The following is a 110,004-nucleotide window of genomic DNA, read 5'->3' as shown; positions in this document are numbered from 1 at the left end:
AGGTCGCTGGCGGCAAGCTCCCGCGCTTTCGACACAAGACCATGGAGAGCGCCCGCGCGGAAGTCGCCCGCCTTCATGGCAAGCATCCCGAAAGCACCTTCGTCATCATGCAGGAGGTTGCCCGCTTCAAGGGCGCGCCTGCCGAGCAGAAGCTGGAGCAAGCGGCATGACCGATCATCCCAAACTTACAGAGAGGGACGCTGACAAGTTCGTCCTGTTCGATGCTGGCTGGTCAGACCGCTTTTCGCGATATGAGGTTCGCGAGATCGAAAAGGTCACGCCCAAGCTGATTAAGCTGGCGCGTGGCGGATACCCCGGCCAGATCAAGCACGAAAAAGCCGTTGCTGTGCATGAAAGCCGCGATGTTCTTCTCCTTATCGCGCAAAGCATGGCGGGCATTCATGGGGAGTATCAGCGCCGCTGCGAGGCTGCGGAGCGAGACTGCAGCGCACGAATAGATGCCGCCCGAGAGGCGAAGCAAAAGGCGATCGCGCGCCTGGTCGAAGGGGTATCCAAATGACCCCCAAGCTCACCGATAAGGAAGTCCAAGGGGGCTGGATTGAGTGGAATGGCGGTAGGTGCCCGCTGAGCCAACCGGCTATTGATGTCCGGTATCGTGACGGCTCGTCAGATCGCTTGCCATATAGCTGCTTGGACGATGACGCCTCTTGGGAGCATGATCCCGAAGACGCTGGCGCTGACATCATCTCATACCGCCTGGTGCAGCAATGACCCGCGCCGCTCTCCCCAAGCTCGCTGATCTAGAGCCACAGGACGACCGCGCCGAACGCGCCCACGCCGTTCTCGCCGACCAAAAGGCGCGGCTTGAGCTTGTCATAGCCGAGAATGCCTTCCCGTTCACCACGGCAGAAGCGCGTCAGCTGCTTCGCCAGGTCAACCGTGAGTTGTCCCGCGATCCGGAAGCGATGGTTGCCATGATGGGCTTCCACGGCCCGAACGGATGGGGGCCGCGTGTCGATCACGTCTGCGACATGGCGGCGCGTCATTCACGCATGAATGTGTCTGCGGTCGCTGCTGGCCGGGAGAGCTCTTGGCTCAAGCATTGGAGGCCGATCCCATGAAGCGCGCCCTCAACGCACTGCTCAACATGAATGAGCGTGAAGCCGCTGCCTTGGTCATCATGGCTGTCATGCTCTCGTACAACGTGGCGAATTGGAGGCTTTGGTAATGTATCAGCCTGGCAAAACACATGCGGAGCAGCTTCCCGCTCTTCGCGCGCGCAATGAGGCATGGAAGGCAGAACACCTTCCCCGCCTGCGCGCCGAAACAGAGCGCCGTCGTGAAGAGCGCGCCCGTGTGACCGCGCTGGTCCGGGATGGCGTGTCTCGCCTCGATCTTTCTGCCGACGACATCGCCGCAATCGAGCGCGTCACCGGCTTAGTCCTTCATCTGGAAAGGGGGCTGTGATGGCCGCTCAATTTACACCGGGGCCGTGGCCCGTGAAGCGCTCAGGGGACGGCAAGCGGTACATCGTGGGTGATGGGCTAGTCGAAGGCCCGCACGGCTACGAGGTTGCAGAGGTCTATTCAGACGATTGCGACCCGGACGAAGCCAAGGCCAACGCCCACCTGATCGCTTCCGCTCCTGAGCTTGTCGATGCTTGCGAAGATTCGCTCAAGACGCTGACTGCCGAAACCATCGGCACGATCCATATGGACGATCCGGACTGGTACCTGGCCGTAGACCGCGCCGTTAGCAAGCTACGCGCCGCCTTGTCCAAAGCCCGTGGCGAAACCCCTTCTACTCTTAACCTGGAAGGGGAGAGGGGATGAGCGCGGCAGGACGCATTGCAGAGGATTATCTTCTCGGTGAAGCCGATACCTTGCAGGCGATTGCGGAGGGTTACGCCGCCGCCGTCCAGACCGGCAAGTTTGCCAACAGGTCGATTAAACCTGAGCAGGCTCGTCTATTCGCAGCAGAGTTCCGAACGCGAGCTGACGCGCTCTACATCATCGCGCCGTCGCTTCGACAGCATTTGGAAAGCGGCCTGTCTCGTGCCTCTCTCAATAGAGGAGAGGGGGGATGAGGAACCTAAAGGATGGGCGCGCCCCTTCGGGTCAGGCTCTCGTCTCCGATCAAGCCGCTTCGCGTCTTGCCCCTTCGGGCTTCGATCCTTCGCGCAAGGAAATCTGACCATGAAGAACAAGCTATCCGATCTGAACAATCACCTTTTCGCTCAGCTTGAGCGTCTTGGCGAGGAAGGTCTTTCCTCCGAGCAGATCGAGCAGGAGTCCAAGCGCGGCGAAGCCATTGTAGCCGTTGCCGAACAGATCGTGCGCAACGCCGATTTGCAGCTGAAGGCCGCCACGCTCCTCGCCAATCATGGCGGGGTTGTCGCTCGGCACCTGCCGATGCTGGAATGGGCGCAACAGCCGCCGCAACTGGCGCTTGCCGTCGCGCCGACCGCCAGCTGGTGCGACCAGTGCGAGGCCCGTGTGTCGCCGGAAGAAGCCGCGCGCTGCAAGGACGCTCATTGCAAGGCAAAGGCCGCAGCATGAAGGGCCGTGCGATCCCCTACAGCGCCGAGGAAATGGCATGGCTTGAGGAAAACCGCCTCATGGTCATTAGCGACTATACCGTAGCCTTCAACGCGCGCTTTGGGCGGAACATCGACGCCAAGAACCTTCATGCCCTCCGCAAACGCAAGGGCTGGAAAACAGGCCGCACCGGCTGTTTCGCGAAGGGGCAGGAGCCGCACAACAAGGGCAAGCCTTGCGCTCCCGGCAAAGGCGGACGCCACCCGAACGCGCGCAAGACACAGTTCCGAAAGGGAAACCGCACCGGACGCGCCAACCTGAACTATCAGCCGATTGGTACGGAGCGGATCACCGAAGACGGCTATCGCGAACGCAAGATCCATGACGGCTTGCCGATGCAGTCACGCTGGCAGCTGGTGCAACGCATCGAGTGGGAGAAGGCGAACGGCCCCATACCTGAAGGCTATGCGCTCAAATGCCTAAACGGTGACAAGTTTAACACCGATCCGTCGAATTGGGAGCCGATCCATCGCGGGGTTCTTGCTCGCCTAAACGGGGGCCGCTTCAGAAAAACGATCCCTTATGACGCCGCCGCGCCGGAACTTAAGCCAACGATCATGGCGCTGGCCAAACTGAAGCATGCCGCCCGCCGCGCACGTGATAGCGATGGAAGCCCGAAGGGCCGAGACGCGAAGCAAGGCTCGGCGCGCAGCGCGACAGCGCGGGCCGCAAGGCATCGCCCAGAAACCCCCATTTCCACCCCCCTAAACCAAGAAGGGAAAGCGTGATGGATCTATCACCTGAACTTTCTGCTGAGCGTGACGCGCTTCTGGAACGCGGGCGCTGCTTTGACCGCGCGCTAGCTGCAGCAATCGCGCGGGACGACGAACGCTACGAGCGCGAGATGGACCGCTTCTGGTCACTCGATCCTAGCAATTCTCGTAGAGCGGTGGAGGCTTAGATGGCGAAGCTGTCTTCGACAGAGGCTCAAACCCTTCTGGCGTGGCATGGCTGCTCTGCGGGCTACGGCTTTGGCTTCGAGATGGCTGCCGGCAATTGCTCCACGCCTCGTCACGGCATCCGCAGAGCCGTTCGCGCCCTCGCCCGCAAAGGCATGCTCCAATACGAGCGCATGCTTTTCTTCGAAGACGAAAACAAGATGGGCGCCGGCTACACGCTGACCGAAGCTGGCCGCGCCCTCCTCGACGAAATGGAGGATCGCCATGAAAATTGAGCGTACCGGAATGTCAGAGACGATTTTGACGGTGATGAGCGTGATTACCGCTCTCCTGCTCTTCGTATGCCCCGGCTGGTTCTTCCTCTTTCTGCTTCCGGCGTGGCTCGGGTGGCCGCTCGCGCTTGGCAGCGCCGCAGTTGGGCCATGGATGCTCTATCGGATCGACCGCGATCTATACGGAGAGCGGAAGTGACCCCCACCCTCTCCTACACCGCCAGCAATCCTGAAGAAGTCAGGTTTGAAGTCTGGCTAGCCCTCAACGCTCCCCACGATCCTGAAGAGGATGGGACAGAGCCCCTCCCCTGTTTTTCTGACGTGATCGAGCGCCCTCAGTTCAAAGGAGCAATGCAATGAACGCGCAAACCAAGGTTGAAGCCGCAAGGCTGTCGAGCGCGATGGCCGAAGCCTTCAAGGAAATCGAGGGCGCCACTAAGTCCGCGAACAACCCGCATTTCAAGTCCAAATATGCGGACCTGAGCGCGGTCGTGGACGCGATCAAACCCGCCCTGATCAATCACGGCCTGTTCTTCACGCAACGCTGCCAGCCCAGCGCAGAGGGCGTCACCATCGACACGGTGCTACATCACAGCAGCGGCGAGGAAATGCCCCTGGGGAGCCTCTTTGTCCCGGCAAACAGGCGGGATGCGCAGGGCTTTGGATCGGCCCTCACCTATGCCCGTCGCTACGCCCTCATGACCGCGTTCGGCGTCCCGGCAGAGGATGATGACGGGAACGCGGCTGTGGCCTCGACTGCCCAGCGGCCTGCCCGGAATCCAGTCAACGGCAACGGAAAGGATGCCCCGTTCCCACCGGGTCCGGCGAAGAACAAAACCGACCTTAAGGAAAAGGGGCGAGCATTTTGGCGCGATGTAGAGGCGTGTGACGACGCCGACCAACTCGCCGCACTTCTAACGTCTCACAAGGAACTGACGAACCAGATCGCCAAAGCACTGCCCGCCTGGTGGGAGGGCGGCAAGGCTGAGAATGGCGAGCCGTTCGATGGCCTGTCTGTCGTCATTTCCCGCAAGCAAACAGGACTCGACGCCAACGCTGATTGGCGCGGCAACCCACTCAACGGAGGATAATTTCATGGCCGGATCAGTCAATAAAGTCATTCTCGTCGGCAATCTGGGCCAAGACCCGGAAAGCCGTAGCCTGTCCAACGGCAATGAGGTCGTGAACCTCTCCATTGCCACGTCCGAAAGCTGGAAGGACCGTGACGGGAACAGGCAAGAGCGCACGGAATGGCACCGCGTTGTCATTTTTAATGAACACGCCGCGAAGGTTGCAAAGCAATATCTCCGCAAGGGCTCCAAGGTCTATCTCGAAGGCCAGCTCCAGACCCGCAAATGGCAGGATAACAACGGGCAGGACCGCTATTCCACCGAGATCGTCCTGCAAAAGTTCAAGGGTGAATTGACCCTCTTGGATAGCGGCAATCGCGACACCGGCAATGGCGGTGGACAGGGCTATGCAGCACAGCCGGCCGATCTGTCTGACGAGGTGCCGTTCTAATGGCCCTCCCCGCCCGCATCCGTCACAAGTCAGGTCGAGAGAACGCTGGAAAGCGTTGTCCTGGTCACTGCACTTTCGTCCGCAACCATGAATGTTGTGTCCCCGGCTGCGGCGGGCGCCCGATCGAGGTTGCGCACGTCAGGACGGGAACGGGCGGGGGCATTGGCGTGAAGCCAAGCGACCGTTGGGTCATCAGCCTTTGCCGGGATCATCATTCCGAACAGCATCGGATTGGTGAGGCGTCTTTCGAGAAGCGCCACGGGATCGACATGCGCGCGCTGGCTGAGGAGTTTGCGCGAAAGTCCCCGCACGCGCCAAAGCTGAGGGAAATGCCATGAGCAAGATCGCTCCTCACCATTTCGTCAAGACGGCGGCAGGCTTCATTCCGAAGTCCAATGCGGCACGCGAGTTCCACGCCAAAACCCGGCTAGGAGCCACCGTAGAGCTTAAGGCCCGCCGTCCGCGCAACCACCAGCATCACCGCAAGCTGTTCGCGCTTTTGGGCCTTGTGGCTGACAACAACGAGCAGTTCAGCGGACCAGAGGACGTGTTGGTCGCGATCAAGGCGGCAACCGGACACGGGCGCTGGCTGAAACTCGAGGGCGCCACTCGAGAGGTGTTCATGCCGGAAAGCATCGCCTTCGACGCCATGAGCCAGGACGAATTCGAACCCTTTTACGAACAGGCTGTCGCGGCCGTGCGCCGTTGGTGGCTTCCCGTTGGAAACGATGAACTTGAGGAGGCGATAAATGCCTTTGCAGCCTGATAACACCACCCCTGAAACAAAAGCACCCGATACCGTGCGGCTGGAGCCGTGCGAGGTAACGCAGGAAGATCGGGAGGCTTTCAAGCAGCTTTGGCTGAAAGACCTGCCTGAAGCTAACGAGCGTTTAGACGACGGCTTGTGGGATGACGACCCCCGGATGCTGATTCTCGCCCGTCACCGCCTCAACACCCGCCCCTTATCTCTCCCTAAAGGGGAAGAGGTGGAGCGGCGCGAATGCGATATTTGCCACGCCATTGTTGCCACAATGCACGATGAAGTCTTGTGCTGTCATTGCCAGACGGTGCCTTGGCGCAAGGTCGCCGCCCTCTCCACCAAGGCACCCGCGCAAGGGGATGTGGAGCGGATCAGGGCGGAAGCCTTAGAAGAGGCGGCGAAGGTGGCCGAGGCCCGCGCCGCAATATGCGAGGACGCGATTCAGAAGATCAAGGCCGGGGAGCTTTACCCGAACACCTCTGCTTTAGCGGGCGCGACGGAGCGTTGCGCGATGCATGAAGCGAGCCACATTGCGAAGGAAATCCGCGCCCTCGCATCCATGTCGCCCACCCTATCCCCAAAGGATTACCCCTTTGAGCTGAACGACGAGCAAACGCACGGTATCGCGTGCATCATTGCCGACGCGCTCGAAATAAAGCTGGACCGGCACCGCACAGAGAATGGCGGATGGGTCACGTCAGGGCCTGAAAGCTGCGGGATCGTCGATGCTGCCCGCATGATCCAATATCGGTTCCTGCGCCCCTCTCCCATAACGAGTGAGGTGGTGGAGAAGGCGCGGATCAGGGCAGAGGCTTTCGAGGAGGCGGCTCGCATCGCATCCGGTCAGCAGACCGACGATTCGCAGGTATGCGACGGCAACGAAATGTGCAGGCACATCGCCGCTGAAATCCGTGCCTACGCCGCCCTGTCCACCCCTCTCTCGGATAAGACAGCATGAGCGAACCCTATATCGCGCAATACTGCGCCCTACCCGGCGTGGCAGGCGGACGTCTGGACGGCCCAATGTCAAGCAGCCCGAGCGGCGTCATGAAAACCCTCGCAGCCTACCGCGCGACGTCTGCGGCCGGAGATCATGGTGCCATCATGGCATGGCGAGATGATAGCGGAGCCTATCGCGCCAGCTTCATGCGTTTCTGTTCCACGGTGGCCGAGACGACCGCCCCGAGCAAGACGAAGCTGTTAGCGTGGATCAAGGTTTGGTGGCCCGCCATGCGTGACCCGAACTTCACCCCGGATAAGACAGCATGAGCGGGGCGGTGGAAGAGTTCACCCGTCGCGCTGAAGAAGTGCGGACGCAGGCGCAGCAGCTTGTGGCCGAAGTGGTGGCCGCGATGTTCGATCAGCGCCCGAGTGAAGAAGAATTGCAGACGGCCATGTTTGCGGCGGCTTCCGGCCTTGCGACCGCAGCGGGGCATCTTCTCGCCGGCCTGTCCAAGAAGAGCCAACACTTCGGCCCGGTTCAGCTTCGTGGCCTTCAAGATCAGGTCGCCCACGCCTTCGCGCAATCCATGCTGAAAAGGACCGCGGTCAATGACTGACACGCGAGCCATCCTTCAGGAGAACCAAAATGCCTAACACAGCAGATGATGCGATTGAGCGGGTAGCGAAGGTCATCGACCCCGATGCTTGGCACCATACCCTTCCCGGCAATATGCCCGATGATGGTTCCTACGCCCATTGGCGGAAGCGCCGCTACGTCGCGTTAGAAAAGGCCAAGGCCATCGCAGCCATGCCCTCAAGTGTGGGGGATGCCGTCCGTGATGGGCTGAACGATGCTTTCATGGAAATGGGCTGGTCTTACGACGGCAACGACCTGGCGTTTATCTCAGATAGGGTGTGCAGCTTTGTCGGTCACCAGCAGAAACCACGCATTTATGCCGAGAGCGGAGCAGATGACGGGGCTGAGGTCACCGGCCACCTCTCCACAGTATCAGAGACGAAGGATGAAGGGGCGCACGATAACGCCAAGTGGCTCAACGAGGTTTTCTCCGCATCATCCCCGCAATCTGTGCCACAGGTAGAAATAGGCGCTGTCGAACTTGTCTCGACAGACGAGGATATTGAGCGAGACATCCGGATCGCCATTTGGAATGCGGCGATGAATGGCGGCATGGGACAGGATCTAAGCCAGGCATTTATCCGCCGCGCGATGGCTGAGCCAACGATGGTCCGTGCGCTCGCAGCCCTCACCAATACAGCGCCACTTGTGGAGGCGTTGGAGAAGATATCTAGCTCGCAGCCGCACTTGCCCGCGACGATGAGCGCACAAATCGCTCGCCAAGCCCTCTCACAATATAATGGGAAGGGGGATCGGATATGAAAAACAATGGCTTGGCGCGTCCTTCGGACCAGGCTCTCGCGGTTCCCGTCGAGCCCGCGAGCGGTCTCGCCCCTACGGGCTTCGATCCTTCGCGCGATTGGCCGCTGCAAGCGCGCCATCAGCGCCTCCCCAAGTGGGCTCGTCTTGAGCTTCAGGCGGGTATGTGCGCGCAGATCAGTGAGGAGATGGCTCCCGACGTGCGTGGGGCAGCGAAGCGCGTCTTCGGCGGCAACTGCACGTTCTCGGATGATGACCTTGCCATGCTCGAACACTTCGCGGCGTGGGCGGTGGATCAAGGCTACCGGGCTGAAATCTCAGACAGGCGCACCATCAAGAATATCGCGAGGGCACAGGCTTTGCGCGCGATGGAACGCGATAGCGATGGAAGCGCGACAGCGGAGAGACCCGGAACGGGGCTCGATCCGAAGGACGACAGCGCGGGCCTGGAAGGCATCGCCCAAAATCAAGGAGATCAGCAATGAAGGCTGAAGGCTACACCTTCACCGAGGAACAGGTGAATTCCGGGCTGGCTGCTATGACTGGCCAGTTCCGCGCCTCTGACATCGAAAACGCTCTTGAACAGGCAGGAGTGCCTAGGAGCCACCACCTCGACGGACGCTGGGGAGGCCTCGGGGTGCCGTGTATGCGCGGCGCTGATCGCCTGCTCCAGCGGGAACGGAAGGCGGGGCGCATCACACATCTTGGTAACGGCATTTGGGAAAGGATCTCTCAATGACCCTACGTGGCTATCACGTCATGTATAGAGAGCATGTAACCAACTTCTGCCCCGGATGCAGCCGGTCCAATTGGTACATCGGTCGCCTCATGGCTGAATGCGCCTTCTGTCAAACTGCCCTGCCTCTGGAGCTTGGAGGCTCTGGAAACGGCACCTTCTTTCAGCGCGGCAAGCGTGGGATCGAAAGGATTGCGGCGTGATGGAACTAGGCAACATCATTTTCGGCAACAGCCGGGGCAACCACCCCGTGGATCGCGGCCTACAGGATGAGTTCTACTCATACATGGAAGAGATGGGGTTCGATAGCTACGGCAATAACCCCTCTGCGGAATGGGCCTTCGAGAACGAAATCTTCCGTATTCAACCCTATTATTGGGGTGATTGCACCTGCGGATACGCTGAGCGCGAGAGCGAGTGGTGCGGCGCGAACAGCCACGGGCCGAATTGCTACCAGATTAAGATGCGCGGCCTCGACATGGATAAATATCGGCCACAGATAGACGCGGCGCTCGAAGAGAGAAACCGCCACCCGTGGTGCAGTCCGAAGGAGGATGCGGCACAGGACGAGGTTGATCGTCTGTGCAAGCTGGAGCGGGTCCATAAGGACAAGCTGCTCAAGCGTCTCTGCGCGGAATGCGGCATTGATTGGAATGGCGGGCGCGGATGCATGGTGCATTGCACCTGTGACTACCGAAGTCGTTGGACGGGCTTCCTCGAAGCAAACGACCATGCTTCCGACTGCCCTATTATCACGCCCAATTTCCTGCACAAGCCCAGCGGCTTCCGGCTCGACTGGTACAAGTACCCGCTCCGCGACAGCTACAGCAGCGAGCCACTTACGCGGAAGCTGATGCGGTCAATGTTCGCTGACTGCATCGCAAGCATGCCGCCCCTCCCCCATACGGATAAGAGATAGACCGTGACTGTAGGAAGCATCTCGTCAAAATATCGCCGCGCCCTGCGGAACAAGACGGGCGCAACCTTCACCTATGAACAACTGCTAGAGATGGCCGGGCACGGCTTTCTTGAGGCCCTGTCTGTCCTGGAAGCAAACGAACTATGTCCCGCGAAAACTCACCTCATGTCGTCGGAGAATATTGGCTCGACAAAAGGCGGGACGGCAAATCCCCCTATTGGCAAATCGCCACCGCCAAAGCTCGGACGATCATCTATAGAAGCACTGGTGAGCGGGATGTCGAATTAGCGAAGGCGAAGCTGGATGCTTTCTACGTCAATGAGCGGTCCAAACAGAAGCAGGCGCCTGAGCAAGCCCAGGTCGTTCCGATCCTATGGCGCTACTGGCTTGAGAAGGGCCGGAAGAACGCCAACAGTGACCAGACGAGCCGAAGCCTTCGCACCTTCACGGCTTTCTTGATCCAAGACGACGCGGGGCCGAACGCCGTAATCACCGACATGCTGCCCGCCCTATTCGAGCGGTTCCGGGAATGGCGAATGGGGCCGCACAGTTTCAAGATGACATGGGATGGCGAGGAATATGATTATTCCTCTGAGGGCGTGGCTGGCGATACCGTCGATCGCAACCTGAACGATATCCGTGCGGCGTTCGGCCATGCCGAAGAAAATCAGCGCATCCCCTACGCGCCGAAGATCAAAGCTGTCCCGATGAAGTATCTGAACCCCCTAAGGGAGCGAGTGCTGACTGAGGATGAGCTAGCCCGCATCTTCTGGTATTCCTCCCACTTCCCTGCCCTGTTTCGCTTCGTGGCGCTTCAGATGTGCACCAGCGTCAGGCCGGAGGCGGCTAAGGCGTTCAACCCGATTACCCAGTACAACGATCGCACCGGCCTGATCGACCTTCAGCCAGAAGCGGCGGCGCGGACGAAAAAGCGTAACGCCATCATCCCGGCGATTCGTCCGATGCGAGTAGTGCTGCGGGCTTGGCAGCGGGACGGATACAGCCCGGTCAAGTCGAACAAGACGGCGTGGCGGACCATGCGGAAGGTGCTGGAGCTATCCGATGACGTTCACGCCAAAACGATCCGCCACACCATCGCAACCTGGCTCTACGCGGACGGCACCGTGCCGGAACGACAGATCAGCGAAATGCTCGGCCACGAAGGCAAGCTAAGCCGCACAACCCAGCTTTACGCCAAGTACGATCCGAATCGCCTCAAGGAGATTGTGCGGGCGCTGACCATGATTTGGCTGAGGATCAGCAAGCTAGCGCGGGCTTATGCTGCTGACCAAAGTCTGACCATTGGCAAATCTTACCAGCCGTCTGCTATTGCACGGAGGGATGAAAAATGCTAGGTTTCTCTAGTGTTTCGGCGTGGTGGGCGCGGCAAGGATTGAACTTGCGACCCCACCCGTGTGAAGGGTGTGCTCTACCACTGAGCTACGCGCCCACGCCGGGGGCCGTCCTTCGACGGCGGCAAGGCTCCGGGAAGGAGCCTTTCGGGGACGCCAATAGAGCGGCGTCCCGTCACTGTCCAGCCATGTGGGGACAGGAAAAGCAGCCGGCGCGCCCCTTGCGCCGGCCTTCTCCAATCTTATTGTACCGTGTCCTTCAGGCTCTTGCCGGCCTTGAACTTGGGTTGTTTCGACGCCTTGATCTGCATCGGTTCGCCGGTGCGCGGGTTGCGGCCCGTCGACGCCTTCCGCTGGCTGCACGCAAAGGTGCCGAAACCGACGAGGCGCACTTCGTCGCCCTTCTTCAGCGCCCCGGTGATCGTGTCGAAAACGCTCTCGACGGCCTTGGATGCGTCGCTTCGGCTGAGACCGCTGGTCTCCGCGACGGCGCTGATAAGCTCCTGCTTGTTCATCTGTTCCGAACCCCTGTTGAGTGGAATCGCGGCAATGCCGGTGCGCATCTAAGATCAGTTCTTCAGGCCCTGTCAAAAGGAAAGCGCGATTTTCCGGGGAAAGTCGCGCTTTCCAATCTGACTTCCGCCAGGGCCTTCAACACTTTAGTGCCGTATCGAGACACCCGTTTCGTCGGGGGCCGCGGCCAGCTCCGCCGGGGCGATCGCTGCCAATTCGTCCGCCTCCGTCCATTCGATCGGCACGACCGGAGTCGCGAGCGATAGCGTCAGCACGTCATCGACATGGCTGACGGGAATGATCGTCAGGCCGTTCCGGATCGTTTCCGGTATCTCGGCAAGATCCTTCTCATTCTCATGCGGGATGAGCACCGTCTTGATCCCGCCGCGCAAGGCGGCGAGCAGCTTTTCCTTGAGGCCGCCGATCGGGAGCACCCGCCCGCGCAGGGTCACCTCCCCGGTCATCGCGACATCGCGCCGTACGGGAATACCCGTCAGCGTGGAAATGATCGCAGTCACCATGCCGATGCCGGCGGATGGGCCATCCTTAGGCACGGCCCCTTCGGGCAAGTGGATGTGAATGTCCTTGCGTGCGAACAGGCTGGGTTTCACGCCATAGGAGGGCGAGCGCGCCTTCACGAAGGAGAAAGCGGCCTGCACCGACTCCTGCATGACTTCGCCCAGTTTGCCGGTCGTCTTGATGATGCCTTTTCCGGGCACGGTCACGGCTTCGATCGTCAGCAATTCGCCGCCGACCTCGGTCCAGGCGAGACCCGTGACGGCGCCGATCTGGTCTTCTTCCTCGCCGACGCCGTGACGGAATTTCCGGACACCGGCATAATCCGCCAGATTGTCGGGCGTGACTTCAACCGTCTCGGCCTTGCCTTCCAGGATTCGGCGCAACGCCTTGCGCGCCACCTTGGCGATTTCCCGCTCCAGCGTGCGGACGCCCGCCTCTCGCGTGTAATGGCGGATCAGCGCGCGCAGACCCTCCTCGGTCAGCGTCAGCTCGCCATCTTTCAGGCCGTGGCTTTCGATCTGCTTGGGAAGCAGGTGGCGCTTGGCGATCTCCACCTTCTCATCTTCGGTATAGCCCTCCAGCCGGATGATCTCCATGCGGTCGAGCAGCGGCTGCGGCAGGTTCAGCGAGTTGGCGGTGGTGACGAACATCACGTCCGACAGATCGTAGTCGATCTCCAGATAATGATCCTGGAACTTGTTGTTCTGCTCCGGATCCAGCACCTCGAGCAGGGCCGAAGCCGGGTCGCCGCGGAAATCCTGGCCCAGCTTGTCGATCTCATCCAAGAGGAAGAGCGGGTTGGACGTGCCGGCCTTCTTGAGGTTGGACACGATCTTGCCCGGCAGCGAACCGATATAGGTGCGCCGGTGCCCGCGTATCTCGGCCTCGTCGCGGACGCCCCCCAACGACTGGCGCACGAATTCGCGCCCCGTTGCCTTGGCGATCGAGCGGCCGAGCGAGGTTTTGCCGACGCCGGGAGGACCGACGAGGCACAGGATCGGCCCCTTCAATTTGTTGATGCGCGCCTGAACCGCGAGATATTCGACGATCCTGTCCTTCACCTTCTCCAGGCCGTAATGATCGGCGTCGAGCACCGCTTCCGCCTCGGCGATGTCCTTCTTGACCTTCGATTTCTTGCCCCAGGGCAGACCGAGCAGCACGTCAAGATAGTTGCGCGACACCGTCGCTTCCGCGGACATCGGCGCCATCGCCTTGAGTTTCTTCAACTCTTGCGTCGCCTTGGTTCGCGCTTCCTTCGACAATTTGAGCTTGGCGATCTTGTTGCCGAGTTCGGTCAGCTCGTCCGCCTCGCCCTCTTCGCCTTCATTGCCGAGCTCGCGCTGAATCGCCTTCAATTGCTCATTGAGATAATATTCGCGCTGGGTTTTCTCCATTTGCCGCTTCACGCGGCTGCGGATCTTCTTCTCGACCTGCAGGACGCCCAGCTCCCCTTCCATGAAGGCATAAGCCATTTCCAGGCGCTTCAGGGGGTCCAATTCGACCAAGAGAGACTGCTTGTCAGCGACCTTGATGGCGATATTGGCTGCGACCGCGTCGGCGAGCTTCGACGCGTCCTCGATCTCACCGAGCTGTACCGCGGTTTCAGCGGGCAGCTTCTTGTTCAATTTCGAATAATTTTCGAACTGCTCGACGACGGAACGCATCAGCGCCTCCGCCTCCGGTCCTTCGCTCTCCACGATTTCAACCGGTTCGACCTGGGCGACGAGATGCTTGCCCGTCTCTTCGAGCGCGGTCAGCGTCGCGCGTTTTTGCCCCTCGACCAGCACGCGCACCGTGCCGTCCGGCAACTTCAAAAGCTGCAGCACCGTCGCAATGACGCCGAGGTCGTAAAGGGCATCGCGGTCGGGATCGTCCTCGGACGGGTCCAATTGGGAAACGAGGAAAATGGATTTGTCCGCCGCCATCGCGCTTTCCAGCGCCGCCACCGATTTGTCGCGCCCCACGAAGAGCGGCACGATCATCTGCGGAAACACGACGATGTCGCGTAAGGGGAGAACGGGATAGGATTCGGTCATTTCTACTCCATGCCGGAAGTCGGCCTTGCGATCCATATATGGGTATTGGTTGCGGTACGACAAACCCGCTTTCGCGGGATCAGGGGTTGCGCTAGCCTGATCACCGCGGGGGTGACTGTATGGGGGGAGGATCGGCATGAAGTGGACCAACCTGATCGCGATCGCGATAGCGCTTTCCAGTGGGGCGGAAATAGCGGTTATCGCTCGCGAAACGCCGCCCGCTCGCGCTGGCCAGGAACATCCCTTCTTCGACCAGGATATCCGCATCATGATGGATGCGTCCAAAGGTTATTCCTATCCCCTTCCGATGACGGTTCATGAAACGCGGCGCGGCGAAATGGCCCGGATGGTGCGGGCCGAGGTCCAGGAATCCGGCAAGGCTGCCATATTAGAAAATTATCGCGCGCGCGCCGCCAACATGCGCTTCCTCCATGCGACTCTCGACCCTGGCAAAGGGGCCAAGCCATCGGTTTTCCAGATGGAGGGCGTCGTCCAGATGTCTTGGACCGCCACGGCCGAAAATGGAGCGGAGCGCTACAATCTCATCGGCGATGTCGTGCGCAACGTGGATTTGCAGGCGTTGCTGCAGGAAGACGGCACCGTCGGCGATCTTCGCGACATGCGCATGTCGCAGACGATCATCCTGCCCAATGGCGGCGAAGGATTCACCATCACCGGCCAGGATTACGACGTGACGATCGCCGGACTGCGCTTCACGCGCAATGTCACATTGAATGAAGGGCGGGTTACCGCCGTGACGACCAGGCGCCAGATTCGGCGCCTGACACGCGCGGATTTGCTGATCGCACAGCCCGACCTCGAGCGGCTGAAGGAAAACGATGCCTTCGTCGTGGCGCCTGTGAACTATGTCTGGTCGGAGGAGGAAAAGGCTTTACTGCTGAGCGAGGAGCCTCTCACACCCTATGGCTATGTGATGCGGGGCATCGTTCGCGACTGGAACAACGACACGGACGGCGCGGCTGCCGATTTCCGCCTGGCTCATGAGCGCGATCCCGAGATGACGGACGCACCGCTTCGGCTGTCCCTAATTCTGCTCGAGAAGGACAATGTAGAGGAAGCCGAAAAATTGCTTTCCGGTTTCGAGGGTGGCGAAGGCGCGGGCTATCTCACCAACCTGGCCCTTGGGCAGCTCGCCCTTAAAAAAGGGAAATTCCAGGAGGCGGTAACGCTCCTGACCGAATCGATCGAAGAGCAAGAGGGCAACAGCTCATCCTACGTGAGCCGCGCCCGCGCGCACATGCAGCTCGGCAACTTCCAGGCGATGCTGGCCGATACCGAGCGCGCGGTCGCCATTCAACCGGCCTTCTGGATGGGTTGGTACGATTTGGCTCGCTTCAAGGCTGCCAAAGGCGATCGCGCCGGGGCACTCGAAGCCGCCGGCAAATTGGTCGAAATTGCGCCTGAGACCTTCGACAGCTGGATGATGCAAGCGGCCGTTCTCAGGGATTTTGGCGAAAAAACCGAAGCGCAAAAGAGTATCGAAAAGCTCTTCGCATTGATCGATGCGCAGGACTCCAGCCCGGATTGGGATGATTACGATTCCACCCGAACCGCATACATGCTCTATTTCGACCGTATTCCGGAGGCCATTGCGCTACTCGGCAAAGGCATTGCCGCAAAATCCGGCGATTTCGATCTCTACAATCAGCGCTGTCTCGCCCGGGCGGTCGCCAATATCGAATTGGATCTCGCATTGCGGGATTGCGATCGGGGCATCGCACTGAGCCCTGGAAGCGGCGAGGTTTACGACAGCCGCGCCTTCGTGAAGTTCAAGCAGGGGCGCTATGCCGAAGCGATTGCCGATCTGGACATGGCGCTGTCCCTCAATCCCAATCTCGCGGAAAGCCTCTACATGCGGGGCGAGGCGCAGAGGAGGCTTGGAAACGAAAAGGGCGCGCGTGCCGACCGCGATGCAGCGCTGAGGAAAGATTATGCCGTCCCCTTCACGCTTCGGATCTTCGGCTATACGCCGGAGAAATAAGCTAGCCGGGCCCCCGCCACTGGCGCGGCCCCGGCATGATCAGGCCGCGTCCTCGTCTTTCTTCTTGTCGGCATAGACGCGGACGGGTTCCTTGCGGCCCTCGACGACATCCTTGTCGATCATCACTTCGTCGACGCTTTCCATCGAAGGCAGGTCGAACATGGTGTCGAGAAGGATGTTTTCCAAAATCGAGCGGAGGCCGCGCGCGCCGGTCTTGCGCTCGATGGCCTTTTTGGAAACCGCGACCAGGGCTTCATCGGTGAAGGACAGCTTCACGTCCTCCATCTCGAACAGCTTGGCATATTGCTTCACCAGCGCGTTTTTCGGCTCCTTCAGGATCTTCACCAGCGCTTCGGTATCGAGATCCTCAAGCGTCGCGATGACGGGCAGACGGCCGACAAATTCGGGGATCAGGCCGAATTTCAGCAAATCCTCGGGCTCGCCCTGGCGCAGCACCTCGCCGGTGCGGCGTTCCTCCGGCGCGGCGACATAGGCGCCGAACCCGATGGACTTGCCCTGCAAGCGGTCGCCGATGATCTTTTCAAGGCCTGCAAAGGCGCCGCCGCAGATGAACAGGATGTTCGTCGTGTCCACTTGCAGGAATTCCTGCTGCGGATGCTTGCGCCCGCCCTGCGGCGGAACCGAGGCGGTCGTCCCCTCCATCAGCTTCAGCAAAGCCTGCTGGACGCCCTCACCCGATACGTCGCGGGTGATGGAAGGGTTGTCCGACTTGCGGCTGATCTTGTCGATCTCGTCGATGTAGACGATGCCGCGCTGCGCCCGCTCGACATTGTAGTCGGAAGCCTGGAGCAGCTTCAGGATGATGTTTTCGACATCCTCGCCGACATAGCCTGCTTCGGTGAGCGTCGTCGCATCCGCCATGGTGAACGGCACGTCGAGGATGCGCGCCAGCGTCTGGGCGAGCAAGGTCTTGCCCGAACCCGTCGGGCCGACGAGCAGGATATTCGACTTGGCAAGCTCGACATCCGCGCCCTTCGCGCCGTGGTTGAGACGCTTGTAATGGTTGTGGACCGCGACCGAGAGCACGCGCTTAGCATGCATCTGGCCGATCACATAATCGTCCAGCACCTTGCAGATTTCCTGCGGAGTCGGAACGCCGTCGCGGGTCTTCACCAGCGCCGACTTCGTTTCCTCGCGGATGATGTCATTGCAGAGTTCGACGCATTCATCGCAGATGAACACGGTCGGGCCGGCGATCAGCTTCCTCACCTCATGCTGCGATTTTCCGCAGAATGAGCAGTAAAGCGTGCTCTTCGAATCGCCGCCGCTGAGCTTCGTCATAAAAGTCCTTACTGGGGCCGCGGCCCCGTTGAGGTCGCGGCCATGTTACCCGATTATCTTATCTTCTCAATGGCTGACGGCTAAATGCCGTTCCGCTTCATCATGAAGGCGTGACTTCCGAAGCGCCGGTGGTGTCGCCGTCACCCACGTCCGGCCGCTTTTCGAACACCTCGTCGATCAGGCCGAATTCCTTCGCTTCGGTCGCGGACAGGAATTTATCGCGGTCCATGGCACGCTCGATGGTATCCAGGGATTGCCCGGTATATTTGGCATAAAGCTCGTTCATGCGATGCCGGATGCGCAGGATTTCCTTGGCCTGAATCTCGATGTCCGAAGCCATGCCCTGCGCGCCGCCCGAAGGCTGGTGGATCATGATCCGCGCATTGGTCAACGCGACGCGCATCCCAGGCTCGCCGGCGGCGAGCAGGAAGCTGCCCATCGACGCCGCCTGGCCAATGCACACGGTGCCGACGCGCGGCCGAATATATTGCATCGTATCGTGGATCGCCATGCCCGCCGTGACGACGCCGCCCGGCGAGTTGATGTACATGAAGATGTCCTTCTTCGGATTTTCCGATTCGAGGAACAGGAGCTGCGCCGTGATCAGCGTCGCCATATGATCCTCGACAGGGCCGGTGACGAACACGATCCGTTCGCGCAGCAGCCTGGAATAGATGTCGAAGCTGCGCTCGCCCCGGTTCGATTGCTCGATGACGATGGGGACGAGGGCATCGCGAATGGCGTCGTTCATGAATGATCCTGATGCTGAATGTTCAAAAGTTCGGATAGTCCGAACATCGGAGCAAAGACGGAAAGGTTCAAGCCCTCTCCACGTTCCCCTGGCGTGTTAGTTTTTCGGGCCCGGCGCCGGAAGGGCGAGATAGGCAAGCCGCCGCACCTCCCTTCGCCCCCGCACCACCGTATCGAGGATGAGGCCGGTGAAGAGGCAGAGCGAGGCAAGGATCATCAGTCCCGTGACAAGGATCGCCGTCGGAACACGCGGGACGAGCCCTGTCTGGACGTAGGTCACGACCAGGGGAATCGCGAGCACCATGGCAAGTGCCGCCAAGAAAACCCCGATGCTACCGTAGAAGAGCACCGGCCGCTCGATCCGGAACAGATGGACGATGGTCTTCAGGATGCGCCAGCCGTCGCGGTAAGTGGAGAGCTTCGATGCCGATCCTTCCGGCCGCGCGCCATAAGCCGTCATCACCTCGCCCACCGGCATGGCGAGTTCCAGAGCATGAACGCTGATCTCGGTCTCCGTCTCGAAACCCCGCGAAAGAGCCGGGAAGCTCTTCACGAAACGGCGTGAAAAGACGCGATAGCCGGAAAAGATGTCGGTGAAGGTGCGCCCGAACAGGCTGGCGAGAAGCCCTGTGAACAGCCTGTTCCCCAGCCGGTGACCACGCCGATAAGCCTCCTCGATCTCCGATTGCCGGGCGCCGACGACCATGTCCAGCTGCTCTTCGACGAGGCGACGGACAAGCTCCGGGGCTGCAGCAGCATCGTAAGTCGCGTCACCGTCGGCCATCACATAGACGTCGGCGTCGACGTCGGCGAACATGCGGCGGACGACATGCCCCTTGCCCTGCATCTTCTCGCAGCGGACGATCGCGCCGGCCTCCGCGGCAACCGTACAGGTCTGGTCGGTGCTGTTATTGTCGTAGACGTAGATGGAAGCGCCCGGAAGCGCTGCGCGGAAGCCCGCAATCGTCTGCCGGATCGCCGCCTCTTCATTGTAGCAGGGCAGCAGAACCGCGATGCGTAAATCCGCCATCATTCCCCCACTCCGTTCGGCCTGAGCCTGTCGAAGGCCTGCCCTTCTTTTAGGAAAAAAGACAAGATTTCGACAAGCTCCGTGCCAACGGAAGATTATTTCTTCGAAGCGGCCTTCTTGGTCGGCGCCTTCTTAGCGGTCGCCTTGTCAGCCGCTTCCACCTTGTCGGCGGCCTTCTTTACAGCCGTCTTCTTGGCAGGCTTTTCCTCGGCTCCGGTTTCATCAACCTTCGCTTTCTTCGGAGCGGCCTTCGCCTTCGGCTTTTCGTCATGGCTGTGGCCATGGCCGCAATCGGGGCCATGGACGTGACCGATCTCGGCCTCGATCTCATGCTCCAGCTCGGCGCGGGTCACGGTGCGGTCGGTGATTTCGGCCTTGGAAAAGAGGAAGTCGACGACCTTGTCCTCGAACAAAGGCGCACGGAGCTGCGCGGCAGCCATCGGATTTTGGCGGATATATTGGACGAACTTCTCACGATCGGCGGGGCGGTATTGCTGGGCCGCCTGCATGATCAGCTGGTTCATTTCCTGATTGTTGACGTCGACCCCATTGGTCTGGCCGATTTCGGACAGGAGCAGGCCGAGGCGCACGCGGCGCTCGGCAATCGCGCGGTAATCGTCCCTTTCCGCTTCCATTTCCTTCCGGGCGGCTTCCGGGTCAGCCTCGTGGCTGGCTTCCTGCTCAAGCTGCTGCCAAATCTGGTTGAATTCGGCCTCGACCATCGACGGTGGCACGTCGAAGCTGTGCGCCTCCGCGAGCTGGTCGAGCAGCTTGCGCTTCATGTGCGTGCGGGTGAGGCCGTTCAGCTCCTGCTCGAGCTGGCCCTTCACCAGGCCGCGCAGCTGATCGATGCCCTCCAAGCCCATCGACTGGGCGAAAGCGTCGTCCGCCTTCATTTCCTTCGGCGTCTGCACTTCCGTGACGAGAACATCGAAGGTCGCGGCCTTGCCGGCGAGATTTTCAGCGCCGTAATCGGCCGGGAAGGTGACGTTCAGCGTCTTCTGCTCATTGGCCTTCGCGCCGACGAGCTGGTCCTCGAAACCGGGAATAAGGCGGCCCGAGCCCAATTCGACCGACATGCCCTCGCCCTTGCCGCCTTCGAACGCGACGCCGTCGACCTTGCCCTCGAAATCCATGATCACGAGGTCGCCGGTCTTGGCTGCATAGTCGGCCGGAGCCTTGTCGAAGCTCTTTTGGCCCGAAACGATGCGCTGCAGCGATTCCTCGACCGCTTCGTCGCCCGGCTCAACGGTCAGCCGCTCGAGCTTCAGCGCGTCGATCTTCGGAGCCGGAATTTCGGGAAGCGTTTCAAGCTCGACCGTGACGCTGGCGTCCTTGCCGGCCTCGTAACCCTCTTCCAGCTCGACGCTCGGCTGCATGGCCGGACGGAGCTTCTTTTCCGTCAGCAACTTCTGGACGCCGTCCTGCACCGCGCTGTTCAGCGCTTCCTGCTGGAGCTGCTCGCCATGCATCTTCTTGACGAGGTTCGCGGGCACCTTGCCGGGGCGGAAGCCGGGCATGCGGATCTGCGGTGCGATCCGCTTCAGCTCGCCGTCGACGCGCGCGTCGATGTCCTTGGCGGCGATGGTGATCTTGTAAGCCCGCTTCAGGCCCTCGTTCAACGTCTCGACAGTCTGCATTTCAAACCTTCGTTATCAGGAATTTCGGTGCCGGTCCTCGCCCGGTGGCGAAGCTGGTGCGGGCGAAGGGACTCGAACCCCCACATCTTTCGATACTGGAACCTAAATCCAGCGCGTCTACCAGTTCCGCCACGCCCGCAAGAGGACCGCCGGTCGCGCGGGTCTATAGCAGGGTGGCGCGCAAGGGCAAGGCGGAGTTGGCGCTTACCAGCCGGTATCGCCTACCGCGGCCTCTTCGCCTTCACCGGCTGGCGATCGGATACGCAAATCGTCATCCTTCCCGACAGGAAGATCGCCGGCGCGCTCCAGCTTGCCTGATGCCGCGAGCCTGCGCACGTTTTCGGCGAATGCTTCGCGGACGAGGGATTGAACGCCGCCTTCCCGGCCCTTCTTGCGCTCATATCCGGCGCGGGTGGTGATCTTGTCGATCACGCGCTGGCGGTCGCGCGAGTAAATCTGCCATTCGATCTCGAACACAACGGCGCCCTTGGCGGTCGAAATGTCGTTCGATGGCAAATAGGGCAAGCAGGCCTCGATCTCCATGTTGCGGATCGTCGCGCCGACCAGATAGGCCGCCTCGCTATCCTGTTCCCGGTCGAACAACCCACCCGATGCGCCGACGATGTCGTAGCCCAAGTCCTGAAGCTCGTTGCGGAAGGCTTCTTCCAGATCGCGCGGGTCGACGACATGCGACCGGCCGTTCCAGGTCAGCGGTTCGCCGCCCAAGCACAAAATCCCTTCGCGCAACCAGCCCACCTGGCTTCCGCGCGCGATACGATTGCTCACCTTGGAAAAATTGATCGGTCCGATCGTATCCTGCACGTCGACGCGTTCCACCCGCACAGGCGGCGGCACCCGCAGCTTGGCACCAGCAGGCGATGTCAGGGCCATCAGGCAGGCCAGCGCCAAAGTTTTTTTCATTCTATCCCCCGAGGCCGGACCGGCGCCCCCGCGGCACCCTTAGCCCAAAGCCTTCTTCAGCAATTCGTTCACCACTTGCGGGTTGGCCTTGCCGCCCATCGCCTTCATGGTCTGGCCGACGAAGAAGCCGAACAATTTGTCCTTGCCTCCGCGATAATCCGCGACCTTGTCTTCGTTCGCCGCCATGACCTCGGCGATCACCTTCTCGATCTCGCCTGTATCGCTGGTTTGCCTAAGCCCCCGCTCATCGACGATCTTAGCAGGGTTTTCGCCGGTTTCCAGCATGATTTCAAAGACCTGCTTGGCGAGCGTGCCGGACAGGGTGCCGTCCGCGACAAGGCCGAGCAACTCCGCGCCCTGGACGGGGCTGACGGGGCTGTCCGTGATATCGCGGCCAAGCCGGTTCAGCGCTCCAAACAGATCGGAAATGACCCAGTTGGACGCGGCCTTGCCGACCTCCGGCCCGGTCTTGCCGGTCGCGGCGAGCAATTCCTCGAACCAGCGCGCGGTTTCCACCTCGGCGGTAAGGACGGCAGCGTTATAGGCGCTGATCCCCAGTTCCTTCTCGTAACGGCGGCGCTTGGCGTCCGGCAGTTCGGGTAGGCTCTGGCGGCACTCGCGGAGGAAATCGTCGGAAAGCTCCAGTGGCAGCAGGTCCGGATCCGGGAAATAGCGGTAATCGTGCGCGTCTTCCTTGGAACGGAGCGTGCGCGTCTCGCCCTTGTCCGGATCGAACAAACGGGTTTCCTGGACGACGCTGCCGCCGCTTTCGAGGACATCGACTTGGCGGCTCGCCTCATATTCGATCACGGCCATGATGAAGCGGACGGAATTGACGTTCTTCGTCTCCGTGCGTGTGCCGAACGGCTCGCCCGGGCGGCGCACCGAAACGTTGACGTCGGCCCGCATCGAGCCCTGCTCCATATTGCCGTCGCAGGAGCCGACATAGCGGAGAATGGATCTCAGCTTCCGGACATAAGCTCCTGCTTCTTCGGGAGAACGCATGTCCGGCTTCGACACGATCTCCATGAGCGCGACGCCGGAGCGGTTGAGGTCGACATAAGAAAAAGACGGATGCTGATCGTGCATCAGCTTGCCCGCATCCTGCTCGACATGGATGCGCTCGACGCCGATCGTCTTGGTGGCGCCGCCGTCCAGTTCGACCTCGATCTCGCCCTCGCCCACCAGCGGATGGTAGAGCTGGGAAATCTGATACCCTTGCGGCAGATCGGCGTAGAAGTAATTCTTCCGGTCGAAACGCGACCAGGTGTTGATCTTCGCATCGATCGCCATGCCGGTGCGCACCGCCTGCCGGATGCATTCTTCGTTCAGCACAGGAAGCATGCCCGGCATGGCCGCATCGACGAGGCTCACCTGCGTATTCGGCTCCGCGCCGAACTCGGTGGCGGCGCCGGAAAACAGCTTCGCCCGCGACGTCACCTGCGCGTGCACCTCAAGGCCGATCACGACCTCCCATTCGCCGGTTGCGCCCTGGATGCGGTATGTTGCCTTAGTCATGCTAATCTCTCTGCAAGCTCTTCCAGGGTCGGGGTCGGCTGTGCTGAAATATCTACAAAACGCCACGGGATTTCGAAGCTGATCCGACTTACAGTCTGGTCTTCGGAAGCTCTCTTACCCGAGGCCGAGAAGACTTGGACCTTCAACCCCCCTCCCAATTCATCGACCTTCTTGGCGGCAACGGCGACGTCGAACAAAACTTTGTGAGGCATCTGAAAGGTTGCGTGGCCATCGCGCTGGGGCTCAGCCACATCCCGATGAGCCTGTTTGACCCCTACCGAAATGGCTCGCAGGGTTGAAGCGATGAACGCAGCAAGCTCATCACTATCAACAGAGCTGCTCGGATTTGCCATTACCACCATGCCTCCGGCCGCGCGGTGAAGCCCGCGCGTTCTTCCAATGCCAATCCGGCGTTCATCACGCCCTGCTCATCCAGCGGCTTGCCGATGATCTGAAGGCCGAGCGGCAGGCCCTGGCTGTCAAGACCTGCGGGCACCGACATTGCCGGAAGGCCCGCGAGGCTCGCCGGGACCGCGAACACGTCATTGAGATACATCGCGAGCGGATCGGTGGTTTCGCCGAGCCCGAACGCCGCTGACGGCGCAGTCGGTGTCAGGATCAGGTCGACCTGTTTGAACGCGTCCTGGAAGTCGCGGGCGATCAGTGTCCTCACCTTCTGCGCCTGGTTGAAATAGGCGTCGTAGAAACCCGCCGAGAGCACATAGGTGCCGATCATGATGCGGCGGCGCACTTCGGCGCCGAAACCGGCGGCGCGGGTCGCCTTGTACATATCATCCAGGCTGCCATTTTCGGGCGCCACCCGATTGCCGTAACGGACGCCGTCATAGCGGGCGAGGTTCGATGATGCTTCCGCCGGGGCGATGATGTAATAAGTCGGCAGCGCATATTTGGTGTGCGGCAGCGAGATTTCGACGATCTCCGCGCCCGCATCCTTCATCCACTTTATGCCCTGCTCCCATACCGCGTCGATCTCGGCCGGAACGCCGTCGATGCGATATTCCTTCGGGATGCCGATCCGCTTGCCGCGAATGTCGGAGGAAAGGTCTGCCTCCCACTGCGGCACATCGAGCTTGAGCGAGGTCGAATCCTTCGGGTCATAGCCGCTCATCACTTCGAGCATGATCGCGCAATCGCGGACATCGCGCGCCATCGGCCCCGCCTGGTCGAGAGAGGAGGCAAAGGCGACGATGCCCCAACGCGAGCAGCGGCCATAAGTCGGCTTCACGCCGGTAATGCCGGTGAAAGCGGCGGGCTGGCGGATCGAGCCGCCCGTGTCCGTCCCTGTCGCGCCCGGGCAGAGCCGCGCCGATACGGCCGAGGCCGAGCCGCCCGACGATCCGCCGGGCGTCAGCGCCGCATTGCCGCCGTCGTTGCGGCGCCAGGGCGACAGGACGTTGCCGAACGCGCTCGTCTCGTTGGACGAGCCCATGGCGAATTCGTCCATGTTCAATTTGCCGAGCATGCCCGCGCCCGCCGCGAAGAGTTTCGCGCTGACGGTGCTGTCATATTCCGGCTTGAAACCTTCCAGTATCTTGCTCGCGGACGCGGTCTGCACGCCCTTCGTCGCGAACAAATCCTTGATGCCGAGCGGAACGCCGGAGAGCGGCTTGAAATCGCCCTGGCTGCGGTCGCGGTCGGCCTGTTCGGCGGCCGCAATGGCATGATCGGGCGTTTCCACTGTAAAGGCGTTGAGCGTCCGCGCCTTTTCGACAGCCGAGATGAAGCTGTCGGCCACTTCGCGGGCGGAAAAATCGCCCCTGCGAAAGCCGTCGCGGATAGCCGCGATGCCGAGATCGTTCAGATGCGCCATTATTCTATCACCTTCGGAACCGCGAAGAAGCCATGTTCGGCGACCGGCGCATTCTTCAGCACCGCGTCGCGGACATTGCCGTCGGTGATTTCGTCTGGCCGCATGCGCAGCTGATTGGGGATGACGGCGGTCATCGGCTCGACGCCGGTGCAGTCGACCTCAGAGAGCTGTTCGATCCAGCCCAGAATGTTGTTGAGCTCCGGCACCAGCGCCTCGACCTCCTGGTCGGTGACGGCGATGCGCGCGAGCTTGGCGATATGGCGCACAGTTGCGGTATCTACGGACATGGGAGCGGCGCTAGCATCCGCCCCCGCCCGCTTCAAGCAGCCTTATTCGAAGGCCCGCCCGACCGGCGCGCCGCCGACGAAGACCTGACGCCGCTGGACGGCGCGGACTTCGACATTGCCGCCCCTCACCGCTTTTTCCACGACATCCTTCGGCATTTTATAACGGGTTTCTTCATAAAGGCTGTCGAGCCGAGTCCAATCACCCCCGCTGCGCAAGAAGGTCATGACATCGGGTTGACACCCCGGCGCGTCCGGCGGCGTGTCAGCCTTCGCTGGCGGGCAATCATATTGCGAGATGGCCAAGGCAATGTCGCCGCCTTCATAGTAGACGTAGCAGCGGTTCCCGGCAGGACAGTAAAAGGCTCCGGCGATCGCGGCGTTCAAATTTTCAGGCAACGGTGTTTGCCGAGGATGGACGGCATAGGATTCCACCGCCTTCTGCTCCACCCTCACGGCAGGCGCATCCCCAGAATAGCGGTCGGTGGCGGCAAGCGCCTCGGCTGCTTCCTTCCGGATCGACGCCGTCGTGCCTTCCTTTTGCAGCCGTTTCAAAGCCCTTATCCCGCTCGGGCCGAAATCGAAGCGCAAGGCTGTCCAGTCAAATTTTTCTGGCGCGATTTGCCCCGATTCCAGCCGCGCCACCTGGTCGCGGGTCGAAATCGCCCCGAAGCTGACGATCGGCGTGGCGAGCAGGAAGGCAATGCCGCAGATGATCACTGCCAGCCGAACATTGGTGGGCCGCACACCGTCGGCCCATCTCCCCCTGCCCCGGATCAGCGACACGGCGTAAGCGACGCCGCAGATCGTCGCAGCGGTAACGAAGGTCAGCGCCCACAGGCGCGACGGCGTGAAGCCATATTGGGCGATGCGCTTGCCGGTCGAAACGGCGGCGATCACGGCCAGAGGCAGGATCACTCCGGCAAGTGCTGCGGCACTCCACCGCATGATCTTCGCCTTGGATTCCTCTTCCGGAACATTGCCGATCACCGCGTTGGCGAGAATGATCGCGCCCGCGACGCAGGTGAGAAGGATCGAGGTCGCCGACTGCGTCTCCCAGAGGGGCGACAAGCCCTTGAAGAGCAAAGAAAACAGAAAGATCAGGAGGCTGGCCGCCAGGATCGGCGCCAGTACGGCAAGGATCGTCATCGCCACCCGCTGGACGACGAACAAGACTTGGTCCCGGTCGCGTAACAGGCCCATGACGCCGCCGAACGCCGATCCGGCCAGCATCCACATAAACCAGTCTTGACGCATCAGATATTTGACGAAATCGATGCCGATGAGATCGAACAAAGCGGCGACCAGCCACATCATCAGGAAGACGAGCAGAGAGAAGCCGCAGGCGAGTACCCACAGGACGATGTTGGTCCAGGCGTGGACATGGACGGACGGATAGGGAAGGCGCGCCTCCCCTTCGTCCCGGATCGTCTGGAAAAGCGGCGCGGCGATGACGAGGGTGAGGGCCGCCGAGACGAACCGCCAGCCTTCGCTGCCCTCCCAGCCGTTCGGGCCGCCATTCCAGTAGAAGACGAAAGCCAGCACCAACCCGGCCGCCGCGGCGAAGGCAAGGCTCCACGTCCAGCGCAGCCTCTCCAGCGTGAAGGCCGCGACGATCCCGCCGGTCAGCAGAAAGACCGCCGCCGTGCCACGCCATATATTCGCCGTGGCTTCGGGCCGAAATTCGTCGAAAAGCTGAGAGATGGCGAGGCCGAACAGGGCTCCCGCGCCCGCCAGCATCGCCGCGCGGGCGGGCCAGGGATCGTGCTCACGGACTTGCTGGATGCTCATCGTACCTCCCCATGCTCCGCGAGATCGAAGCGGAATGGCCCGAAACCAGCAGACCACAAGCCGATCTCCCTTGCAACCTGGCCTGTCTTGCTATTGGAACGGCGGCGCCTGAGAAGGAGGTTCCAAGACGCATGCTGGCGCGCCGTTTCCTGTGGATCATCGCGATCCTCATCATCCTGCTGCTTGTGGGCGCGCTCGGCTATCGCCTGTTCGAACGTACTTTGATGCGTGCGGCGCTTGTGCCGAGCGCCTCCTTCGCGGCCGACAAGACGAGCATGGAATATCGCCCCGCTTCGATGTGGATTGCGCGTCCCGACATTGCGGACAATCCCGCCCTCTGGCTCCCCGAGGGGTTCGAAGAGCGGGCACCCGCGCGGAATGCGTCGGTCTTCTTCATCCATCCCACGTCTTACCTTGATCGCTCCCGATGGAATTCCCCGCTGGAGGACGCGGATTCGCAGCAGCGCGCGCGCCTGTTCGTGCGCAGCCAGGCGAGCGTATTCAACGGCGCCGGCGACATCTGGGCGCCCAAATATCGGCAGGCGACCTTCGGCGCCTTCCTGACGAGGCGCGAAGACGCCGCGATGGCGCTGGACTTCGCCTATCGCGACATCCTCGCCGCTTACGAGGAATTCATCCGGCAGGCTCCGGCCGGCCGCCCGATCATCCTGGCGGGACATAGCCAGGGCAGCCTCCACCTCACCCGTCTTCTTGCCGAGCGCGTGAAGGGCTCGCCCGAGGCCGGGCGCATCGCCGCGATCTACATCGTCGGATGGCCGGTCTCCATTCCGGTCGACCTGCCCCGCTTCGGCTTTCCGGCCTGCGCGGCGCCCGATCAGTCGGGCTGTATCGTCTCCTGGCAGAGTTTCGCCGAGCCGGCCGATACCGACATGGTGACCGACATTTACGAGGCCTCCGATAGCCGGAGCCGCGCCGGAACGCCGATGGTCTGCACCAACCCGCTCACGGGCGCGGCCGGCGGCGCGGCCGGAGCGGCGGCGAATTCCGGCACGCTGCGTCCCAATGGCGACTTGAGCGATGCGACGCTCGTCAAAGCCGCTGTCCCCGCGCGATGCGATGGACGCGGCTTCCTGCTGATCGGCAAGGATGCGCCGGACCTTGGCCCCTATGTGCTGCCCGGCAACAATTATCACGTGTTCGACTATGCTCTCTTTTGGGCCAACGCCCGCGCCGACGTGGGGCGGCGCCTCGCGGCGTTCACCGCGCGATGATCCTGGCGTCCCCGTCCAGCTTTCGCGAGGCGCTGCCGGAGGGCGGGCGCCTCATGGGTCTCGACGTCGGCACCAAAACCATCGGCATTGCCTTTTGCGACGCCGGGTGGACGATCGCGACACCCGCCGAGCTTTTGAAGCGGATCAAATTCGCCGCCGACCTCGCCCGCATCCGCGATCTGGCCGCACGGGAAAATGTGAAAGGCTTCGTCATCGGCCTTCCACTGAACCTCGACGGCAGCGACAGCCCGCGCACCCAATCGACCCGCGCTTTCGCCCGCAATCTCGAAGTGCTGGAAAGGCCCATCCTGCTCTGGGACGAGCGCTGGTCGACCCAGGCCGTGACCCGCACGCTCCTCGACGCCGACGCCAGCCGCGCCCGCCGCGCCGCGCTGGTAGACAAGATGGCGGCCGCTTACATCCTGCAGGGCGCGATCGATGCGCTTGCGGGCGGGCACCCTTCGTTCTAATCCGCTTGTTTTGATGACCAGCGCATTCCCGCACCGCCACCTCCTCGGCATCGCCCAGCTGTCCGCCGCCGATATCCGCCTGATCCTCGACGAAGCGGAGGGATGGCTGGAGTTCAATCGCGGCCCGCGCCGCCGCCTGGACCGTATGGCGGGCCTTACCCAGGTCAACGCCTTCTTCGAAAACAGCACCCGTACCCTCTTGTCTTTCGAAATGGCGGGCAAGAAATTGGGCGCGGAGGTCGTCAACATGCACGTCGCCCGGTCGAGCGTGCAGAAAGGCGAGAGCCTTGCCGATACCGCGAAGACGATCAATGCGATGCGGCCGGATGTCTTCGTCATGCGCCATGCTTTGGACGGGGCGGCGGCCGAAGTCGCGGCCTTGATGGATTGCCCGGTCGTCAATGCCGGCGACGGACGCGGCGAACATCCGAGCCAGGCTCTGCTCGACGCGCTCACCATCCGCCGTCATTTCGGGCGGACCGAGGGCCTGACCGTCGCCATTTGCGGCGACATCCTCCACAGCCGCGTCGCGCGATCGAACATGCTGTCTCTTCCCCGCCTCGGCGCGACGGTCCGTGCCGTCGGCCCTGCCGCGCTGCTTCCGGATACGCTTCCGGCAGGCATAGAAAGCTATACCGATTTCGAGGCGGGAATTGCTGGCGCAGATGTGGTGATGATACTGCGCATTCAGCGCGAACGGATGATCGCGGCGGTGTCCGAAGGCTTGGGCGACTATCATGCCCTTTATGGCCTGACGCGCGAGCGGCTCAAAGGAGTGCCCCCCCACGCCGTCGTCATGCATCCGGGCCCGATGAACCGCGGCGTCGAGATAGACGGGGATATCGCCGACGATCCGGGGCGGTCCTTGATCCTTCAGCAGGTCGAGGCCGGGGTCGCGGTACGGATGGCCTGCCTCGATCTGCTCACCCGCCGCGCCTGAAGCGCGTTGGGCGGCCGGTTTGGCCCCCGACCGCCCATCCCGAGGGAGACGAATTTTATAATGTCAACGGCGAGACGCGATCCGCGTGATCGCGCGGCCATCTTCAGCGACCCGAACGAAGCAATCGCCGCCCTTTGACTTGATCATGCGGCAGACGCCATTGGCTTCGCTTTGCGTGGTGTAACCGCGCACCGCGAGACGATAAAATAACCCTTTGCCGTCTGGTGCATTGAATATGGTGACGACGTGACTGTCGGCATTAAAACCGTAACGACGCGTTGCTTCGCGCCAGGCCGTGCCTGCCTGAGCGCGCGTTTTGAAGGATCCGATCTGAACGACATATTTGCCCGCCTGTGCCGCCTCATTTGCTTGCGTTGCACCTCTCGTGCGGGACCACTCGTTCCTTAAAATCGCACCAGGCACCTGTATTGATTTGCGAACCTTGTCGAACAACGGATTGGGAGCGTCGTTGACTGGAGCGGCGGGCAGTTCAGTCTGCGCCGTGACCGAGCTTGCCAAGGTGACGGACGGCCTAATCGGCTCGGGCGCGGGCTCGGGCTCGGCTTCTGCCACCATTGCATCTTGCTTGGGCATCATGAATTGTTCGGGCATGTCGAGCGCAAGGCGTAATGGCTGCCCGGAATCCTGTGTCGGAGTGACGCCAAAAAAAGCTGCGACTTGAACACCGCTTGCATTGGGCTGTGCCAATGCCGCCCACTGCTCCAGACGCCGGTCGACATCCGCCGGCGACATGTCCTGCGCCGCGATAATGCGCGCCTTGGCCCAGTCACCAGTCAACGCATAAGACAGGGCCAAATTTTGACGGACACGGGCATCGGCGCCGGTTTCACGCGCTGCGGGCTCGAGCAACGCGATCGCCCGTTCTCCCATTCCGATCAGGGCATAAGCAAGGCCAAGATCGGCCGTCTTGCCACGGCCTTCGATCGCAGCGAGCGCTGTTTCCGCCGCCAGCATCCTGCCTTGAGCGGCGCGGCTCAACGCCAAATAAAGGCTTGCCTGCACATTGTCAGGGTTAAGAATGACGGTGTCGGAAAATGTTCTTTCCGCCGAAGCGAAACGCCCGCTGCGCATGTAGAGTTCGGCAAGCGACATGCGATATCCCGCATCACGCGGCGACAGGGCGACGGCTTCCTCCATCAGCGTCAGCGCCGATTGCAGATTGCCGGCGCGAAGGGCGGCCTGCGCCTGCTGCTGAAGCCCGAAGGCATCGCGCTTGGCCTGGGGCGCCTTGTCGGAAAGTGCAAAGGGGCGGCTATCGTCGGACTGGCATCCAACGGTCGTCAAGCCGATGACGAGGGCGGAAGCCGCGATCTGCAAGGTGATCATACGCATGGCGTCGGTCCTTCGCGCTTAGTTGATCTGGCCCGGCACGGACACGCCCTGAAGCTCGGTCAGGCCGTCGAGATAGGTGTCGAGCGCGCCGGTCACGAGCATCTGCGCCGACTGGCGCGTGACGGCAGCGGCGAGACGAAGGCGCAGGTGGCGCTCGGGATCGAGGCGAAGGGTGAAGGCGGCCTTCCCCTTCGCGCCCGGCACGACGCGGCTATGCGGGAGCTTCACATTTTCCCGTGCCGGATCGAGGGCCTGACGCTTGCGCGGGGCCGGCGTGTCTTCCTTGGCTGCCGGAGCGGCTGAGTCGCCGAAATGTTCAACAAGATCGCGCTGCTGTTCAATGACGACGGGCGCTTCAGGAAGTTTGGCGGGCGTGAAATTTTCGACGACCGGGCCCGGCGTCAGACCGGCGACAGGGTTCGGCTGACGCTCCGTCACGGGTTCGGCCACTGGCGGCAAGGTTGGACGCCCCTGCCCCATGTCGTTCCAGCCGAGATCTTCCATGCCGCCGAAATTGCCGAAGCCCTGCGGACGCATGGCGGGTTTCGCCATGCCCTTGCGGGCAAGCAGACCGGACGAAAGCGACGCGAAGGGCTTGGTCTCACGCATGACGGATACTCCTTACTGACCGGCGACGCGGCGGCCGAAACCGGCCTGGCGCGGCATGGCGGCTGGGGGCGCGACGAGGCCCGGAGCCGAAAAGACGGTGCGGCGGAAATTTTTTTCGAGCCGGTCGGAAATATATTCCCAAAGCTGCACGACCTCTCCGGCGGACTTGCACTTGGGGTCAAGCTCCATCACCGTCCGGCCGTCGATCATCGACGCGGCAAAATCCGTGCGGTGATGGACCGTCACTGGCGCCACGGTGCCATGCTGCGACAATGCGACCGCGGCCTCCGATGTGATGCGCGCCTTGGGCGTCGCGCCGTTGACGACGAAGATGAGCGGCTTTCCGGCACGCTCGCAAAGGTCGACGGTCGCGCCGACAGCACGCAGATCGTGCGGGCTCGGGCGGGTCGGGATGACGATCAGTTCGGCGACCTGGATAACGCTCTGAATCGCCATGGTGATAGCGGGCGGCGTATCGATGACGGCCAGGCGGAAACCTTGCTGACGCAGCACTTCCAGGTCGGCGGAAAGCCGGGCGACAGTGGTCTGGGCAAACGCCGGCATTTCTGCTTCGCGCTCGTTCCACCAGTCGGCAAGCGAGCCTTGGGGATCGATATCGATCAGACAGACCGGACCCGCACCGGCAAGCTGAGCCTGCACCGCCAGGTGGCCGGACAGGGTCGTCTTACCCGATCCGCCCTTTTGCGATGAGAGTGCCAAAACGCGCATATTCAATTCCTCCGGTACCGGTCGGTTGCGAACGAAGTGCGCCATTTCTTGCTAAAATTGCGTTAACGCTGTCCGGCCGCTCTCCCATTAACCATTTCTTCGAACCTCAATCATTACGCGTCGGCATCAATCGCAATGCCGAAGGAAGTCAGTGCATGCTGATATCGTTGAAGAAAAAGGATGGCGCCATGGCTTCACGCTGGCGTCGCCGCCGTCCGTGCCTGATCCTTGCCGACCGCGAACATACGGCCGCTTTGCTGGATATTTCCGCGAAAGGCGCATTATTGGAAACGGGCGCGACGCTGACATTGGGCGCCAGCATCGCCCTTTCCCATCCCGAAGCGGGAATCATTGCCGCCACGGTCGATGCGATCACGGCGCGTGGCGTCCATATCGCTTTCGCGCCCACCGATTCGTCCGTCGCTTTCGCCCTCGCAGCGATCACGGCCGATATGAGCGATCCGGTTTATTGATCAGTCGCGCACCAGTCGCGCCGCATATAACCTTGCGCATAGAGAAGGGCGCTGAGATCCGAATGATCGATGCGCGCGTCGGCGGCCGCCTGCGTCTTGGGCTTGGCACGATAGGCGACCCCTAGTCCCGCCACCTCCAGCATCGGAATGTCGTTGGCGCCGTCCCCTACCGCGAGCACCGCATCCATGCCGAGCCCAAGCTCTGCCGCCGTTTCGGTCAAGGCGTCGAGCTTGGCCTGCGCGCCGACGATCGGGCGCTCCACCGTGCCAAGCAACCGCCCATCGGCAATATTCAGCCGGTTCGCGATAGCGCGGTCGAAGCCGATATCGGCCGCAACCCTGTCGGCGAAGCGTGTGAAACCGCCCGACACCAAGAGACAGGTCGCGCCATGCGCCCGCATCGTAGCGACCAAGGCCTTGGCGCCCGGCATGATCGACAGACGCTCGGCATGGCATAGATCGATCATCGTTTCGCTCAGACCTTCAAGCAAGGCGACGCGGGCGTCCAGCGCCTCTTCGAACGCAAGCTCGCCGCGCATCGCCCGTTCCGTTACGTCGGCGACTTCCGCTTTCAATCCCGCATAATCGGCCAATTCGTCGATGCATTCGATGGTGATCATCGTCGAATCCATGTCGGCGACCAGCAGGGATTTGCGCCGATTGGCCTCGCCTTGAACGACGATGTCGACGCCGGGCAGCAATCCCTCAAGGATCGCGCGCGCCTCGGCTGGCCTGGCCTGGAACAGCAGGTCGCAAGCCGTATCGGTTTCCAGCCAGCTCCGCCCGGCGGGCTGGACATCCGCCGCCGCCAATGCATCTTCGGCAGCTGAAATATCTCCGCTCGAAAGCCGTCCGGCTGCTATCAGGGTCGCGATGAACATGAAATCTTCCTTGCCACGGCTTGCGCTTATCGCGGGGCCGACCGCCAGCGGCAAGTCCGCGCTCGCGCTTGCCTTGGCCGAGCGCGCGAACGGCGTGGTGGTGAATGCGGACAGCGCGCAGGTCTATCGCGACCTGCATATCGTCTCTGCGCGCCCCGATGCCGCCGACGAGGCCCGCGCGCCCCATCGCCTTTACGGCTATCGCGACGGCGCGCATCCCTGCTCGGCCGCGGCTTGGGCGGAGGATGCCAAGGCTGTCATTCGCGACTGTATCGCGGCGGGCCAGCTGCCGATCCTGGCGGGGGGCACCGGCCTCTACCTCCGGACATTGCTCGATGGCATTGCCCCTGTCCCGGCCATCGATCCCGCCGTCCGGCAGTCGGTGCGGGCCCTGCCCGTGGACGAGGCTTACGCCGCGCTGGAACGGGAGGATGCGGCAGCCGCCGCGCGACTGAAGCCCGCCGACACCACGCGCATCGCCCGCGCGCTCGAAGTCGTCCGGTCCACCGGCCGTCCTCTCGCCGAATGGCAGAAGGAGAAAGTCGGCGGCATCGGCGCCCAGGTCGACCTTGCTCCCCTGATCCTCCTGCCGCCGCGCGACTGGCTCATCGCCCGCTGCGACCGCCGGTTCGAGGGCATGATGACGGATGAGGGCCTGGTCGAAGTGCAGGCGCTGCTCGCGCGCGGCCTCGACCCTGCCTTGCCGGTCATGCGGGCCATCGGCGTGCCGGAAATCGCCGCCTTTCTTGATGGCGGAATAAGCCGGGAGGAGGCGCTGTCGGCGGGCCGGATTGCCACGCGCCAATATGCGAAACGCCAATATACCTGGTTCGCGCATCAGCCTCCGGCGGATTGGCCGCGCCATGTCGTGCCGCTCGACAGCCCGAAGGCGACCCGGGACGCACTGTCGCTATTCGTCTAATAATCGTTCCACGGATGTCCGCCGATTCGATCCGCGACGGTCGAAATGCTTGGGCTTTCGCCCCCGAGGTGGATGGACAGGCCTCCTGTACGGCCGAGCAGTTTCCGGTCCGCCTTCAGCCAGCGCGGCACACAGGTCCGAGGAAGCGTCCGGTCGCTGACGACGATGTCGGCGGACGCGCAAGCCGCGCTGAGCGGTCCGAAATCGACGAAATGCGGGCTGCGCGTTGCAAGAATCCGCCAGCGGCGGCCATCGGTCACGATATCCGTGGCGCAAAGATCGGCATTGCACGCCGCACCGCCAGCATCCTCGAGCGCCGTCAGGTCGCCCTCCAGGCCCGCGCCTTCGGACAACATGTCGCGGACATATTCTCCTGCCCGATCCCTGAGCAGCGCCATGCCGCCATCCGCGGTTCTCAAGGCAAGGTGGCGCCCGTCGCCGGTGACGATCAGGTCGGGCGACGGGGTTGCCAGGGCCCAGGCGGCGCCTAGGACGATGGGCACAAACCCCCAGCGCCGCCATCGCGTCCGCCAAAGGGCGACCCACAAGCCGCCGCCGATCATCAAGGCGAAAGCGCCGCCCGGCATGGCCGGAAGCATCGCCACAGATCCGGGCGCCGCGGCCGTGGCGTGGGCGACCCACAGCAAGCCATTCAGCGCCTGTTCCACGAGCCACCAGAAAGGCGCGCCAAGCCCCATCGTGTCGAAGAGCAAGGCCAGCGCCTCGGCGGGCATGATGACAAAGGTTGTCAGGGGAATGGCAACGATGTTCGCGAATGCGCCATACAGCCCGGCCTTGTGAAAGTGAAACAGGGCGATGGGCGCCAGCACCGCCTCGACGGCGAGGCCGGTGAGGAGCAGCGACAGCAACGCCCGGCCGAAACGGGCGGGCCAGCCATCCTCCTCCCGCCGGGCGAACAGCGCCTTGATGCGAGGATGGTCGTGCAGGGCAACGATCGCCGTGACCGCGGCAAAGCTGAGCTGGAAGCTCGGCCCCGCCAGCGCTTCCGGCCAGAAGAGAAGAACGACCAGCGCGCCGGCCGCCACCAGGCGCAGCGTGATCGCCTCCCGTCCCATGGCGATCCCGGCGAGCACGATCAGCGCGGCAATGCAGGAGCGGATGGTGGGCACTTCCGACCCGGTCAGCAGGGTATAGGCAATACCCGTTACCGCCCCTGCCCCGGCGCCGATCAGGATCAGCGGCCAGCGGAGCGCGAGGCGGGGGCTGAGCGCAAGCAGCTTCAGCGTCAGCAGCATCGCCGCGCCGACCACCGCTGTCACGTGCAGCCCGCTGATCGACAGGAGGTGGGCGAGACCACTCTGCCGCATTGCTTCGGCATCAGCCTCGGGGATCGCCCCCTGATCGCCCGTCGCCAGCGCCGCCGCGATCCCGCCGCCGCCACCCTCCACGCGCGATTGAATGTGGCTGGACAGGCTGCGGCGCCATTCCGCCAGCCGCGCCGCCCACCCCGTGGCGAAGGGCGGGCGGATGATGACCACAGCCCCCAGCGCATTACCGGTCGCGCCGATCCGCTGAAACCAGGCGACGCGCGCGAAATCATAGGCTCCGGGCAGGGCCATCGGCGCGGGCGGCATCAGCCTCGCTTTCATCGCGATCCCAGCGCCGGGCTGGAGCCCCTCGGGCGCGCCCTTGTCCTTCACGGTCACGCGGATGCGCGGCGGCAGGGCGCCGCCGTCGGGCCGGACGAGCAGACGCACAATTCCCCGCGCGGGAAGCGGCTCGACCGAAAGGATGGTGCCGCTCAGCGCCGTTACCATGGGGCGCGTGAGCCTGGGCGCGGCGACCCGCTCCGCGCGCGCCCAGATGAGGGCGCAACCCAAGGCCGCGAAGATCAGGGCCAGGCCGAGAGAGCGTCCCCAGCGTTTCTGCCCGGCAATTGCGAACAGCCCGAGCGCTCCGCCGCTTGCGACGAGCATGAAGGCGATCCAGCTCCCTTCCCCGGCAAGCGCGAACCACATCGCGATCCCGAGTCCCAGCGCGGCCGGCACCCAGAGAGCCAACTGATCGCGCTCGGCATCCAGTCTGTGCTCGAGTGCCGCCGAGGCTTTCGTTCGCCAGCCCGCTGCCCCGCGCCCGATCCAGCTGGGGCCCCACCCCGCTTCCCTAGGGTCCGCCGCTTCGATGGTCATGAACGGCGGCTAGCATCGAAGGAAGGGCGGGCGAGAAACGCCGCCACCCCCCTTTGTCGCGGCGGGCCCGCTATGCTAGGGGCGCCTTGTTCCTCAGCCGTCATGGCCCGCATCTTGGAGAAATGGCGCGTGAGCGCAACCGTTCAGAATCCGCAGGTCGTCACCCGCTTCGCACCCTCGCCGACCGGCTTCCTGCACATCGGCGGCGCGCGCACGGCGCTGTTCAACTGGCTGTTCGCGCGCCACCATGGCGGCAAATTCCTGTTGCGCATCGAGGATACGGACAAGGCCCGCTCCACCCAGGCAGCGATCGACGCGATTCTGGACGGCATGCACTGGCTCGGTCTCGATTGGGACGGCCACGAATATTATCAGTCGCAATTCGCCGCTCGCCATGCCGAGGTCGCGCATGAATTGCTGGCGAAGGGCCATGCCTATCGTTGCTATGCGACTCCGCAAGAGCTGGAAGCGATGCGCGCCGAGCAGCGCGAAAAGAAGCTGCCTATGCGCTACGATGGGCGCTGGCGGGACCGCGCGCCGGGGCCGGAGCAGGAGGGCATGCCCTTCTCCATTCGCCTCAAGGCGCCGAAAGACGGCGAAACGGTGATCGAGGATAAGGTTCAGGGCCGCGTCGTCGTGCAGAATAGCGAGATCGACGATTTCATCCTGCTCCGCTCGGACGGCACGCCCACCTACATGCTTGCCGTCGTGGTGGACGATCACGACATGGGCGTCACCCACGTCATCCGCGGCGACGATCATTTGAACAACGCCTTTCGCCAGCTCGGCATCATCCGCGCCATGGGCTGGCCGGAGCCGACCTACGCCCACGTTCCCCTGATCCACGGCCAGGACGGCGCGAAGATGTCGAAGCGGCACGGCGCAACCGGGGTCGAAAATTATCGCGACGAATTGGGCGTGCTGCCCGAGGCGCTCAGCAACTATCTCCTCCGCCTCGGCTGGGGCCATGGCGACGACGAGATCATCTCCCGCGAGGATGCGGTGCGCTGGTTCGACCTGGATCATGTCGGCCGCTCCCCCTCCCGCTTCGACACCAAGAAGCTGGAGAATTTGAACGGTCACTATATTCGCGAAGCCGATGATGGGCGCCTCGCGGGCCTCGCTGCGCCGCGAATCGGCGCGCTTCTCGGCCGCGATCTGACGACGGATGAGATCGCACTTCTCACCCGCGCGATGCCGGAACTGAAGCCTCGCGCGAAGAACCTCGATGAACTGTCCGAGGGCGGAACATTTCTTTTCAAAACCCGTCCTCTGGACATGGACGAAAAGGCAGGCGCCTTGCTAGAGGGCGAGGCACCAAGCCTGCTGGCCCGGCTGCATGCCGCCCTTTCCGCCCTCCCCGACTGGACGGCGGAACGCGCGGAAGCGGCGGTCCGCCAGGTGTCTGAAGATGCCGGGGTGAAGCTCGGCCAGGTCGCGCAGCCCCTCCGGGCCGCATTGACCGGGCGGGCGACGTCGCCGGGGATATTCGATGTGCTCGTTCTGCTGGGGCGCGAGGAAAGCCTCGCCCGCATCGCGGACCGGATGACGAACCAAGGAGCCTTATGATGGCCGATAAAGCCACCCTCTCCCTCAACGGCGACAGCTTCGATTACGATGTGAAACCCGGCACCGTGGGGCCGGAGGTCATCGATATCCGCAAGCTGTACGGCCAGACCGGCGCCTTCACGTTCGATCCGGGCTTCACTTCGACCGCGAGCTGCGAATCCAAGATCACTTATATCGACGGCGACCAGGGCATCCTCCTCCACCGCGGCTATCCGATCGAGCAGCTCGCCGAACAGTCGAGCTTCATGGAAGTCGCCTATCTCCTCCTCCACGGCGAGCTGCCGAGCGGGCAGGAGCTGGACAAGTTCACCTACACGATCAGCCGCCACACCATGCTGCACGAGCAGCTGGCGACCTTCTATCGCGGTTTCCGCCGCGACGCGCATCCGATGGCGATCATGTGCGGCGTTGTCGGCGCCCTTTCGGCTTTCTATCACGACAGCACTGACATCACCGATCCGCATCAGCGCATGGTCGCTTCGCATCGCCTGATTGCGAAGATGCCGACCATCGCGGCGATGGCCTATAAATATTCGATCGGCCAGCCCTTCCTTTATCCGGACAACTCGCTGTCCTACACCGGCAATTTCCTGCGCATGACCTTCGGCGTCCCGGCCGAGGACTATGTCGTCGACCCGGTGATCGAGCGGGCGATGGACCGCATCTTCATCCTCCACGCCGATCACGAGCAGAACGCTTCGACTTCGACGGTGCGTCTCGCCGGTTCGTCTGGGGCCAACCCTTTCGCTTGCATCGCGGCCGGCATTGCCTGCCTCTGGGGCCCGGCCCATGGCGGCGCGAACGAAGCGGCCTTGAACATGCTGCGCGAAATCGGCACCGTCGATCGCATCCCCGAATATATCGCCCGCGCGAAGGACAAGAACGATCCGTTCCGCCTGATGGGCTTCGGCCACCGCGTGTACAAGAATTACGATCCCCGCGCGAAGGTCATGCAGAAAACCGCGAACGAGGTTCTGGAGAAGCTCGGCGTCGACGATCCGATCTTCGACGTCGCTCGTGAGCTGGAGCAGATTGCGCTCAAGGACGATTATTTCGTCGAGAAGAAGCTCTATCCGAATGTCGATTTCTATTCGGGCGTGATCCTCTCCGCGATCGGCTTCCCGACTTCGATGTTCACCGTCCTCTTCGCCCTCGCCCGCACCACGGGCTGGGTCGCGCAGTGGAACGAGATGATCTCCGATCCCGACCAGAAGATCGGCCGCCCGCGCCAGCTCTACACCGGCGCGACGCAGCGGGATTACGTCCCCGTCGGCAAGCGCTGAGGGATCAGCCTTTCCTCACTTGGGGCGTATATTCCGTCACGCATAAGTTGGCTAAAGACGCTAATCGCCGTCCCGCGCCGGGACCGTGCGATGGACGCGGCTCTGCGCCCAGAAAAAGGATGCTCCGGCGTAAAGCGCCAGCAACGATAATCCTGTCACCCATAATCCGGTGACTGCGAATGGCAGCAGCAACCAGGTCATCCCCTTGCGCTCGGCCAGCAGGATGCGCCCTTCGACGATTCGTCCCCGCGCTTCGCCGTGCAAAGCGGCCAGGAATGCGATGGTGGCAACGGCAAGCACGATGCATCCCCAGCCCCGCGGCTCCCAAAGCGCATAGCCAAGCGCCAGCAAGGCCGCCCCCGACAGAATGGGCATTGCGCGCCGCCAGCGCCGGAACGCCCGTCGACCCTGCATGCGAAGGAGGCCAAGCCGCTCGGCCGTGCCGTCGAGCGGCGTCGCGGCGAGAATGAGGAGGAGGCCGGGAATGAGCCAGCCTTTGAGGAAAAAGCCGGAGGCAAGCACCGTCATCCCCGCCGCCGCGCCGTACAGCCATTCCGGCGTGGCGGGTGTCGGCATCAGCAATCGTGTCGCGCCCTGCTCGACGGGCGCGAGGACGTAGCGCGATATCCACTCGCGAGCTTCGAAGGCGGCGCCTTCGACGATCCGCGCCTCGGCATGGGCCAGATGCTCTTCCTTATGGGCGATGGTGAGGCGGTCATCCGCCTGGGCGCCCGCCACCGAAAATTGCCGCACGCCAGACTGCACGGCGCGGCGCAGCAATGTCGATTGCAAATCCCAATCCTGGAGCAGCGAAACGGTGTGGCGCAGCAGAGAGCCATCCAGCACAGACAGCCCCGCCCAACGCGACTGGCCGTCGATCCGTTCGAACCGGTCATCGGCGCCGAAATCCGGCATGGTAAGAATCACTGGCCCGTCCGCGTCCAGGACGCGCACGACATGGCTTTCGTCGGCGACCAGCCCGTCGGCCATGACGAGCAAGGCAGCCTCGGCCGGAACGGCGAAGGCCGCCTCCCCCGCATTGCGCGCCACGGTGATTGCGATGCCGTCCGCGCGCAGCCGTTCGAGCGCCGCGCCTAGGGCGGGTGGCTGACGGTCGACCACAACCACGATCGGATGCGCGCCCGCGGCCGCCGCAAGCCGTGCTTGCCGCTCGAGCAGCGTGCGCCCAGCAAGGAGCAGCATGGCCCTCAGGCCCTGCCCCGCTTCGTCGCTGTCATGATAGGCGCAGATCAGCGCCGCCAAAGTCATGCCGTCAAACCCCGCATGCGATGATCCTACGCCGAGCCCCTTGCCGATGCAAAGCCGTTCGCCGCAAGAGGAGGATGCTCCGCCGCTACAAGGCCCTCAAAGCGCGTTGAACCTATATCATCCTTGATCATCTGTGATACGACAGGGTCATGATGACAGGGGTAGAGCGCGTGGAAACAAGGCCGTTCGACGGCGAGAACGATTCCGGAATCGACGCGGATGAGGCACCCGCCCCCGTGCCTGCCATCGCATCGTGGGAAGACTATGGGGCGGACGGCCCGGAAGAGGCTGGAAAGCCCGTGCTCGCCGCCTTCCTCATCCTTTTGGCCGTCGCCTGGAGCGGAACTTATGCGTGGATCCTCGCCATGGAAGGCGGCGCGCTCACCCCTTCCGCGATCCTGGACAACGCGCCGGCGATTGTCGCGCCCCTTATTCTGCTTGCGGTGACCTGGCTTATGTTCGGCCGCACCTCGCGTCGCGAAACGGAGCGTTTCACGCGCGCCCTCGCGGCGATGCGACGGGAAAGCGCCGCGCTGGAAGGCTTGCTCGCGGCCGTGTCTGCGCGCCTTGAAGACAATTACAGCCGCCTGACCGGGGAATCGGCCAAGCTGATGACCCTCGCCGACGAAGCCTCCGACCGTCTTGGCCGCATCACCCATTATATCGCGAAAGAAACCGCCAATCTCGATCAGCGCGCCGAGGCCCTGGAAGCCGCCGCCAATGCGGCACGCATCGATATCGGCGTCCTGCTCGACGATCTGCCCCGCGCGGAGCAGCAGGCCCGCCTCGTTAGCCAAGCCATGCGCGAAGCGGGCGTTGCCGCGCACGAGCAGGCCGGATCTCTCGATTCGCAGCTGGCGTCGCTCACCGCGCGCGGTCGCGAGGCGGACGAAGTCGCCGGCGGAGCCGCACAGCGCCTCGCCGCGCATCTCGCCCGCATCGAGGGCTCGGTAGGCGCTGCCGCCGTGCGCATGGAACAGGCAACAACCGGGCTTGATCAGGCCGTCGACAATGCTCTCGCCCGGACTTCCGAAGCGCTCGACGCCACACGGGAGGGGCTGCATGCCCAGAGCGTTGCCACCCTCGCGATGATCGAAAAAAGTGGCGTCGCGCTCGACAAAGCCGGCTCCGATGCGGCGCGCAGCCTTTCGCGCCGCATCGAAACATTGGCCGCGCAACTCGAAGGATTGGCGGGCCAGCTTTCGGATCATGACACGCAAAGCCATGCGCTGACGGCGCGCCTCGCTCGCGAACTGGACGAAATCGAAGAACGGTTCGCGGCCTTCGCGGGCAATAGCGCGGGCGAAGCGGATCGCTATGCCGAAGCGATCGCGGCGATCCGCGCTTCCGTCGGCGCGCTGCACGAGGAATGGGACGGCGGGCAGCAACGCGCGGATGGCCTGATCCAGCGTTCGCAGATCCTGGCCCAAGGGCTGCAAGCGGTGGTGCAGGATTTGAACCAAGCCATTCCGGAAGGCCTGTCCCAAGTCGAAGCGCAAGCGCAGCGGACTCACGCTGCGGCAGTAGCCTTGCGTCCTGAAGTGGAAACCATCGCCGCGACGAGCGGCGCGGCGACCGCGCAAATGGCGGAGATCGAAGCGGCCTTGGCGCGGCAACAGGAAGCGCTCGATGCCCTTACGCAGCGGCTCCACTCCGTCACCGCCGATCTTAGCGACCTCGACGGCAATGCCCGGCGGCTCGTCGCCGAAACCGGTCCGGAATTGGTCGAGGCCTTGTTGCGCGTGCGCGAAACCGCCAATCAGGCGGCGGCACATGCCCGTGAGGCGATATCCAGTGTCATTCCGGAAAGCGCCGCCGCGCTCGGCCAGGCGAGCGTCGAGGCCGTCCGTGCCTCCGTTGCGCCGCATCTCGCGGAGCAGATGCAAGCGCTGACGGCGGCGGCGGAACGGTCGGCTGAGGCCGCTCGGACCGCTTCGGACCGCTTGACGCGCCAGATCGTCACCATTGGCGAGACAACCGCCGCCATCGAGGCGCGGATCGCGGAAGCGCGCGAGGAACAGGAACGCAGCGATAGCGACAGCTTCGCGCGAAGGGTCAGCCTTCTCATCGAATCCATGAATTCGGCGGCCATCGATGTCGCTAAGATCCTGTCGAACGATGTCAGCGATAGCGCTTGGGCCGCTTATTTGAAGGGCGATCGCGGTGCCTTCACCCGTCGTGCGGTAAAGCTGCTGAGTTCCGGAGAGGCTAGGGAGATCGGGCGCCATTACGAAAGCGACCCGGAGTTCCGCGAACAGGTCAATCGCTACATTCACGATTTCGAAGCCATGCTCCGCCGGGTGCTGGCTGACGGCGAAGGATCGGTCCTGAGCGTCACGCTCCTCTCGTCCGACATGGGCAAGCTCTACGTCGCGCTCGCCCAGGCGATTGAGCGGCTAAGGAGCTAAAGGGTCAACGCGTCCAGTCCAGTTGTTCGACGCCGACCCAGCCGAAAATATAATTCAGGTAGAAAAGCGCGAAGAGCGTAGCGGAAAGGATCGTCGCCCGGAGCGCCGCCTTCCCGAAACTGAACCGGTGCGGAGCGCTGTCGGCATGGCCAGGCGCGCGTTCCACGCCGACCTCTTCGTCGGTACGGACGCCGAAGGGGATGACGATGAAGAAGCTCATCACCCAGAATAAAGTGTAGATGGCGATGATGGAGCCGATTTGCATGAGATTGTTCCCGTTCAAACCCGCACGATAAGAACGTTCACCACGGGTTTCTTGCCCGTCCAGTCGGTCGCGCAGCGGCGGACGGCGAGGCGGACGGCCTCGCGCAGCTTTTCTTCATTGCCGCCATTCTTGCGCGCGGCTTCCTCCGCCGCTTCGCAGGCTTCTTCCAGAAATGCCTCGCGATCCTCTTCCACCGGCACGCCGTTCAGGCTGATCTCGACATCGCCTTGGACACGATCGGCGCCATCCAGCGCCAACGCGACTGCGATGGCTCCGAAGGAAGCGATTTTGCGCCGCTCGTTCATCGTCGACCCGTCGGCGGCAAGGATGACATTCCCATCGAGGATCAGGCGCCCTACCCTTTCCTCACCCAATTTCTTCGGCCCGTTGGGCGCGAGCCGGACGAGATCGCCATTCTTTTGCATGATGCCGCGCGGCACGCCGCATTGCAGGGCGAAGCGTTCATGTTCGGCCATGTGACGGATTTCGCCATGGACCGGCACGATGATCTCCGGCCGAATCCATTGATACATGGCGGCGAGTTCCGGGCGGCCGGGATGGCCCGACACATGGACCTCCGCCTGCCGGTCGGTGATCATCGCGATCCCCTTCGACGCCAGCTCGTTCTGGATGCGGCCGATGGCGATTTCATTGCCTGGAATCTGCTTGGAGGAAAAAACGACGAGGTCGCCTTCGTCCAGCTTGATCTTGTGTTGATCGAAAGCGATCCGGGCCAGCGCGGCGCGACTCTCGCCCTGCCCGCCGGTCGCAATGATCATCACCTCATGCCTGGGCAGATCCATCGCCGCTTCGAAATCCACCGTTTCCGGAAAATCGGTCAGATAGCCCACGCTCTTCGAAACGCGCAGGATGCGATCGAGCGAGCGGCCCGCGACGACGACCTTGCGGCCGGTATCCTGAGCAACATGGCCGAGCGTCTTCAAACGCGCGGCGTTGGAGGCGAAGGTGGTGACGAGCACGCGACCCTTGGCGCCCTGGATTGTCGCGTCGAGCCCCTCCCGGACCGTCGCTTCCGATCCCGAAGACTCCGGATTGAAGACGTTGGTGGAATCGCAGACCAGCGCGAGCACGCCTTCGTCGCCAATGGCGCGCAGTTCGGCTTCCGTGCTGGGATCGCCAAGCTGCGGCGCATCGTCCAGCTTCCAATCGCCGGTATGGAAAATCTTGCCGTAGGGCGTGTCGATCAAGAGCGCGTTGCCTTCCGGGATCGAATGAGCGAGCGGAACGTAGCGCAAGCCGAAAGGCCCGAGCTGAAAGTCGCCTTCCATCTCGACAACGTTCAGTTTCACGTCGCCGAGCAACCCCTCCTCATCGAGCTTCCCTGCGATGAGGCCGGCGGTGAACGGCGTCGCATAGAGCGGCACGCCCAGATCGGCGGCAAGATAGGGAATGGCGCCGATATGATCCTCATGACCGTGCGTGAGCACGATGCCGAGCAGGTCGGCCTTCCGCTGTTCGATAAAGGCGAGATCCGGCAATACCAGCTCTACGCCCGGGTACATGGGATCGGCGAATGTGAGGCCGAGATCGACCATGATCCACTTCCCCTGGCAGCCGTAGAGATTGACGTTCATGCCGATCTCGCCCGAACCGCCGAGCGCAAGGAAGAGAAGTTCGTTACCGGGTTTCATCCGATCTTCCGTGAAGCCTACGTCGCCTTCCGGCAAGTGGCTTTTCAAATTTCAGCCTCGCCCCTTGCACCAGCCTTGCGACGCTGGAACCTAATTGAACCGTTACGGATCAAGATCAGATTGCCGACAAAGCACCATGATGCCAAAAACACTCCATTGATCTGAAGTAATAATGTTGCTTTGCAACTACATGTGCAGGAGATGGACAATTGTCTGAAAATCCTCCTTATAACGAATCTCATCCTCCATTTGCCACTTCTATAGATGCACTTATTCCCACTCCAACTCAGCTTGGAATTATCGGGATATGCGAAGTCACCAAAGATAATTTCGACTATGTCATCGATCCTGCGTATCCCTGGCAGGAAATGCCGACGGTAACGCCCAAGGAGCGGGAACGCCGCGAAGCGGTCAGGCAGGAGAAGCTGGAGCAGGTCGAGAAGTATATCCTCACACGGGGACGCTATTGGCAGCGGACCGACGAGATTCAGTTCGCCGAAGACCGTGAGATGCAGGTGACCATCACCGTAGGTATCGAGACCACCCATCAGGAAACGGCGTCACGGACGAGCACCGAGACGATAGGGCTTACACTCGGCCTCGACTTGAGCGGCGATCTCTTTTCATCCGGTGCGGCGAAGAAGGCAGCGGCCTTTCGGAAAAGCGAAGGCGTCCTCAAGGGAGGCAAGGCCAGCTCCAGCGCCGAGTTCACATACATGATCAGCGAGGAGCTGCGGTTCGAGCAAACCGATATCCGCACCTATCGCGAGGAAACCACGATCTCCACCACGGAAACCTACCGCGGCGGCGCCGTCTATTACGTGTGGGTGAAGAGCGAGGAACTGAGCATCGCCCGGATGCGCCCGGGGGCGAAAGCACCAGAGCATGTGAAGCAGATCGTGGCCGGAACCGGCAAGAGCTGGACCGACCGCTTCATCTATCGCCCGGACGATGACGAAAATGACGACGCGGCTACTGGAGGCAATCGATGAGCAAGACCAATCTCGGACCAGGCGACACGAAGAGCTTTTGGACCCGGCCTGTCGGCATGACGACCTATTTGTTCTTCGAGGCGCAAGAGCATGATTGCGAGGCGATCTGGCACATCGAATTGTGCTGTCAAAAAGACCGCACGATGACGCTCAATCCCAATGAGCAGAAGAAGGTCGACATTTCGTCGGCGGCCGGCGCGCTGGTCACCGTCCGCAACGAAGGCTGGGCGTCCTTTTCATGTTGGAGCGACTATTGATGACCGAGGAAAACTTGCAAGAGTGCGCGCATGTGTTCGCCCACGATGCCGGCCGGGCTTTCGTAGCGGCCGTCGGTTCTACTCTCATCTCTTCAATGTCCGCCGTGAATGCCGGCCGGCGCCAGGAAGCGCGTTCGGCGGTGCTGATCGCCGCCCAGCGCGCTGCCGCGAACCCTCCTTCCGCGGAAATGCTGGCGAAGGTGAGCGGTGCGTGGAGCGAGGCCCTCAAGATCTTTCGCGATTTCGCGAGCCTGCTGACACCGGCTGCCATCCGGGAGCTGGACGAACTCGTCGCGCAAGTCGACGATCCCACCGAACCAGCCGCCGACATTTTACGCGCCGCCCTCGTCAGCGGCATGGGCTTTTCGGAAGCCGAATATATGTGGGAGTTGGACGAGCTCGAAAAAGCGGGATACCGGCCGCTCGCGCTCCTGTCGGAAGGCGATCCTGCCATATTGAAAAGCCTCGTGCTCGCCACCGCCTCCGGCGCGAGCGGGATACGGCCCATCGGTTTCGCCACCATGAGCTCCAGCGCCGAAGCGAATGAGCATGTCGCCGCAGCGGTGTGCCGCGCAAGAGCGGCGGGCCTGACGGCTTCGCTATTCCACCTGCTGCCGGCGATGGTCCTGTTGGCGGCTCATCAGGCTCCCAAGGACTCGGCCCTATACCGGCTACGGCGCAAAGCCGAGGAGAAGCGGGCCCTGTTTCACTAAGAGCCGCGCCTGCCTGTTTCAGACTTCAACCACCAAGGAGGTTCTGCATGCCCTACCAAGTGATCAATCCCGACGAAAAGCGTAGCTCCCCTGCCTCGAAACGCGGCACGTTCAAGGTGCGCAACCAGTCCGATCCGGCGAAAACCGGCAAATATTCGATCAAGATTGGCGATGCCCCGACGGAGCGGAAAAGCATCACGCACGGTCATAAGGATGAATTCGACTGCCTCGACAAGGCTGTCGTCCTTACCAATGTCGGGGATTGCGACCTGGAATGGCTAAGAGACTGACGTTGCTCTGCGGGGCGGTTCGTCAACCGTTTAGCGGTTCCGATCGTAGAGCAACCCCAAGCCCTGAATGGTAAGATCGGGCTCGACCGCATCGAAAATATCCGTGTGCTTTTGAAAGAGAATGGCGAGGCCGCCCGTGGAGATCACCTTCACCGGGCGGCCGATCTCCTCCTTCATGCGCGCGACCAAGCCCTCCATCATCGCAACATAGCCCCAGAAGATGCCGATGTGCATCTGATCCTCGGTGGTACGGCCGATGACGCTCCTCTCTTCGTCTGGCGCCTCGATGGCGATGCGCGGCAGCCTGGCGGCGGCGTTCACCAAAGCGTCGAGAGAGAGATTGATGCCGGGCGCGATGATGCCCCCCTTATAGGCGCCCGAGAAATCCACGACGTCAAACGTGGTCGCGGTTCCGAAGTCGATGACGATGAGGTCGCCCTTGTGCGCATCGTGCGCGGCGATGGCGTTGAGAGCCCGGTCGGCGCCGACCGTCTGGGGCTCGACCACATCCAATGTAACGCCATATTCCGCCCCCGCCTCTCCGGCGAGCAGCGCCTCGGTGCCGAAATATTTGGCGGCAAGAACCTTTAAATTATGGAGGGCGCGCGGAACCACCGTCCCTATGATCACCGCCTCGACATCGTCGAGACCATAGCCTGCAAGATCGAGCAACTGCCGCAGCCACACCGCATATTCGTCAGCCGTGCGCCGGGGATCGGTTGCGATCCGCCACCGCGCGCGAATTTCGCGCCCCTTCAGCAGGGCGAAGACGATGTTCGTATTTCCGGCGTCGATGGCGAGCAGCATAAGTGAGCTTTAGCGGTTGTTCATACCGTCATTCCAGCGAAAGCTGGAATCTCGCTTCTACTTCTGGTGCACGGTCCAGCGGAAAGGAGATTCCAGCTTTCGCTGGAATGACGGTGGGGGGAGTGAAGTGCGTCAGGCATCCGGCACAGCCAGCGCCATCTCCGCCGTATCTTCCCAACCGAGCGCCTCATAGAGCGGGCGGCCCTGGGCAGTGGCGTGGAGGATCATGAACTGGAGGCCGCGGTGCTGGGCTTCGCGGGTGGCTTCGGCCATCAGTTTTTTCGCGATGCCCTGGCCGCGAAAATCGGCCTCGACATATACGTTGAGGATATAGCCGCGCCTGTCCATCAGCGGATGCGCGGGATGCGGCGGCCAATCGATCTCCATCATGCCTAGGCCCGCGATCGAGCGGCCGTCATGATCCGCGACCCAGCCGAAATAGCGGCCGTCGGCAAGGCGCGGCTCCAACCAGGCGCGAAACGGCGCGCCCATCAATGCGATCACATCCTCGCTGCGTCCGGAATCGCGGAACATGGATTCGCGATGGTGGCAGATGAGGTCGCGGTCTTCACGCGTGATGGGGCGGATGATCATGGCCGTGCCCTAAATCAGAAATACGTCACCGGCATTAATAATGCGCGTCGAGCCATCGGCGATCCGCAGGCGAAGCGCACCTGTTTCGTCGAGGCCGTCGAACAGCCCCTCCACCTTCTCGCCCGAGGCGGCGGCGGTGAGCGCGGTGCCGATCGGATGGGAAGCGGCGAGCCAGCGGTCCCGGACGACACGTAAGCCTTCGTTGCGCCAACGGCCGAGCCAGCGCGCGAACGCGTCGGCCAGCGCGTCGAGGAAGGCGGCAGGGTCGGGTGCAACGCCCGCGAGGGCCGCGACGCTGGTCGTGGGCCTTTCCAGCGTCTCCGGATAATGAGCGAGGTTGACGCCGAAGCCGATCACCACGGCATCGCCGGATCGTTCGAGGAGGATACCGGAAAGCTTCGCGCCGCCGGCCAATATGTCGTTCGGCCATTTGATGAGCAAAGCCGCGTCCGGCGCATAGAGGCCGATAATCTCGTGAAGCGCGACGGCGGCGGTCAGTGCGAGCGTGTGAGCAGGCGGATCGCCAGGCTGCACGCGGACCAACGTGCTCGCATAAAGGTTGCCGGGCGGTGACCGCCATTCCCGGCCCTGCCGCCCCCTGCCTCCGGTCTGCCGGTCGGCACGCAGCCACGTCCCTTCACGCGCGCCATCCCGGGCGAGCGCGGCGACATCGTCGTTGGTGCTGCGCGTCTCCGGGACGGAGCGGATCAGAACAGGGCTCCGGCGGCGTTCAAGGACGCATTGCTGAGCGGCTCAAGCGCGAACCAGCCGAGCGGCGACACGAACAAGGCCGCGAGGAGGATCACCGCGCTGCTCACGAGGTCGCGTCGCGCCTCGAAGGCCGGGGCCGGATCGTCGAAATACATGACCTTGATGATGCGCAGGTAATAGAAAGCGCCGATCACCGAAGTCGCGATGCCGACCGCCGCGAGCCAGGTGAGGTCCGCCGCGACCGCCGCTTCGAACACGTAGAATTTCGGCCAGAACCCCATGAGCGGCGGGATGCCCGCGATCGAGAACATGAACATCGCCATGGCGGCCGCGAGTGCCGGGCGGGTGCGCGACAGACCAGACAGCGAAGCGATCGTTTCCACCGGCTCGCCCTTCTCATCCCGCATCCGCAGCACGACGAAGAAGGTGCCGAGCGTCATCACGACATAGATTGCCATGTAGAAGAGCACTGACGCCACGCCTTCGCGCGTTCCGGCGGCAAGGCCGATCAGCGCGAAGCCGACATTGTTGATCGAGCTATAGGCGAGCAGACGCTTGATATTCTGCTGCCCGATCGCCGCGACGCCGCCGAGGATGGTCGAGGCGAGCGCCATGAAAATGACGATCTGGCGCCACTCGAACGTCGCCGGGCCAAGCGCCTCGATCGCGACGCGGGTGAGGAGCGCCATGGCGGCGACCTTGGGCGCGGAAGCGAAGAAGGCGGTGACCGGCGTCGGCGCGCCTTCATAGACGTCCGGCGTCCACATGTGGAAGGGCACGGCGCTCACCTTGAAGGCGATACCGGCGAGGACGAAGACCATGCCGAAAAGCTCGCCCGTCGATACGCCGCCGTCGCCCATCGCCGCCGCGACGCCCGCGAAGCTCGTCGATCCGCTGAACCCGTAGAGCAGCGACACGCCGTAGAGGAGGATGCCGCTCGCGAGAGCGCCCAGCACGAAATATTTGAGGCCCGCCTCGGCCGAGCGGCTGTCCTTGCGCTGAAAGGAAGCAAGGACATAGGCGGCAAGGCTCTGGAGCTCGAGGCCGACATAGAGGGTGATCAGATCGCCTGCCGAGGCCATCATGCCCATGCCGACCGATGACAGCAGGATGAGCACCGGATATTCGGTGCGGTAGACGCCGTCGCGCGCGAACCAGCTCATCGCCGAAAGCATGGCGATGGCGGCGGCGAGATAGATGAGGATCTTGGCGAAGGCCGCGAAACTGTCCGCGATGAACAGGCCGTCAAACGCGATGCCGCCGATATCGAAAACGCCCGGCACGACCAGAGCCGAGGCTATGAAGGCAAGGACCGCGAGCCAGGTCGACAAGCGCGCGGCCTTGTCCCCGGCAAAGGCCGCGACCATCATCAGGATGATGGCACTGGCCGAAAGGAGGATTTCCGGCAGAGTCAGGGCAAGCGAATAACCCATCAGTGCGCTCCCCCATTGCCGTGGGCGGGCGCGGCATGCGTTTCAGCGCTCACGCCTTTTCCTTCCGTAACCTGTGCATCGCTTACCGGCGCCGCGCGCTCGATCCGCGCCAGGAGCCGGGTGACATCGGCGCGCATGGGCGCCAGAAAGCTTTCCGGGTAGACGCCCATCCACAGCACCACGGCGGCGATCGGGGCGAGCATCATCACCTCTCGCTTGGTCAGATCGGGCAGGCGCGCCACTTCTTCATTGGGTGCGCTCCCATAAGCGACGCGGCGATAGAGATAGAGCATATAGGCGGCGCCCAGGACGATGCCCGTCACCGCGACGAAGCCGACCCAGCTGTTCGCCTGGTAGACGCCCATCATCGCCAGGAATTCGCCGACGAAGCCCGATGTGCCGGGGAGGCCAATCGAGGCCATGGTGAAGAGCAGGAACAACACCGCATAAGCCGGCATGTTGTTCGACAGGCCGCCATAAGCCGCGATCTCGCGCGTGTGCAGGCGGTCATAGATGACGCCAACGCAGAGGAAGAGCGCGCCCGACACGATGCCGTGGCTCAGCATGACGACGAGGCCGCCCTCGATCCCCTGCCGGTTGAAGGCGAAAAGGCCGAAGGTGACGAACGCCATGTGCGCGACGGAGGAATAAGCGATCAGCTTCTTCATGTCCTGCTGCACCAATGCGACGAGCGAGGTGTAGACGATGGCGACCATCGACAGGCCCATGACGAGCCAGAAATACTCAGCCGACGCTTCCGGGAACATCGGCAGCGAGAAGCGGACGAAACCGTATCCACCGAGCTTCAGAAGCACGCCCGCGAGGATCACCGAACCGGCCGTGGGCGCCTGGACGTGCGCGTCGGGAAGCCAGGTGTGGACCGGCCACATGGGGAGCTTCACCGCGAACGAAGCAAAGAAGGCAAGCCACAGCCAGGTCTGCGCGGAAACCGGGAAATCATAGGCCATCAGTGCCGGGATAGAGGTCGTACCGGCCGTGAACGTCATCCACAGCATCGCGATCAGCATCAGCACCGACCCGAGGAGCGTGTAGAGGAAGAACTTATAGCTCGCGTAGATGCGGTTCGCGCCGCCCCAGATGCCGATGATCAGGTACATCGGGATCAGGCCCGCCTCGAAGAAGACGTAGAAGAGGAACAGATCCTGCGCCATGAACACGCCGAGCATCAGCGTTTCCATGAACAGGAAGGCCGCCATATATTCCGGCACGCGCTTGTCGATCGCGTCCCAGGACGCGAGGATGCAGATCGGCATCAGGAAGACCGACAGGATGATCAGCATCAACGCGATGCCATCGATGCCGAGCGCCCAGGCGAACGGCCCGAAGCCGCCGAGATTTTCAACGAACTGCCACTGCGCCCCGCTTATGTCGTAATGGGCCCAGAGCAGGATGCCGAGGGCCAATTCCACCAGCGTCGCAATCAGCGCGAGCCAGCGGGCGCCGCTCGCGCTCATGAAGAGACACGCTGCGGCCGCCAGCGTCGGCACCGCCAGCATCAGGGTCAGGATGGGAAAGCCGAGTTCGTTCACAGCTTGGTGCCCCCAAATTCGTTCATGGCGGCCCTCATCGCGCCATCACCCAAGTGGCGGCGGCGGCGAGGCCGATCAGCATGACGAAGGCATAGGAATAAAGATAACCGGACTGGAGCCGCGCGGAGAGGCGGTTCCCCGCTATCGCGACAGCCGCGACGCCGTTCGGGCCGAAGCGGTCGATCGTGGCTTCATCGCCCTTCTTCCAGAACAGGCGGCCGAACCAGAAGGCCGGACGGACGAACAGCAGATTGTACAGCTCGTCGAAATACCATTTGTTGAGGAGGAAGTCGTAAAGAACACGGAACTGCCCTACGAACCGCTCGGGGATCGAGGTGTCGCGGATATAGGCCGCGAAGGCGATCAGGAAGCCGGCGATCATCACGACCGCGGGCGATAGCTTCACCCACAACGGCACTTCATGCATCGCATGCATCAGATGTTCGTCGAAGACGAGCGAGCCGCGCCAGAATTCCGCGCCTTCCGCCGCTTCGATGAACGGGCCATGGAAGACCATGCCGGCAAAGATCGCGCCGAGACTGAGCACGGCAAGCGGCACCAGCATCGTCCACGGGCTTTCGTGCGGATGATAGCCGCCCGTGCCGACCGGCGGGTGGACGTCGGCATGGCTGCTGTCGCCATGCTCGTCCGCCGGATGATCGTGATGATCGCCGTGGAGGGCGTGTTGGATATGCTCGGACGCGGCCCAGCGTGGACGCCCAAAGAAGGTGAGGAACACAAGGCGCCAGCTGTAGAAGCTGGTGAGCAGGGCCGCGAACACGCCGACGAAGAAGGCGATGCCGCCCGCCGTCGTGCCGCTCGCAAAAGCGCTCTCGATGATCGCGTCCTTCGAGAAGAAGCCCGCGAAACCGAAGCTCGGAAGTCCAGCCACCTGGATGATGCCGACGCCGGTAATGGCGAGCGTGCCGAACATCATCGCCCAGAAGGTGAGCGGGATCTCTTTCCGGAGCGCGCCATAATAACGCATGTCCTGTTCGTGATGCATGGCGTGGATGACCGAGCCTGCGCCGAGGAACAGCAAAGCCTTGAAGAAGGCGTGCGTGAAGAGGTGGAACATCGCCGCGCCATAAGCGCCGACGCCCGCCGCGAAGAACATGTAACCGAGTTGCGAACAGGTCGAATAAGCAATGACGCGCTTGATGTCGTTCTGCACCGTGCCGACCGTGGCGGCGAACAAGGCTGTGGCGGCGCCGACGAAAGTGACGACGGTCAAGGCCGTGTCGCTCGTCTCGAACATGGGCGACAGACGGCAGACCATGAACACGCCCGCCGTGACCATCGTCGCGGCGTGGATGAGGGCGGACACCGGCGTCGGGCCTTCCATCGCGTCGGGAAGCCAGGTGTGGAGGCCGAGCTGCGCCGACTTGCCCATCGCGCCGACGAACAGCAGCAGGCAGAGCAGGGTCATCGTGTCGACGCGGCCGCCGAGGAGACCGATGGTCGAGCCGGCCATGCCTGGAGCCGCTTCGAGGATCGCCGGAATGGAGACCGTGCCGAACACCAGGAAGGTGCCGAAGATGCCGAGCGAGAAACCGAAGTCGCCGACGCGGTTGACCACGAAAGCCTTGATCGCGGCCGCGTTGGCGGACGGCTTCTGATACCAGAAACCGATGAGGAGATAGGATGCGAGGCCCACGCCTTCCCAGCCGAAGAACATCTGGATGAGGTTGTCGGCCGTCACCAGCATCAGCATCGCGAAGGTGAAGAGCGACAGATAGGCAAAGAAACGCGGCTGGCTGTCGTCTTCCGCCATATAGCCCCAGCTATAGAGGTGGACGAGGCTGGAGACGGTGGTCACCACGACCAGCATCACCGCCGTCAACGTATCGACGCGCAGCGACCAGTCGACGACGAGGTCGCCCGAACGCAGCCACGGCAGGACGGTGACGACCTGCTCGTGCAGGCTGCCATTGAGGAAACCGAGGAAGACCGGCCAGGACAGGGCGCAGGACACGAACAACGCGCCGGTGGTGATTGCCTTCGCCACCGTGTTTCCAAGCGCACGATTGCCGAGGCCCGCGATGATGGCTGCCAAGAGCGGCAGGAAGACGATGAGCTGGATGTTCATGTCAGCCCTTCATCTGGTTGACGTCGTCGACCGCGATGGTGCCGCGGCCGCGGAAGTAGATGACGAGGATGGCGAGGCCGATGGCGGCTTCGCCGGCGGCGACGGTCAGCACGAACATGGCGAACACCTGACCGACCATGTCGCCGAGATAGGCGCTGAAGGCGACGAGGTTGATGTTCACCGCGAGCAGGATAAGTTCGATCGCCATCAGGATGACGATGATGTTCTTCCGGTTGAGGAAGATGCCGAGCACGCCAAGCACGAACAGGATCGCGCTGACGACGAGATAGTGGCCGAGGCCGATCATGCCCGCCCTCCGCTATAAAGTACAAGAAACCCGTTCGTGTCGAGCGTAGTCGAGACACGCATCTGCCGGGCGACCCGCTTCTCGACTTCGCTCGAAGCGAACGGATGTGGGTGGGAAGTGCGGATCACAGTTCCACCCCCTGCCCGATACCGGGGTTCATGTTGCGGGTTGCATCTTCCGGACGGCGCCGAATCTGCTCCGAAGGCTTTTGCGGACGAAGGCCGCTACGGGTGCGGTGCGTGAGGACGATCGCGCCGATCATCGCCACGAGCAGGACGAGTCCGGCCGCTTCGAAGATGTAGAGATAGCGGGTGAAGAGCACGGTCCCGAGTGCCTGGATGTTCGGCACGGCCGCATCGACGGGCGCGGCCTTGCGGGCAACCTCGATACCGCCCACGTTCCAGCTGCCGACGGCCAGAACCACTTCCACGAGAAGGACGAGGGCGACCGCGGCGCCAAACCCTGCATAGCGGACGAAGCCAGCACGGAGTTCGGCAAAGTCGACGTCGAGCATCATGACGACGAACAGGAACAGTACCGCGACAGCGCCGACATAGACGATGACGAGCAGCATCGCGATGAACTCGGCGCCGACGATCAGCATCAGACCGGCGGCGTTGAAGAAAGCGAGGATCAGCCACAGCACGCTGTGCACCGGATTGCGCGACAGGATCGTCAGCGCGCCGCTGGCGATCACGATCGTCGCAAACAGGTAGAATGTGAACGTTTGTATCACGTTTCTATCGTGCCCCTTTGGATTCGGGTGGCGGCTTAACGGTAAGGCGCGTCGGCGGCAATGTTCGCGGCCAACACCCGCTCCCACTTGTCGCCATTTTCAAGGAGCTTCGCCTTGTCGTAGATGAGCTCCTCGCGCGTTTCCGTGGAAAATTCGAAATTCGGCCCTTCGACGATCGCGTCGACCGGGCAGGCTTCCTGGCAGAGGCCGCAATAGATGCACTTCGTCATATCGATGTCGTAACGCGTGGTGCGGCGGCTGCCGTCCTCGCGCGGCTCGGCCTCGATCGTGATCGCGAGCGCCGGGCAGACCGCTTCGCAGAGCTTGCACGCGATGCAGCGTTCCTCGCCATTGGGATAGCGGCGCAGCGCATGTTCGCCGCGGAAACGAGGCGACAGCGGGTTCTTCTCATAGGGGTAGTTGATCGTCGCCTTGGGCTTGAAGAAATATTTCAAGGTCAGCCAATGCGCCTTCACGAACTCCCAGAGAGTGAAGGATTTGATATAGTGGGCAAGGCTCATTTGGTGAGCACCTTCTTAGTTTCATCAGCGTTCAGTGGCAGCTGGGGTGTCTCATGGATCTGACAAAAGCCCACAGCTTGAACGTTGCCCCGCGGCCAATCAGGCTGCACGATCATCGCCACGCTTCCTTCGGCAAGCGTAGGGAAGGTTTCAAGTTGTATCACTTTATTCCGCTTATTTTCTAATCGGCGAATCCCTCGCCATCTAGCCGCTTCATCCGAAGCAAACTCCTTAGAGGCATAGCCGCTAAAAAGACCTGTCTCGTCCAGTCTTACGGTCAACTCGACAGGAGTCCGTTGGACGCGATATCCCGGAGCATCTGGACGCTTGTCCTCATAACCGCGTCCCCCAGACTGCATGAACTCTACTCGTCGGGAACGACCATCCAGATCATTCAATCGACAGGCAAGGCGATAACTGGGAACAGTCACTGAGGTTACTGTGCGCGCCGGCGGGGGCGGTGCAGCGAGCTGCATAGCTAAGAGCAGCAAGGCACTCACGCCGCATACCTCGTAAGCATCAGGTAACCGGACACCACGAACACCCACAGCAGGGCGAAGGGCAGGAAGATTTTCCAGCCCAGCCGCATCAGCTGGTCGTAGCGGAAGCGCGGAACGGTCGCCTTCACCCAGGAAAAGATGAAGAAGAAAATGAAGATCTTGGCGAACAGCCACAGGATGCCCGGAACAGCGTAGAGCGGTGCCCAATCGATCGGCGGCAGCCATCCGCCCCAGAAGAGCGTGGCATTGAGCGCGCACATCAGCAGCACGTTGCCATATTCGCCGAGCCAGAAGAGCGCGAAGCTCATCGAGCTATATTCGGTCTGGTAACCGGCGACGAGTTCGGACTCCGCCTCGGTGAGGTCGAAGGGCGCGCGGGCGGTTTCGGCCATCGAGGAGATGAGAAAGATCACCGCCATCGGGAACAGCAAGGGGTTGAAGCCGAAGCCGTTCAGGAAGAAGACGTGGCTCTTCTGCATGGCGATGATGCCCTGCAGGTTGAACGTGCCCGCCCACAAGATCACGGTGATGAGGACGAAGCCGATCGAGACTTCATAGCTCACCATCTGCGCGGCCGCGCGAAGGGCCGAGTAGAAGGGATATTTCGAGTTGGACGCCCAACCCGCGATGATGATGCCGTAGACGCCGAGCGACGAGGCCGCGAGGATGTAGAGCAAGCCGACATTGATGTTCGCGAGCACCATGTCCGGCCCGAACGGGATCACCGCCCAGGCGATCAGCGCGATGGTGAAGGTGATGATCGGCGCCAGGAGGAACAGACCACGATTGGCCGAGGACGGGATGATGGTTTCCTTGAGGAAGACCTTGAGGCCGTCCGCGAAGCTCTGCAGCAGGCCGAACGGCCCCACCACATTGGGCCCGCGCCGCAGCGCCATCGCCGCCCAGATCTTGCGGTCGGCATAGATGATCATCGCGACCGCCAGCATCAGCGGCAGCGCGATCATCAGAATGAGGATGAGGGTCGAGACGAACCAGCCGAGGCCGTAGCCCAATTGGCCCTGGAACCATTCGGTCATTGGACTACCCCTCCGCCGTTCGCTTCGAGCGAAGTCGAGAAGCATGGTGCAGTGACAGACGTGTCTCGACTACGCTCGACACGAACGGTGCTAGTGGAAAGCGCGTTCATTCCGCGGCCTCCGCGAAGCTTTCCCCGTGCAGGATTTCGGCCGAGCAGCGCCGCAGCGTGGGCGAAGACCGTGCGATCGGGTTGGTGAGGTAGAAATCCTTGATCGGATAGGCGACTTCCGCGCCCTGCCCGATCGTCTCGGCCTTGAGCGCGGGCGGCGCCCAGTCGAAGCGGACGAGACCCACTTCGGCAAAGGCGGGATATTCGGCGAACAAAGCCTGGCGAAGCGCGCCGAAGGTGTCGAACGGCAACGACTTGCCGAGCACAGCCGAAAGCGCGCGGAAGATCGACCAGTCTTCACGGGCATCGCCCGGCGGGAAGGTCGCCTTCTCGCTATATTGCACGCGGCCTTCGAGGTTCACGTAAATGCCGTGCTTTTCGGTGTAAGCCGCGCCCGGCAGGATCACGTCGGCGGCATGCGCGCCACGGTCCCCGTGATGGCCGACATAGACCTTGAAGCTCTTGGAGAAGGGCGCGAGGTCCGCTTCGTCCGCGCCGAGAAGGAAGAGCAACTTCGGCGCCTTCTCCGCCAGCGCCGCCATGCCGCCCTGCTGCGCGTAGCCTAGCATCAACCCGCCGGTGCGCGCAGCGGCAGTATGGAGGACGTTGTAGCCGTTCCAGCCGTCGCGAACGAGGTTGAGGCTGCCGACCAGCGCGAGGCTCGCGGCCTGTCCGCCTGGCACCTTCAAAGCCGCGCCACCGACGATCATCGCGGGCCGCTCGGCGCCCTTGAAGGCATCGGCGACCGCGGCCGGGAGCTTCTGGAGCATGGAAAGATCGTTGCCGAGCCATTCGACCGGATAGGTAAGGTCCACTTCCGGGCCGATGGCGAAGACCTTCGCGCCCTTCTTCACAGCCTTGCGGATGCGGGTGTTGACGAGGCTCGCCTCCCAACGCGGATTGGTGCCGACCAGCAGGATTGCGTCCGCAGTCTCCAAGCCTCCGATGGTCGTGTTGAAATTGACCGCCGCGATGCTGGTCGCGTCATAGGCAAGGCCGGTCTGGCGGCCTTCGAGGAGATCGGAACCGAGCGACTGCAGCAGCTTTTTCGCCGCATACATGGTCTCGACATCGACGAGGTCGCCCGCGATCGCAGCAACGCTGTCGCCGGCTTTCTTGGCGACCTTGGCGATAGCCTCGAACGCTTCTTCCCAGCTCGCCGCCTGCAGCTTGCCGTCCTTGCGGACCCACGGCCGGTCGAGCCGGTTGCGGAGGAGGCCGTCGACCATGTGGCGCGTCTTGTCGTGCGCCCATTCCTCGTTCACATCCTCGTTGATGCGCGGAACGACACGCATCACTTCGCGCAGGCGGCTGTCGATACGGATGTTGGTGCCGACGCCGTCGCTGACGTCGATGCCCGGAACCTTGGAAAGCTCCCACGGCCGCGCCTCGAACGAATAGGGCTTCGAGACGAGCGCGCCCACGGGGCAGAGATCGACGACATTGCCCGAAAGCTCGGACGTCACCGCGCCCTCCAGATAGGAGGTGATCTGCATATTCTCGCCGCGATAGAGGGCGCCGATTTCCTCGACCCCCGCCACTTCCTCGGCGAAGCGAACGCACCGGGTGCACTGGATGCAACGGGTCATGAACGTCTTGACGACCGGACCCATATATTTCTCGCTCACGGCCCGCTTATTCTCGTCGAAACGGCTATGACCCCGGCCATAAGCGACGGCCTGATCCTGCAAGTCACACTCGCCGCCCTGGTCGCAGATCGGGCAATCGAGCGGGTGGTTGATGAGCAGGAACTCCATCACCCCTTCCCGCGCCTTCTTGACCGCCGGCGACATGGTAGTGATTTCCTGGCCGTCCGAAGCGGGCAGCGCGCACGATGCCTGCGGCTTCGGCGGCCCCGGCTTCACCTCGACGAGGCACATGCGGCAATTGCCGGCGATCGACAGCCGCTCATGATAGCAGAAGCGCGGAATCTCCTTCCCCGCCGCCTCGCACGCCTGCATCACAGTGGCGCCAGCGGGAACCTCGACCTCGATACCGTCTACTTTGACCTTGGGCATATCAGTTACTCGTCTCGGCCGAAGCGGCGATGCTCCGGAACGCGGCGGTGGCGAGCATGGCGCGAAGGCCTTCTGGCGTCGTCTGTACAGCCGGGCCACCCTGCGCGCACAATGTCATGACAGACGCAAGGCCCGATGCAGCAGCACCCTCCTCTGCAGTGGCGACATTCGTCATGAAAAGCGCGCCCACCTGATCAGGCGCGCTGCGCACCACGCACATTGCCACCTTGTCGCTCGGGCTATAGGTCGCGGGCGCCTGCCCCACTGCCGCCCGCGCGAGTTGTACGTTTACGGGCGTGCCATCTTGCTCGATCAGCCGTTCGGCGATCGCGCCCGCGAACAGAAGGCCACTCGCCCGCATCCGCCCCTTCTTGAAGCAGCCGCGATTGCTTTCGGAGAGCCGCTTCATCGTGTTGCGATAGGTGGCGGAGGTGAAATCCGAGTTCAGCGTCCGCGCAGCCAGATCAGCGCTTCGATCGGCAACGCAGGCACCGAAGGCGGCCATCTTCTCGCGCGCCTCGGTTGGCGAAGCCGTGAGCTGGTTGGGCGCCAAAAGGCTGACGGCGATCAGGGAAAAGATCATTCCGCCGCCTCCAGCTGATCGCCCTGCTTCTCGATAATCCGCCGCTCAAGTTCAGGGCGGAAGTGGCGGATGAGGCCTTGGATCGGCCAGGCGGCGGCGTCGCCCAGCGCGCAGATGGTGTGGCCCTCGATCTGCTTCGTAACATCGAGCAACGTGTCGATCTCACCGATTTCGGCATTGCCTTCGCGCAGGCGCTCCATCACGCGCCACATCCAGCCGGTGCCTTCGCGGCACGGCGTGCACTGGCCGCAGCTTTCATGCTTGTAGAAATAGCTGATGCGGCTGATCGCGCGGACGATGTCGGTGGACTTGTCCATGACGATGACGGCGGCGGTGCCGAGGCCGGAGCCGAGCGCGCGCAGGCCGTCGAAATCCATCGGCGCGTCCATGATCTGCGCGGCTGGAACCAACGGCACGGACGATCCGCCCGGAATGACGGCGAGGAGATTGTCCCAGCCGCCGCGAATGCCGCCGGCGTGGCGATCGATCAGCTCGCGGAACGGGATTGACATGGCCTCTTCGACCACGCACGGCTTGTTCACATGGCCGCTGATCTGGAAGAGCTTGGTGCCGTGATTGTTCTCGCGGCCAAATCCCTTGAACCAGGCCGCGCCGCGCCGGAGGATGGTCGGCGTGACGGCGATTGATTCCACGTTGTTCACCGTGGTCGGGCAACCATAGAGGCCCGCGCCCGCCGGGAAAGGCGGCTTCAGGCGCGGCTGGCCCTTCTTGCCCTCGAGGCTTTCGAGAAGCGCCGTTTCCTCGCCGCAAATATAGGCCCCTGCCCCGCGATGGACGAAGACGTCGAAGTCATAGCCCGAACCGGCGGCATTCTTGCCGAGCAGGCCCGCATCATAGGCTTCCTGCACCGCAGCGAAGAGCGTCTCCGCCTCACGAATGAATTCGCCGCGAATGTAGATGTACGCCGCCCGCGCGCGCATCGCGAAACCGGCGATCAGCGCGCCTTCGATCAATTTGTGCGGATCGTGGCGGATGATCTCGCGGTCCTTGCAGGAACCGGGTTCGGATTCGTCGGCGTTGATGACGAGGAAGTTCGGGCGGCCGTCCTTCGATTCCTTGGGCATGAAGCTCCACTTCATGCCGGTCGGGAAACCCGCACCGCCGCGGCCGCGAAGGCCGGATTCCTTGATGATCTCGATGATCTGGTCCTGGCCGAGCGCCATTAGCGCCCGCGTATCGTCCCAGTCACCGCGCTTCTGCGCCGCCTTCAAGTTCCAGGGCTGGAACCCGTAGACGTTGGTGAAAATGCGGTCCTTGTCAGCCAGCATGAGCTCTCTTTCCATTGCCAAGGTTGAGAAGGCCCATCACAACGCCGCCAATCCCGGCAGCGAGAAGAAAGCGTACCATCTTGTCACTGTCATTCTCCACAGGGAAAGTGGCGAACAGGATCGCTGCCGCAAGAGCAATCGGCGACGCCTTGAAGTCAAGCGCACGCCGAGCCGCAAAGCCCTTGCTAACCGAACCAAATAGATAGGCGTCTGTGGCAAGGCTGCCCACCACGAGCAGGCTTACCGCCATAATCAAGAAGCCAATCTTAAGACCGACGATCAGATGAGCCGCTGATAGAAGCAAAAGAAGGACTGCCTCGACAAAAGTCTTGAAAACTGCATCCGAGCGTTCAGCGGCCGTCACTTCTGACTGAGCAGATGTCATTTCCACGAGCTCCGATAATCGTGGTTCTCGTTCGCCATCTCAGGCAGGGTGGTCGGGCCGCCTTCCGGGCAGCTCGTCTGGCGATCGATCTGCGGGCCGGCTTTAGGCATTTCGCCGCTTGCCATGGCTTCGAGGATTGCAGTCATGCTTTCGAAGGTCAGGTCTTCGTAATTGTCGTCGTTGATCTGCACCATAGGCGCGTTGGCGCAGGCGCCGAGGCATTCGACCTCGGTCAGTGTGAAGAGGCCGTCCGGCGTCGTCTGCCCCTTCTTCAACCCCCTGGCATAGCAAGCGGCGAGCACGTCGTCCGACCCGCGCAGCATGCACGGCGTCGTGCCGCAAACCTGCACATGGTGACGGCCGACCGGCGTCAGATTGTACATCGTATAGAAGGTCGCGACCTCGTAGGCCCGGATATAGGGCATATCGAGATATTTCGCGACGAACTCGATCACCGGCACCGGCAGCCAGCCCTGCGTATTCGTCTCTGCGCCCACCTGACGCTGGGCGAGATCGAGCAAGGGCAGAAGCGCGCTATGTTGACGCCCAGCCGGGTAGCGGCCGACTATGACCTTCGCCTTTGCCTCATTCTCAGGCGTCCATGCGAAACTGCCCCAACGGGCGCGCAGCTCAGCAATGTCCGGCAAGCTGTTTGGAAGGACGTCAGCCATTAATCGCCCCCCACTGGCGTTTAAGATTCAAAATCATAGCTGGTGCCGCAAAGATAAATGCTGCCGTGACAAAAGACTCTATTCGCGTGAAAACCCAACACGCCAAAGAGGCTGCAAAAATGACTAAACATAGCCACTCAAGGCGCGACGACTTCTGCATTTTCACCGGTCGCACTCCCCGAAAACGATGTCCATGGCGCCGAGGATCGCGGTCGCGTCGGCGAGCATGTGGCCCTTGGTCATGAAATCCATGGCCTGAAGGTGGCTGAAGGCGGTCGGGCGGATCTTGACGCGGTACGGCTTGTTGGTGCCGTCCGACACCAGATAGACGCCGAATTCGCCCTTGGGGCTTTCCGTCGCGACATAGACTTCGCCTGCCGGCACGTGGAAGCCCTCGGTATAGAGCTTGAAGTGATGGATGAGCGCTTCCATCGACTGCTTCATTTCGGCGCGCTTCGGCGGCACGACCTTGCGGTCGAGGCTCGCGATCGGGCCTTCCGGCATATCCTGAAGGCACTGTTTCAAGATGCGCGCGGACTGACGCACTTCTTCGACGCGCACCATCATGCGGTCGTAGCAATCGCCCTTGGTGCCGACCGGCACGTCGAATTCGACGCGGTCGTAAACGTCATAAGGCTGCGCCTTGCGGATGTCCCACGGAATGCCGGACGCGCGGATCATCGGGCCGGAGAAGCCCCAGGCGAGCGCGTCTTCCTTCGACACGACGGCGATATCGACATTGCGCTGCTTGAAGATGCGGTTGTCGACGACCAGGCTCATGGCGTCCTCGAACAGCACCGGCAGGCGCTTGTCGAGCCAGTCGCCGATGTCGGTGAGGAGCTTCAACGGCACGTCCTGATGGACGCCGCCGGGGCGGAACCAGGCCGCGTGCATGCGCGCGCCCGACGCCCGCTCGTAGAAATTCATGATGTCTTCGCGAAGCTCGAACAGCCACAGGTTCGGCGTCATCGCGCCAACGTCCATGACGTGGGAGCCGATGTTGAGAAGATGGTTCGAAATCCGCGTCAGCTCCGCGAAAAAGACGCGAAGATACTGGGCGCGGAGCGGCACTTCGAGGTCGAGCAGCTTTTCGATCGCCAGGACGTAGGAGTGCTCCTGGCACATAGGTGACACGTAATCGAGGCGATCGAAATAAGGGAGCGCCTGGAGGTAGGTCTTATACTCGCACAATTTCTCGGTGCCGCGATGGAGCAGGCCGACGTGCGGATCGACGCGCTCGACGATCTCGCCGTCCAGCTCCAGCACGAGGCGCAGCACGCCGTGCGCCGCCGGATGCTGCGGGCCGAAATTGATCGTGTAGTTGGCGATCTGGGAGTCGCCGACACTCTCGCGTTCCTGGGCAAGCTGGTTTCGATCAGTAGCCATCACTTCGCACCAATGTCGTTCGTGCCGAGCGCAGTCGAGGCGCGCATCGCGATCATTCCAGCGCCCCTCGACTTCGCTCGGGACGAACGGAGAATGGAAAGCTGCACCGTCATTTCTTGATCTCCGCTGCCGTGGCGGGCGTCGGCGCGCCGGGCGCTTCGGGCGAGACCTTTTCATCGCCCGGCAGAATATATTCCGCGCCTTCCCATGGAGAGAGGAAGTCGAAGCTGCGGAAATCCTGGGCGAGCCTCACCGGCTCGTACACCACCCGCTTCTGCTCTTCGGAATAGCGCAGCTCGACATAGCCGGTGAGCGGGAAGTCCTTGCGGAACGGATGCCCCTTGAAGCCATAATCGGTGAGGATGCGGCGCAAGTCCGTGTTGCCGCTGAACAGCACGCCGTAAAGATCGAACACCTCGCGCTCCAGCCAGCCCGCGACCGGGAACAGGCCCGTTACCGACGGCACCGGCTTTTCATCGTCCGTCGTCACGCGAACGCGGATGCGGTGGTTCTTCGTCACCGACAGCAGGTGATAGCAAACGTCGAACCGCTCTTCGCGCGCCGGATAGTCGACGCCTGCGATTTCCATGAGCTGCTGGTAGTCGAACCGGTCGCGAAGGGTGCGGAGCACGTCGACGATGCTGTCGCGCTGGACGGTGATGGACACTTCGTCCACCTCGTGCTTCGCCTCGATGAAGGCGGCACCAATGGCAGCCTTCACTTCATCGATGATGCCTTCGCGAGTGGCGATCCTGGGTGCGCTGTTGTTCATCGCTTAACGCTCGATCGTGCCGGCGCGGCGGATTTTCCGCTGCAGCTGCATGATGCCGTAAAGAAGCGCCTCGGCGGTCGGCGGGCAGCCGGGGACATAGATGTCCACGGGGACGATCCGGTCGCAGCCGCGCACGACGCTGTAGCTATAGTGATAATAGCCGCCGCCATTGGCGCAGCTGCCCATCGAGATGACGTAGCGCGGCTCCGACATCTGGTCGTAGACGCGGCGCAGCGCCGGGGCCATCTTGTTGCACAGCGTGCCCGCGACAATCATCACGTCCGACTGGCGCGGCGAGGCGCGCGGCGCGACTCCGAACCGCTCAAGGTCGTAGCGCGGCATGTTCACATGGATCATCTCGACCGCGCAGCAGGCGAGGCCGAAGGTCATCCACCAGAGCGAACCGGTGCGCGCCCACTGGAACAGGTCTTCGGTCGAGGTGACGAGAAAACCCTTGTCCGACACCTCATTCTGGATGTCGTGGAAAAAGGCCGGATCCGGCTGCTGCAGGTCCGAGAGAAGCGGATTTTCGTTCCGCGGGCCGAGGATCACTCCCATTCGAGCGCTCCTTTCTTCCAGGCATAGATATAGCCGAGCGTCAGTTCGGCGAGGAAAATCATCATCGCGGCCCAGCCGGCAATGCCGATCGCGCCAAGCGATACCGCCCACGGAAAGAGGAAGGCCGCTTCGAGGTCGAAGATGATGAACAGAATGGCGACGAGGTAGAAACGCACGTCGAATTGCGAGCGGCTGTCCTCGAAGGCCGGGAAGCCGCACTCATATTCGGCGAGCTTGTCCGCATAGGGATTGCTGGCCCCGGTGAAGCGCGATGCGATCATCGGCAAGACCACGAACGCCGCCGACAGCGCCAAGGCAACGCCGAGGAACAAAAGAATGGGCAGATATTCGGCGGCGTAGGGCGCCATCGAGACTCTCCGAGGCTGAAGTTGAGGCGGCTTCTAGGACTCCGCCCGCCGAGAGGCAAGGGCATGGAACAATGAGAGTGAATCGCAATAAGGATGTGGTCAACACACCCTCTAGCGTCATTCCGGCAAAAGCCGGAATCTCTTTTAATTTCAACACAGAAGGCAGTGAGATTCCGGCTTTCGCCGGAATGACGTGGCGGTTAGCGGAGCGCGCCTGCGACCAGTTTATGCAGCTTCGAATGAAGCTGGTCGTTGGCCGCCAGTACCTGTCCCGTTTCCTGCGCGCGGTCGGCGCCCTTGAAATCGGTGACGAAGCCGCCCGCTTCGCGCACCATCAGGATGCCGGCCGCGGTATCCCAGGGCTTCAGCCCCTCTTCCCAGAAGCCGTCGTAACGGCCGGCAGCGACCCAGGCGAGGTCGAGCGCGGCGGAACCGAAGCGGCGGGTGCCCGCGACTTCCGGCGCGACCGCCTGAAGGATCGCCGACCAGCGACCGAGATCGCCATGACCGAAGAAGGGGATACCGGTTGCGATCAGCGCATCGGCGAGGTCGCGCCGGGCGGAGACGCGCAGGCGGCGGTCCTGGAGCCAGGCCCCCCTGCCCTTTTCCGCCCAGAAGCTCTCATCGGTCAGCGGCTGATAGATGAGGCCTTGCGTAATGCCGGTGCGCGGCTCTTCCACCGCGATGGAGATGGCGAAGTGCGGGATGCCGTGGAGGAAGTTCGAGGTTCCGTCGAGTGGATCGACGATCCAGCGCGGCTTCGACGGATCGCCCTCGATCACGCCGCCTTCTTCCAGCAGCAGACCCCAGTCGGGACGGGCGTGGCGCAATTCCTCGACGATCGTCTGCTCGGCGCGCTTGTCGGCCATGGACACGAAGTCCGCCGGGCCTTTGCGGCTGACCTGAAGCAGTTCCACCTCGCCGAAGTCGCGGCGCAGGCGCGGCGCGGCCTTGCGCGCGGCGCGCTGCATGACGGTGATCAATCCTGAATGGCTAACCAACTAATTTCTCCGTTCGTATCGAGCGAAGTCGAGATGCGACTGCGCAGCCGCCCCTCGACTTCGCTCGGGACGAACGATTCACATCTTCGGACTTAATCCGCCCTGCGGACGTAGGTTTGTTCGTAAACGTCGACGACGATCCGGGTTCCGCTGCCGATGTGCGGCGGCACCATGACGCGGACGCCATTGTCGAGGATCGCGGGCTTATAGGAGGAAGATGCCGTCTGCCCCTTCACCACAGCGTCCGCCTCGACGATCGTCGCCTCGATCGTGTCGGGCAGCTGCACGCTGATCGCTTCTTCGTCGTAAAGCTCCATCATCACGTCCATGCCGTCCTGCAGGAAGGCCGCGGCATCGCCCAGCAGGTCGCGGGGGAGCGTGGTTTGTTCGTAAGTTTCCTTGTCCATGAACACGAGCATGTCGCCTTCGGGATACAAGAATTGGAAATCCTTGGTATCGAGGCGGACGCGCTCCACCGTTTCGGCCGAACGGAAGCGGACATTGTTTTTGCGGCCGTCGCGCAGGTTCTTGAGCTCCACCTGCATATAGGCGCCGCCCTTGCCCGGCTGCGTGTGCTGAATCTTGACCGCGCGCCAGATGCCGCCTTCATATTCGATGATGTTGCCGGGACGAATGTCCACGCCGCTGATCTTCATATGCGTCTCACAGGTTGGAGAAAGAGCCGGAACGGGCCTTTAGCGGCTGGTCTGGGTTCCGGCAAGCAGTCGCGGGTTAATGCCGCACCCCCGTCCTCATCCTGAGCGCAGCGGTTATGGCGAGCGCGCTTGCCAATCCCAGTAATAGAGCCGGGGGAAAAGCGGGCGCAATATTCAGGGCAAGATTTACCGCCTGCGACAACGGAATGAGCGCCGTTATAAACACGGTCGGCCACGCCGGAACGCGCGCAAACAGGCACACGAACCAAAGCAAAGCCACGAGGAGCAGGTCGCCAGTGACCGCAAGCCAGACGACGTTCACGTTGGCAAGGATTTCAGGCTGCACATTGGTCAGGCCGTCGCGGATCGTGCCAAGAGCGGATCCATGAAGAATCGCGACAAGGCCGACTATTGAAGCGGCAATGGCCAGCAGAATTTGCGATACGCGAGAGTTCGAGCCCATGCCATTTCCCCCTTTTTCAAACCGCCTGCACCGCTAGCGAAATGCGTTTCGCCCGGCAAGCAGCGGATAAGGGTTGATCGGGCTGCCCTCGTGCCAACTCTCGCCCGGCTGCATCCGGTTGATGGCGAAATGGAGGTGCGGCCCTTCCGGCGATGCATTGCCGGTGGAACCGACCGTGCCGATCGGCGTGCCGCGCTGAACGGCCTTCCCCTCTTCCAGCCCCGGCGCGTAGCGGTCGAGATGGGCGTAATAATAGGTCCAGAGCTTGTCCGGGGAGCGGACATAAGCCGTCACCCCCCCTCCGCCTTCGCTGAAGAACAGCTTTTCCACCGTTCCCGGCGCCGCCGCCAGCACCGGCGTTCCGCGCGGAGCCATGATATCGATGGCATCGTGGATCCGGCTTCCGCCCGCCCGGGCTTGCGTGAAGGTGTCGATCAACTGCTCGGGCTTCACCCCGGCCACGGGAATGGCGAGACCGGCTGGGCCGACGATCAGCCCTTCCGCCACGGCAACCGCCGGCTTGTCCTTCTCCACCACAGCGCCCGCAGGCTCGAGGGTGCGCGCGCCATTGCCATAGGCACCGATCCAAAACAGGCTGGTACCGGCGCCTACGATCAAGGCCGTGACGATGTTGGACGTTATCAGAGCCGCTTTTCCCAATGCGTCTGTCCTGTCGTTGTTCCAGCGAAACAACGCGCCGCTTGCAACTTCTTTCCATCGCCCGCCGTTCGCGATCCATGGCGCAAGGCAGGATCCGGATCGGCTGTTCGGGCTGGAACTACAAACATTGGCGCGGTCTCTTTTATCCGGAGAAGATGGCCGCCAGGAATTGGTTCGCTTTCTATGCCGAACATTTCGACACGGTGGAAATCAACAACAGCTTCTATCGCCTGCCGCCGGCGGAAACCTTCGCCAAATGGCGGGATCAGGCGCCCGAAGGCTTTTGCTATGCGGTGAAGGCGAACCGCTACATCACCCAGGCCAAGAAAATGAAAGAGTGCGCGGAGCCGCTTCAACGCATGATCGCCCCGGTGCGGGAATTGGGCTCGACACTAGGCCCCATCCTCTACCAGCTGCCGCCGAGCCTGAAGATCAACCTCGAAAGGCTGGAGAGCTTCCTGAAGCTGCTGCCGTCAGATCTCACCCACGTTTTCGAATTCCGCGAGAAAACTTGGCTGATTGGAGAAGTGTTGGCATTGCTCGACCGCTATGGCGCTGCCTTCTGCATTCACGACATGCCCGGCTCCGCCACGCTGCGCTGGTTGTCGGGCAACATCGCCTATGTCCGCTTCCACGGCGGCGAAGGAAAATATTGGGGCCGCTATTCCGACGAGGGATTGCTCGACTGGAGCGGCTGGATGGCGGAGCAGGCACGGCAAGGCCGCGACGTCTGGGCCTATTTCAACAACGACATCGACGCCCACGCCATTCACGACGCGCAGACGCTGAAGGCGATGGTCCGGCAGGCGACGAGATAGCCCTTCCCATGGGCAAGGCTTAGCGGCTTACCGCTCCAAAGTCCTCCGAAACGCCGCCACTGCCGCGCCCGGCCCTTCCGAATGGTTCCAAACACCCCCGCAGACGGCGAGGAAATCCGCACCCGCCTCGACCAGCACCTTGCCATTTTCCGGCGTAATCCCCCCGATCGCCACGCAGGGTATTTCGAACAAGGTGCTCCACCACCCCAGGATCGACGGGTCCGGCCGGTGCCGCGTCTCCTTGGTCGTCGTCGGGAAGAAGGCGCCGAACGCGACATAATCCGCACCCGCCTCCCCGGCTTCCATGGCGAGATGGCGGCTGTCGTGACAGCTCACGCCGATCTGCGCGTCGGGACCAAGCAACGCCCGCGCTTCACGCGGATCGCCGTCCCCCTGCCCCAGATGCACGCCGTCCGCCCCCAGTCGCTTGGCGAGTGCCATGTCGTCATTGACGATGAAGGCGACGTCATGCTCGGCGCAGATGCGCTGGAGCGGTTCGGCGAGCCGCGCCGCCTCATGCTGATCCACCCCCTTCACCCGAAACTGGAAGGCTGCGACAGGGCCGCCTTGCAAAGCGGCGCGCAGCCGATCCGGAAAGTCGCCGCCCACGTCGAGCGGCGAGACCAGGTAAAGCTGGCAATCGCTCTTGCCGCCGCCGTCAAAGCGGTCGGCGAAGCCGGGATCGAGAGTGAGACCGTCTTCTTCCATTATGCCTTGTCGTTCGACGCGGTGTAGATTTCGTCGATCGCTTCACTCAGCGCGCCGTCGAATTCCGCATCACTCATCTGATGGCGGAGGTCGGAGAGCAGGGCACGCGAAAAGCTGGCGATCATGCCGTCATTCTTCGCCAGCTCCCGGCAGGCTTCGGTGCGCGAAAAACCGCCGGACAAAGCCACGACGCGCAAGACACGGGGATGGTCGACGAGCGGCTTGAACAGGTTCGGCTCTGCGGGAATGGACAGCTTCAGCATCACCTTGTCGTCGCCGGGCAGCGCGTCGAGCGCCTTGGTCAACTCTTCGAGCAGGATCGCATCGGCTTCGCCACGCTCCGCGCTCTTGATGTTCACTTCCGGCTCGATGATCGGGACGAGGCCAGCCGCGAGCACTTGCCGCGCCACATCGAACTGCTGCGCCACCACGGCCGCGATGCCCTCGCGGTTGGCGAGGTTGATGACGGAGCGTTCCTTGGTGCCGAACACGCCGAGATCCTTCGCGCGGGCGAGGAGCGTATCGAGGCCGGGCATCGGCTTCATGAGTTGGACGCCATTCGCTTCCTCCTCGAGGCCCTTGTCGATCTTGATAAAGGGCACGACGCCCTTGTCGGTGAGCGCCTGCGGGGTGGGCTTGCCGTCGACCTGGCCGTCCATCGTGCGCTCGAACAGGATGGCGCCGATCACCTTGTCTCCGGTGAAGGACGGCGCCGTGATGATGCGGCTGCGCATGTCGTGGATGAGGCCGAACATCTCTTCGTCATTGGACCAGGTGCCTTCCTCGATGCCGTAGCCTTTGAGCGCCTTGGGCGTTGAACCGCCGCTCTGGTCGAGCGCGGCGATGAAGCCTTTGCCGCGCGCCATCTTGGCCATCATCTCTTCATGATTCATCCGAACATCCTCTTAGATCATTTTGTTTATTCTTGATTTTCCAGAGCCTTCACGCCCGGCAGCTCCTTGCCTTCCATCCATTCCAGAAAGGCGCCCCCCGCCGTGGATACGAAGGTGAAATCGTCGGCCACGCCCGCATGGTTGAGGGCAGCCACGGTGTCGCCGCCGCCCGCGACCGAGACGAGCGAGCCGCTCACCGTCAGCGCCGCCGCCGTCCTGGCGAGAGCCACGGTGGCTTCGTCGAAGGGCGGCGTTTCGAACGCGCCCAAGGGACCGTTCCAAACGAGCGTGCGGCAGGTCTTCAGCGCATCGGCCAGCGCCTCGACGGCGGCGGGGCCGACATCGAGGATCATCTCCTCCGCCGCGACTTCGTGGACATTGGCGATGCGGAGCGAAGGCGGATTGGCCGCGAACTCTTTCGCGACGACAACATCATAAGGCAGATGCACGGTGCAGCCCGCATGGTCGGCGGTGTCGAGGATGCGAAGCGCGGTGTCCTTCAGGTCATGCTCGCAAAGCGACTTGCCGACATCGACGCCGCGCGCGGCAAGGAAGGTGTTCGCCATGCCTCCGCCGATGATTAGGTGATCGACCTTGGTGACGAGGTTCTGGAGCACGTCGAGCTTGGTCGACACCTTGGCGCCGCCGACAACGGCTGCGACGGGCCGTTCCGGATTGCCGAGAGCGGCTTCCAGCGCCTTTAACTCCCGTTCCATCGCGCGTCCGGCATAAGCGGGGAGCAGATGCGCGATCCCTTCGGTCGAGGCATGAGCACGATGCGCAGCGGAAAAGGCGTCGTTCACGTAGATATCGCCAAGCTCGGCCATGGCGGCGGCGAGCGCGGGATCATTCTTCTCCTCGCCCGCGTGAAAGCGGGTGTTCTCAAGGATCGCGATATCGCCGGGGTTCATCGTCGCGATGGCGTCTTTGGCGTGGCTGCCCTGGCAATCCTCGACGAAACGGACCGGACGGCCGAGCACTTCACCATAAGCGCGGGTGACGAGTGACAGCGACATGTCCGGCCGCTGCATGCCCTTCGGCCGCCCGAAATGGGCGAGCAACAGGACGATGGCGCCGCGATCCGCGAGTTCGGTGACCGTCGGCAGCGTGGCACGGATGCGGGTGTCGTCGGTGACGGCGCCATCGGCCATCGGCACATTGAGGTCGACACGGACAAGGGCGCGCTTGCCGTTGATGTCGCCGAGATCGTCGAGAGTTTTGAAAGCTGCCATCATCAATTTCCGTTCGTCCCGAGCGAAGTCGAGGGGCGTATGTGAGTTGATCGTGCCAGCGCCCCTCGACTTCGCTCGGGACGAACGAAATGAGAGGCGCTGGATGGAATCAGATCAGCCTCGCGATCGCACCGGCCGTGTCGACCATGCGGTTCGAGAAGCCCCATTCATTGTCGTACCAGGAAACGACGCGGACCAGCTTGCCTTCCAGCACGGCGGTTTCGAGGCTGTCGACCGTCGATGAAGCCGGAGCATGGTTGAGGTCGATGGAGACCAATGGCTCGTCCGTATAGGCAAGGATGCCCTTCAGGGGACCGCTTTCCGAGGCGGCCTTGAGCACGCCGTTCACCTCTTCCAGCGTCGTGTCGCGCTTCGGGGTGAAGGTGAGGTCGACGAGGCTGACGTTCGGCGTCGGCACGCGGACTGCAGAGCCGTCGAGCTTGCCCTTCAGTTCCGGAAGCACCTCGCCCACCGCGCGGGCGGCGCCCGTCGTGGTCGGGATGATCGACATGGCGGCGGCGCGGGCGCGGCGCATGTCGGGGTGGATCTGGTCGAGGATCTTCTGGTCGTTGGTGTAGGCGTGGATCGTCGTCATCAGGCCGCGCTCGATGCCGATGGCGTCGTTCAGCACCTTGGCGACCGGCGCGAGGCAGTTGGTCGTGCAGGAAGCGTTGGAGACGATGGTGTGATCGGCGGTCAATTTATCGTGGTTGACCCCATAGACGACGGTCAGGTCCACGCCTTTGGCCGGAGCGGAGATGAGAACGCGCTTGGCTCCCGCATTCAGATGTTTCTGCGCGCTGTCGCGGTCGGTGAAGAAGCCGGTGCATTCGAGGGCGATATCGATGTTGTTTTCGGCGTGCGGCAGGTTCGCGGGATCGCGCTCGGCGGTCACCTTGATGCGTTTGCCGTCGATGACGATGTCGTTGCCGTCGGCCTTCACTTCGCCCGGATAGGGACCGTGGACGCTGTCGCGCTTGAAGAGCATGGCGTTCGATTTGGCGTCGGCGAGATCGTTGATCGCGACCAGCTCAAGGCCGCAATCGGGACGCTCCAGGATCGCCCGCGCCACAAGGCGGCCGATCCGCCCGAAACCGTTGATTGCAACTCTGGTCGCCATTTTCACTCTCCTAGTTTCTTTTCTGAAGCGCCGCTTCGATTTGCGGCACGATGGCCTCGGCGGTAAAGCCGAAGCGCTTGAACAGATCCTCCGCCGGGGCCGACGCGCCGAAGCGGTCAAGACCGATGCGCAGGCCATGCACCATCGTATAGCGTTCCCAGCCGAGCGTCGTGCCCGCCTCGATCGACACGCGCAGGATTTCATTCGGCGAAACATCGGGCAGAATGTCGTTGCGGTAGGCGGCATCCTGCGCTTCGAAGAGCGTCCAGCAGGGCATGGACACGATATCGGCGCCGATGCCCTTCCCTTCCAGAGCGTCGGCGACCTGGACTGCGACTTCCACTTCCGAACCCGTCGCGATCAAGATGACCTTGCGGGTGGCCTTGGCGGCACGAAGACGGTACGCGCCCTTCGCGGACAGGTTTTCGCGAGCATTGTCACGCAGTTGTGGAAGGTTCTGGCGACTGAGCGCCAAGAGCGAGGGCCCGTCCTTTCGCTTCAGCGCCAGCTCCCAGCACTCGGCGGTCTCGACCGCGTCGGCGGGGCGGAAGACGTCCAGATTGGGGATCATCCGCAGGCTCATCACATGCTCGACCGGCTGGTGCGTGGGCCCGTCCTCGCCAAGGCCGATGCTGTCATGCGTCATCACATAGACGGCGCGGACTTCCTGCAGGGCCGAGAGGCGGATGGCCGGGCGGCAATAATCGGCGAAGACCAGGAAGGTGCCGCCATAGGGAATGACGCCGCCGTGCAGCGCCATGCCGTTCATCGCCGCGGCCATGCCGAATTCGCGGATGCCGTAATAGATGTAGCGGCCGGAATAATCCTCCGCCGTCAAAGGCTTTTGCGCCTTCGTCTTGGTGTTGTTCGAACCGGTCAGGTCCGCCGATCCGCCGATGGTTTCGGGCAGCAGATCGTTAATCGCGCCCAGCGCCAGTTCCGAAGCCTTGCGGCTCGCCACGTTCTGCGGTTCGGCGATGAGGCCCGCAATATGATCGCGGAGCGAGAAGCCTTCGGGGAGGCGCCCTTCCATGCGGCGGACGAATTCCTCCCGCTCCGGATGGGCGGCGAGGCGTACGCGCCAATCCTGGTGCGCCTTCTGGCCGCGGCGGCCCGCTTCCCGCCAGCCGTCGATAATCGGCTGCGGAAGATCGAATGGCTCGCTGTCCCACACGAGGTGCTGACGGGCGGCGGCGACTTCATCCTTGCCGAGCGCCGCGCCGTGTGTCGCGGACGTGCCTTGCTTGTTGGGCGCGCCATAACCGATGATCGTCCGGCAGGCGACGAGCGATGGGCGCGGATCGGCCTTCGCTTCGTCGAGGGCTTTGCGGATGCTGTCATAATCATGACCGTCGCACGCCACCGTATGCCAGCCGCTCGCCGCATAACGGGCGAGGATGTCTTCCGAAGTAGACAGATCGGTCGATCCGTCGATGGTGATGCGGTTGTCGTCCCACAGCACGTTGAGACGGCCGAGCTTCAAATGCCCGGCAAGGCCCACGGCTTCGTGGTTGATGCCCTCCATCAGGCAGCCGTCGCCCGCGATGACCCAGGTGTGGTGATCGACAAGATCGCCGCCGAACACCGCGTTCAGGTGCCGCTCCGCGATCGCCATGCCGACCGCCATGGCGAAGCCCTGGCCGAGCGGGCCGGTCGTCGCCTCGACCCCGTCGAGCAGGAAATTCTCGGGGTGTCCGGCGCAAGGGCTGCCCAGCTGACGGAAATTGCGGATATCCTCCATCGTTGGCCGTTCATAGCCGGTGAGATGGAGAAGCGCGTAGATCAGCATCGATCCATGGCCCGCCGACAGCACGAAGCGGTCGCGGTCGTGCCATTTGGGATCGGCGGGATCGTATTTCAGATATTCGGTGAACAGGATCGTCGCGACGTCCGCCATCCCCATCGGCATGCCGGGATGGCCCGAATTGGCGGCCTCCACCGCGTCCATGGCGAGCGCGCGAATGGCATTGGCCAGCAATCTCGGTTCGGCGGACATTCGGCTTCCTTGGGCTTGGCCCGGACGGGCGATGGGAGACTCGTTACGCGCTTCCGCGTTCCTTTAAGCGCGAGCGCGCGGGCGTCAACCTTGCGCGGCGCTGCAAATCCCCTCCCCCTTGATGGGGGAGGCTGGGTGGGGGTGATCTACGACGTAGAGCGCAATCCTTCCGGAAACATCACCCCCACCCCAGCCCTCCCCCATCAAGGGGGAGGGAGTCAGAGGCTCTTGCAGCGGCGGTTGCGCATGCTATCTCGCTAACCATGCAAGACGAACGCACGTCGGCTGCTCTTAGCAGGATCGAAAAAGCCCTCGCCCGGATCGAACAGGCTTCGGCGCGCACCCCAGCGCCGTCTTATGACAATGAGGAACTGACCCGCCTTCGCGCCGCGCACCAGACCCTGCGCGGCCGGGTCGAGCAGGCGGTTGGGCAGATCGACCGGCTGCTCGCCGGGCAGGATGTCTGAAGCCATGGCGAGCGTCGAAATTCAGGTCGCGACCCGCAAATATCAGATCGCCTGCCGCGACGGCGAGGAAGAGCATATCCGCATGGTCGGCGCGCTCGTCGACCAGAAGGCGAAGGAAGCCGGATCGGCCCTGGGCTCTTTGCCCGAGGCAAGGCAATTGCTGTTCGCCTCCCTCCTCCTTGCCGACGAGATCAAGGAGCTGCGCGCCGGGCGAATGCCGCCCGCCCCGCCGCCTCCACCCCCGGCCGCGCCCGATCCTGCGATCGCCGAAGCGTTGGAACGACTGGCGGTCCGGATGGAAAGTCTCGCCGACAGGCTTGAGGATAAGACCGCGACATCCTAGATTGAGCGTGACGGGTTCTGCCCGGTACGAGCTTTCGAGAACATCCCTGAGGCGATAAAAACATCCTCGGGGGCTGTCCCTGCCCGGGCCCTGGCCCGACGTACATGGCCCCCACCTGACGTTAAGGCGTCAGAGGATATTCCAGCAAACGGCCATGGCGGTCCCGTCACCTTGTCAAAGAATGAGATCAGAAACGACGCGCTCCTGAAGCGGCACGGCTATGCCTCGGCGCTATGGCCCGCCACGCGCAATGCGCTGGAGACGCAGCTCGCGCAAATCGTGGCCCCTCATTTGTTCGGCGCCGGTATCGTTGCGGGCTATCATCCGATGCGGGATGAGATCAGCCCCTACTCCGTTCTGGACGGCCTCGGCCATGGCCAGCGCGCGGCCCTCCCCTGGTTCCTTGATCGGGACGCACGCATGATGTTCCGGGAGGCTCCCGCAACCGAGGCCGGGCCGTGGGGCGTCCTGCAGCCTGCCGCCGAGGCGGCGGCGCTCGCGCCCGACATCGTCCTCGTCCCGCTCGTGTTCGCCGACCGGCGCGGCACTCGCATCGGGCACGGCAAGGGCCATTACGACCGCGCCTTGTCCCACTTGCGGGACGGCGGCTCCGTCCGCACGATCGGCATCGCTTGGGACATACAGATTAGCGAGGCAGTGCTCGACCCCGATCCGTGGGATATTCCCCTGGACGCTATCGCCACCCCGACAGAATGGATCGACTGCCGATGAATCCTTCCTGGCGCAAACCCGCAGGCGTCGGCCTGATCCTGCTGCTGATCGCCGTCTGGGCCTTCATCGTCGCAAGCGTCGCGGAATGGCTCCAAGGCGCGCCGGACGTTGTCTTCATCATCTATTATCTGATCGCCGGGATCGTTTGGATCCTGCCGCTGAAACCGCTGCTGCTGTGGATGGAAACGGGCCGCTGGCGCCTTCCCAAGACATGAGGCCAGCGCCGCGATCGCTGCGGATGTTGCAGGCAGGTTTCTGATTTCAAGGAGAAAATGGCGCGAGTGACGGGGCTCGAACCCGCGACCTCCGGCGTGACAGGCCGGCGCTCTAACCAACTGAGCTACACCCGCGTGGGTATGTGGTGGAGGGCGCACTAAGGGGCGGACCAAAGGCTGTCAACAACCCAAAAGCGCAGTTTTCAATTTTGCTGCAGATTATCGTCCACGGCCGCGGTCAGCGTTCCCTCCTCGAACAGGAAGCCCGCAATGTCGGGCTTGCCCGCCGCGTCGAGGATCGTCTTCATGATGATGAGGAGCGGCACCGCGAGCAGCGCGCCGGTCGTTCCCCACACCCAGGCCCAAAAGCTCAAGGCGATGAGGATGAGGAGCGGATTGATGGTCAGGCGCCGTCCCACGACGGAAGGGGTGATGAGATTGGCCTCGACAAGATGGATGAGCGCGAAGCTCAACGCGGGAAGCATCGCGTAAAAAGGATCCGCGAAGGTCATCAGCCCGCCCAGCGCCAGCAGCGCGGCCGAAGCAATGGGGCCGAGATAGGGAATATAGTTGAGGACCGCGATGATCCCGCCCCACATGAGCGGGGTCGGCATGTCGAGGAGCCACAAGACCAGCGCCACGACCAGGCCCATCGCGATATTCACCATGGTGATTGTGCCGATATAGGCGGATGTCGAATCCACCACTTGCTGGATGACGCGCGCCGTCGTCATCGCCCCGCCGAAGCTGGTGCGGGTGGTGATCGTGCGCTTCCGCATGCGCGTCCATCCGGCCAGGAAAAAGAAAATCACCAATAATGCGAAGAACATCTGAATGATCGCGAAAGGCGCGGAAGTGGCGATAAGGTCCAGGAAGGAGTTGGGCGTTTCCACCGCGACGGTCTGCATCCGGCCCGAGCTGCCCCGGCCGAATTGCTGGACGATATCGTCGATGAATCGTTCCAGGCTGGCATAGACGTCGAGCAGCGGGGCGAGCGTCTGCTGGATCCGCCCGATCCGTTCGGGAAGCAGGCGCACCCATTCGGTCGCGGGGAGGACGATGGCCGCGACGACGATATTCGCGATGCCGATGAGGAGGAGGACGCACAGCAGAGCCGCCAATGCCGATGGCATCGCCCGCCGCTCCAGCCATTCAAGGATTGGAACCAGCGCGATGGCGATGACGAGAGCTGCTGTCACCGGCAGAAAGAATTCGGCGCCCGCCCGTAAGGCGAACGGGATGGCGATGATAAGGCCCACGCCGGCAATCAAGGTCAAGGCGGCCAGCAGACGGTCGCGATGAAAGGCGGCAGCCGTGCTTTCCGCTACGGCATCCTGGGCGGCTTTGCTCCCCTTCTCATTGCTCAAATTGGTTCCCCTGCTTCCTTAAGTTTTCGCGCACTGCAAGCAGTGTCTCCTATACGGACATTAACCATATGAGTTTATTCATTTCCTGAAATGAAGTTGATTTTAACCATCTTTCCATCATAATCGATCCTGAACATCAATGAAACGGCTCGTGGGGGGCCGAAGTAATGCAGAACATGAATTGCCGGTATGCGGCAGGCGTCGCGCTATTCCGCATTAAGCACATTCTGGCCGCCGGAACCTTTCTCTCCGGCCTCCATGCCGCGCCCTCTTTCGCGCAAGGCACCGCCGCGGGCACGCAGATCGACAATAAGGCCACGGCGACGTACGACACCGGGAATGGCGCCACGACGGTCGATTCGAACACCGTCTCCCTCCGCGTCGACGAACTTTTGAACGTCACGGTCGCGTCCGCCGATACCGGCAATGTGCAGGTCACGCCCGGGGCGACGAACCGGGTGCTGCGGTTCACCGTCACCAATTCGGGCAATGGCAGCGAAGCCTTCAGATTGTCAGCCAGCGGCACTGTCGGCGGCGACGATTTCAATCCGACGGTCACGTCCATCGTCCTCGATACCAACAATAACGGTGTCTACGATTCCGGCGTCGACACGGTCTATGTCGCCGGTTCGAACGATCCGGTGCTCGCCGCCGACGGTTCCATCCGGGTGTTCGTCCTGGCGACCATTCCAGCCGGCGCCGCCAATGGCGACGAGGGCATCGTCGAGCTGACCGCGACCGCCAATACCGGTTCGGGCACGCCCGGCACCACCTTCGCCGGACAGGGCCAGGGCGGGGGCGACGCAATTGTCGGCGCGACGAGCGCCACGGCGACCGACGAGGGCACTTACGCGGTCAGCCAGGCGACCGTCGCGATCACCAAGTCTGCAACCGTCGTCGATCCGTTCGGCGGAGCGACCCTCGTTCCGGGTTCGATCATCACCTATAGGTTGAGCACGACGGTATCGGGCTCCGGCTCGCTCGCGAACCTTCGCGTTTCCGACATCGTCCCGGCCGGAACGACTTACGAAGCGGGGTCGATCACGCTCGACGGCGCGGCGCTGACCGACGCGACCGGCGACGATACCGGTTCCTATACCAGCGGGACGCGGACGGTGCTCGTTTCGCTCGGCACCGTTGCCGCAGGCACGACGCATGAAGTCACCTTCGATGTGGAGGTCGACTGAGGATAAAGTCATGAAGTATCTGTTGGCTTTCCTTGCCTTCTCCCTCGCCGGCACTGCCGCTTGGGCTGAAAATGTCCAGCTCACCAGCAAGGTGCAGGTCGAGCGCGTCGTCAAGGACGACAAGGGACAGGACAAGATCGTCCTCGAAGAGCCGAAGGTCGTGACGCCGGGCGAGAAGCTGGTCTTCACGCTCAATTACAAGAATGTGGGGACGGCGCCCGCTCAGGACTTCGTCATCACCAATCCCGTTCCGGGCGCCGTCTCCTATGCTGGCGGCGAAGCGGACGGATCGGTCGTGTCGGTTGACGGCGGCACGAATTGGGGGACGCTTGCATCGCTGACGGTGGCCGGGACGGACGGCCAGCGGCGCGCGGCGCAGGCGGCCGACGTCACTCATGTCCGCTGGACTTTTCCGCAACCCATTCCGGTGGGCGCGGAGGGCAAGCTGACCTTTCGGGGCACGGTGAAGTAGCAAGACGTATCGTTAATCCCGCGTTGGTGCCTGCGGGTGGGGAATGGCACCAAAAGTATAGTCAACTGACGGGAAGAACGAATGACACGTACAGCACAGCTTTTGGGCGCCGCCGGTTTATCGGCAATAATGGCGTTCGCGGCCGCGCCGGCTTACGCCGAAGGGACCAGCGCGGGCACGATCGTGACCAACACGGTGACCCTCAATTACAAGGTTCAGAATGTCGACCAGAATACGGTCACCGCGACCAACACCTTCACGGTCGACCGCAAGGTCAACCTGACGGTGACGGAAGTCGGTTCGGCCACGACCACGGTCACACCTGGCGAGACGGATGCCTATACGACCTTCACCGTCACCAACACCTCCAATGCCCCGCTCGATCTGCAGCTCGCGGCGACGCAGCTGTCGGGCGGGACGGCGGCGCATGGCGGGACCGACACTTACGACGTGTCGAACCTGCGCATCTTCGTCGACACCAACAATAACGGCACGCTCGACATCGGCACCGACCAGATCGTCAGCTATCTGGATGAAATCGCCGCCGACGCCAGCAGGCGCATCTTCGTGGTCGGCGACACGGCTCTTGGCCGCGTCAATGGCGATGTCGCGGGCGTCCGCCTCACCGCTACGGCCCACGAAGCGGGCGCGGCAAACAGCATGGGCGCAGCCGTCACGCAAACGGCGGGCGCGAACACCGGCGGCGTCGACACGGTCTTTGCCGATACCAATGCGGACGGCAACACTGCCGGCGACGGCGCGCATTATGCGGGCGACGATTTCACCGTCGGCGCAGCGGCGCTGACCGTCACCAAGACCAGCAAGGTCATCAGCGATCCGGTGAACAGCACCACGAACCCGAAGATGATACCGGGCGCCGTCGTCGAATATTGCATCATCGTTGCCAATGCCGCCGGCGGCACAACGGCCACCGATATCGTGATCACCGACATTCTGCCCGCGCAAACCGCCTACCTGCCGAGCTTCGGCGTGAAGGCCAACGGCACGGTCAGCAACGGCACCGATTGCAGCGCCGGGACGGAGGACGGGTCGTTCGACAACGGCACCGTCACCGCGACGATCGCCAGTGTGCCCGGGGACGATGCGCGCAACGTCCTCTTCCGCGTTACGGTAAATTAAGCGGAAGAAGCGGCCGGGGATGCCCTTGCACTTCCCTGGATCAGCTCTGGCCATGCGGCGATCGTCCCATCTTTTCGGGGCGATATTCGCCCTCCTAGTGCCTCTGGCAGCCATCGTGCCGGTTCATGCCGACACGTCGGGTAGCTATTCGCGCATCGTCACCAATGTCGCCGCCTTGGAGTGGGACACGGGACAGGGAGTCGCGCGTCAGCTGTCCAACCGGGTCGACCTCACCGTCATCGTCCCGGAGCCTCAGCATAATCTCAAGACCTATCGCCTCAGCGGCACCGGCAATGCGAATGAGAGGCCGTCGCTCCAGGGCGCGAGCTGCCAAGGCAGCGGCGGCGAAATTCCTTTCGCTTTCGAAGGCGTCCGCTCCGGCGTGCCGATCGATGCCGCGCCTGTCATGGAGACGTCAGCGATCCGGCCAGGCGAGCCCCTGATCCTTGGCGTCGAGCGGCCGGACGCCAATCAGGATCCCAATGCGATCGATCAGGTGATGATCACTATCGACATCGGCGGGGATCGCGAAGAGGTGACGCTCGTCGAAACCGCGAACAACAGCGCTATTTTCATGGGCGGCATCGCCACGCGGGCCACCCCGCCGGCCCCCGTCCATGGCGATTGCCGCCTCTCGCTCGATCCCGGCACTCAAACGCCGGTCGACGCCGCGACCGAGGCGGGCGAGCCGCCCTTTGCCGATACTCAGCTTAACGTGCTGATCGACCCTTATGGCATTGCCTTCGACAGCGGCGACGGCGCGGCGGTCGACGGCGTGACGATCTCGATCGTCGATGCCGACACCGGCGCGCCCGCCGACGTGTTCGGCGACGACGGCGTATCCCGCTATCCCTCGACCGTCGTGACCGGGCAGACCGTCACCGACTCCGGCGGACAGGTCTACCAGTTTCCCGAGGGCGAATATCGCTTCCCGCTGATGCGGCAGGGACGCTACCGCCTCGTCTTCACGCCCCCCTCTCCTTACACCGCGCCGTCCCAGCGCACGCCGGAGGACATGGCGCATCTCATCCGCCCCGATGGACAGCCGTTCGACATCGTCGGCGGCTCCTATGGCGGCATCATCATTCTCGACAATCCCGCACCCGTTCGAGTGGATATTCCGCTCGATCGGCCGGGGGCGCAGATGGCCCTTACCAAAGTCGCGTCGAAAGCCGTGGCGGAGGCGGGCGATCTCGTTCAGTATCAGGTCACGATCCGCAACCCGGATCAGACCCGTCGGACAGCCGAAATCACCGTAACCGATCTCATCCCACCTGAGATGCGGTTGCGGTTGAATACTTTGCGGCTGGACGGGCAAAAGGCCGATGCTGGCGTGTCTGCGGACGGCCGAACCCTTACCGTCAAGGTTCCGCCGATCCCGGGTGGCGCCTCCGCCCACATCACCTACGCCCTGGAAGTCCGGCCCGACGCGCGGCCGGGCCAGGCCGTGAACCGCGCCAGCGCCGTGGATGCGCTCGGCGCCGCCAGCAACGTGGCCGATGCAATTGTTCGCATCACGCGCGAGACGATCGCCGACCGGATGTCGATCATCGGCCGGGTGATCGACGCCGATTGCTCGGCCGATCCGGAAAAGGCACCCGGCATCCCCGGCGTCCGCGTCATGCTGGAAGACGGCAGCTATGCCGTGACCGACGAGGACGGCCGCTATCATTTCGAGGGCGTGGAACCCGGCCTGCACGTCGTCCAGATGGACGACCTCACCCTTCCCGCCGACCGCGCCGCGGTGGATTGCGCCGTGAACAGCCGTTCGGCGGGCCGCGCTTTCTCCCGTTTCGTGGAGGGCCAGGGCGGCAGCCTGAAGCGCGTCGACTTCCGCGCCATAAAGAGCGATGCGCGGGCAGCTGCGGCGAAGGCCGCACCGGCCCGTCCTGTTCCGCTGACCGACGCCGCTTATGCAGGCGCCGAGCGCGACTGGCTGACAGGGCAGAAGCCAGGCGTTGAATGGCTCTTCCCGGAGCCCGAGCACAATCCCCGCGCGCCCGTCGTCCGCGTGGCGATCAAGCACGGTGCGGGTCATACCGTCGCCCTCTTCAACAACGGCAAGCCGGTGGACAAGATCGCCTTCGACGGCACGCGCACCAGCGCCGATGGCAGCGTCGCCGTCAGCCTGTGGCGCGGCATTCCAATCGAGACCAAGGGCTTCACCACCACGCTGACCGCCGAAGTGCGCGATGCGGGCGGCACGCTGGTCGAAACGCTCGAACGCAAGGTGCATTTCGCGGCGAGCCCGATGAATGCGGAGCTCGTTCGCGAAAAGTCCGTGCTGGTCGCGGACGGCGTCACACGGCCGGTCATCGCCCTGCGCCTCACCGATCGTGACGGCCGCCCGGTCCATAACGGCTTGGTCGGCGATTTCGAGGTTCCGGCGCCTTATTATCCCGCCGTCGAGGCCGACGCCCAGCAGGCGCGCCAGCTCGCGGGCCTGGAACGCGGCCAGCCGGTGTGGCGCGTCGTCGGCGACGAAGGCATCGCCTATATCGAGTTGGAACCGACCACCGCGTCCGGCAGCTTCGGCCTCCGCCTCAACTTCCGCGACGACGACGCGGTTCGCGAACAGCGGCTGGAAATCTGGCTGTCACCCGGCGACCGTCCCTGGACCGTCGTCGGCCTCGCCGCCGGAACGGTCGGCTTCAATAAATTGCAGGGCCGCATGGAGGATCTAGGCGACGGCGAGGACAATGACGTCCTGACCGATGGCCGCCTGGCGCTCTACGCCAAGGGCAAGATCAGCGGCAAATGGTTGATGACGCTGGCCTATGACAGCGACAAGAAGGAAGACGAGACGCGTTTCGGCGGGATCATTGATCCCACGGCCTATTACACCGTCTACGCCGACCGTTCCGAGCGCCGCTACGACGCCGCGTCGGTCCGCAAACTCTATCTGAAGCTGGAGCGCCCGCAATTCTACGCCCTGTTCGGCGATTACGAGACCGGCATCGACGAGCCCGAACTCGCCCGCTACGTCCGTTCGCTGAACGGCGTGAAGACGGAATATCGCTCCGAAAGGGTCTCGGCGACCGCCTTCGCCGCCGACACGCCGACACGCCACCGCCGCGACGAAATCCAGGGCAACGGCCTGTCCGGTCCTTATGCGCTCGGCGCACGGGACATCCTGCCGAACAGCGAACGGATCATCCTGGAAGTGCGCGACCGGCTCCGCTCCGACCGCATCGTGTCGACCCGGCTCCTCACCCGCCATATCGATTACGACATCGATTATGCAGCGGGAACGCTCCGTTTCCGCGAGCCGATCCTCAGCCGCACGTCGGATCTCGACCCGCAATTCATCGTCGCCGATTACGAAGTGGACGGCGTTGCGAAGCGCGAGATCAATGCCGGCGGCCGCGTCAGCATCCGCACCGCCGACCAGAAATTGCAGGTCTCCGCGACCGCGATCCGCGACGAGGACGATCGAGCCGAAACCACCCTCGCGGGCGCCGACATCCGCTACCGTCCCAATTTGGCAACCGAAATCCGCGCCGAAGTCGCCGTGTCGGACACGAAAGGCAAGAACAATGCGGGCGATGGCGGCACCGCGACGGCCTGGCTGGTCGAGGCGGAACATCACGGCGCCAATATCGACCTTCTCGCTTATGCGCGCGAGCAGGAAGGCGGCTTTGGCGTGGGCCAGCTCAATGCTTCGGAAAACGGCACCCGCAAGATCGGCGCCGATGCGCGCATCAAGATCGCCGATGGCCTGTCGCTGACGGCGAGCGGCTGGCACGAGGATTACCTCAGCAGCAACGCGCGCCGCATCGCGGGCCGCGCCCTCCTCGAATATCGCCGCAACGACCTGGCGGGCCGCGCAGGCATCGTCTTCGCCGACGACCGCCTCGCCGATGGCCGCACCGCCACCTCGCAGCTGCTCCAGCTCGGCGCGACGAAACGGTTCCTCGACAACAAGCTCGAACTCGACGCCCAGACCGAGCTGCCGATCGGCGGCAAGAATGACAGCATCGACTTCCCCGCTCAGCACCGTTTCGGCGCCCGCTACGCGCTGTCGCCGGCGGTCCAGCTGGTCGGCGCTTACGAAATCGCCGACGGCGAGACGATCGACGCCCGCACCTTCCGCGCCGGTTTCGACGTGAAGCCATGGGCGGGCGCCCGCTTCGCCGTCACCGGCAATTTCCAGGACATCGCCGAATATGGCGCGCGCAGCTTCGCCGCCTACGGCCTCTCGCAATCCTTCGTGCTCGACAAGCATTGGTCGGTCGACTTCTCGGTCGACGGCAACCGGACGCTCACTGGCATCGACCCGTCCGACGTGCTGAACCCGCGGCAACCGGTGGCGAGCGGCGGCTTCATCGGATCGGGTGGCCTCACCGAGGACTTCACCGCTCTCACCGCGGGCGCGACCTACCGTGCCGCCCTGTGGAGCATCACCGGCCGCGCCGAATATCGCGACGGCGAGGACGAAAACCGCTACGGCTTCACCGCCGCCGCCCTCCGCCAGATCGGCGAAGGGCGGGCGGTCGGCGCGGCCTTCAACTGGTTCACCGCGAAGGTCGACGGCGGCGCGGAAACCAGCACCGCCAACCTGCAAATGTCCTGGGCGCATCGCCCGGCGGACAGCGAATGGTCGTTCCTCGACAAGCTCGAATTGCGCGACGACAAGGTGACGGGCACCGTGGCGGGCATTCCGGGGCCCCTCGGCGGCGGCCTGGCGGTGACGGGCGACGCCCGTTCGCAGCGCGTCATCAACCATCTCTCGCTCAACTGGTCGCCGAACGGCCAGTATGACGGCTCGTGGCTCAATCGCACCGAAGTCTCCCTCTATTGGGGCTCGCGTTACGTCTCCGACAGCTTTGGCGAAGATGATATCGGCGGCTGGAGCAACGTGCTGGGCGGCGACATCCGCTACGATCTTACCGGAAGGGTGGATCTCGGCCTTTCCGCCAGCATCCGCCAGGGCCTAAGCGGCGATTCCTACAGCTATGCCCTGGGCCCCAATATCGGCCTCAGCCCGTTCGAAAACGGCTGGCTGTCGGTCGGCTGGAACGTCATCGGCTTCTGGGACCGCGATTTCAGCGACGAACGCTATACCCGCGCCGGACCCTATGTGACGATGCGCTTGAAATTCGACCAGCAGACGCTGCAAGGCCTGGGGCTCGGCCAATGATCCGGCATGAAACCAAAGGGCAATCCCCGCCGCCGTTAAGCGATCTTCCACGCTCGCGGATTAACGCCATGGCCATGGCGGAAAAAAGGGCTGGGGATGAAACGGATGGGCGGGGCCGGCACGCCTCATGCCCATGGCCGGTCTGGATAAGGCGGGCGGTTGCCTCCCTCGCGCTCGCCTGCCTCACCCTTCAGCCCGCCCTTGCGAATTGGTGCGCCATTCCGGGCCGGGAAGGCTCGGCCGCGCTCACCGGCGTCGTCAACACCTATTTCGCGGGCGCCACTTCGGTTTCGGCCGGCGCAACATCCATTCAGCTGAGCTACGCGCGCGGCGCGCCGCAGGATATTCAGCCCGGCGACTTGCTGCTCGTCATCCAGATGCAGGATGCATTGTTCTCGCCCAGCAACGACGACAGCTATGGCGACGGCACGCCTGGCGGCTATGGCAATGGCTATACCGATATCCGGCAGGCGGGCCGCTACGAATTCGTCCGCGCGACGAGCGCCATGGGCCAATTCGGCGGCACGGTGACGATTCAGGGCGCCACCGGCGACGGCCTCGTCAACAGCTACTTCACCGCCCCTTACAGCGATACCGATTACCGCCGGAGCTTCCAGGTCGTGCGCGTGCCCCAATATGACGAAGCGACGATCAGCGGAACCGTGACGGCGTCCCCATGGGATGGCGACGCGGGCGGCATCGTCGTGCTGGACGTCGCGCGGCGGCTCACCTTTTCGGGCGGCGGCATCAGCGTCGCCGGGCAGGGCTTCCGGGGCGGCGCGGGCCGGAATCTCGGCAGCGGCAACGGAACGGCGACCGATTATGCCACTCCGACCTGGAACGGCGCCAATGGCCAGAAAGGCGAAGGCATAGCGGGCGCCCCGTGGTTCGTGTTCATGAATGGCGGGATCGCCGAAACCCGGGCGGAAGCCTATCCGGGCGGCGGATCGGCGCGCGGCGCACCGGGCAATGCGGGCGGCGGCGGCACGGACGGCCACCCCGGCATCAACATCGAAAATAGCGGCGGCGGCGGCGGCGGCAATGGCGGCCAAGGCGGCTTGGGCGGCCATGCCTGGTGCAGTGCGCTCCCCCAAAGCTGCAATTTCGATATCGAAAACCCCGTTGAATCGGGCGGCCAGCCCGGAGCGGATATCCCCGAGGCGGGCGCGGAGCGGCTCGTCATGGGCGGCGGCGGCGGCGCGGGCGTCAACAATGACGCCTCCGGGACGCCGCCTAACGGGCTTTCCTCCAGCGGCGCTGCGGGCGGCGGCATCATCTTCATCCGCGCCGGTGAGATCGCCGGAACCGGATCCCTGAACGCCAACGGCGCGGATGCCGGTTCGACCGCGGAAACCGACGCCGCAGGCGGCGGCGGGGCGGGCGGATCGGTGCTGATCGCCACAGTTCGCGCGCCGATGGATGCATCCCTGTCCGTGAGCGCCAGGGGCGGAAACGGCGGTTCCGCAGGCGACGGTGTCGTCCGGATGGGCCCCAATGGCTTTCCGGAGCATTTGGCCTATGGGCCCGGCGGCGGCGGCGGCGGCGGCTTCGTGGCGAGTTCCGTCCCTCTGTCGGCCGACCTCTCCGGCGGCAGCGCGGGCACGACTTACGGCTCGCCTGCCCGTTTCGGTCCCACATACGGCGCGACGAATGGCGATACCGGCCGGGCGATCACGATCGCCGGGGCCGAGATTACGGGCCTTTCAAGCGGCGGGGAATGCACGCCGACCATCGCGAAGAGCTTCACCCCCTCGGAAACCGCGCCGGGAATGACCGTCCGGATGCGGATCGACGTCTTCAACAACAATCCGACCCTTCCGCTTGGCGACGTCGCTTTTAACGATGCTTATCCCGACGATCTCCTCAATGCCGCCGATCCAGCGGCCGCGAACAGCTGTCCGATAGGCACGCTGGCCGCACAGGCTGGCGCGGCGGCTTTCGGGGTGAGCAATGCGAGCGTACCAGCGGGCGCAAGCTGCAGCTATTCCGTCAATGTCGTGCCGCAAACCGATGGTCCCAAGGAAAATATAGTCGAAGCCGGCGCCCTCACCGGTAGCTTCGCCCCTCCCGAAACGGTCTCGAACCTCGATCCGGCATCGGCGACGCTTCAGGTCTTTCCGCCGCTCGCCATGATGAAAACCAGCCAGGTTGCGCGCGATCCGGTCAACGGAGCGACGGACCCGAAGGCGATACCGGGGGCGCTGATGGTCTACACCGTCAACGTGGTGAATTTCGGCGGAACGGTCAGCCAGGACAGCATCATCGTCGTCGACCAGACGCCGCAGGGCTTGCGCCTGCATCTCGGCGACTTGCCGGACAGCACGACGCCCTTCCGGCTGGTCGAAGGCTCGACCCCCTCCACCCTGGTTCTGTCTTATGCTGGCCTCGACAGCACCGGCGACGATGTCGCCTTTTCCAACGACGGCGGCGCGACATGGACCTATGTGCCCGCTCCCGGGGCCGACGGCACCGATCCCGCAGTCACACACATCCGATTGACGCCAAGGGGGAATATGGCCCCGAATTCGACCTTCGCGGTCGAATTCGGCTACATCCTGCAATAAGGAATGGTGCCCCTGGCCCGAGTCGAACGGGCACTCCTTGCGGAACTCGATTTTGAGTCGAGCGCGTCTACCAATTCCGCCACAGGGGCAACGCTGTGCCGTGCCTAGCCGCGAACCTGTTCCGCCGCAAGCGCGGAACGGAGCATTTCTCCGTCCGTTGCCTCTCCACAACGACAGCGGAGACGAGCATGGCCGGCGAAGCACCCGAACCGCGCAAGGGCATGCCCGGCGTCCAATTGGATGAAGCCGCCTTCAAGGCGCGTTTCCGCTCTCAATATGTCGATCCGGCCTTCGACGGGATCCAGGATGCTCTCGACGCGGTGACCGAAGCGGCGTGGCAAGGCTATTCCCATCATCGCAAGTCCCCACATACCGCCAAAGCGGGTCAGGGCCGCCCCGATCCGGATTATGATCTCGCGACCGATTGGATCGCTGCCGAAGCCGCCATCGTGCGGGCCCAGCGCGAATATGAAGACCCGAACGAGCCGCCCTGCATCCTTATCGTCAACGGCTCATCCCGCTCCGAACATACCTGCCCGGGCGAAATGTCGAAAAGCTGGCGGCTGCTGGAGATTGCGTCCGAAATTTGCGGCGTCGACGGCGTGAAGGTCGAAACGCTGAACCTCTCCCGCCTCGCTTCGGAATATGGCCGCCGCATTCACCCTTGCAAGGCCTGCTTCTCGACCGCCGCCGCGCTCTGCCATTGGCCCTGTTCCTGCTATCCCAATTATGCGCTCGGCCAGACGCAGGACATGATGAACGACATCTACCCGCTCTGGGTGCGTGCGCACGGCATCATGCTGATCACGCCGGTCAACTGGTATCACACCTCATCGCCGATGAAGCTGATGATCGACCGCCTCGTTTGCGCCGATGGCGGCAATCCCGATCCCTCTTCCACCCATGGCAAGGACGCGAAGAAGGCGAAGGAACTGGAGCTTGCGGGCTGGCCCTATCCCCGCCATCTGGAAGGCCGCCTCTTCTCGGTCGTCGTTCATGGCGACGTCGAAGGGGCCGAAAATGTCCGCCGCAGCCTCGCCGACTGGTTGCGCTTCATGCATCTCGTTCCCGCCGGAGTGCCAGCGGAGCTCGACCGCTATATCGGCTATTGGGAGCCCTACGCGACCAGCCACGAGGCGCTCGACAAGGATCAGGCGATCCAGGAGGAGGTGCGAAATGCCGCTCGCACCCTTCTCGACGCGGTGCAGGCCCGCCGATCAGGCCACCTGGTCACCGCCGGCGGCAGCCTGCCGCAACCGCGCGACAAATGAGATGCGGGCCGCCCGACTGGATCGAACGGCCCGCATTGACGAATTGAATGGCGATCAGGTCAGTATTCGCCGGCCTTGGGGTCGGGGCCGTAACGGTTCGGGCCCGGCGTCCCGGAGAGGCACATCATCACGATCAGGACGATTGCGCCGAGGTACGGGATCAGGCCAAGGAGAAGGAACCAGCCCGATTTATCCTGATCGTGCAGACGGCGCACCCCAACTGCGATGGATGGGATCAGGAAGACCAGGCCCAGGATCGCGAGCAACAACAGCGAACCGCCAAGCGCTGCCATGATCCCGCCGTCGCCGTCGCTCATGGCGGCGCCGCCCATGACGAGGCTGAGGACCAGGCCTGCCGCGATGTTCACCAGGAACAGGAACAATGTGAACATCCAATATTCCTTGCGGCGCGAACGTCCCGAAAATTCGGCATAGCGCTTCAGCGGCAACAGCATCCATTCCATCGAGAACTCCCCCTTAGGCTTCATGGCGCGTCCCGCGCCTTCCTGTTTCATTTCGCAGATCGGCATCGAACGCAAATCTTTTCAGTTGCGCGGCACCGCGCGGCGATAGCTCAGGGCTTCGGCGACATGAATCCGCCCCACTTCCTCCGCTCCCGCAAGGTCGGCGATGGTGCGGGCGACGCGCAGCACGCGATGATAGCCCCGCGCGGACAGGCGCATCGCCTCCGCCGCTTGCGCCAGCAGCTTGCGGCCTGGTTCATCCGGGGTCGCGGCCGCGTCGAGCAGGGCGCCATCGGCTTCGGCATTGGTTCGGATCCCCTGGCCCTCATAACGGGCGGTCTGGATGTCGCGCGCCGCGGCCACGCGGGCGGCGACCTCGGCCGAACCTTCGGCCGGCGGCGGCAGGACGAGGTCGGCGGCGGTCACCGCTTGCACCTCGACATGGAGATCGATGCGGTCGAGCAGCGGCCCCGACACCTTCGCCTGATAGTCGAGCGCGCATTTAGGCGCGCGGGAACAAGCGAGCGCGGGATCGCCAAGATGTCCGCAGCGGCAGGGGTTCATCGCCGCGACAAGCTGGACGCGCGCCGGGAAGGTGACATGGGCGTTGGCGCGCGCCACGCTGACCGTTCCCGTTTCAAGCGGCTGGCGCAGCGAATCGAGCACAGCGCGCTGGAATTCCGGCAGTTCGTCAAGGAACAGGACGCCGAGATGCGCGAGGCTCACCTCGCCGGGCTTCACTTTCAATCCGCCGCCGACGAGGGCCGCCATGGAGGCGCTGTGATGCGGCGCGCGGAAAGGGCGGCTGCGCGTCAATCGCCCGTCGACGAGCGCGCCGGCGACACTGGCGACCATGGAAACTTCCAGGGCTTCGGATGGCGTGAGGTCGGGAAGGATGCCCGGAAGGCAGGCGGCGAGCAGCGACTTTCCGGCGCCCGGCGGCCCGCTCATCAGCAGATTATGCCCGCCCGCCGCCGCGATCTCCAGAGCGCGCTTGGCGGTTTCCTGTCCCTTCACTTGCGCCAGATCGGGGCCGCCGCCCTGCCCTTCCATTTCGCCCGCCACGGGGGACGACAGGATTGATCGTCCGCTGAAATGATTGAGCAGGGAAAGCAGATCGGCGGGAGCGATGACTTCGATATCCCCCGCCCACGCCGCTTCCGGCCCTTGCGCCGCCGGACAAATGAGCCCGAGGCCCCGGCTGGATGCGTGCAATGCGGCGAGCAGGACGCCCGGGGACGGCGTCAGCCGCCCGTCGAGGCCGAGTTCGCCCACCACCGCATAATTGGCGAGCGTCTCCGCATCGATCGCGCCCATCGCGGCGAGGAGGCCGAGCGCGATCGGCAGGTCGTAATGCGATCCTTCCTTGGGCAGGTCGGCGGGCGAAAGGTTGACGGTAATCCGCTTGGGCGGCAGCGACAGGCCGATCGCGGCCATGGCGGCACGCACGCGCTCGCGGCTTTCGGCAACCGCCTTGTCGGGCAGCCCGACTACGACGAAAGCGGGAAGCCCTGCCGCGACCTGCACCTGAACTTCGACCGCGCGCGCCTCCAATCCGAGATATGCGACGGTGGCGACGTGCGCGACCATGAACCCCCCTCTCCGTTTCGGCGCCATTCTGGAGAGAGCATGGAGCGAAGTCGAGCCGTTTCCGCGACCATCCGTCTTGCAACCCTAACACAGCGCTCCCAGATCATTGTCCATGGACTTGCGCGGCAAATGGCTGGCCTTAGGGCGGATACCAGCGGTGAGAACGGGCTTATTCGCGCTCGGGCTCGTCATTATGGCCGCCTCCCCCCTCGTCGGCGTGTTGCCCGGCCCAGGCGGCATCATCGTGTTCGCGGCCGGACTCGCCCTGACGCTCAAATATAGTGAATGGGCGAAGCGCCAATATGTCCGGTTCAAACGGGCACATCCCAATAAGGGCCGCTGGGCGGATTGGGGCCTCCGCCGCTCCAGCGCGCGCCGCCGCGAGGCGCTCCGGAAACATCGTGAGGCCAATTCTGCTCAGGGCGATTGACTTGCAGGCGGGCTTTGCCTATCGGGCACCGCAACAAGGCCGCCCTGCGCGGCCCTTTTTCATTAGATTATTTTCGAGGATGAGCGATGAAGCGCACCTTCCAGCCGAGCAAATTGGTCCGCAAGCGGCGTCACGGCTTCCGCGCCCGCAAGGCGACTGTCGGCGGCCGCAAGGTTCTGGCCGCCCGCCGCGCCCGCGGCCGCAAGACGCTGTCGGCCTGAGCCTAGGCACGCTGACGGCGCTCTCGCGCCGTTCCGATTTCCTTGCCGCCAATCGGGGCCTGCGTGCCCCCATGCCAGGATTCGTTCTGCTCGTCCGGCCAAGAGATGATGGCGACCCCGCCATGCGCCTTGGAATCACCGTCACCAAGAAGATCGGCAACGCCGTCGTCCGCAATCGGATGAAGCGGCGCTTTCGCGCGCTTGCCCGGGAAATCATTCCCAATGAGGGATTCGCGGGCGCCGATCATGTCCTGATCGGCCGCGCGGGCGGGATCGAGCGGGATTTCGGGGCGCTTAAAAGCGAACTCGTCAAAGCGCTTCTCAAATTGAAGAGAGCGGAAGGATGATCGCCCGCCTCTTCATCCTCATGGCGAAGGGCTGGCAAAAGGGCCCGTCCCTTATCCTGCCGCCCACCTGCCGCTATTCCCCAAGCTGCTCGGCCTATGCAATCACCGCCTTTGAGCGCTATGGGGCGCTCAAGGGCGGCTGGCTGGCCGTCAAGCGCATATCCCGCTGCCATCCCTGGGGGGGCTCGGGCCACGATCCGGTACCGACGAAGGACTTTAAGTGAACGAGCAACGCAACCTGATTTTCGCCGTCATCCTGTCGGCCCTGATCCTGTTCGGCTGGAGCTTCGTCGCCGAGCATTATTTTCCGACCGCCAACGAACCGTCGACGAAGGCCGCGGACGGGAAACAGGCCCCCGCCAAGACCGCCGCGCCTACTGCCGGTGGCGCCGCCGCGATCCGCAACCGGGATGTCGTGATCCGCGAAACCCCGCGCATCCGCATCGAAACGCCGCGCCTCCAAGGCTCGATCAACTTGAAGGGCGCGCGGATCGACGATCTGGTTCTCGTCACGCACGGCGAACGGCTCGCGTCCGATTCGGCGCCGATCCGGATCCTGTCGCCCGCCGGAACGCCCGACGCGAATTTCGCGAGCTTCGGCTGGACCGGCGAAGGCCTTGCCCTCCCCGGCCCCGACACCCTTTGGACGGCGAGCGCCGACCGCCTCGCGCCCGGCGCGCCTGTCACGCTCAGCTGGTCAAACACGCAGGGCCAGACCTTCCAAATCCGCCTGTCTGTCGACGATGGCTATCTGTTCGACGTGCAGCAGAATGTCGCCAACCGGAGCGGCGGCGCTGTCGCGGTGAAGCCCTACGGCCTCATCAGCCGCGTCGGGGAATCGAAGGATGCGGACAGCTGGACCATCCACACCGGCCCGATCGGCGTGTTCGGCGGCAAGGCCAATTACGACGTCGACTTCAGCACCCTGCGCGAGGAAGGCGATCAGCGCTTCACCTCGAACGGCGGCTGGCTCGGCTTCACCGACAAATATTGGCTGACCGCGCTCGTGCCGCCGCAGGATGCGGGCGTGGAGGCAGCGTTCCGTGCGGGCAGCAACAATAGCTACCAGGCGGATATCGCCACCGCTCCCGGCATCGTCGCGCCCGGAAAGGCCGTATCCTACGAAAGCCGTCTATTCGCGGGCGCCAAGGAAGTCGCCCTTCTCGACCGTTACGAAAAAGATCTCGGCATCCGTCACTTCGACAAGGCGATCGACTGGGGCTGGTTCTACTGGTTCGAGCGGCCGATCTATTCGGTGCTCCACTGGCTGTTTCGGATGATCGGCAATTTCGGCGTGGCGATCATGGGCCTGACCTTGCTCGTCCGCCTCATCATGTTCCCGATCGCGCAGAAGCAATTCGCCTCCATGGCCGCGATGCGCGTCGTCCAGCCGAAGATGAAGGCGATCCAGGAGCGTTACAAGGACGACAAGCAGAAGCAGCAGCAGGAAATCCTGAAGCTCTATCAGGCGGAAAAGGTGAACCCGATGGCGGGCTGCCTGCCGATCCTGATCCAGATCCCGATCTTCTACGCCCTCTACAAGGTGCTGCTGCTGTCGGTCGAAATGCGCCACCAGCCCTTCGCGCTGTGGATCAAGGATCTGTCCGCGCCCGACCCCCTGACCCCGGTCAACCTATTCGGGCTGCTCCCCTTCACGCCGCCCGCCGTCATAGCCATCGGCATCCTGCCGATCCTGGTCGGCTTCACCAGCTGGCTGCAGTTCAAACTCAATCCGGCGCCCAGCGATCCGGTGCAGAAACAGGTCTTCTCCATCATGCCCTGGGCCTTCGTGTTCATCATGGCGCCGTTCGCGGCGGGCCTGCAGCTTTACTGGGTGACGAACAACGTCCTCACCATCTTGCAGCAAAAGTGGCTCTACAGCCGCCATCCCGGCATGAAAGCCGCGGCGGACGCGCAGTGATGCTTATTGCCCCTTCCCGTCATTTTGCCCCCTCCCGTCATTCCAGCGAAAGCTGGAATCTAAACAATGCTGGAGACTGGCGTGCTGCGGACAAGATCGTCTGGATTCCAGCTTTCGCTGGAATGACGGTGAAGAGGTGAGCGAGGAACAGGCCCCCGATCCCGACGAAACCGCCCGGAAGCTCTTTTCCGGGCCGATCTCCTTCCTGAAATCGGCGCCGGGTCTGCAATTCCTGCCCGACGCCGACGTGCTGGAAGTGGCCTTCGCGGGCCGCTCCAACGTCGGCAAGTCCTCGCTCATCAACAAGCTCACCAATCGCAACGGCCTCGCCCGCACCTCCAATACACCGGGCCGGACGCAGGAACTCAATTTCTTCGATGTGGGCGAGCCGTTGCGCTTTCGCCTCGTCGACATGCCCGGCTACGGCTTCGCCAAGGCGCCCAAGGACATCGTCCGCAAGTGGCGCTATCTGGTCAACGACTATCTGCGCGGCCGCCCTGTCCTGAAGCGCGCCCTGGTGCTGATCGACGCGCGTCACGGCATCAAGGATATCGACCGCGAAATCATGAAGATGCTGGACGAAGCTGCGGTCAGCTATCACCTTGTCCTCACCAAGGCGGACAAGATCAAGGCGTCCGAACTCGCCGCCGTCACCGCCGCGACCGAGGAGGAAGCGCGCAAGCGTCCCGCCGCTCATCCGGACATTATTCCCACGTCCAGCGAAACCGGATTGGGCATCGACCAGTTACGGAAAGCAGTGATCGACGCCATCGGCTGAACCGCGCGAAGGAGGAAGAAGATTGCTCAAGCTCATCATCGGCAACAAGGCCTATTCCTCCTGGTCCCTGCGCGGCTGGCTGGCCGTCAAGCAATCCGGCCTGCCATTCGAGGAAATCACCGTCCCCATGTTCGACGACGAATGGGACAAGAGGACGAAAGGCAACGAATTCGCCCCCTCGGGCGGCAAGGTGCCGATCCTGTGGGACGACAAGGCCGTAATCTGGGATTCGCTCGCCATCATCGAATGGCTGGCGGACAAGACCGGCAAGGATCGTTATTGGCCGGCCGACGACGCCGCGCGCGGCATGGCGCGCTCCATGGCGGCGGAAATGCATTCGAGCTACCAGCATCTCCGCAACGAATGCAGCATGAACGTCCGCAAGCAATTTCCCGCCAAGCAACTATCCGAACCGGTGCGTCAGGAAGTGACACGCATCCTCCAGCTCTGGGCCCAGGCCCGCGCCCGCTGGGGCACGGGAGGCCCCTACCTGTTCGGCGATTTCGGCGCGGTCGACATCATGTTCGCGCCGGTCGTCACCCGCTTCGTCACCTATTCGATCCAGGTGCCGCCCTTCGCCGCCAATTATATGGAAACGATCCTCAGCCACCCCTGGATGCAGGAATGGATTTCAGCGGCGCAGGAAGAACCCTGGGTGATCGAACATTACGAGCAGACGGTTTGAGATAGCCTCATCAGTGCTCCGGCGAAGGCCGGAGCCCAGTGGCGCCATCCGTGCGGCTGGACCCCGGCCTTCGCCGGGGAACGGGATCAATAAGGCTCGCCGTCCTTGTGCCGATATATGCCGGCCGCCGAATCCCATAAGAGATCGATATCGGGATAATGGCATTGGCCGCTGTCGGGACTCCCCGCCACGACGAAGGTGCAGTCCGCCTCCGTCCGGTTGACGAGATGATGGCCGTTCGGCGCCCCTTTTGGAAAAGCGGCGCAGTCGCCGGGCCGCAGCACCGTCTCGCTCCCCTCCTCCACCAGCACCGCCTCGCCGTCGAGCATGACCAGGAATTCGTCCACCGTGTCATGCCAATGCCGCTGGCTGGAAATGCCGCCGGGCTTCAACGTGACGTGGCTGACGCCGAAATCGCTGAGCCCGCCTGCCGGCGCGAGCCGCCGGAACCATCGCCCGCCCATGTCCGCCGCAAAGGGCATGGGATAGCCGGTGCGATTGGTCGCTTCGATGGCGTCGAGGTCGATCTTCGGCATGTCAGTCTCCGCTGGGCTTGAGGCGTAACGATTGCTAGGCATAAACCCCTATGTGCTCTTGCGGAAGCAGGAGCCCAGCGGCGCGGAACGGCGAAACTGGGCTCCTGCTTCCGCAGGAGCATTCTTGAGAGAGCTTCGAATGACCGCAATCGATCCCGTCGACCTGACCCGCCGCCTGATCGCGTGCCCCAGCGTGACGCCGCTGGAGGCGGGCGTGCTGAATGTGCTGGAGGCGGAACTCCGCACCATCGGCTTCGAAGTCCATCGCTTCACCGCGGGCGAGGCGCCCGACGGCCCGGTCGAAAACCTCTTCGCCACGCGCGGATCAGGCGCCCCGCATTTCGCCTTCGCGGGCCATGTCGATGTCGTTCCAGCCGGTGCGGGCTGGTCCTCCAACCCGTTCGAGCCGGAAATCAGGGGCGACCTCCTCTACGGACGCGGCGCGGTGGACATGAAGGGCGCCATCGCCGCTTTCCTGGCCGCATGCGAGCGGACGGCGGAGCATAAGGGCACATTGAGCCTCATCATCACCGGCGACGAAGAAGGCCCTGCCGTCCATGGCACCGTCGCGCTCATGGACTGGATGGCGGCGCGCGGCATCCGCCCGGACATGATCCTCGTCGGCGAACCCACCTCCGAACACCGCCTCGGCGACACGGTGAAGATCGGGCGGCGCGGGTCGGTCAACATCTGGATCGACCTCCCCGGCACGCAGGGCCATGTCGCCTATCCCCACCTCGCCGACAATCCGATCACGAAGCTTGGGGCACTGATCCAGGCGCTGAAGGCCATGCCGCTCGACGAGGGCAACGACTGGTTTCAGCCCTCCAATCTCGAAGTGACCGAAGTGTCCGGCGGCTCGTCGGCCTGCAACGTCATTCCCGGCGTCGCCCATGCCCGGCTCAACATCCGCTTCAACGACATGCAGAAAGGCGCCGGCCTGGTCGCCCGCGTGCGCGCGATCGCGGAAGACATCGCGCCCGGCGCCAAGGTCGAGGCGAAGATTTCGGGCGAGGCCTTCCTGACCGCTCCCGGCGCGCTCTCCGGCATCGTGACCGATGCGATCCGTTCTGAAACCGGCCTCGACGCAACCTTGTCCACCAGCGGCGGCACGTCCGACGCGCGCTTCCTTTCGAAACTCTGCCCGGTCGTCGAATTCGGCCTGCCCAACGCGACGATGCACAAATTGGACGAGGCGGTGGCGGTGGAAGACCTCGCTATCCTCGCCGCCATTTACGAACGGATCATCCGCGCCGCGCTCGGCTGACCGCGCCCGAAAGTGTGGACAAAGCCGCCCGCATCCGCATATCGGGCGCTGACAAGGAGATTTCCCGCATGAGCTGGCTCACTCGCGTCCGCCAATCCATACCCTTCCTGCCCAAGCGCGAGACGCCGGACAATCTCTGGCACAAATGCCGCGAATGCGGGACGATGGTGTTCACCAAGGAGTATGAGGAGAATCTCTCCGTCTGCCCGAAATGCGATCATCACGGCCGCATCGGGCCGCGCGCCCGCTTCGAACAGATCTTCGATCCCGGATACACGATCCTTCCCCAGCCGCAGGTGCGCGAAGATCCGCTGAAATTCCGCGACAGCAAGAAATATACGGACCGCATCAAGGCCGCCCGCCAGAGCACGGGCGAGCAGGACGCGCTGATCAACGCGCGCGGCACGATCGAGGGCGAACAGGCCGTGATCGGCGTCCAGGACTTCGCCTTCATGGGCGGATCGATGGGCATGGGCGTCGGCGCCGCCTTCGTCGCGGGCGCCCGCGCGGCGATCGAGGCGCGCTGCCCCTATATCATCTTCACCGCGGCCGGCGGCGCGCGCATGCAGGAGGGCATTCTCTCCCTCATGCAGATGCCCAAGACCACCGTCGCCATCGCCGAGCTCAAGGAAGCGGGCCTCCCCTATATCGTCGTCCTGACCGACCCGACGACCGGCGGCGTCACCGCCTCCTACGCCATGCTCGGCGACGTCCAGCTTTCGGAACCCGGCGCCCTGATCGGCTTCGCGGGCCAGCGCGTCATCGAATCGACGATCCGCGAAAAGCTCCCCGAAGGCTTCCAGCGCGCCGAATATCTCCTCGATCACGGCATGGTCGACATGGTCGTGCACCGCAAGGATCTGCGCGAACGTCTGGCGAAGCTGGTGTCCTACCTGGCGCCGGAGCGGAAGGCGGCATAACGCACCATGCCGTCATTAAAGGCAGTTTGGGCTCCTGCGAAAGCAGGAGCCCAGATTGAAGGTCCGGCGCCGCTAGGCTCCTGCTTTCGCAGGAGCACATCCGTGCATTTTCCTATTCCATTCTTCTAATGCCCGATTTCGCCACCTCCGACGATCCCCGCGTTCAGGCGCAGCTCGATCGCCTCGCCCTCCTCTCCCCCGGCGCGGACGTGCTGGGCCTCGAGCGTATCTCCGCCCTCCTCGCCCGCCTCGACAATCCCGAGCGCAGCCTCCCCCCCGTCTTCCACGTCGCGGGCACCAACGGCAAAGGCTCGACCTGCGCCTTCCTCCGCGCCGCGATGGAAGCGTCGGGGCTGAAAGTCCACGTCTTCACCAGTCCCCACCTTGTCCGCTTCAACGAACGCATCCGCCTCGCCGGGACATTGATCGAAGATGCGCACCTCGCCGGCCTGCTCGACGAAGTCCTCGCCGTCGCGAGCGGCATTTCTCCCAGTTTCTTCGAAGTAACGACCGCCGCGGCCTTCCTCGCCTTCGCGCGGACGCCCGCGGACGCCTGCATCGTGGAAGTCGGCCTTGGCGGCCGCCTCGACGCCACCAATGTCCTCCCCTCCCCCGCCGTCTGCGGCATCGCCCAGCTCGGGCTCGACCACCAGGCCTTCCTCGGCGACCGCATCGAACAAGTAGCGGCTGAAAAGGCAGGCATCGCCAAAGCGGGTGTGCCGCTGGTCACTCAACCCTACCCACCCAATGTCGCCGAACCCATCCGCCAGGCGGCCGCCCGGGCCGATGCTCTCTGGCTCCCCCGTGGCGAAACCTGGGATGCGGAAGTCCGTGGCGGCCACCTCTTTTATCGTGACGAAGGCGGCGAGTTCGGCCTTCCGCTCCCCCGCCTTGCAGGGGCGCATCAGGCGATGAACGCCGCCCTCGCCGTCGCGATGATCCGGCATCAGGATCGTGTCGCTGTACCGTTCCAAGCCCTCGAAGCGGCCATGCACGGGGCGCAATGGCCCGCCCGTCTCCAGCGCCTTGGCCCCGGCCCGCTGCACGATCTCCTGCCAATCGGGACCGAGCTCTGGCTCGACGGCGGCCACAATCCCGCCGCCGCGCGGGCCATCGCCGATCATTTCGCGAGCCGCCCGCTCCACATCGTCCTCGGCCTTCTCGCCAACAAGGACGCGTCAGGCGTGCTGACGGCGTTCCAAGGGAAGGAAGCGATCTTTTATACGGTGCCCGTGCCGGGACACGAGCATCATGCTCCGGAAACGCTCGCCGGGCTGGCTGCCCAAGCAGGCTTCAGGGCGGAACCTGCAAAGGACGTTGCCGAGGCCCTTGGCCGCATCGCAGCCGAGGGGGACACTGACCCAGTCCTCATCATGGGCTCGCTCTATCTCGCGGGCACCGTGCTGAAGGCGAACAGTGAGGCGCCCGTTTAAGCCGCTGTATCGCCTTCCTGTACCCGCGCCGCATCGCTTGCGGGAACGAGCCCCGGCGCCGCTACCTCCTGCCGCCGCTGGTGCGCTGAACGAATCCATTCGAGAATGCAGAAGACCACCGCGATACCACCGAGCGCGGCAGTGAGATAGAAGACGGCGACATAACCCTGGGTCTCGATCATCTCGCCCAGCGCGCCCCGGCCCAACGATCCGACCAGCAGGGTTAGCGAGGACAGCAACGCATATTGGACCGCGCTATAGCTCTTGCTCGCTATGGACGAGAGGTAGGCGACATAGGCCGCGCCCGCGAGCCCGCCCGCGATATTCTCGCCCGAAATGGCGATCATCAGCCGCACCATACGCGGATCGATGCCGAGACTGTTAAGGCCAAAGGTGTTGGCGAAGGCATCGATGAAGGGCGCTCCGGCCGCGAGGTCCGCGTAAAGCAAATTCGTGGCGGCGGCGACGATGGCGCCGAGGATGAGGGTCGGCATCCGCCCGAGCGTCACGAACAGCACGCCGCCGATCGCAATGCCCGCGATCGTCATGAAGACGCCGAATATCTTGGAGGCGAACGCCACCTCGTCCGCACTATACTGAAGCTCCGTCAGGTAGAATGGGAAGGCGAATGGCCCCCAGATGCTGTCGGTCAGGCGATAGGTGAGCACAATGCCAAGCGCGATGACCACGCCCCAGCGCAGCCGCCCGATCAGGTCGGCCAACGGCAGCAGCAGCGCGCCATAAGCATGATCGGCTCCCCGCGCGGCGGCGCTATCCGCAGGACGCGCCTCGGTCAGAACGTGCCGTCCCTTTTTCTGCAGCCAATTGAAGAGAGTGGCGACAAGGGCCGGAAGCAGCACGGTAGCGGCGATGATCCACGGCCCTGTCTCGGCGGTGAAGTCGCTTGCCTTGGGTGGGTTGGGGTCGTTCGGAATCGGGTTCAGCATCCGCACCATGAAGAAGGCGACGGTGAGAATCGCCCAGATCCAGCCCGCTGCGACGACGGCAAGGCCCGCCGCGCGCACCCTGGGGTCGATCGCGCCGGGCTCGCGAAGCTCGCGCTCGCCCAATTCAGCCGGAGGCCGCGCGGTGTCAGGCGCGAGCAAGGTGGCGATGACAGTCAGCGCCATCACACCCCCCATCACGGCGTAGACGCCCGGCCAGCTGATCCTTTCCGATAGCACCAGCGCGAGCGCGCCGCCGACCAAAGCCGCGATGCGGAAACCCATCTGATAGATGGAGGACAAAATCTCGACCGTCGCGACCTCGTCCGCGACATCGATGCGCCAGGCGTCGATCACCACGTCCTGCGTAGCCGAGGCAAAGGCCCCGACCACTGCGACCAATGCGAAAGTGCCTATGGCCAGCACCGGATCGGTGAAGGACAAGGTAACGAACGTGGCGGCGAGCAGCAGTTGGCAGACGATCAACCATCCCCTGCGGCGGCCGAGGCGGCCCACAACAGGCAGGCGCGTCCGGTCGACCAAGGGCGACCACAGGAATTTGAAGGCGTAGGCAAGGCCGATCCAGGAGATAATGCCGATCGTCGCCAGATCGACCTTTGCCTCCCCAAGCCAGGCGTTGAGCGTGCCGACCAGCAGCGAGAAGGGCAGCCCGGCCGAAAAGCCGAAGATCAGCATGATGCCCGTCTTGCGGTTCTGGAGCGCGGTCCTCAGCAACCTGAGGCCGGTCGGTTTCCTGTCCAAGCAAGTCCCTCCGCTTCTATTCACGCGCCAGATTAGCGATCTCTGGCCCCTTGCCTAGTCCGGCTTTGCCCCCGCTTTGGCATAAAGGCTCAATCCCCCCGGAACCTTCTTCACCTCCTCGCCCGACAGCTTCCGGTCCAGCACGTCCAACGCCGCCTTCAGCTCCTTGTCGGTATAGGGCTTAGCGAGGCAGCCGACGGCCAGGCTTTGCGCTTCCTCCGGGCAATTGCCGGTCACGAACAGCACCGGTACGCCCTTCGCCGCCGCCGCCCGGGCAACGTCGATGCCGTCGCCTTCGCCCGACAGGCGGACATCGCTCAGCACCAGGTCGAGCGCTTCCGTTTCGATCACGCGCAGGGCGTCGACGAGATTGTCGACCGTCGCGACCACTTCATAGCCGGCGTCCGCCAGACGATATTCGTTGTCGAACGCCACCAACGGCTCGTCCTCCACCACGAGGATCCGGCATATTGCCCTTTCGCGTTTTCCGAACAGCATTATATGGACACCAACTTTCCGGCATTCGATCTGTTCGCGTAACGAGCGAAGGGGCGGCCGGTGTCCATGACGGCCAATCGTCTGGGCGCGAATACATTTCGGCTGCCCGGATGGCGGCCACGGAGGCAGCCTTGTCCAACCCGCGTTCTCCCAAGGAGCCGCAGCGCATCGCCAAATTGCTCGCCCGCGCGGGCGTCGCATCCCGCCGCGATATCGAGCGGATGATCGAGGAGCGCCGGATTGCCATCAACGGCGTCGCGGTCGAGAAGCCAGCGACCCTGCTCACCTCGCTTCACGGCGTCACCGTCGACGGCCAGCCCGTGCAGGCGCCCGCGCCCGCCCGCCTGTTCCGCTTCCACAAGCCGACCGGAGTCCTCACCGCCGCCCGCGATCCGAAGGGCCGCCCGACCATCTACGATCGCCTGCCCAAGAGCCTGCCGCGCCTGATGCCGGTCGGCCGCCTGGACATGAACACCGAAGGCCTCTTGCTCCTCACCACCGATGGCGAGCTGAAGCGCCAGCTTGAACTGCCCTCCACGGGCGTCGAGCGCACCTACCGCGCCCGCGTGTTCGGCGACGTCAGCCAGGAACAATTGGAAGAGCTGATCCACGGCGTCGAGATCGAGGGGGTCCGCTACGGCGCGATCGACGCCAATCTCGAACGCCGTACCGGCCGCAACGGCTGGGTCGAAATGAAGCTGACCGAAGGCAAGAATCGTGAAGTGCGTCGCGTGCTGGAATATCTCGGTCTGCAAGTCTCGCGCTTGATCCGAACCTCTTACGGGCCGTTCCATCTGGGCGACCTGCCCGCCGGAATGGTCGACGAAATCCGCCAGCACGACCTTGTCGCGTTTAAGAAGAGCATGGGTGAGAGCAAAAAAACTCCTCCCCCCCTTTCAAGGGAGGGACCGAGGGTGGGATCGCGTCCGGTCCGGCTCGACGCCGGATCGGACGCCTTATGGCGCCCGCGCTCGCGCAGCTCGCGACCCACCCCAACCCCTGCCAGACAAGGGAGGGGCAAAAAGAAGTGAGAATCATCTCCGGCGCCTGGCGGGGCCGTCCGCTGGCCGACCTGGAAGGCCGCGGCACCCGCCCGACCAGCGATCGCGCCCGCGAAGGTCTCTTCTCCATGCTCGCCAGCCGCATCGGCAGCTTCGAGGGCCTTGCCGTCGCCGATCTCTTCGCGGGCACGGGTGCGTTAGGCTTGGAAGCCCTGTCGCGTGGCGCCAGAAATTGCCTGTTCGTCGAAAACGACCGAAGCGCGCTCGACACGCTCCGTTCGAACGTCGATCGCTTTGGCGCCCGTGAGCGCGCCGACATTCGTCAGCAAGGGGTCGAGCATGTCGCGCCACCCTCGCAGCCGCGCGACCTCGTCTTTCTCGACCCGCCTTATGGCAAGGGCCTCGCCGACATGGCCCTCGTTCGCATCGCCGATCCCGCCTGGGTAGCGCCCGGCGGCTGGATCAGCGTGGAAACCGCTGGCGAGGAGATCGCCATCCCCGGAGCCTTCACGCTCGAAACCGAACGCCGCTTCGGAAAAGCGCATATCCACCTTCTCCGCCGCAACTGAGCGGTTGAGTCGGCGGCTCTCGTTCCCTAACTGTTCATGATGCTCGTTGTGCTCCGGCGAAGGCCGGAGCCCAGTGGCGCCGGTAGAGCGGCTGGACCCCGGCCTTCGCCGGGGAACAAGAAAAGCAAGACAGTGACCGATCTCCAGACCCGCGAACCCGGCTATATCCAGGGCCTTAACGAACCGCAGCGCGAGGCTGTGCTGACCACGGAAGGTCCGGTGCTGGTCCTCGCGGGCGCGGGCACGGGGAAGACGGCGGCGCTGACCGCGCGCCTCGCCCACCTCATCGCCACGCGCCGCGCCTGGCCGTCGGAAATCCTCGCCGTCACCTTCACCAACAAGGCGGCGCGCGAGATGCGGGAGCGCGTCGGCCGCATTGTCGGCGAAGCCGTGGAAGGCATGCCCTGGCTCGGCACCTTCCATTCCGTCGCCGCCAAAATGCTCCGCCGCCATGCCGAGCTTGTCGGCCTGCAATCCAGCTTCACCATCCTCGACACGGACGATCAGCTCCGGCTCCTGAAGCAGCTCATCACTGCCGCCGATCTCGACGAGAAACGCTGGCCCGCGCGCCAGCTCGCGGGCCTCATAGACCGCTGGAAGAATCGCGGGTGGACGCCGGAGGAAATCGATGCCGGGGAAAGCGAAGCCTATGCCAATGGCCGGGGCGCGGAACTCTACGCCCAATATCAGGCGCGGCTGCGCACCTTGAACGCCTGCGACTTCGGCGACCTGCTCCTCCACATGCTGACCATTTTCAAGAAGCATCGCGATGTGCTTGAAAACTATCAGCAACGTTTCAAGTATATCCTCGTCGACGAATATCAGGACACGAACCAGTCCCAATATCTCTGGCTCCGCCTCCTCGCGCAGGAGCGCAAGAATATCTGCTGCGTCGGCGACGACGATCAGTCCATCTATAGCTGGCGCGGCGCGGAGGTCGCGAACATCCTCCGCTTCGAGCGCGACTTCCCCGGCGCCAAGGTGATCCGCCTTGAGCAGAATTACCGCTCGACCCCCCACATCCTCGGCGCCGCATCCGGCGTGATCGCGCAGAATTCATCCCGCCTCGGCAAGACCCTCTGGACCGAATATGACGCGGGCGAAAAGGTCGAGGTGATCGGCGTCTGGGACGGCCCGGAGGAAGCCCGCCGTATCGGCGAGGAGATCGAAACCCTCCAGCGCAAGGGCGAGCGCCTCGACGACGTCGCCATCCTCGTCCGCGCCCAGTTCCAGACCCGCGAGTTCGAAGACCGCTTCATCGCCATCGGCCTGCCCTATCGCATCGTCGGCGGTTTCCGCTTCTACGAACGCGCCGAAATCCGCGATGCCCTCGCCTATCTCCGCGTCATCGCCCAGCCCGCCGACGATCTTGCCTTCGAGCGCATCGTCAATGTGCCCAAGCGCGGTCTCGGCGACAAGGCGGTCGCGAAGATCCACAGCTTCGCCCGTGCCGCCGGAACGCCCCTCCTCTCCGCCGCCGCGCAGATGCTCGACACGGACGAGCTGACGCCGCAGGCGCGCCGCGCGCTCGGCAATCTCGTCGGCGATTTCGCCCGCTGGCGCTCCCGCCTCGCGGAATTGCCGCATCCGGAGCTCGCCCGCCTCATCCTCGATGAGAGCGGCTATACCGCCATGCTCCAGGCCGAACGCTCGGCCGAAAGCGCCGGACGCCTCGAAAACCTCACCGAACTCACGCGCGCCATGGAGGAATATGAGAATTTGGGCGCGTTCCTGGAACATGTCAGCCTTGTCATGGAAAATGACGCGGCGGGCGATCAGGAGAAGGTGACGATCATGACCATCCACGCCGCCAAGGGCCTGGAATATGGCACCGTCTTCCTCCCCGGCTGGGAAGAAGGCGTCTTCCCTTCGCAGCGGTCGCTGGACGAAGGCGGCCTCGCCAGCCTCGAGGAAGAACGCCGCCTTGCTTATGTCGCGATCACAAGAGCACGGCGTAAGTGCTTCATCATCCACGCCGCCAACCGCCGCATCTACGGCCAATGGACCAGCTCGATCCCCTCCCGCTTCGTCGCCGAATTGCCGGACGAGCATGTGACGAGCGAAACCACGATGACCGGCGGCGAGAGCCTCTGGCGCGCCAACTGGTCCGAACGCGCCGATCCCTTCGCCGACGTCGCGCGCGGCACCGGACGCGGCCCGGGCTGGCAACGGGCCGCCAGCACCGGCGGCTTCGACCGCAATCCCGCGCGCGTCATCGAAGCCCGCGCGAGCGCTATCAGCCTCGGCAATCCCGGCCGCACCGACATTTCACTCGGCCAGCGCGTCTTCCATTCGAAATTCGGCTACGGCATCGTCGCGGAGATCGAAGGCAACAAGCTCGAAATCGACTTCGAACATGCGGGAAGAAAGCGCGTCCTCGACAGCTTCGTCAGCCTGGGCGAAAACCGGGATTAGGTAATTTCCGCCACCCGTGTTATCATCCGCATATCGCGCAACATCCTGTATCGCTTTAGCATTTGCGCGACTGAGAGACTTGGCACGTGCTCCCGCTTATCAGCCATGGAGCGTTTATGGACCTCAATTATCTCTATTGCCGTCAACAGATCGAACTGATGCGCGCGGCCGACGCCTCGTGTCCCGAGGCCCGCCAAGCGCACCAAGGCTTGGCTGACGGCTATAACCGGCTCATTGTCGAGCGCCGCGATCTCTTCTCCCCAACTTCGTTAAGGCGATGACGGGAGGCCGTTCCGACAAATAATTGCCGGTGCTCTTACAATCCCGCTCAAAGCTGCTATATGAATTTTGCTACCAGTCGCAAACTGACGGTCTTTGGCGCTTTGCGGCACCTCTTTCCTTCTTCTCGCCTCTTCTAGCACCGGAGGGCCGAGTGGCGGCCCGCCATTATCCAAGAAGGAAATAGATATGCCTACCGGCACCGTAAAATTCTTTAACGCCGACAAGGGCTATGGCTTTATCGCGCCGGAAGAAGGCGGCAATGACGCTTTCGTTCACATCAGCGCCGTCGAAGCTGCCGGCATGCGTACGCTCGATAAGGACCAGCGCGTCCAATATGAGCTGGAGCAGGATCGCCGCGGCAAGACGTCCGCTGTGAATCTTCAGAGCGCCTGATCCGGTCGGTGCCCCGGCAATCGCCGGGGCACTCCCCTCCTCGATCAAGGCATTTGAAATGACAGCGCAATATTATTTCGATCGTGCCGCCGAAGCGCGGCGCGATGCAGATGCCGCCAGCCTCGCCAATGTGCGGGAACGCTGCCTGCGGTCCGAAGCGGCCTTTCTCGACATGGCGTCCCGCGCGGAACGCGGGGCCAAGATGCGGGCGCGACTGGAGGCTGAAAAGTCCGCAGCGCTCATCACCGAACAGGAGGACAGAGCATTTTCTCCACCCGTTTGAATTTGAAAAGACACCCTATGAATAGTGTAAAATTCCGCCCGGCCCCTCCACGCGAGGATCGCCGCGCCCCTCCGGCCTCATCCAAGGCCGCGCTTCTCAGCCGGCACGACCCGGTCGCCTGGCTCGCCGCCCTGGAAATTCTTGGCTGACCCAGGCCCGCGAGCCTTCGCTCGCCTTGACTCGCCCTGGATTACCTAATCACCCTGAGGATCGCGGCGTTCCCGGCCCGCGCCGGGGCCCGCCGCCGCCGCCCGGCCGGCGCTGGCCGCGCGGCCCTGGGCGCGGCCCATCGGGCCGGGGCGGACGCGGCGGATGCCGTGGCTCGCTCCCTGCGAGCTTGCGGTCCGATACCGCATAGCCCTCCTTCAACAACCGGGTGAAGGCGGATCGGACACTGGCCGCGATTGCGTCCTGCAACGGCTTGGGCAGGTCCGCGAAGGTCGTGTTGGCATGCACGCTGTTGATGTCGCGCAGCAGCGCGTTCTGCATCCCTCCCGAACCCGCCTTCAGCGCGGCAAGGGAATCGATCACGGCGGAGAAAATGATCTCCTGCATCACATCGGTCGCGGACTTGTTCATCATCGTCCAACGCCAATAGGGCCGGGAATGTCCCTGTCCAGTGCCCAGGACAATCGCCCTGAGCCGCTTTCGCGGATTAAGCGAGCCAACCTGAGAAGAAGGACAGCCACGACCAGCTGTCATAAGTCGGCGCCACGGCCGGCCCGATTGAATCCGCCACTTTTTGCACAAGATCCGCTTTCGTCATGTCGACTCCATTCCCTGAATTTCCAGAATGATTCCCGGAGAATGTTTTCAGCCAATATTTATCGACGAAACCGCTACTTACATAGACGGATGCCGATCCCGCACGGCACAGAAGCCCTGAAGGGTTGCGCGGCCGGCGGATTATTCGCGGGGGGCATGAGGACGGATCGTTTTGCGTCCCGGCGGGTTCGATTCCCGTTCACTTTTAACCGGTTAGACCTGTCGAATGATGATCGCCCGCTTTGCCCTTCCTCTCCTCCTCGCGCTCGGCCTTTCGGCGCAGGGCGCCGCGCAGACGCGGCAGCCGATCGAGCCGGTCGATATTCCGCCGAGCGTCGAACAGGGCGTCGACATGATCTATGTCGATCCCGAAATCGCCCCCGAAGTGGGGGAGCGGGATGCGCTGCTGAAGGATCTGGCGCTCAAGGCCGATGATCCCGGCGCCCCGGTCGACCTCTTCCTCCCGGTCCATCCGCTCTACACCGATCTGCGCCGCGGCCTGGTGCGCTACCGCATGACCTGGGGGGCCTTGCCCGATGTCGTCATCCCCGAAGGCCCCCCGCTCAAGCCCGGCGCGGCCGGAGAACGCGTCGCCCTGTTGCGCGAGCGCCTCGGCCTCTCACCGGGCACGCGCTACGACGCTGTTCTCGCCAATGCCGTGCGCGATTTTCAGGGGGTTCA

The 110,004-nt window shown here is 63.4% G+C and carries 116 protein-coding genes, 4 tRNA genes and 3 pseudogenes (2 of these 123 running past the window's edge); 61 read left to right on the top strand and 62 right to left on the bottom strand.

Features of this window, described 5'->3' with window-relative positions; genetic code table 11:
* A protein-coding gene (locus IC614_RS02925) for a hypothetical protein (RefSeq protein WP_200972243.1) crosses the window boundary here: on the top strand, positions 1-170 show its 3' portion. 106 nt of this gene lie to the left of the window's left edge; 170 of the gene's 276 nt are visible here — the last part of the coding sequence; its start codon lies beyond the left edge, outside the window; it ends in the stop codon at positions 168-170.
* Positions 167-520, top strand: coding sequence for a hypothetical protein (locus IC614_RS02920; RefSeq protein WP_200972242.1), 354 nt, complete (start codon positions 167-169; stop codon positions 518-520). Before IC614_RS02925 ends, IC614_RS02920 begins: the two co-directional genes overlap by 4 nt.
* A 241-nt stretch (positions 521-761) precedes the next feature.
* Here the strand turns inward: IC614_RS02920 and IC614_RS02915 are convergent, their stop codons facing one another.
* On the bottom strand, positions 762-1,007 hold the full coding sequence (locus IC614_RS02915) for a hypothetical protein (protein ID WP_200972241.1): 246 nt from the start codon (positions 1,005-1,007) through the stop codon (positions 762-764).
* A 181-nt stretch (positions 1,008-1,188) separates the two neighbouring features.
* On the opposite strand from IC614_RS02915, the gene IC614_RS02910 reads away from it, so the two are divergent.
* From IC614_RS02910 to IC614_RS02850, 13 genes and pseudogenes are all read left to right on the top strand, one after another.
* Positions 1,189-1,428 carry a hypothetical protein gene (locus IC614_RS02910; RefSeq protein ID WP_200972240.1) on the top strand — a complete coding sequence of 80 codons (240 nt, stop codon included), beginning with the start codon at positions 1,189-1,191 and terminating at the stop codon, positions 1,426-1,428.
* On the top strand, positions 1,428-1,793 hold the full coding sequence (locus IC614_RS02905) for a hypothetical protein (RefSeq protein ID WP_200972239.1): 366 nt from the start codon (positions 1,428-1,430) through the stop codon (positions 1,791-1,793). The genes IC614_RS02910 and IC614_RS02905 overlap by 1 nt, the downstream gene beginning before the upstream one ends.
* A complete protein-coding gene (locus IC614_RS02900; protein ID WP_200972238.1) occupies positions 1,790-2,047 on the top strand; it encodes a hypothetical protein in 258 nt (85 codons plus the stop codon). The genes IC614_RS02905 and IC614_RS02900 overlap by 4 nt, the downstream gene beginning before the upstream one ends.
* A 109-nt stretch (positions 2,048-2,156) precedes the next feature.
* Positions 2,157-2,519 (top strand): hypothetical protein, encoded by a 363-nt coding sequence (locus tag IC614_RS12305; protein WP_226372708.1) that lies wholly within the window; start codon positions 2,157-2,159, stop codon positions 2,517-2,519.
* Positions 2,516-3,286, top strand: a complete 771-nt coding sequence (locus IC614_RS02890; protein ID WP_200972237.1) for an HNH endonuclease — start codon at positions 2,516-2,518, stop codon at positions 3,284-3,286. Before IC614_RS12305 ends, IC614_RS02890 begins: the two co-directional genes overlap by 4 nt.
* Positions 3,287-3,459: 173 nt before the next feature.
* Positions 3,460-3,732 carry a helix-turn-helix domain-containing protein gene (locus tag IC614_RS02885; protein WP_200972236.1) on the top strand — a complete coding sequence of 91 codons (273 nt, stop codon included), beginning with the start codon at positions 3,460-3,462 and terminating at the stop codon, positions 3,730-3,732.
* Positions 3,733-3,763: 31 nt separating this feature from the next.
* Positions 3,764-3,928 (top strand): hypothetical protein, encoded by a 165-nt coding sequence (locus IC614_RS02880; RefSeq protein ID WP_207791144.1) that lies wholly within the window; start codon positions 3,764-3,766, stop codon positions 3,926-3,928.
* The gene (locus IC614_RS02875; protein ID WP_200972234.1) at positions 3,925-4,089 is read left to right on the top strand and encodes a hypothetical protein; all 165 of its coding nucleotides are present in this window, start codon (positions 3,925-3,927) and stop codon (positions 4,087-4,089) included. Before IC614_RS02880 ends, IC614_RS02875 begins: the two co-directional genes overlap by 4 nt.
* Positions 4,086-4,820 (top strand): ERF family protein, encoded by a 735-nt coding sequence (locus tag IC614_RS02870; RefSeq protein WP_200972233.1) that lies wholly within the window; start codon positions 4,086-4,088, stop codon positions 4,818-4,820. The genes IC614_RS02875 and IC614_RS02870 overlap by 4 nt, the downstream gene beginning before the upstream one ends.
* 4 nt (positions 4,821-4,824) lie before the next feature.
* Positions 4,825-5,205: pseudogene (gene ssb / locus IC614_RS02865) on the top strand (single-stranded DNA-binding protein); the annotation flags it as partial.
* A 44-nt stretch (positions 5,206-5,249) separates the two neighbouring features.
* On the top strand, positions 5,250-5,588 hold the full coding sequence (locus IC614_RS02860; RefSeq protein ID WP_200972231.1) for a DUF968 domain-containing protein: 339 nt from the start codon (positions 5,250-5,252) through the stop codon (positions 5,586-5,588).
* On the top strand, positions 5,585-6,016 hold the full coding sequence (locus tag IC614_RS02855; RefSeq protein ID WP_200972230.1) for a DUF1367 family protein: 432 nt from the start codon (positions 5,585-5,587) through the stop codon (positions 6,014-6,016). The genes IC614_RS02860 and IC614_RS02855 overlap by 4 nt, the downstream gene beginning before the upstream one ends.
* Positions 6,000-6,968, top strand: a complete 969-nt coding sequence (locus IC614_RS02850; RefSeq protein WP_200972229.1) for a hypothetical protein — start codon at positions 6,000-6,002, stop codon at positions 6,966-6,968. Before IC614_RS02855 ends, IC614_RS02850 begins: the two co-directional genes overlap by 17 nt.
* 172 nt (positions 6,969-7,140) lie before the next feature.
* Here the strand turns inward: IC614_RS02850 and IC614_RS02845 are convergent, their stop codons facing one another.
* Complete coding sequence (locus IC614_RS02845; RefSeq protein WP_200972228.1) at positions 7,141-7,572, bottom strand: hypothetical protein; 432 nt, start codon at positions 7,570-7,572, stop codon at positions 7,141-7,143.
* A gap of 26 nt (positions 7,573-7,598) precedes the next feature.
* On the opposite strand from IC614_RS02845, the gene IC614_RS02840 reads away from it, so the two are divergent.
* From IC614_RS02840 to IC614_RS02820, 5 genes are all read left to right on the top strand, one after another.
* Positions 7,599-8,351: a hypothetical protein gene (locus IC614_RS02840; protein ID WP_200972227.1), complete on the top strand. Its 753-nt coding sequence runs from the start codon at positions 7,599-7,601 to the stop codon at positions 8,349-8,351.
* Complete coding sequence (locus IC614_RS02835; protein ID WP_200972226.1) at positions 8,348-8,833, top strand: hypothetical protein; 486 nt, start codon at positions 8,348-8,350, stop codon at positions 8,831-8,833. Before IC614_RS02840 ends, IC614_RS02835 begins: the two co-directional genes overlap by 4 nt.
* A complete protein-coding gene (locus IC614_RS02830) occupies positions 8,830-9,087 on the top strand; it encodes a hypothetical protein (protein ID WP_200972225.1) in 258 nt (85 codons plus the stop codon). The genes IC614_RS02835 and IC614_RS02830 overlap by 4 nt, the downstream gene beginning before the upstream one ends.
* 196 nt (positions 9,088-9,283) lie before the next feature.
* On the top strand, positions 9,284-10,003 hold the full coding sequence (locus IC614_RS02825) for a hypothetical protein (protein ID WP_200972224.1): 720 nt from the start codon (positions 9,284-9,286) through the stop codon (positions 10,001-10,003).
* A 143-nt stretch (positions 10,004-10,146) separates the two neighbouring features.
* Positions 10,147-11,358 carry a tyrosine-type recombinase/integrase gene (locus tag IC614_RS02820; protein ID WP_200972223.1) on the top strand — a complete coding sequence of 404 codons (1,212 nt, stop codon included), beginning with the start codon at positions 10,147-10,149 and terminating at the stop codon, positions 11,356-11,358.
* Between the two features lie 20 nt (positions 11,359-11,378).
* Here IC614_RS02820 and IC614_RS02815 read toward each other — a convergent pair.
* From IC614_RS02815 to lon, 3 genes are all read right to left on the bottom strand, one after another.
* Positions 11,379-11,453: transfer RNA gene (locus IC614_RS02815), tRNA-Val, on the bottom strand.
* Between the two features lie 144 nt (positions 11,454-11,597).
* Complete coding sequence (locus IC614_RS02810; RefSeq protein WP_200972222.1) at positions 11,598-11,870, bottom strand: HU family DNA-binding protein; 273 nt, start codon at positions 11,868-11,870, stop codon at positions 11,598-11,600.
* Positions 11,871-12,014: 144 nt separating this feature from the next.
* Positions 12,015-14,423: an endopeptidase La gene (gene lon / locus IC614_RS02805; RefSeq protein ID WP_200972221.1), complete on the bottom strand. Its 2,409-nt coding sequence runs from the start codon at positions 14,421-14,423 to the stop codon at positions 12,015-12,017.
* A gap of 136 nt (positions 14,424-14,559) precedes the next feature.
* Here lon and IC614_RS02800 point away from each other — a divergent pair, with 136 nt between their 5' ends.
* Entirely contained in the window at positions 14,560-16,425 is a 1,866-nt protein-coding gene (locus tag IC614_RS02800; protein WP_200972220.1) for a tetratricopeptide repeat protein, read from the top strand.
* Between the two features lie 39 nt (positions 16,426-16,464).
* Here the strand turns inward: IC614_RS02800 and clpX are convergent, their stop codons facing one another.
* The 11 genes from clpX to IC614_RS02745 all read right to left on the bottom strand — a co-directional run bounded on the left by clpX (position 16,465) and on the right by IC614_RS02745 (position 27,492).
* Positions 16,465-17,727 (bottom strand): ATP-dependent Clp protease ATP-binding subunit ClpX, encoded by a 1,263-nt coding sequence (gene clpX, locus IC614_RS02795; protein WP_200972219.1) that lies wholly within the window; start codon positions 17,725-17,727, stop codon positions 16,465-16,467.
* A 100-nt stretch (positions 17,728-17,827) separates the two neighbouring features.
* A complete protein-coding gene (clpP, locus tag IC614_RS02790) occupies positions 17,828-18,478 on the bottom strand; it encodes an ATP-dependent Clp endopeptidase proteolytic subunit ClpP (protein WP_200972218.1) in 651 nt (216 codons plus the stop codon).
* A 96-nt stretch (positions 18,479-18,574) separates the two neighbouring features.
* The gene (locus tag IC614_RS02785; RefSeq protein WP_404829150.1) at positions 18,575-19,507 is read right to left on the bottom strand and encodes a glycosyltransferase family 2 protein; all 933 of its coding nucleotides are present in this window, start codon (positions 19,505-19,507) and stop codon (positions 18,575-18,577) included.
* 95 nt (positions 19,508-19,602) lie between these two features.
* On the bottom strand, positions 19,603-21,147 hold the full coding sequence (tig, locus tag IC614_RS02780; RefSeq protein ID WP_200972216.1) for a trigger factor: 1,545 nt from the start codon (positions 21,145-21,147) through the stop codon (positions 19,603-19,605).
* Positions 21,148-21,201: 54 nt separating this feature from the next.
* Positions 21,202-21,286: transfer RNA gene (locus IC614_RS02775), tRNA-Leu, on the bottom strand.
* A gap of 65 nt (positions 21,287-21,351) precedes the next feature.
* Complete coding sequence (locus IC614_RS02770; protein WP_200972215.1) at positions 21,352-22,068, bottom strand: hypothetical protein; 717 nt, start codon at positions 22,066-22,068, stop codon at positions 21,352-21,354.
* Positions 22,069-22,107: 39 nt separating this feature from the next.
* Positions 22,108-23,586, bottom strand: a complete 1,479-nt coding sequence (gene gatB, locus IC614_RS02765; RefSeq protein ID WP_200972214.1) for an Asp-tRNA(Asn)/Glu-tRNA(Gln) amidotransferase subunit GatB — start codon at positions 23,584-23,586, stop codon at positions 22,108-22,110.
* Positions 23,583-23,939, bottom strand: coding sequence for a trypco2 family protein (locus tag IC614_RS02760; RefSeq protein ID WP_200972213.1), 357 nt, complete (start codon positions 23,937-23,939; stop codon positions 23,583-23,585). The genes gatB and IC614_RS02760 overlap by 4 nt, the downstream gene beginning before the upstream one ends.
* A complete protein-coding gene (gene gatA, locus IC614_RS02755; RefSeq protein WP_200972212.1) occupies positions 23,939-25,417 on the bottom strand; it encodes an Asp-tRNA(Asn)/Glu-tRNA(Gln) amidotransferase subunit GatA in 1,479 nt (492 codons plus the stop codon). The genes IC614_RS02760 and gatA overlap by 1 nt, the downstream gene beginning before the upstream one ends.
* Positions 25,417-25,704 carry an Asp-tRNA(Asn)/Glu-tRNA(Gln) amidotransferase subunit GatC gene (gene gatC / locus IC614_RS02750; RefSeq protein ID WP_200972211.1) on the bottom strand — a complete coding sequence of 96 codons (288 nt, stop codon included), beginning with the start codon at positions 25,702-25,704 and terminating at the stop codon, positions 25,417-25,419. The genes gatA and gatC overlap by 1 nt, the downstream gene beginning before the upstream one ends.
* A 42-nt stretch (positions 25,705-25,746) precedes the next feature.
* Positions 25,747-27,492 (bottom strand): DUF4153 domain-containing protein, encoded by a 1,746-nt coding sequence (locus IC614_RS02745; protein ID WP_200972210.1) that lies wholly within the window; start codon positions 27,490-27,492, stop codon positions 25,747-25,749.
* Positions 27,493-27,623: 131 nt separating this feature from the next.
* Between IC614_RS02745 and IC614_RS02740 the strand changes: the two genes are divergently transcribed.
* Genes IC614_RS02740 through IC614_RS02730 form a run of 3 tightly spaced genes read left to right on the top strand, consistent with a single transcriptional unit; the run spans position 27,624 to position 30,134 of the window.
* Positions 27,624-28,724: a DUF3089 domain-containing protein gene (locus IC614_RS02740; protein WP_318963311.1), complete on the top strand. Its 1,101-nt coding sequence runs from the start codon at positions 27,624-27,626 to the stop codon at positions 28,722-28,724.
* A complete protein-coding gene (gene ruvX / locus IC614_RS02735; protein ID WP_200972209.1) occupies positions 28,721-29,194 on the top strand; it encodes a Holliday junction resolvase RuvX in 474 nt (157 codons plus the stop codon). Before IC614_RS02740 ends, ruvX begins: the two co-directional genes overlap by 4 nt.
* Before the next feature lie 13 nt (positions 29,195-29,207).
* The gene (locus IC614_RS02730) at positions 29,208-30,134 is read left to right on the top strand and encodes an aspartate carbamoyltransferase catalytic subunit (protein WP_200973067.1); all 927 of its coding nucleotides are present in this window, start codon (positions 29,208-29,210) and stop codon (positions 30,132-30,134) included.
* A gap of 63 nt (positions 30,135-30,197) precedes the next feature.
* Here the strand turns inward: IC614_RS02730 and IC614_RS02725 are convergent, their stop codons facing one another.
* The 3 genes from IC614_RS02725 to IC614_RS02715 are packed head-to-tail and all read right to left on the bottom strand — an operon-like array spanning position 30,198 to position 32,825.
* On the bottom strand, positions 30,198-31,487 hold the full coding sequence (locus IC614_RS02725) for an SPOR domain-containing protein (protein ID WP_200972208.1): 1,290 nt from the start codon (positions 31,485-31,487) through the stop codon (positions 30,198-30,200).
* A gap of 18 nt (positions 31,488-31,505) precedes the next feature.
* Complete coding sequence (locus IC614_RS02720; protein WP_200972207.1) at positions 31,506-32,096, bottom strand: hypothetical protein; 591 nt, start codon at positions 32,094-32,096, stop codon at positions 31,506-31,508.
* Between the two features lie 12 nt (positions 32,097-32,108).
* Positions 32,109-32,825 (bottom strand): ParA family protein, encoded by a 717-nt coding sequence (locus tag IC614_RS02715; RefSeq protein WP_200972206.1) that lies wholly within the window; start codon positions 32,823-32,825, stop codon positions 32,109-32,111.
* A 155-nt stretch (positions 32,826-32,980) separates the two neighbouring features.
* Here IC614_RS02715 and IC614_RS02710 point away from each other — a divergent pair, with 155 nt between their 5' ends.
* Positions 32,981-33,298: a hypothetical protein gene (locus tag IC614_RS02710; RefSeq protein ID WP_200972205.1), complete on the top strand. Its 318-nt coding sequence runs from the start codon at positions 32,981-32,983 to the stop codon at positions 33,296-33,298.
* Here the strand turns inward: IC614_RS02710 and serB are convergent.
* Complete coding sequence (serB, locus tag IC614_RS02705) at positions 33,292-34,179, bottom strand: phosphoserine phosphatase SerB (protein ID WP_200972204.1); 888 nt, start codon at positions 34,177-34,179, stop codon at positions 33,292-33,294. The genes IC614_RS02710 and serB overlap by 7 nt on opposite strands.
* Here serB and miaA point away from each other — a divergent pair.
* Complete coding sequence (miaA, locus tag IC614_RS02700) at positions 34,172-35,101, top strand: tRNA (adenosine(37)-N6)-dimethylallyltransferase MiaA (protein ID WP_200972203.1); 930 nt, start codon at positions 34,172-34,174, stop codon at positions 35,099-35,101. The genes serB and miaA overlap by 8 nt on opposite strands.
* Here miaA and IC614_RS02695 read toward each other — a convergent pair.
* Complete coding sequence (locus tag IC614_RS02695) at positions 35,098-37,251, bottom strand: ComEC/Rec2 family competence protein (protein WP_200972202.1); 2,154 nt, start codon at positions 37,249-37,251, stop codon at positions 35,098-35,100. The genes miaA and IC614_RS02695 overlap by 4 nt on opposite strands.
* Before the next feature lie 102 nt (positions 37,252-37,353).
* Between IC614_RS02695 and gltX the strand changes: the two genes are divergently transcribed.
* Together gltX and IC614_RS02685 are read left to right on the top strand one after the other, a co-directional pair.
* Positions 37,354-38,820 carry a glutamate--tRNA ligase gene (gene gltX / locus IC614_RS02690; protein WP_226372707.1) on the top strand — a complete coding sequence of 489 codons (1,467 nt, stop codon included), beginning with the start codon at positions 37,354-37,356 and terminating at the stop codon, positions 38,818-38,820.
* Positions 38,820-40,103: a citrate synthase gene (locus IC614_RS02685; RefSeq protein ID WP_404829149.1), complete on the top strand. Its 1,284-nt coding sequence runs from the start codon at positions 38,820-38,822 to the stop codon at positions 40,101-40,103. The genes gltX and IC614_RS02685 overlap by 1 nt, the downstream gene beginning before the upstream one ends.
* Positions 40,104-40,163: 60 nt before the next feature.
* On the opposite strand, the gene IC614_RS02680 is transcribed toward IC614_RS02685, so the two are convergent.
* Positions 40,164-41,372 carry a hypothetical protein gene (locus tag IC614_RS02680; RefSeq protein WP_200972199.1) on the bottom strand — a complete coding sequence of 403 codons (1,209 nt, stop codon included), beginning with the start codon at positions 41,370-41,372 and terminating at the stop codon, positions 40,164-40,166.
* Between the two features lie 170 nt (positions 41,373-41,542).
* Here IC614_RS02680 and IC614_RS02675 point away from each other — a divergent pair, with 170 nt between their 5' ends.
* The gene (locus IC614_RS02675) at positions 41,543-43,780 is read left to right on the top strand and encodes a hypothetical protein (protein ID WP_207791143.1); all 2,238 of its coding nucleotides are present in this window, start codon (positions 41,543-41,545) and stop codon (positions 43,778-43,780) included.
* Positions 43,781-43,784: 4 nt separating this feature from the next.
* Here the strand turns inward: IC614_RS02675 and IC614_RS02670 are convergent, their stop codons facing one another.
* A complete protein-coding gene (locus IC614_RS02670) occupies positions 43,785-44,045 on the bottom strand; it encodes a DUF1467 family protein (RefSeq protein WP_200972197.1) in 261 nt (86 codons plus the stop codon).
* A 14-nt stretch (positions 44,046-44,059) separates the two neighbouring features.
* Positions 44,060-45,697 (bottom strand): ribonuclease J, encoded by a 1,638-nt coding sequence (locus IC614_RS02665; RefSeq protein WP_200972196.1) that lies wholly within the window; start codon positions 45,695-45,697, stop codon positions 44,060-44,062.
* Positions 45,698-45,906: 209 nt separating this feature from the next.
* Between IC614_RS02665 and IC614_RS02660 the strand changes: the two genes are divergently transcribed.
* The 4 genes from IC614_RS02660 (at position 45,907) to IC614_RS02645 (ending at position 47,949) form a co-directional block, all read left to right on the top strand.
* A complete protein-coding gene (locus IC614_RS02660; RefSeq protein WP_200972195.1) occupies positions 45,907-46,689 on the top strand; it encodes a hypothetical protein in 783 nt (260 codons plus the stop codon).
* The gene (locus IC614_RS02655) at positions 46,686-46,946 is read left to right on the top strand and encodes a hypothetical protein (protein WP_200972194.1); all 261 of its coding nucleotides are present in this window, start codon (positions 46,686-46,688) and stop codon (positions 46,944-46,946) included. Before IC614_RS02660 ends, IC614_RS02655 begins: the two co-directional genes overlap by 4 nt.
* A 95-nt stretch (positions 46,947-47,041) precedes the next feature.
* Complete coding sequence (locus tag IC614_RS02650; protein WP_207791142.1) at positions 47,042-47,659, top strand: hypothetical protein; 618 nt, start codon at positions 47,042-47,044, stop codon at positions 47,657-47,659.
* Positions 47,660-47,706: 47 nt separating this feature from the next.
* Positions 47,707-47,949, top strand: coding sequence for a hypothetical protein (locus tag IC614_RS02645; protein WP_200972192.1), 243 nt, complete (start codon positions 47,707-47,709; stop codon positions 47,947-47,949).
* Between the two features lie 30 nt (positions 47,950-47,979).
* Here IC614_RS02645 and IC614_RS02640 read toward each other — a convergent pair whose 3' ends face one another.
* From IC614_RS02640 to IC614_RS02525, 24 genes and pseudogenes are all read right to left on the bottom strand, one after another.
* The gene (locus tag IC614_RS02640; RefSeq protein WP_200972191.1) at positions 47,980-48,756 is read right to left on the bottom strand and encodes a type III pantothenate kinase; all 777 of its coding nucleotides are present in this window, start codon (positions 48,754-48,756) and stop codon (positions 47,980-47,982) included.
* Positions 48,757-48,888: 132 nt separating this feature from the next.
* Positions 48,889-49,350 (bottom strand): GNAT family N-acetyltransferase, encoded by a 462-nt coding sequence (locus tag IC614_RS02635; RefSeq protein WP_200972190.1) that lies wholly within the window; start codon positions 49,348-49,350, stop codon positions 48,889-48,891.
* A gap of 9 nt (positions 49,351-49,359) precedes the next feature.
* Positions 49,360-50,061, bottom strand: coding sequence for a biotin--[acetyl-CoA-carboxylase] ligase (locus IC614_RS02630; RefSeq protein ID WP_200973066.1), 702 nt, complete (start codon positions 50,059-50,061; stop codon positions 49,360-49,362).
* The gene (gene nuoN / locus IC614_RS02625) at positions 50,058-51,494 is read right to left on the bottom strand and encodes an NADH-quinone oxidoreductase subunit NuoN (RefSeq protein WP_200972189.1); all 1,437 of its coding nucleotides are present in this window, start codon (positions 51,492-51,494) and stop codon (positions 50,058-50,060) included. Before nuoN ends, IC614_RS02630 begins: the two co-directional genes overlap by 4 nt.
* A complete protein-coding gene (locus IC614_RS02620) occupies positions 51,494-53,044 on the bottom strand; it encodes an NADH-quinone oxidoreductase subunit M (RefSeq protein ID WP_200972188.1) in 1,551 nt (516 codons plus the stop codon). Before IC614_RS02620 ends, nuoN begins: the two co-directional genes overlap by 1 nt.
* Positions 53,045-53,078: 34 nt before the next feature.
* Complete coding sequence (gene nuoL / locus IC614_RS02615; RefSeq protein ID WP_200972187.1) at positions 53,079-55,133, bottom strand: NADH-quinone oxidoreductase subunit L; 2,055 nt, start codon at positions 55,131-55,133, stop codon at positions 53,079-53,081.
* Position 55,134: 1 nt separating this feature from the next.
* Positions 55,135-55,440: an NADH-quinone oxidoreductase subunit NuoK gene (gene nuoK, locus IC614_RS02610; RefSeq protein ID WP_106639422.1), complete on the bottom strand. Its 306-nt coding sequence runs from the start codon at positions 55,438-55,440 to the stop codon at positions 55,135-55,137.
* A gap of 124 nt (positions 55,441-55,564) precedes the next feature.
* Positions 55,565-56,176, bottom strand: a complete 612-nt coding sequence (locus IC614_RS02605; protein WP_200972186.1) for an NADH-quinone oxidoreductase subunit J — start codon at positions 56,174-56,176, stop codon at positions 55,565-55,567.
* 35 nt (positions 56,177-56,211) lie between these two features.
* Positions 56,212-56,697 carry an NADH-quinone oxidoreductase subunit NuoI gene (gene nuoI / locus IC614_RS02600; RefSeq protein WP_200972185.1) on the bottom strand — a complete coding sequence of 162 codons (486 nt, stop codon included), beginning with the start codon at positions 56,695-56,697 and terminating at the stop codon, positions 56,212-56,214.
* The gene (locus IC614_RS02595) at positions 56,694-57,095 is read right to left on the bottom strand and encodes a hypothetical protein (protein ID WP_207791141.1); all 402 of its coding nucleotides are present in this window, start codon (positions 57,093-57,095) and stop codon (positions 56,694-56,696) included. Before IC614_RS02595 ends, nuoI begins: the two co-directional genes overlap by 4 nt.
* Positions 57,096-57,193: 98 nt before the next feature.
* Complete coding sequence (gene nuoH / locus IC614_RS02590; RefSeq protein ID WP_200972183.1) at positions 57,194-58,234, bottom strand: NADH-quinone oxidoreductase subunit NuoH; 1,041 nt, start codon at positions 58,232-58,234, stop codon at positions 57,194-57,196.
* A 106-nt stretch (positions 58,235-58,340) separates the two neighbouring features.
* Positions 58,341-60,362 (bottom strand): NADH-quinone oxidoreductase subunit NuoG, encoded by a 2,022-nt coding sequence (nuoG, locus tag IC614_RS02585; RefSeq protein WP_200972182.1) that lies wholly within the window; start codon positions 60,360-60,362, stop codon positions 58,341-58,343.
* A 1-nt stretch (position 60,363) separates the two neighbouring features.
* Positions 60,364-60,945 carry a hypothetical protein gene (locus tag IC614_RS02580; protein ID WP_200972181.1) on the bottom strand — a complete coding sequence of 194 codons (582 nt, stop codon included), beginning with the start codon at positions 60,943-60,945 and terminating at the stop codon, positions 60,364-60,366.
* A complete protein-coding gene (nuoF, locus tag IC614_RS02575; RefSeq protein WP_200972180.1) occupies positions 60,942-62,234 on the bottom strand; it encodes an NADH-quinone oxidoreductase subunit NuoF in 1,293 nt (430 codons plus the stop codon). Before nuoF ends, IC614_RS02580 begins: the two co-directional genes overlap by 4 nt.
* Positions 62,224-62,619: a hypothetical protein gene (locus IC614_RS02570; RefSeq protein ID WP_200972179.1), complete on the bottom strand. Its 396-nt coding sequence runs from the start codon at positions 62,617-62,619 to the stop codon at positions 62,224-62,226. The genes nuoF and IC614_RS02570 overlap by 11 nt, the downstream gene beginning before the upstream one ends.
* On the bottom strand, positions 62,616-63,290 hold the full coding sequence (locus IC614_RS02565) for a complex I 24 kDa subunit family protein (protein ID WP_200972178.1): 675 nt from the start codon (positions 63,288-63,290) through the stop codon (positions 62,616-62,618). The genes IC614_RS02570 and IC614_RS02565 overlap by 4 nt, the downstream gene beginning before the upstream one ends.
* Before the next feature lie 162 nt (positions 63,291-63,452).
* Positions 63,453-64,676, bottom strand: a complete 1,224-nt coding sequence (locus tag IC614_RS02560; RefSeq protein WP_200972177.1) for an NADH-quinone oxidoreductase subunit D — start codon at positions 64,674-64,676, stop codon at positions 63,453-63,455.
* Between the two features lie 127 nt (positions 64,677-64,803).
* Positions 64,804-65,448, bottom strand: a pseudogene (locus IC614_RS02555) (NADH-quinone oxidoreductase subunit C); the annotation flags it as partial.
* Positions 65,449-65,451: 3 nt separating this feature from the next.
* Positions 65,452-66,006 (bottom strand): NuoB/complex I 20 kDa subunit family protein, encoded by a 555-nt coding sequence (locus IC614_RS02550; protein ID WP_200972175.1) that lies wholly within the window; start codon positions 66,004-66,006, stop codon positions 65,452-65,454.
* Positions 65,997-66,374: an NADH-quinone oxidoreductase subunit A gene (ndhC, locus tag IC614_RS02545; protein ID WP_200972174.1), complete on the bottom strand. Its 378-nt coding sequence runs from the start codon at positions 66,372-66,374 to the stop codon at positions 65,997-65,999. The genes IC614_RS02550 and ndhC overlap by 10 nt, the downstream gene beginning before the upstream one ends.
* Positions 66,375-66,574: 200 nt before the next feature.
* Positions 66,575-67,375, bottom strand: a complete 801-nt coding sequence (locus tag IC614_RS02540) for an inositol monophosphatase family protein (RefSeq protein ID WP_200972173.1) — start codon at positions 67,373-67,375, stop codon at positions 66,575-66,577.
* A gap of 92 nt (positions 67,376-67,467) precedes the next feature.
* Positions 67,468-68,031: an elongation factor P gene (efp, locus tag IC614_RS02535; RefSeq protein ID WP_106639434.1), complete on the bottom strand. Its 564-nt coding sequence runs from the start codon at positions 68,029-68,031 to the stop codon at positions 67,468-67,470.
* A 76-nt stretch (positions 68,032-68,107) separates the two neighbouring features.
* A complete protein-coding gene (locus tag IC614_RS02530) occupies positions 68,108-68,494 on the bottom strand; it encodes a hypothetical protein (RefSeq protein WP_200972172.1) in 387 nt (128 codons plus the stop codon).
* A 33-nt stretch (positions 68,495-68,527) separates the two neighbouring features.
* Positions 68,528-69,088, bottom strand: coding sequence for a M23 family metallopeptidase (locus IC614_RS02525; protein WP_404829148.1), 561 nt, complete (start codon positions 69,086-69,088; stop codon positions 68,528-68,530).
* A gap of 143 nt (positions 69,089-69,231) precedes the next feature.
* Between IC614_RS02525 and IC614_RS02520 the strand changes: the two genes are divergently transcribed.
* Positions 69,232-69,972 (top strand): DUF72 domain-containing protein, encoded by a 741-nt coding sequence (locus IC614_RS02520; RefSeq protein WP_226372705.1) that lies wholly within the window; start codon positions 69,232-69,234, stop codon positions 69,970-69,972.
* A gap of 27 nt (positions 69,973-69,999) precedes the next feature.
* Here IC614_RS02520 and thiE read toward each other — a convergent pair whose 3' ends face one another.
* The 5 genes from thiE to tkt form a co-directional block, all read right to left on the bottom strand.
* Entirely contained in the window at positions 70,000-70,680 is a 681-nt protein-coding gene (gene thiE, locus IC614_RS02515) for a thiamine phosphate synthase (protein WP_200972171.1), read from the bottom strand.
* Positions 70,680-71,573 carry a fructose bisphosphate aldolase gene (locus tag IC614_RS02510; RefSeq protein ID WP_200972170.1) on the bottom strand — a complete coding sequence of 298 codons (894 nt, stop codon included), beginning with the start codon at positions 71,571-71,573 and terminating at the stop codon, positions 70,680-70,682. The genes thiE and IC614_RS02510 overlap by 1 nt, the downstream gene beginning before the upstream one ends.
* 26 nt (positions 71,574-71,599) lie before the next feature.
* Positions 71,600-72,808, bottom strand: a complete 1,209-nt coding sequence (locus tag IC614_RS02505) for a phosphoglycerate kinase (RefSeq protein ID WP_200972169.1) — start codon at positions 72,806-72,808, stop codon at positions 71,600-71,602.
* 106 nt (positions 72,809-72,914) lie between these two features.
* Entirely contained in the window at positions 72,915-73,925 is a 1,011-nt protein-coding gene (gap, locus tag IC614_RS02500; RefSeq protein WP_200972168.1) for a type I glyceraldehyde-3-phosphate dehydrogenase, read from the bottom strand.
* Positions 73,926-73,935: 10 nt separating this feature from the next.
* Positions 73,936-75,921, bottom strand: a complete 1,986-nt coding sequence (gene tkt, locus IC614_RS02495; protein WP_200972167.1) for a transketolase — start codon at positions 75,919-75,921, stop codon at positions 73,936-73,938.
* Positions 75,922-76,184: 263 nt separating this feature from the next.
* Between tkt and IC614_RS02490 the strand changes: the two genes are divergently transcribed.
* From IC614_RS02490 to IC614_RS02475, 4 genes are all read left to right on the top strand, one after another.
* A complete protein-coding gene (locus IC614_RS02490; RefSeq protein ID WP_200972166.1) occupies positions 76,185-76,388 on the top strand; it encodes a hypothetical protein in 204 nt (67 codons plus the stop codon).
* 4 nt (positions 76,389-76,392) lie between these two features.
* Complete coding sequence (locus tag IC614_RS02485) at positions 76,393-76,731, top strand: cell division protein ZapA (RefSeq protein ID WP_200972165.1); 339 nt, start codon at positions 76,393-76,395, stop codon at positions 76,729-76,731.
* A gap of 171 nt (positions 76,732-76,902) precedes the next feature.
* Positions 76,903-77,463, top strand: a complete 561-nt coding sequence (locus IC614_RS02480) for a 5-formyltetrahydrofolate cyclo-ligase (protein WP_200972164.1) — start codon at positions 76,903-76,905, stop codon at positions 77,461-77,463.
* Positions 77,460-77,678, top strand: a complete 219-nt coding sequence (locus IC614_RS02475; protein WP_200972163.1) for a DUF2842 domain-containing protein — start codon at positions 77,460-77,462, stop codon at positions 77,676-77,678. The genes IC614_RS02480 and IC614_RS02475 overlap by 4 nt, the downstream gene beginning before the upstream one ends.
* A 58-nt stretch (positions 77,679-77,736) precedes the next feature.
* Here the strand turns inward: IC614_RS02475 and IC614_RS02470 are convergent.
* Positions 77,737-77,813, bottom strand: a tRNA-Asp gene (locus IC614_RS02470).
* A 68-nt stretch (positions 77,814-77,881) separates the two neighbouring features.
* A complete protein-coding gene (locus tag IC614_RS02465; protein ID WP_200972162.1) occupies positions 77,882-79,045 on the bottom strand; it encodes an AI-2E family transporter in 1,164 nt (387 codons plus the stop codon).
* A 167-nt stretch (positions 79,046-79,212) separates the two neighbouring features.
* Here IC614_RS02465 and IC614_RS02460 point away from each other — a divergent pair, with 167 nt between their 5' ends.
* The 5 genes from IC614_RS02460 to IC614_RS02440 all read left to right on the top strand — a co-directional run bounded on the left by IC614_RS02460 (position 79,213) and on the right by IC614_RS02440 (position 89,548).
* Positions 79,213-80,232: a hypothetical protein gene (locus tag IC614_RS02460; protein WP_226372704.1), complete on the top strand. Its 1,020-nt coding sequence runs from the start codon at positions 79,213-79,215 to the stop codon at positions 80,230-80,232.
* Between the two features lie 10 nt (positions 80,233-80,242).
* The gene (locus IC614_RS02455; RefSeq protein ID WP_226372703.1) at positions 80,243-80,704 is read left to right on the top strand and encodes a hypothetical protein; all 462 of its coding nucleotides are present in this window, start codon (positions 80,243-80,245) and stop codon (positions 80,702-80,704) included.
* An 81-nt stretch (positions 80,705-80,785) separates the two neighbouring features.
* Positions 80,786-81,844, top strand: coding sequence for a DUF11 domain-containing protein (locus tag IC614_RS02450; RefSeq protein ID WP_200972160.1), 1,059 nt, complete (start codon positions 80,786-80,788; stop codon positions 81,842-81,844).
* 97 nt (positions 81,845-81,941) lie between these two features.
* Complete coding sequence (locus IC614_RS02445) at positions 81,942-86,984, top strand: DUF11 domain-containing protein (RefSeq protein WP_226372702.1); 5,043 nt, start codon at positions 81,942-81,944, stop codon at positions 86,982-86,984.
* 68 nt (positions 86,985-87,052) lie between these two features.
* The gene (locus IC614_RS02440) at positions 87,053-89,548 is read left to right on the top strand and encodes a DUF7933 domain-containing protein (protein ID WP_200972158.1); all 2,496 of its coding nucleotides are present in this window, start codon (positions 87,053-87,055) and stop codon (positions 89,546-89,548) included.
* Positions 89,549-89,552: 4 nt separating this feature from the next.
* On the opposite strand, the gene IC614_RS02435 is transcribed toward IC614_RS02440, so the two are convergent.
* Positions 89,553-89,637, bottom strand: a tRNA-Leu gene (locus IC614_RS02435).
* Positions 89,638-89,736: 99 nt separating this feature from the next.
* On the opposite strand from IC614_RS02435, the gene IC614_RS02430 reads away from it, so the two are divergent.
* Positions 89,737-90,819, top strand: a complete 1,083-nt coding sequence (locus tag IC614_RS02430; RefSeq protein ID WP_200972157.1) for a flavodoxin family protein — start codon at positions 89,737-89,739, stop codon at positions 90,817-90,819.
* A gap of 59 nt (positions 90,820-90,878) precedes the next feature.
* Here the strand turns inward: IC614_RS02430 and IC614_RS02425 are convergent, their stop codons facing one another.
* Positions 90,879-91,283 carry a DUF805 domain-containing protein gene (locus tag IC614_RS02425; protein WP_200973062.1) on the bottom strand — a complete coding sequence of 135 codons (405 nt, stop codon included), beginning with the start codon at positions 91,281-91,283 and terminating at the stop codon, positions 90,879-90,881.
* An 81-nt stretch (positions 91,284-91,364) separates the two neighbouring features.
* A complete protein-coding gene (locus tag IC614_RS02420; protein WP_200972156.1) occupies positions 91,365-92,873 on the bottom strand; it encodes a YifB family Mg chelatase-like AAA ATPase in 1,509 nt (502 codons plus the stop codon).
* Between the two features lie 193 nt (positions 92,874-93,066).
* Between IC614_RS02420 and IC614_RS02415 the strand changes: the two genes are divergently transcribed.
* The 7 genes from IC614_RS02415 to IC614_RS02385 all read left to right on the top strand — a co-directional run bounded on the left by IC614_RS02415 (position 93,067) and on the right by IC614_RS02385 (position 97,255).
* Positions 93,067-93,303 (top strand): hypothetical protein, encoded by a 237-nt coding sequence (locus IC614_RS02415; RefSeq protein ID WP_226372701.1) that lies wholly within the window; start codon positions 93,067-93,069, stop codon positions 93,301-93,303.
* Between the two features lie 86 nt (positions 93,304-93,389).
* Positions 93,390-93,524: a 50S ribosomal protein L34 gene (rpmH, locus tag IC614_RS02410; protein ID WP_109271491.1), complete on the top strand. Its 135-nt coding sequence runs from the start codon at positions 93,390-93,392 to the stop codon at positions 93,522-93,524.
* 71 nt (positions 93,525-93,595) lie between these two features.
* On the top strand, positions 93,596-93,871 hold the full coding sequence (gene rnpA / locus IC614_RS02405) for a ribonuclease P protein component (RefSeq protein WP_404829140.1): 276 nt from the start codon (positions 93,596-93,598) through the stop codon (positions 93,869-93,871).
* Positions 93,868-94,095 carry a membrane protein insertion efficiency factor YidD gene (yidD, locus tag IC614_RS02400; protein ID WP_200972154.1) on the top strand — a complete coding sequence of 76 codons (228 nt, stop codon included), beginning with the start codon at positions 93,868-93,870 and terminating at the stop codon, positions 94,093-94,095. The genes rnpA and yidD overlap by 4 nt, the downstream gene beginning before the upstream one ends.
* Positions 94,092-95,792 (top strand): membrane protein insertase YidC, encoded by a 1,701-nt coding sequence (gene yidC, locus IC614_RS02395; protein ID WP_200972153.1) that lies wholly within the window; start codon positions 94,092-94,094, stop codon positions 95,790-95,792. The genes yidD and yidC overlap by 4 nt, the downstream gene beginning before the upstream one ends.
* A gap of 136 nt (positions 95,793-95,928) precedes the next feature.
* Entirely contained in the window at positions 95,929-96,570 is a 642-nt protein-coding gene (gene yihA, locus IC614_RS02390; RefSeq protein WP_200972152.1) for a ribosome biogenesis GTP-binding protein YihA/YsxC, read from the top strand.
* 22 nt (positions 96,571-96,592) lie between these two features.
* On the top strand, positions 96,593-97,255 hold the full coding sequence (locus IC614_RS02385) for a glutathione S-transferase family protein (protein WP_200972151.1): 663 nt from the start codon (positions 96,593-96,595) through the stop codon (positions 97,253-97,255).
* An 86-nt stretch (positions 97,256-97,341) separates the two neighbouring features.
* Here the strand turns inward: IC614_RS02385 and IC614_RS02380 are convergent, their stop codons facing one another.
* On the bottom strand, positions 97,342-97,791 hold the full coding sequence (locus tag IC614_RS02380; RefSeq protein WP_200972150.1) for a cupin domain-containing protein: 450 nt from the start codon (positions 97,789-97,791) through the stop codon (positions 97,342-97,344).
* A 139-nt stretch (positions 97,792-97,930) separates the two neighbouring features.
* On the opposite strand from IC614_RS02380, the gene dapE reads away from it, so the two are divergent.
* From dapE to IC614_RS02365, 3 genes are all read left to right on the top strand, one after another.
* On the top strand, positions 97,931-99,058 hold the full coding sequence (dapE, locus tag IC614_RS02375) for a succinyl-diaminopimelate desuccinylase (RefSeq protein WP_200972149.1): 1,128 nt from the start codon (positions 97,931-97,933) through the stop codon (positions 99,056-99,058).
* 68 nt (positions 99,059-99,126) lie between these two features.
* Complete coding sequence (accD, locus tag IC614_RS02370; protein WP_200972148.1) at positions 99,127-99,978, top strand: acetyl-CoA carboxylase, carboxyltransferase subunit beta; 852 nt, start codon at positions 99,127-99,129, stop codon at positions 99,976-99,978.
* A 128-nt stretch (positions 99,979-100,106) separates the two neighbouring features.
* Positions 100,107-101,411, top strand: a complete 1,305-nt coding sequence (locus tag IC614_RS02365; protein WP_200972147.1) for a bifunctional folylpolyglutamate synthase/dihydrofolate synthase — start codon at positions 100,107-100,109, stop codon at positions 101,409-101,411.
* On the opposite strand, the gene IC614_RS02360 is transcribed toward IC614_RS02365, so the two are convergent.
* The gene (locus IC614_RS02360; RefSeq protein WP_404829139.1) at positions 101,408-103,117 is read right to left on the bottom strand and encodes an AmpG family muropeptide MFS transporter; all 1,710 of its coding nucleotides are present in this window, start codon (positions 103,115-103,117) and stop codon (positions 101,408-101,410) included. The two genes, IC614_RS02365 and IC614_RS02360, sit on opposite strands and share 4 nt — an antisense overlap.
* 54 nt (positions 103,118-103,171) lie before the next feature.
* Positions 103,172-103,615 carry a response regulator gene (locus tag IC614_RS02355; protein ID WP_200972146.1) on the bottom strand — a complete coding sequence of 148 codons (444 nt, stop codon included), beginning with the start codon at positions 103,613-103,615 and terminating at the stop codon, positions 103,172-103,174.
* A gap of 140 nt (positions 103,616-103,755) precedes the next feature.
* On the opposite strand from IC614_RS02355, the pseudogene IC614_RS02350 reads away from it, so the two are divergent.
* From IC614_RS02350 to IC614_RS02325, 6 genes and pseudogenes are all read left to right on the top strand, one after another.
* A pseudogene (locus IC614_RS02350) lies at positions 103,756-104,487 on the top strand (pseudouridine synthase); the annotation flags it as partial.
* A 155-nt stretch (positions 104,488-104,642) separates the two neighbouring features.
* Positions 104,643-105,185, top strand: a complete 543-nt coding sequence (gene rsmD, locus IC614_RS02345) for a 16S rRNA (guanine(966)-N(2))-methyltransferase RsmD (RefSeq protein WP_200972144.1) — start codon at positions 104,643-104,645, stop codon at positions 105,183-105,185.
* Positions 105,186-105,317: 132 nt separating this feature from the next.
* Positions 105,318-107,600: an ATP-dependent helicase gene (locus IC614_RS02340; RefSeq protein WP_226372700.1), complete on the top strand. Its 2,283-nt coding sequence runs from the start codon at positions 105,318-105,320 to the stop codon at positions 107,598-107,600.
* Between the two features lie 116 nt (positions 107,601-107,716).
* Positions 107,717-107,881, top strand: a complete 165-nt coding sequence (locus tag IC614_RS02335; protein ID WP_200972143.1) for a hypothetical protein — start codon at positions 107,717-107,719, stop codon at positions 107,879-107,881.
* A gap of 187 nt (positions 107,882-108,068) precedes the next feature.
* A complete protein-coding gene (locus IC614_RS02330; RefSeq protein ID WP_200972142.1) occupies positions 108,069-108,275 on the top strand; it encodes a cold-shock protein in 207 nt (68 codons plus the stop codon).
* Positions 108,276-108,333: 58 nt separating this feature from the next.
* Entirely contained in the window at positions 108,334-108,558 is a 225-nt protein-coding gene (locus tag IC614_RS02325) for a hypothetical protein (RefSeq protein WP_200972141.1), read from the top strand.
* Positions 108,559-108,756: 198 nt separating this feature from the next.
* Here the strand turns inward: IC614_RS02325 and IC614_RS02320 are convergent, their stop codons facing one another.
* Positions 108,757-109,140: a hypothetical protein gene (locus tag IC614_RS02320; protein ID WP_200972140.1), complete on the bottom strand. Its 384-nt coding sequence runs from the start codon at positions 109,138-109,140 to the stop codon at positions 108,757-108,759.
* 409 nt (positions 109,141-109,549) lie between these two features.
* On the opposite strand from IC614_RS02320, the gene IC614_RS02315 reads away from it, so the two are divergent.
* Positions 109,550-110,004 carry the 5' end (the start) of a L,D-transpeptidase family protein gene (locus IC614_RS02315; protein WP_200972139.1) on the top strand. Its footprint extends 859 nt past the window's final position, so the window shows 455 of its 1,314 coding nt (coding positions 1-455); the start codon lies at positions 109,550-109,552; the stop codon falls past the right edge of the window.

Origin of the sequence: Sphingosinicella flava (assembly GCF_016025255.1) — a bacterium.
Classification (GTDB): Bacteria; Pseudomonadota; Alphaproteobacteria; order Sphingomonadales; family Sphingomonadaceae; genus Allosphingosinicella; species Allosphingosinicella flava.
The sequence above is the reverse complement of the archived record's forward strand: the minus strand, read 5'-3'. Positions and strand labels throughout refer to the sequence as shown.

What these genes read in the sequence shown, in the direction of transcription:
- gltX (WP_226372707.1), top strand. Translation starts at nt 37,354, where the DNA reads ATGGCCCGCATCTTGGAGAAATGGCGCGTGAGCGCAACCGTTCAGAAT.
- nuoG (WP_200972182.1), bottom strand. Translation starts at nt 60,362, where the DNA reads ATGCCCAAGGTCAAAGTAGACGGTATCGAGGTCGAGGTTCCCGCTGGC.
- dapE (WP_200972149.1), top strand. Translation starts at nt 97,931, where the DNA reads ATGACCGCAATCGATCCCGTCGACCTGACCCGCCGCCTGATCGCGTGC.
- nuoN (WP_200972189.1), bottom strand. Translation starts at nt 51,494, where the DNA reads ATGGGTTATTCGCTTGCCCTGACTCTGCCGGAAATCCTCCTTTCGGCC.
- IC614_RS02905 (WP_200972239.1), top strand. Translation starts at nt 1,428, where the DNA reads ATGGCCGCTCAATTTACACCGGGGCCGTGGCCCGTGAAGCGCTCAGGG.
- gatB (WP_200972214.1), bottom strand. Translation starts at nt 23,586, where the DNA reads ATGACTAAGGCAACATACCGCATCCAGGGCGCAACCGGCGAATGGGAG.
- IC614_RS02380 (WP_200972150.1), bottom strand. Translation starts at nt 97,791, where the DNA reads ATGCCGAAGATCGACCTCGACGCCATCGAAGCGACCAATCGCACCGGC.
- IC614_RS02810 (WP_200972222.1), bottom strand. Translation starts at nt 11,870, where the DNA reads ATGAACAAGCAGGAGCTTATCAGCGCCGTCGCGGAGACCAGCGGTCTC.
- IC614_RS02655 (WP_200972194.1), top strand. Translation starts at nt 46,686, where the DNA reads ATGAGCAAGACCAATCTCGGACCAGGCGACACGAAGAGCTTTTGGACC.
- IC614_RS02320 (WP_200972140.1), bottom strand. Translation starts at nt 109,140, where the DNA reads ATGATGAACAAGTCCGCGACCGATGTGATGCAGGAGATCATTTTCTCC.
- IC614_RS02420 (WP_200972156.1), bottom strand. Translation starts at nt 92,873, where the DNA reads ATGGTCGCGCACGTCGCCACCGTCGCATATCTCGGATTGGAGGCGCGC.
- IC614_RS02725 (WP_200972208.1), bottom strand. Translation starts at nt 31,487, where the DNA reads ATGCGTATGATCACCTTGCAGATCGCGGCTTCCGCCCTCGTCATCGGC.
- IC614_RS02715 (WP_200972206.1), bottom strand. Translation starts at nt 32,825, where the DNA reads ATGCGCGTTTTGGCACTCTCATCGCAAAAGGGCGGATCGGGTAAGACG.
- IC614_RS02460 (WP_226372704.1), top strand. Translation starts at nt 79,213, where the DNA reads ATGCAGAACATGAATTGCCGGTATGCGGCAGGCGTCGCGCTATTCCGC.
- IC614_RS02520 (WP_226372705.1), top strand. Translation starts at nt 69,232, where the DNA reads ATGGCGCAAGGCAGGATCCGGATCGGCTGTTCGGGCTGGAACTACAAA.
- IC614_RS02530 (WP_200972172.1), bottom strand. Translation starts at nt 68,494, where the DNA reads ATGGGCTCGAACTCTCGCGTATCGCAAATTCTGCTGGCCATTGCCGCT.
- IC614_RS02645 (WP_200972192.1), top strand. Translation starts at nt 47,707, where the DNA reads ATGCCCTACCAAGTGATCAATCCCGACGAAAAGCGTAGCTCCCCTGCC.
- IC614_RS02560 (WP_200972177.1), bottom strand. Translation starts at nt 64,676, where the DNA reads ATGGCTACTGATCGAAACCAGCTTGCCCAGGAACGCGAGAGTGTCGGC.
- IC614_RS02325 (WP_200972141.1), top strand. Translation starts at nt 108,334, where the DNA reads ATGACAGCGCAATATTATTTCGATCGTGCCGCCGAAGCGCGGCGCGAT.
- yidD (WP_200972154.1), top strand. Translation starts at nt 93,868, where the DNA reads ATGATCGCCCGCCTCTTCATCCTCATGGCGAAGGGCTGGCAAAAGGGC.
- IC614_RS02710 (WP_200972205.1), top strand. Translation starts at nt 32,981, where the DNA reads ATGCTGATATCGTTGAAGAAAAAGGATGGCGCCATGGCTTCACGCTGG.
- efp (WP_106639434.1), bottom strand. Translation starts at nt 68,031, where the DNA reads ATGAAGATCAGCGGCGTGGACATTCGTCCCGGCAACATCATCGAATAT.
- IC614_RS02510 (WP_200972170.1), bottom strand. Translation starts at nt 71,573, where the DNA reads ATGAATCATGAAGAGATGATGGCCAAGATGGCGCGCGGCAAAGGCTTC.
- IC614_RS02355 (WP_200972146.1), bottom strand. Translation starts at nt 103,615, where the DNA reads ATGCTGTTCGGAAAACGCGAAAGGGCAATATGCCGGATCCTCGTGGTG.
- ndhC (WP_200972174.1), bottom strand. Translation starts at nt 66,374, where the DNA reads ATGGCGCCCTACGCCGCCGAATATCTGCCCATTCTTTTGTTCCTCGGC.
- IC614_RS02740 (WP_318963311.1), top strand. Translation starts at nt 27,624, where the DNA reads ATGCTGGCGCGCCGTTTCCTGTGGATCATCGCGATCCTCATCATCCTG.
- IC614_RS02475 (WP_200972163.1), top strand. Translation starts at nt 77,460, where the DNA reads ATGAATCCTTCCTGGCGCAAACCCGCAGGCGTCGGCCTGATCCTGCTG.
- nuoF (WP_200972180.1), bottom strand. Translation starts at nt 62,234, where the DNA reads ATGCTGGCTGACAAGGACCGCATTTTCACCAACGTCTACGGGTTCCAG.
- tkt (WP_200972167.1), bottom strand. Translation starts at nt 75,921, where the DNA reads ATGTCCGCCGAACCGAGATTGCTGGCCAATGCCATTCGCGCGCTCGCC.
- nuoI (WP_200972185.1), bottom strand. Translation starts at nt 56,697, where the DNA reads ATGAGCCTTGCCCACTATATCAAATCCTTCACTCTCTGGGAGTTCGTG.
- IC614_RS02920 (WP_200972242.1), top strand. Translation starts at nt 167, where the DNA reads ATGACCGATCATCCCAAACTTACAGAGAGGGACGCTGACAAGTTCGTC.
- IC614_RS02800 (WP_200972220.1), top strand. Translation starts at nt 14,560, where the DNA reads ATGAAGTGGACCAACCTGATCGCGATCGCGATAGCGCTTTCCAGTGGG.
- nuoH (WP_200972183.1), bottom strand. Translation starts at nt 58,234, where the DNA reads ATGACCGAATGGTTCCAGGGCCAATTGGGCTACGGCCTCGGCTGGTTC.
- gatA (WP_200972212.1), bottom strand. Translation starts at nt 25,417, where the DNA reads ATGGCGCATCTGAACGATCTCGGCATCGCGGCTATCCGCGACGGCTTT.
- IC614_RS02720 (WP_200972207.1), bottom strand. Translation starts at nt 32,096, where the DNA reads ATGCGTGAGACCAAGCCCTTCGCGTCGCTTTCGTCCGGTCTGCTTGCC.
- tig (WP_200972216.1), bottom strand. Translation starts at nt 21,147, where the DNA reads ATGCAGACTGTCGAGACGTTGAACGAGGGCCTGAAGCGGGCTTACAAG.
- IC614_RS02835 (WP_200972226.1), top strand. Translation starts at nt 8,348, where the DNA reads ATGAAAAACAATGGCTTGGCGCGTCCTTCGGACCAGGCTCTCGCGGTT.
- IC614_RS12305 (WP_226372708.1), top strand. Translation starts at nt 2,157, where the DNA reads ATGAAGAACAAGCTATCCGATCTGAACAATCACCTTTTCGCTCAGCTT.
- IC614_RS02820 (WP_200972223.1), top strand. Translation starts at nt 10,147, where the DNA reads ATGTCCCGCGAAAACTCACCTCATGTCGTCGGAGAATATTGGCTCGAC.
- IC614_RS02670 (WP_200972197.1), bottom strand. Translation starts at nt 44,045, where the DNA reads ATGCAAATCGGCTCCATCATCGCCATCTACACTTTATTCTGGGTGATG.
- IC614_RS02915 (WP_200972241.1), bottom strand. Translation starts at nt 1,007, where the DNA reads ATGACGCGCCGCCATGTCGCAGACGTGATCGACACGCGGCCCCCATCC.
- IC614_RS02330 (WP_200972142.1), top strand. Translation starts at nt 108,069, where the DNA reads ATGCCTACCGGCACCGTAAAATTCTTTAACGCCGACAAGGGCTATGGC.
- IC614_RS02335 (WP_200972143.1), top strand. Translation starts at nt 107,717, where the DNA reads ATGGACCTCAATTATCTCTATTGCCGTCAACAGATCGAACTGATGCGC.
- IC614_RS02910 (WP_200972240.1), top strand. Translation starts at nt 1,189, where the DNA reads ATGTATCAGCCTGGCAAAACACATGCGGAGCAGCTTCCCGCTCTTCGC.
- rnpA (WP_404829140.1), top strand. Translation starts at nt 93,596, where the DNA reads ATGCCAGGATTCGTTCTGCTCGTCCGGCCAAGAGATGATGGCGACCCC.
- IC614_RS02900 (WP_200972238.1), top strand. Translation starts at nt 1,790, where the DNA reads ATGAGCGCGGCAGGACGCATTGCAGAGGATTATCTTCTCGGTGAAGCC.
- IC614_RS02485 (WP_200972165.1), top strand. Translation starts at nt 76,393, where the DNA reads ATGGCGAGCGTCGAAATTCAGGTCGCGACCCGCAAATATCAGATCGCC.
- IC614_RS02885 (WP_200972236.1), top strand. Translation starts at nt 3,460, where the DNA reads ATGGCGAAGCTGTCTTCGACAGAGGCTCAAACCCTTCTGGCGTGGCAT.
- IC614_RS02680 (WP_200972199.1), bottom strand. Translation starts at nt 41,372, where the DNA reads ATGACTTTGGCGGCGCTGATCTGCGCCTATCATGACAGCGACGAAGCG.
- IC614_RS02855 (WP_200972230.1), top strand. Translation starts at nt 5,585, where the DNA reads ATGAGCAAGATCGCTCCTCACCATTTCGTCAAGACGGCGGCAGGCTTC.
- IC614_RS02870 (WP_200972233.1), top strand. Translation starts at nt 4,086, where the DNA reads ATGAACGCGCAAACCAAGGTTGAAGCCGCAAGGCTGTCGAGCGCGATG.
- IC614_RS02415 (WP_226372701.1), top strand. Translation starts at nt 93,067, where the DNA reads ATGGCCGCCTCCCCCCTCGTCGGCGTGTTGCCCGGCCCAGGCGGCATC.
- miaA (WP_200972203.1), top strand. Translation starts at nt 34,172, where the DNA reads ATGAACATGAAATCTTCCTTGCCACGGCTTGCGCTTATCGCGGGGCCG.
- gatC (WP_200972211.1), bottom strand. Translation starts at nt 25,704, where the DNA reads ATGTCCGTAGATACCGCAACTGTGCGCCATATCGCCAAGCTCGCGCGC.
- gap (WP_200972168.1), bottom strand. Translation starts at nt 73,925, where the DNA reads ATGGCGACCAGAGTTGCAATCAACGGTTTCGGGCGGATCGGCCGCCTT.
- accD (WP_200972148.1), top strand. Translation starts at nt 99,127, where the DNA reads ATGAGCTGGCTCACTCGCGTCCGCCAATCCATACCCTTCCTGCCCAAG.
- IC614_RS02450 (WP_200972160.1), top strand. Translation starts at nt 80,786, where the DNA reads ATGACACGTACAGCACAGCTTTTGGGCGCCGCCGGTTTATCGGCAATA.
- IC614_RS02580 (WP_200972181.1), bottom strand. Translation starts at nt 60,945, where the DNA reads ATGATCTTTTCCCTGATCGCCGTCAGCCTTTTGGCGCCCAACCAGCTC.
- clpX (WP_200972219.1), bottom strand. Translation starts at nt 17,727, where the DNA reads ATGACGAAGCTCAGCGGCGGCGATTCGAAGAGCACGCTTTACTGCTCA.
- thiE (WP_200972171.1), bottom strand. Translation starts at nt 70,680, where the DNA reads ATGGAAGAAGACGGTCTCACTCTCGATCCCGGCTTCGCCGACCGCTTT.
- IC614_RS02430 (WP_200972157.1), top strand. Translation starts at nt 89,737, where the DNA reads ATGGCCGGCGAAGCACCCGAACCGCGCAAGGGCATGCCCGGCGTCCAA.
- IC614_RS02565 (WP_200972178.1), bottom strand. Translation starts at nt 63,290, where the DNA reads ATGGCTGACGTCCTTCCAAACAGCTTGCCGGACATTGCTGAGCTGCGC.
- rpmH (WP_109271491.1), top strand. Translation starts at nt 93,390, where the DNA reads ATGAAGCGCACCTTCCAGCCGAGCAAATTGGTCCGCAAGCGGCGTCAC.
- nuoK (WP_106639422.1), bottom strand. Translation starts at nt 55,440, where the DNA reads ATGATCGGCCTCGGCCACTATCTCGTCGTCAGCGCGATCCTGTTCGTG.
- IC614_RS02685 (WP_404829149.1), top strand. Translation starts at nt 38,820, where the DNA reads ATGGCCGATAAAGCCACCCTCTCCCTCAACGGCGACAGCTTCGATTAC.
- serB (WP_200972204.1), bottom strand. Translation starts at nt 34,179, where the DNA reads ATGTTCATCGCGACCCTGATAGCAGCCGGACGGCTTTCGAGCGGAGAT.
- IC614_RS02425 (WP_200973062.1), bottom strand. Translation starts at nt 91,283, where the DNA reads ATGGAATGGATGCTGTTGCCGCTGAAGCGCTATGCCGAATTTTCGGGA.
- IC614_RS02455 (WP_226372703.1), top strand. Translation starts at nt 80,243, where the DNA reads ATGAAGTATCTGTTGGCTTTCCTTGCCTTCTCCCTCGCCGGCACTGCC.
- nuoL (WP_200972187.1), bottom strand. Translation starts at nt 55,133, where the DNA reads ATGAACATCCAGCTCATCGTCTTCCTGCCGCTCTTGGCAGCCATCATC.
- IC614_RS02770 (WP_200972215.1), bottom strand. Translation starts at nt 22,068, where the DNA reads ATGAAAAAAACTTTGGCGCTGGCCTGCCTGATGGCCCTGACATCGCCT.
- IC614_RS02760 (WP_200972213.1), bottom strand. Translation starts at nt 23,939, where the DNA reads ATGGCAAATCCGAGCAGCTCTGTTGATAGTGATGAGCTTGCTGCGTTC.
- IC614_RS02665 (WP_200972196.1), bottom strand. Translation starts at nt 45,697, where the DNA reads ATGAAACCCGGTAACGAACTTCTCTTCCTTGCGCTCGGCGGTTCGGGC.
- IC614_RS02890 (WP_200972237.1), top strand. Translation starts at nt 2,516, where the DNA reads ATGAAGGGCCGTGCGATCCCCTACAGCGCCGAGGAAATGGCATGGCTT.
- IC614_RS02695 (WP_200972202.1), bottom strand. Translation starts at nt 37,251, where the DNA reads ATGACCATCGAAGCGGCGGACCCTAGGGAAGCGGGGTGGGGCCCCAGC.
- IC614_RS02730 (WP_200973067.1), top strand. Translation starts at nt 29,208, where the DNA reads ATGACCAGCGCATTCCCGCACCGCCACCTCCTCGGCATCGCCCAGCTG.
- IC614_RS02550 (WP_200972175.1), bottom strand. Translation starts at nt 66,006, where the DNA reads ATGGGAGTGATCCTCGGCCCGCGGAACGAAAATCCGCTTCTCTCGGAC.
- ruvX (WP_200972209.1), top strand. Translation starts at nt 28,721, where the DNA reads ATGATCCTGGCGTCCCCGTCCAGCTTTCGCGAGGCGCTGCCGGAGGGC.
- IC614_RS02440 (WP_200972158.1), top strand. Translation starts at nt 87,053, where the DNA reads ATGGCCATGGCGGAAAAAAGGGCTGGGGATGAAACGGATGGGCGGGGC.
- IC614_RS02365 (WP_200972147.1), top strand. Translation starts at nt 100,107, where the DNA reads ATGCCCGATTTCGCCACCTCCGACGATCCCCGCGTTCAGGCGCAGCTC.
- IC614_RS02860 (WP_200972231.1), top strand. Translation starts at nt 5,250, where the DNA reads ATGGCCCTCCCCGCCCGCATCCGTCACAAGTCAGGTCGAGAGAACGCT.
- IC614_RS02490 (WP_200972166.1), top strand. Translation starts at nt 76,185, where the DNA reads ATGCAAGACGAACGCACGTCGGCTGCTCTTAGCAGGATCGAAAAAGCC.
- IC614_RS02840 (WP_200972227.1), top strand. Translation starts at nt 7,599, where the DNA reads ATGCCTAACACAGCAGATGATGCGATTGAGCGGGTAGCGAAGGTCATC.
- IC614_RS02635 (WP_200972190.1), bottom strand. Translation starts at nt 49,350, where the DNA reads ATGATCATCCGCCCCATCACGCGTGAAGACCGCGACCTCATCTGCCAC.
- IC614_RS02640 (WP_200972191.1), bottom strand. Translation starts at nt 48,756, where the DNA reads ATGCTGCTCGCCATCGACGCCGGAAATACGAACATCGTCTTCGCCCTG.
- clpP (WP_200972218.1), bottom strand. Translation starts at nt 18,478, where the DNA reads ATGAACGACGCCATTCGCGATGCCCTCGTCCCCATCGTCATCGAGCAA.
- IC614_RS02650 (WP_207791142.1), top strand. Translation starts at nt 47,042, where the DNA reads ATGTCCGCCGTGAATGCCGGCCGGCGCCAGGAAGCGCGTTCGGCGGTG.
- IC614_RS02830 (WP_200972225.1), top strand. Translation starts at nt 8,830, where the DNA reads ATGAAGGCTGAAGGCTACACCTTCACCGAGGAACAGGTGAATTCCGGG.
- IC614_RS02850 (WP_200972229.1), top strand. Translation starts at nt 6,000, where the DNA reads ATGCCTTTGCAGCCTGATAACACCACCCCTGAAACAAAAGCACCCGAT.
- IC614_RS02745 (WP_200972210.1), bottom strand. Translation starts at nt 27,492, where the DNA reads ATGAGCATCCAGCAAGTCCGTGAGCACGATCCCTGGCCCGCCCGCGCG.
- IC614_RS02505 (WP_200972169.1), bottom strand. Translation starts at nt 72,808, where the DNA reads ATGATGGCAGCTTTCAAAACTCTCGACGATCTCGGCGACATCAACGGC.
- IC614_RS02785 (WP_404829150.1), bottom strand. Translation starts at nt 19,507, where the DNA reads ATGGCGGATTTACGCATCGCGGTTCTGCTGCCCTGCTACAATGAAGAG.
- IC614_RS02570 (WP_200972179.1), bottom strand. Translation starts at nt 62,619, where the DNA reads ATGACATCTGCTCAGTCAGAAGTGACGGCCGCTGAACGCTCGGATGCA.
- lon (WP_200972221.1), bottom strand. Translation starts at nt 14,423, where the DNA reads ATGACCGAATCCTATCCCGTTCTCCCCTTACGCGACATCGTCGTGTTT.